This window comes from Paenibacillus sp. FSL H8-0315 (genome assembly GCF_038005365.1).
Taxonomy (GTDB): domain Bacteria; phylum Bacillota; class Bacilli; order Paenibacillales; family Paenibacillaceae; genus Paenibacillus_AQ; species Paenibacillus_AQ odorifer.
The window spans coordinates 4,440,700-4,556,042 of the sequence record NZ_JBBOTA010000001.1; the positions used below are offsets into that span (position 1 = coordinate 4,440,700).

The 115,343-nt window shown below is 45.0% G+C and carries 104 protein-coding genes, 2 pseudogenes and 2 other annotated features (2 of these 108 only partly in view); of the genes and pseudogenes, 61 read left to right on the top strand and 45 right to left on the bottom strand.

Annotated elements, in window-relative coordinates:
- Together MHB56_RS19225 and MHB56_RS19230 are read left to right on the top strand one after the other, a co-directional pair.
- A protein-coding gene (locus MHB56_RS19225; protein ID WP_076129260.1) for a potassium/proton antiporter crosses the window boundary here: on the top strand, nucleotides 1-152 show its 3' portion. The gene continues 1,327 nt to the left of window position 1, outside the view; 152 of the gene's 1,479 nt are visible here — the last part of the coding sequence; its start codon lies off the left edge, out of view; the stop codon is at nucleotides 150-152.
- Between the two features lie 188 nt (nucleotides 153-340).
- Nucleotides 341-796: a Dps family protein gene (locus MHB56_RS19230; RefSeq protein WP_076129259.1), complete on the top strand. Its 456-nt coding sequence runs from the start codon at nucleotides 341-343 to the stop codon at nucleotides 794-796.
- 94 nt (nucleotides 797-890) lie between these two features.
- On the opposite strand, the gene MHB56_RS19235 is transcribed toward MHB56_RS19230, so the two are convergent.
- Together MHB56_RS19235 and MHB56_RS19240 are read right to left on the bottom strand one after the other, a co-directional pair.
- Complete coding sequence (locus MHB56_RS19235) at nucleotides 891-1,595, bottom strand: AIM24 family protein (protein ID WP_076185036.1); 705 nt, start codon at nucleotides 1,593-1,595, stop codon at nucleotides 891-893.
- A gap of 49 nt (nucleotides 1,596-1,644) precedes the next feature.
- Nucleotides 1,645-2,112, bottom strand: coding sequence for a hypothetical protein (locus MHB56_RS19240; protein WP_076129257.1), 468 nt, complete (start codon nucleotides 2,110-2,112; stop codon nucleotides 1,645-1,647).
- A 225-nt stretch (nucleotides 2,113-2,337) separates the two neighbouring features.
- Between MHB56_RS19240 and MHB56_RS19245 the strand changes: the two genes are divergently transcribed.
- The 5 genes from MHB56_RS19245 to modB all read left to right on the top strand — a co-directional run bounded on the left by MHB56_RS19245 (nucleotide 2,338) and on the right by modB (nucleotide 7,064).
- On the top strand, nucleotides 2,338-3,024 hold the full coding sequence (locus MHB56_RS19245; protein ID WP_248547914.1) for a M50 family metallopeptidase: 687 nt from the start codon (nucleotides 2,338-2,340) through the stop codon (nucleotides 3,022-3,024).
- Nucleotides 3,025-3,214: 190 nt separating this feature from the next.
- Nucleotides 3,215-3,901 carry a hypothetical protein gene (locus MHB56_RS19250; protein WP_248547913.1) on the top strand — a complete coding sequence of 229 codons (687 nt, stop codon included), beginning with the start codon at nucleotides 3,215-3,217 and terminating at the stop codon, nucleotides 3,899-3,901.
- A gap of 199 nt (nucleotides 3,902-4,100) precedes the next feature.
- Nucleotides 4,101-5,066, top strand: a complete 966-nt coding sequence (locus MHB56_RS19255; RefSeq protein WP_076185040.1) for a helix-turn-helix transcriptional regulator — start codon at nucleotides 4,101-4,103, stop codon at nucleotides 5,064-5,066.
- Nucleotides 5,067-5,572: 506 nt separating this feature from the next.
- Nucleotides 5,573-6,367, top strand: coding sequence for a molybdate ABC transporter substrate-binding protein (modA, locus tag MHB56_RS19260; RefSeq protein ID WP_405169003.1), 795 nt, complete (start codon nucleotides 5,573-5,575; stop codon nucleotides 6,365-6,367).
- 40 nt (nucleotides 6,368-6,407) lie between these two features.
- Nucleotides 6,408-7,064 carry a molybdate ABC transporter permease subunit gene (gene modB, locus MHB56_RS19265; RefSeq protein WP_172628881.1) on the top strand — a complete coding sequence of 219 codons (657 nt, stop codon included), beginning with the start codon at nucleotides 6,408-6,410 and terminating at the stop codon, nucleotides 7,062-7,064.
- A 379-nt stretch (nucleotides 7,065-7,443) separates the two neighbouring features.
- Here modB and MHB56_RS19270 read toward each other — a convergent pair whose 3' ends face one another.
- Complete coding sequence (locus MHB56_RS19270; protein WP_339281735.1) at nucleotides 7,444-8,442, bottom strand: helix-turn-helix transcriptional regulator; 999 nt, start codon at nucleotides 8,440-8,442, stop codon at nucleotides 7,444-7,446.
- Between the two features lie 66 nt (nucleotides 8,443-8,508).
- Nucleotides 8,509-9,258, bottom strand: coding sequence for a polysaccharide deacetylase family protein (locus MHB56_RS19275; protein ID WP_076129284.1), 750 nt, complete (start codon nucleotides 9,256-9,258; stop codon nucleotides 8,509-8,511).
- A 278-nt stretch (nucleotides 9,259-9,536) separates the two neighbouring features.
- Between MHB56_RS19275 and MHB56_RS19280 the strand changes: the two genes are divergently transcribed.
- The gene (locus MHB56_RS19280) at nucleotides 9,537-10,946 is read left to right on the top strand and encodes a deoxyguanosinetriphosphate triphosphohydrolase family protein (protein ID WP_038568916.1); all 1,410 of its coding nucleotides are present in this window, start codon (nucleotides 9,537-9,539) and stop codon (nucleotides 10,944-10,946) included.
- Between the two features lie 75 nt (nucleotides 10,947-11,021).
- Here MHB56_RS19280 and MHB56_RS19285 read toward each other — a convergent pair whose 3' ends face one another.
- Nucleotides 11,022-11,537 (bottom strand): GrpB family protein, encoded by a 516-nt coding sequence (locus MHB56_RS19285; RefSeq protein WP_076279904.1) that lies wholly within the window; start codon nucleotides 11,535-11,537, stop codon nucleotides 11,022-11,024.
- A 78-nt stretch (nucleotides 11,538-11,615) separates the two neighbouring features.
- On the bottom strand, nucleotides 11,616-12,572 hold the full coding sequence (locus tag MHB56_RS19290; RefSeq protein ID WP_076129248.1) for a D-2-hydroxyacid dehydrogenase: 957 nt from the start codon (nucleotides 12,570-12,572) through the stop codon (nucleotides 11,616-11,618).
- 89 nt (nucleotides 12,573-12,661) lie between these two features.
- Here MHB56_RS19290 and thpR point away from each other — a divergent pair, with 89 nt between their 5' ends.
- The 3 genes from thpR to MHB56_RS19305 all read left to right on the top strand — a co-directional run bounded on the left by thpR (nucleotide 12,662) and on the right by MHB56_RS19305 (nucleotide 15,026).
- Nucleotides 12,662-13,264 carry an RNA 2',3'-cyclic phosphodiesterase gene (gene thpR / locus MHB56_RS19295; protein WP_076194205.1) on the top strand — a complete coding sequence of 201 codons (603 nt, stop codon included), beginning with the start codon at nucleotides 12,662-12,664 and terminating at the stop codon, nucleotides 13,262-13,264.
- 77 nt (nucleotides 13,265-13,341) lie between these two features.
- Nucleotides 13,342-14,268, top strand: a complete 927-nt coding sequence (locus tag MHB56_RS19300) for a cell wall hydrolase (protein ID WP_076185046.1) — start codon at nucleotides 13,342-13,344, stop codon at nucleotides 14,266-14,268.
- Between the two features lie 74 nt (nucleotides 14,269-14,342).
- The gene (locus MHB56_RS19305) at nucleotides 14,343-15,026 is read left to right on the top strand and encodes a metal-dependent hydrolase (RefSeq protein WP_340393414.1); all 684 of its coding nucleotides are present in this window, start codon (nucleotides 14,343-14,345) and stop codon (nucleotides 15,024-15,026) included.
- Between the two features lie 66 nt (nucleotides 15,027-15,092).
- Here MHB56_RS19305 and MHB56_RS19310 read toward each other — a convergent pair whose 3' ends face one another.
- Nucleotides 15,093-16,280, bottom strand: a complete 1,188-nt coding sequence (locus MHB56_RS19310; RefSeq protein WP_076129244.1) for an MGDG synthase family glycosyltransferase — start codon at nucleotides 16,278-16,280, stop codon at nucleotides 15,093-15,095.
- 265 nt (nucleotides 16,281-16,545) lie between these two features.
- On the opposite strand from MHB56_RS19310, the gene MHB56_RS19315 reads away from it, so the two are divergent.
- The 5 genes from MHB56_RS19315 to MHB56_RS19335 all read left to right on the top strand — a co-directional run bounded on the left by MHB56_RS19315 (nucleotide 16,546) and on the right by MHB56_RS19335 (nucleotide 26,537).
- Nucleotides 16,546-17,121 carry a TetR/AcrR family transcriptional regulator gene (locus MHB56_RS19315; RefSeq protein ID WP_076129243.1) on the top strand — a complete coding sequence of 192 codons (576 nt, stop codon included), beginning with the start codon at nucleotides 16,546-16,548 and terminating at the stop codon, nucleotides 17,119-17,121.
- 212 nt (nucleotides 17,122-17,333) lie between these two features.
- Nucleotides 17,334-19,688, top strand: coding sequence for a YhgE/Pip domain-containing protein (locus tag MHB56_RS19320; protein WP_339281736.1), 2,355 nt, complete (start codon nucleotides 17,334-17,336; stop codon nucleotides 19,686-19,688).
- A gap of 376 nt (nucleotides 19,689-20,064) precedes the next feature.
- On the top strand, nucleotides 20,065-24,660 hold the full coding sequence (gene gltB / locus MHB56_RS19325) for a glutamate synthase large subunit (protein WP_076302844.1): 4,596 nt from the start codon (nucleotides 20,065-20,067) through the stop codon (nucleotides 24,658-24,660).
- Nucleotides 24,661-24,829: 169 nt separating this feature from the next.
- Complete coding sequence (locus MHB56_RS19330; protein WP_232061156.1) at nucleotides 24,830-25,756, top strand: ABC transporter ATP-binding protein; 927 nt, start codon at nucleotides 24,830-24,832, stop codon at nucleotides 25,754-25,756.
- Nucleotides 25,749-26,537, top strand: coding sequence for an ABC transporter permease (locus MHB56_RS19335; protein WP_076185050.1), 789 nt, complete (start codon nucleotides 25,749-25,751; stop codon nucleotides 26,535-26,537). The genes MHB56_RS19330 and MHB56_RS19335 overlap by 8 nt, the downstream gene beginning before the upstream one ends.
- 8 nt (nucleotides 26,538-26,545) lie before the next feature.
- Here the strand turns inward: MHB56_RS19335 and MHB56_RS19340 are convergent, their stop codons facing one another.
- Together MHB56_RS19340 and MHB56_RS19345 are read right to left on the bottom strand one after the other, a co-directional pair.
- Nucleotides 26,546-26,995 (bottom strand): bactofilin family protein, encoded by a 450-nt coding sequence (locus MHB56_RS19340; protein ID WP_038568928.1) that lies wholly within the window; start codon nucleotides 26,993-26,995, stop codon nucleotides 26,546-26,548.
- A 38-nt stretch (nucleotides 26,996-27,033) separates the two neighbouring features.
- Entirely contained in the window at nucleotides 27,034-28,314 is a 1,281-nt protein-coding gene (locus MHB56_RS19345; protein ID WP_076185051.1) for a M23 family metallopeptidase, read from the bottom strand.
- Between the two features lie 161 nt (nucleotides 28,315-28,475).
- On the opposite strand from MHB56_RS19345, the gene cls reads away from it, so the two are divergent.
- A complete protein-coding gene (gene cls / locus MHB56_RS19350) occupies nucleotides 28,476-29,906 on the top strand; it encodes a cardiolipin synthase (protein WP_076129238.1) in 1,431 nt (476 codons plus the stop codon).
- A 240-nt stretch (nucleotides 29,907-30,146) separates the two neighbouring features.
- Nucleotides 30,147-30,986 carry a YitT family protein gene (locus tag MHB56_RS19355; protein WP_248547977.1) on the top strand — a complete coding sequence of 280 codons (840 nt, stop codon included), beginning with the start codon at nucleotides 30,147-30,149 and terminating at the stop codon, nucleotides 30,984-30,986.
- Between the two features lie 204 nt (nucleotides 30,987-31,190).
- On the opposite strand, the gene ligD is transcribed toward MHB56_RS19355, so the two are convergent.
- Entirely contained in the window at nucleotides 31,191-32,075 is an 885-nt protein-coding gene (gene ligD, locus MHB56_RS19360; protein ID WP_076276844.1) for a non-homologous end-joining DNA ligase, read from the bottom strand.
- 123 nt (nucleotides 32,076-32,198) lie between these two features.
- Between ligD and MHB56_RS19365 the strand changes: the two genes are divergently transcribed.
- The 4 genes from MHB56_RS19365 to MHB56_RS19380 all read left to right on the top strand — a co-directional run bounded on the left by MHB56_RS19365 (nucleotide 32,199) and on the right by MHB56_RS19380 (nucleotide 36,313).
- Nucleotides 32,199-32,801, top strand: a complete 603-nt coding sequence (locus MHB56_RS19365; protein WP_248547910.1) for an RNA polymerase sigma factor — start codon at nucleotides 32,199-32,201, stop codon at nucleotides 32,799-32,801.
- Entirely contained in the window at nucleotides 32,765-33,949 is a 1,185-nt protein-coding gene (locus MHB56_RS19370; RefSeq protein WP_076302846.1) for a hypothetical protein, read from the top strand. Before MHB56_RS19365 ends, MHB56_RS19370 begins: the two co-directional genes overlap by 37 nt.
- 715 nt (nucleotides 33,950-34,664) lie before the next feature.
- Nucleotides 34,665-35,480 carry a hypothetical protein gene (locus tag MHB56_RS19375; protein WP_076302847.1) on the top strand — a complete coding sequence of 272 codons (816 nt, stop codon included), beginning with the start codon at nucleotides 34,665-34,667 and terminating at the stop codon, nucleotides 35,478-35,480.
- Between the two features lie 26 nt (nucleotides 35,481-35,506).
- Complete coding sequence (locus MHB56_RS19380; RefSeq protein WP_076302848.1) at nucleotides 35,507-36,313, top strand: hypothetical protein; 807 nt, start codon at nucleotides 35,507-35,509, stop codon at nucleotides 36,311-36,313.
- Nucleotides 36,314-36,350: 37 nt separating this feature from the next.
- Here the strand turns inward: MHB56_RS19380 and MHB56_RS19385 are convergent, their stop codons facing one another.
- Nucleotides 36,351-37,298: an ATP-dependent DNA ligase gene (locus MHB56_RS19385; RefSeq protein ID WP_076185057.1), complete on the bottom strand. Its 948-nt coding sequence runs from the start codon at nucleotides 37,296-37,298 to the stop codon at nucleotides 36,351-36,353.
- A 12-nt stretch (nucleotides 37,299-37,310) separates the two neighbouring features.
- Complete coding sequence (gene ku, locus MHB56_RS19390) at nucleotides 37,311-38,282, bottom strand: non-homologous end joining protein Ku (protein WP_076185058.1); 972 nt, start codon at nucleotides 38,280-38,282, stop codon at nucleotides 37,311-37,313.
- A 139-nt stretch (nucleotides 38,283-38,421) separates the two neighbouring features.
- On the opposite strand from ku, the gene MHB56_RS19395 reads away from it, so the two are divergent.
- The 8 genes and pseudogenes from MHB56_RS19395 (at nucleotide 38,422) to MHB56_RS19430 (ending at nucleotide 44,585) form a co-directional block, all read left to right on the top strand.
- Nucleotides 38,422-38,592, top strand: a complete 171-nt coding sequence (locus MHB56_RS19395) for a hypothetical protein (RefSeq protein WP_175617343.1) — start codon at nucleotides 38,422-38,424, stop codon at nucleotides 38,590-38,592.
- A gap of 31 nt (nucleotides 38,593-38,623) precedes the next feature.
- Nucleotides 38,624-38,809 carry an H-type small acid-soluble spore protein gene (locus MHB56_RS19400; RefSeq protein WP_036676525.1) on the top strand — a complete coding sequence of 62 codons (186 nt, stop codon included), beginning with the start codon at nucleotides 38,624-38,626 and terminating at the stop codon, nucleotides 38,807-38,809.
- 149 nt (nucleotides 38,810-38,958) lie between these two features.
- A pseudogene (locus tag MHB56_RS19405) lies at nucleotides 38,959-39,101 on the top strand (multidrug resistance efflux transporter family protein); the annotation flags it as partial.
- A 154-nt stretch (nucleotides 39,102-39,255) separates the two neighbouring features.
- Nucleotides 39,256-39,738: a tRNA (adenosine(37)-N6)-threonylcarbamoyltransferase complex ATPase subunit type 1 TsaE gene (gene tsaE / locus MHB56_RS19410; RefSeq protein ID WP_076302849.1), complete on the top strand. Its 483-nt coding sequence runs from the start codon at nucleotides 39,256-39,258 to the stop codon at nucleotides 39,736-39,738.
- A 5-nt stretch (nucleotides 39,739-39,743) separates the two neighbouring features.
- Nucleotides 39,744-40,574, top strand: a complete 831-nt coding sequence (gene tsaB / locus MHB56_RS19415) for a tRNA (adenosine(37)-N6)-threonylcarbamoyltransferase complex dimerization subunit type 1 TsaB (RefSeq protein ID WP_076129228.1) — start codon at nucleotides 39,744-39,746, stop codon at nucleotides 40,572-40,574.
- Nucleotides 40,571-41,095, top strand: coding sequence for a ribosomal protein S18-alanine N-acetyltransferase (gene rimI, locus MHB56_RS19420; RefSeq protein ID WP_036676521.1), 525 nt, complete (start codon nucleotides 40,571-40,573; stop codon nucleotides 41,093-41,095). The genes tsaB and rimI overlap by 4 nt, the downstream gene beginning before the upstream one ends.
- Complete coding sequence (gene tsaD, locus MHB56_RS19425; RefSeq protein ID WP_076099403.1) at nucleotides 41,092-42,141, top strand: tRNA (adenosine(37)-N6)-threonylcarbamoyltransferase complex transferase subunit TsaD; 1,050 nt, start codon at nucleotides 41,092-41,094, stop codon at nucleotides 42,139-42,141. Before rimI ends, tsaD begins: the two co-directional genes overlap by 4 nt.
- Nucleotides 42,142-42,183: 42 nt before the next feature.
- Nucleotides 42,184-42,478, top strand: a binding site (T-box leader).
- A gap of 52 nt (nucleotides 42,479-42,530) precedes the next feature.
- Nucleotides 42,531-42,813, top strand: a binding site (T-box leader).
- A 236-nt stretch (nucleotides 42,814-43,049) separates the two neighbouring features.
- The gene (locus MHB56_RS19430) at nucleotides 43,050-44,585 is read left to right on the top strand and encodes a 2-isopropylmalate synthase (RefSeq protein WP_036676518.1); all 1,536 of its coding nucleotides are present in this window, start codon (nucleotides 43,050-43,052) and stop codon (nucleotides 44,583-44,585) included.
- A 406-nt stretch (nucleotides 44,586-44,991) separates the two neighbouring features.
- Here MHB56_RS19430 and MHB56_RS19435 read toward each other — a convergent pair whose 3' ends face one another.
- On the bottom strand, nucleotides 44,992-46,932 hold the full coding sequence (locus MHB56_RS19435) for an ABC-F family ATP-binding cassette domain-containing protein (RefSeq protein ID WP_076129226.1): 1,941 nt from the start codon (nucleotides 46,930-46,932) through the stop codon (nucleotides 44,992-44,994).
- Nucleotides 46,933-47,176: 244 nt separating this feature from the next.
- Between MHB56_RS19435 and MHB56_RS19440 the strand changes: the two genes are divergently transcribed.
- From MHB56_RS19440 to groL, 7 genes are all read left to right on the top strand, one after another.
- Nucleotides 47,177-47,812: a 5-formyltetrahydrofolate cyclo-ligase gene (locus MHB56_RS19440; protein ID WP_076129225.1), complete on the top strand. Its 636-nt coding sequence runs from the start codon at nucleotides 47,177-47,179 to the stop codon at nucleotides 47,810-47,812.
- 3 nt (nucleotides 47,813-47,815) lie between these two features.
- A complete protein-coding gene (moaC, locus tag MHB56_RS19445; protein ID WP_076129224.1) occupies nucleotides 47,816-48,286 on the top strand; it encodes a cyclic pyranopterin monophosphate synthase MoaC in 471 nt (156 codons plus the stop codon).
- A gap of 85 nt (nucleotides 48,287-48,371) precedes the next feature.
- Nucleotides 48,372-48,857, top strand: a complete 486-nt coding sequence (locus MHB56_RS19450; protein WP_036676512.1) for a MogA/MoaB family molybdenum cofactor biosynthesis protein — start codon at nucleotides 48,372-48,374, stop codon at nucleotides 48,855-48,857.
- Between the two features lie 139 nt (nucleotides 48,858-48,996).
- Nucleotides 48,997-49,239, top strand: coding sequence for a twin-arginine translocase TatA/TatE family subunit (locus tag MHB56_RS19455; protein ID WP_036676510.1), 243 nt, complete (start codon nucleotides 48,997-48,999; stop codon nucleotides 49,237-49,239).
- Between the two features lie 143 nt (nucleotides 49,240-49,382).
- Nucleotides 49,383-50,150 carry a twin-arginine translocase subunit TatC gene (gene tatC, locus MHB56_RS19460; protein WP_076129223.1) on the top strand — a complete coding sequence of 256 codons (768 nt, stop codon included), beginning with the start codon at nucleotides 49,383-49,385 and terminating at the stop codon, nucleotides 50,148-50,150.
- A gap of 512 nt (nucleotides 50,151-50,662) precedes the next feature.
- The gene (gene groES / locus MHB56_RS19465) at nucleotides 50,663-50,944 is read left to right on the top strand and encodes a co-chaperone GroES (protein WP_036676506.1); all 282 of its coding nucleotides are present in this window, start codon (nucleotides 50,663-50,665) and stop codon (nucleotides 50,942-50,944) included.
- A gap of 78 nt (nucleotides 50,945-51,022) precedes the next feature.
- On the top strand, nucleotides 51,023-52,654 hold the full coding sequence (gene groL / locus MHB56_RS19470) for a chaperonin GroEL (RefSeq protein ID WP_076129222.1): 1,632 nt from the start codon (nucleotides 51,023-51,025) through the stop codon (nucleotides 52,652-52,654).
- Between the two features lie 138 nt (nucleotides 52,655-52,792).
- On the opposite strand, the gene MHB56_RS19475 is transcribed toward groL, so the two are convergent.
- Complete coding sequence (locus MHB56_RS19475) at nucleotides 52,793-53,770, bottom strand: tRNA dihydrouridine synthase (protein WP_076129221.1); 978 nt, start codon at nucleotides 53,768-53,770, stop codon at nucleotides 52,793-52,795.
- Nucleotides 53,771-54,034: 264 nt separating this feature from the next.
- Here MHB56_RS19475 and MHB56_RS19480 point away from each other — a divergent pair, with 264 nt between their 5' ends.
- The 4 genes from MHB56_RS19480 (at nucleotide 54,035) to MHB56_RS19495 (ending at nucleotide 59,863) form a co-directional block, all read left to right on the top strand.
- Nucleotides 54,035-56,617 carry an S-layer homology domain-containing protein gene (locus MHB56_RS19480; protein ID WP_248547907.1) on the top strand — a complete coding sequence of 861 codons (2,583 nt, stop codon included), beginning with the start codon at nucleotides 54,035-54,037 and terminating at the stop codon, nucleotides 56,615-56,617.
- Nucleotides 56,618-56,757: 140 nt separating this feature from the next.
- Nucleotides 56,758-57,966, top strand: coding sequence for an MFS transporter (locus MHB56_RS19485; RefSeq protein ID WP_036676501.1), 1,209 nt, complete (start codon nucleotides 56,758-56,760; stop codon nucleotides 57,964-57,966).
- A gap of 296 nt (nucleotides 57,967-58,262) precedes the next feature.
- Nucleotides 58,263-59,240, top strand: coding sequence for a ring-cleaving dioxygenase (locus tag MHB56_RS19490; RefSeq protein WP_248547906.1), 978 nt, complete (start codon nucleotides 58,263-58,265; stop codon nucleotides 59,238-59,240).
- Nucleotides 59,241-59,257: 17 nt separating this feature from the next.
- Nucleotides 59,258-59,863 carry a flavin reductase family protein gene (locus MHB56_RS19495; RefSeq protein WP_038568951.1) on the top strand — a complete coding sequence of 202 codons (606 nt, stop codon included), beginning with the start codon at nucleotides 59,258-59,260 and terminating at the stop codon, nucleotides 59,861-59,863.
- Nucleotides 59,864-59,930: 67 nt separating this feature from the next.
- Here the strand turns inward: MHB56_RS19495 and MHB56_RS19500 are convergent, their stop codons facing one another.
- Both MHB56_RS19500 and MHB56_RS19505 read right to left on the bottom strand, forming a co-directional pair.
- Entirely contained in the window at nucleotides 59,931-60,839 is a 909-nt protein-coding gene (locus tag MHB56_RS19500; protein ID WP_341143886.1) for a DMT family transporter, read from the bottom strand.
- Between the two features lie 186 nt (nucleotides 60,840-61,025).
- Nucleotides 61,026-61,565, bottom strand: coding sequence for an NADPH-dependent FMN reductase (locus MHB56_RS19505; RefSeq protein ID WP_036676495.1), 540 nt, complete (start codon nucleotides 61,563-61,565; stop codon nucleotides 61,026-61,028).
- A 281-nt stretch (nucleotides 61,566-61,846) separates the two neighbouring features.
- Here MHB56_RS19505 and MHB56_RS19510 point away from each other — a divergent pair, with 281 nt between their 5' ends.
- The 3 genes from MHB56_RS19510 (at nucleotide 61,847) to MHB56_RS19520 (ending at nucleotide 65,516) form a co-directional block, all read left to right on the top strand.
- Nucleotides 61,847-62,299: a MarR family winged helix-turn-helix transcriptional regulator gene (locus tag MHB56_RS19510; protein WP_036676493.1), complete on the top strand. Its 453-nt coding sequence runs from the start codon at nucleotides 61,847-61,849 to the stop codon at nucleotides 62,297-62,299.
- Nucleotides 62,300-62,310: 11 nt separating this feature from the next.
- Complete coding sequence (locus MHB56_RS19515; RefSeq protein ID WP_076130619.1) at nucleotides 62,311-63,522, top strand: MFS transporter; 1,212 nt, start codon at nucleotides 62,311-62,313, stop codon at nucleotides 63,520-63,522.
- A 224-nt stretch (nucleotides 63,523-63,746) separates the two neighbouring features.
- The gene (locus tag MHB56_RS19520; protein WP_341143887.1) at nucleotides 63,747-65,516 is read left to right on the top strand and encodes a M3 family oligoendopeptidase; all 1,770 of its coding nucleotides are present in this window, start codon (nucleotides 63,747-63,749) and stop codon (nucleotides 65,514-65,516) included.
- On the opposite strand, the gene MHB56_RS19525 is transcribed toward MHB56_RS19520, so the two are convergent.
- On the bottom strand, nucleotides 65,513-67,090 hold the full coding sequence (locus tag MHB56_RS19525; protein WP_341143888.1) for a bifunctional metallophosphatase/5'-nucleotidase: 1,578 nt from the start codon (nucleotides 67,088-67,090) through the stop codon (nucleotides 65,513-65,515). The genes MHB56_RS19520 and MHB56_RS19525 overlap by 4 nt on opposite strands.
- 177 nt (nucleotides 67,091-67,267) lie before the next feature.
- Here MHB56_RS19525 and MHB56_RS19530 point away from each other — a divergent pair, with 177 nt between their 5' ends.
- The 5 genes from MHB56_RS19530 (at nucleotide 67,268) to MHB56_RS19550 (ending at nucleotide 71,663) form a co-directional block, all read left to right on the top strand.
- On the top strand, nucleotides 67,268-68,245 hold the full coding sequence (locus MHB56_RS19530) for a phosphate/phosphite/phosphonate ABC transporter substrate-binding protein (protein ID WP_038568963.1): 978 nt from the start codon (nucleotides 67,268-67,270) through the stop codon (nucleotides 68,243-68,245).
- 129 nt (nucleotides 68,246-68,374) lie between these two features.
- Complete coding sequence (gene phnC / locus MHB56_RS19535; RefSeq protein WP_076187310.1) at nucleotides 68,375-69,157, top strand: phosphonate ABC transporter ATP-binding protein; 783 nt, start codon at nucleotides 68,375-68,377, stop codon at nucleotides 69,155-69,157.
- A gap of 1 nt (nucleotide 69,158) precedes the next feature.
- Nucleotides 69,159-69,950 carry a phosphonate ABC transporter, permease protein PhnE gene (phnE, locus tag MHB56_RS19540; protein WP_036676482.1) on the top strand — a complete coding sequence of 264 codons (792 nt, stop codon included), beginning with the start codon at nucleotides 69,159-69,161 and terminating at the stop codon, nucleotides 69,948-69,950.
- Nucleotides 69,947-70,750, top strand: coding sequence for a phosphonate ABC transporter, permease protein PhnE (gene phnE, locus MHB56_RS19545; RefSeq protein ID WP_036676480.1), 804 nt, complete (start codon nucleotides 69,947-69,949; stop codon nucleotides 70,748-70,750). Before phnE (MHB56_RS19540) ends, phnE (MHB56_RS19545) begins: the two co-directional genes overlap by 4 nt.
- Before the next feature lie 181 nt (nucleotides 70,751-70,931).
- Nucleotides 70,932-71,663: a ZIP family metal transporter gene (locus MHB56_RS19550; RefSeq protein WP_036676473.1), complete on the top strand. Its 732-nt coding sequence runs from the start codon at nucleotides 70,932-70,934 to the stop codon at nucleotides 71,661-71,663.
- Nucleotides 71,664-71,759: 96 nt separating this feature from the next.
- Here the strand turns inward: MHB56_RS19550 and MHB56_RS19555 are convergent, their stop codons facing one another.
- Both MHB56_RS19555 and MHB56_RS19560 read right to left on the bottom strand, forming a co-directional pair.
- Complete coding sequence (locus MHB56_RS19555) at nucleotides 71,760-72,749, bottom strand: aldo/keto reductase (protein ID WP_282579691.1); 990 nt, start codon at nucleotides 72,747-72,749, stop codon at nucleotides 71,760-71,762.
- Nucleotides 72,750-72,843: 94 nt separating this feature from the next.
- Complete coding sequence (locus MHB56_RS19560; protein WP_076130624.1) at nucleotides 72,844-73,692, bottom strand: AraC family transcriptional regulator; 849 nt, start codon at nucleotides 73,690-73,692, stop codon at nucleotides 72,844-72,846.
- 200 nt (nucleotides 73,693-73,892) lie between these two features.
- Here MHB56_RS19560 and MHB56_RS19565 point away from each other — a divergent pair, with 200 nt between their 5' ends.
- A complete protein-coding gene (locus MHB56_RS19565; protein ID WP_038568969.1) occupies nucleotides 73,893-74,444 on the top strand; it encodes a general stress protein in 552 nt (183 codons plus the stop codon).
- 89 nt (nucleotides 74,445-74,533) lie between these two features.
- Here MHB56_RS19565 and glpX read toward each other — a convergent pair.
- From glpX to MHB56_RS19585, 4 genes and pseudogenes are all read right to left on the bottom strand, one after another.
- Nucleotides 74,534-75,529: pseudogene (glpX, locus tag MHB56_RS19570) on the bottom strand (class II fructose-bisphosphatase).
- A 44-nt stretch (nucleotides 75,530-75,573) separates the two neighbouring features.
- Nucleotides 75,574-76,380, bottom strand: a complete 807-nt coding sequence (locus MHB56_RS19575; protein ID WP_076220444.1) for a pyruvate, water dikinase regulatory protein — start codon at nucleotides 76,378-76,380, stop codon at nucleotides 75,574-75,576.
- 12 nt (nucleotides 76,381-76,392) lie between these two features.
- Nucleotides 76,393-77,067: a helix-turn-helix transcriptional regulator gene (locus tag MHB56_RS19580; protein WP_076282071.1), complete on the bottom strand. Its 675-nt coding sequence runs from the start codon at nucleotides 77,065-77,067 to the stop codon at nucleotides 76,393-76,395.
- Nucleotides 77,068-77,192: 125 nt separating this feature from the next.
- Nucleotides 77,193-78,125: a DMT family transporter gene (locus tag MHB56_RS19585; protein ID WP_076130627.1), complete on the bottom strand. Its 933-nt coding sequence runs from the start codon at nucleotides 78,123-78,125 to the stop codon at nucleotides 77,193-77,195.
- A 168-nt stretch (nucleotides 78,126-78,293) separates the two neighbouring features.
- On the opposite strand from MHB56_RS19585, the gene MHB56_RS19590 reads away from it, so the two are divergent.
- Both MHB56_RS19590 and MHB56_RS19595 read left to right on the top strand, forming a co-directional pair.
- Nucleotides 78,294-79,703: an aminotransferase-like domain-containing protein gene (locus tag MHB56_RS19590; RefSeq protein ID WP_248547902.1), complete on the top strand. Its 1,410-nt coding sequence runs from the start codon at nucleotides 78,294-78,296 to the stop codon at nucleotides 79,701-79,703.
- Between the two features lie 179 nt (nucleotides 79,704-79,882).
- Complete coding sequence (locus MHB56_RS19595) at nucleotides 79,883-80,578, top strand: hypothetical protein (protein WP_341143889.1); 696 nt, start codon at nucleotides 79,883-79,885, stop codon at nucleotides 80,576-80,578.
- Between the two features lie 841 nt (nucleotides 80,579-81,419).
- Here MHB56_RS19595 and MHB56_RS19600 read toward each other — a convergent pair.
- The 9 genes from MHB56_RS19600 to MHB56_RS19640 all read right to left on the bottom strand — a co-directional run bounded on the left by MHB56_RS19600 (nucleotide 81,420) and on the right by MHB56_RS19640 (nucleotide 90,308).
- Nucleotides 81,420-82,829 (bottom strand): nucleoside recognition domain-containing protein, encoded by a 1,410-nt coding sequence (locus tag MHB56_RS19600; RefSeq protein WP_076220490.1) that lies wholly within the window; start codon nucleotides 82,827-82,829, stop codon nucleotides 81,420-81,422.
- Nucleotides 82,807-83,538 carry a FeoB small GTPase domain-containing protein gene (locus MHB56_RS19605; RefSeq protein WP_076130631.1) on the bottom strand — a complete coding sequence of 244 codons (732 nt, stop codon included), beginning with the start codon at nucleotides 83,536-83,538 and terminating at the stop codon, nucleotides 82,807-82,809. The genes MHB56_RS19600 and MHB56_RS19605 overlap by 23 nt, the downstream gene beginning before the upstream one ends.
- Nucleotides 83,535-83,789, bottom strand: coding sequence for a FeoA family protein (locus tag MHB56_RS19610; protein ID WP_036679839.1), 255 nt, complete (start codon nucleotides 83,787-83,789; stop codon nucleotides 83,535-83,537). Before MHB56_RS19610 ends, MHB56_RS19605 begins: the two co-directional genes overlap by 4 nt.
- 226 nt (nucleotides 83,790-84,015) lie before the next feature.
- Nucleotides 84,016-84,474, bottom strand: a complete 459-nt coding sequence (locus MHB56_RS19615) for an SRPBCC domain-containing protein (RefSeq protein WP_076104700.1) — start codon at nucleotides 84,472-84,474, stop codon at nucleotides 84,016-84,018.
- Nucleotides 84,475-84,579: 105 nt separating this feature from the next.
- Nucleotides 84,580-85,536 (bottom strand): helix-turn-helix transcriptional regulator, encoded by a 957-nt coding sequence (locus tag MHB56_RS19620; RefSeq protein WP_341143890.1) that lies wholly within the window; start codon nucleotides 85,534-85,536, stop codon nucleotides 84,580-84,582.
- A 147-nt stretch (nucleotides 85,537-85,683) separates the two neighbouring features.
- Nucleotides 85,684-87,630 (bottom strand): FtsX-like permease family protein, encoded by a 1,947-nt coding sequence (locus MHB56_RS19625; RefSeq protein WP_076309218.1) that lies wholly within the window; start codon nucleotides 87,628-87,630, stop codon nucleotides 85,684-85,686.
- Nucleotides 87,605-88,375 (bottom strand): ABC transporter ATP-binding protein, encoded by a 771-nt coding sequence (locus MHB56_RS19630; protein WP_036679832.1) that lies wholly within the window; start codon nucleotides 88,373-88,375, stop codon nucleotides 87,605-87,607. The genes MHB56_RS19625 and MHB56_RS19630 overlap by 26 nt, the downstream gene beginning before the upstream one ends.
- A gap of 239 nt (nucleotides 88,376-88,614) precedes the next feature.
- The gene (locus tag MHB56_RS19635) at nucleotides 88,615-89,613 is read right to left on the bottom strand and encodes a sensor histidine kinase (protein WP_341143891.1); all 999 of its coding nucleotides are present in this window, start codon (nucleotides 89,611-89,613) and stop codon (nucleotides 88,615-88,617) included.
- Complete coding sequence (locus MHB56_RS19640) at nucleotides 89,610-90,308, bottom strand: response regulator transcription factor (protein WP_341143892.1); 699 nt, start codon at nucleotides 90,306-90,308, stop codon at nucleotides 89,610-89,612. The genes MHB56_RS19635 and MHB56_RS19640 overlap by 4 nt, the downstream gene beginning before the upstream one ends.
- A gap of 2,042 nt (nucleotides 90,309-92,350) precedes the next feature.
- Here MHB56_RS19640 and MHB56_RS19645 point away from each other — a divergent pair.
- On the top strand, nucleotides 92,351-93,256 hold the full coding sequence (locus MHB56_RS19645; RefSeq protein WP_076303452.1) for a GNAT family N-acetyltransferase: 906 nt from the start codon (nucleotides 92,351-92,353) through the stop codon (nucleotides 93,254-93,256).
- A gap of 355 nt (nucleotides 93,257-93,611) precedes the next feature.
- On the opposite strand, the gene MHB56_RS19650 is transcribed toward MHB56_RS19645, so the two are convergent.
- Nucleotides 93,612-94,766, bottom strand: a complete 1,155-nt coding sequence (locus MHB56_RS19650; RefSeq protein ID WP_076195197.1) for a phosphodiester glycosidase family protein — start codon at nucleotides 94,764-94,766, stop codon at nucleotides 93,612-93,614.
- A 268-nt stretch (nucleotides 94,767-95,034) separates the two neighbouring features.
- On the opposite strand from MHB56_RS19650, the gene MHB56_RS19655 reads away from it, so the two are divergent.
- On the top strand, nucleotides 95,035-95,622 hold the full coding sequence (locus MHB56_RS19655) for a histidine phosphatase family protein (RefSeq protein ID WP_038568983.1): 588 nt from the start codon (nucleotides 95,035-95,037) through the stop codon (nucleotides 95,620-95,622).
- 77 nt (nucleotides 95,623-95,699) lie between these two features.
- Nucleotides 95,700-96,518 (top strand): GGDEF domain-containing protein, encoded by an 819-nt coding sequence (locus MHB56_RS19660; protein WP_341143893.1) that lies wholly within the window; start codon nucleotides 95,700-95,702, stop codon nucleotides 96,516-96,518.
- A gap of 67 nt (nucleotides 96,519-96,585) precedes the next feature.
- Here MHB56_RS19660 and MHB56_RS19665 read toward each other — a convergent pair whose 3' ends face one another.
- The 7 genes from MHB56_RS19665 to MHB56_RS19695 all read right to left on the bottom strand — a co-directional run bounded on the left by MHB56_RS19665 (nucleotide 96,586) and on the right by MHB56_RS19695 (nucleotide 103,832).
- Nucleotides 96,586-97,818 (bottom strand): SLC45 family MFS transporter, encoded by a 1,233-nt coding sequence (locus MHB56_RS19665; RefSeq protein ID WP_339246679.1) that lies wholly within the window; start codon nucleotides 97,816-97,818, stop codon nucleotides 96,586-96,588.
- A 4-nt stretch (nucleotides 97,819-97,822) separates the two neighbouring features.
- The gene (locus MHB56_RS19670; protein WP_076129570.1) at nucleotides 97,823-98,560 is read right to left on the bottom strand and encodes a glycerophosphodiester phosphodiesterase; all 738 of its coding nucleotides are present in this window, start codon (nucleotides 98,558-98,560) and stop codon (nucleotides 97,823-97,825) included.
- 102 nt (nucleotides 98,561-98,662) lie between these two features.
- Nucleotides 98,663-99,529: an STM4011 family radical SAM protein gene (locus MHB56_RS19675; protein ID WP_076303450.1), complete on the bottom strand. Its 867-nt coding sequence runs from the start codon at nucleotides 99,527-99,529 to the stop codon at nucleotides 98,663-98,665.
- Nucleotides 99,526-100,875, bottom strand: a complete 1,350-nt coding sequence (locus tag MHB56_RS19680; protein ID WP_076129568.1) for an STM4012 family radical SAM protein — start codon at nucleotides 100,873-100,875, stop codon at nucleotides 99,526-99,528. The genes MHB56_RS19675 and MHB56_RS19680 overlap by 4 nt, the downstream gene beginning before the upstream one ends.
- Before the next feature lie 32 nt (nucleotides 100,876-100,907).
- Nucleotides 100,908-101,690: an STM4013/SEN3800 family hydrolase gene (locus MHB56_RS19685; RefSeq protein WP_076129567.1), complete on the bottom strand. Its 783-nt coding sequence runs from the start codon at nucleotides 101,688-101,690 to the stop codon at nucleotides 100,908-100,910.
- On the bottom strand, nucleotides 101,690-103,051 hold the full coding sequence (locus tag MHB56_RS19690; RefSeq protein ID WP_341143894.1) for an STM4014 family protein: 1,362 nt from the start codon (nucleotides 103,049-103,051) through the stop codon (nucleotides 101,690-101,692). The genes MHB56_RS19685 and MHB56_RS19690 overlap by 1 nt, the downstream gene beginning before the upstream one ends.
- Nucleotides 102,987-103,832 carry an STM4015 family protein gene (locus MHB56_RS19695; RefSeq protein ID WP_076129565.1) on the bottom strand — a complete coding sequence of 282 codons (846 nt, stop codon included), beginning with the start codon at nucleotides 103,830-103,832 and terminating at the stop codon, nucleotides 102,987-102,989. Before MHB56_RS19695 ends, MHB56_RS19690 begins: the two co-directional genes overlap by 65 nt.
- 169 nt (nucleotides 103,833-104,001) lie before the next feature.
- Here MHB56_RS19695 and MHB56_RS19700 point away from each other — a divergent pair, with 169 nt between their 5' ends.
- Both MHB56_RS19700 and MHB56_RS19705 read left to right on the top strand, forming a co-directional pair.
- Nucleotides 104,002-105,477, top strand: coding sequence for an amidase family protein (locus tag MHB56_RS19700; RefSeq protein WP_341143895.1), 1,476 nt, complete (start codon nucleotides 104,002-104,004; stop codon nucleotides 105,475-105,477).
- A gap of 36 nt (nucleotides 105,478-105,513) precedes the next feature.
- Nucleotides 105,514-106,041 carry an NAD(+) diphosphatase gene (locus MHB56_RS19705; protein WP_339281749.1) on the top strand — a complete coding sequence of 176 codons (528 nt, stop codon included), beginning with the start codon at nucleotides 105,514-105,516 and terminating at the stop codon, nucleotides 106,039-106,041.
- Between the two features lie 86 nt (nucleotides 106,042-106,127).
- Here MHB56_RS19705 and MHB56_RS19710 read toward each other — a convergent pair whose 3' ends face one another.
- From MHB56_RS19710 to MHB56_RS19730, 5 genes are all read right to left on the bottom strand, one after another.
- Complete coding sequence (locus MHB56_RS19710; RefSeq protein ID WP_076186774.1) at nucleotides 106,128-107,816, bottom strand: glycoside hydrolase family 13 protein; 1,689 nt, start codon at nucleotides 107,814-107,816, stop codon at nucleotides 106,128-106,130.
- Nucleotides 107,817-107,850: 34 nt separating this feature from the next.
- Complete coding sequence (locus MHB56_RS19715; protein WP_175617388.1) at nucleotides 107,851-108,672, bottom strand: carbohydrate ABC transporter permease; 822 nt, start codon at nucleotides 108,670-108,672, stop codon at nucleotides 107,851-107,853.
- Nucleotides 108,669-109,535 carry a carbohydrate ABC transporter permease gene (locus MHB56_RS19720; protein WP_076186771.1) on the bottom strand — a complete coding sequence of 289 codons (867 nt, stop codon included), beginning with the start codon at nucleotides 109,533-109,535 and terminating at the stop codon, nucleotides 108,669-108,671. The genes MHB56_RS19715 and MHB56_RS19720 overlap by 4 nt, the downstream gene beginning before the upstream one ends.
- An 82-nt stretch (nucleotides 109,536-109,617) precedes the next feature.
- Nucleotides 109,618-110,874, bottom strand: a complete 1,257-nt coding sequence (locus MHB56_RS19725; RefSeq protein ID WP_341143896.1) for an ABC transporter substrate-binding protein — start codon at nucleotides 110,872-110,874, stop codon at nucleotides 109,618-109,620.
- 151 nt (nucleotides 110,875-111,025) lie between these two features.
- Nucleotides 111,026-112,030 (bottom strand): LacI family DNA-binding transcriptional regulator, encoded by a 1,005-nt coding sequence (locus tag MHB56_RS19730; RefSeq protein ID WP_076186767.1) that lies wholly within the window; start codon nucleotides 112,028-112,030, stop codon nucleotides 111,026-111,028.
- 403 nt (nucleotides 112,031-112,433) lie between these two features.
- On the opposite strand from MHB56_RS19730, the gene MHB56_RS19735 reads away from it, so the two are divergent.
- The 4 genes in view from MHB56_RS19735 to MHB56_RS19750 are tightly spaced (at most 51 nt apart) and all read left to right on the top strand, a layout consistent with a single transcriptional unit that may run on beyond the window.
- A complete protein-coding gene (locus tag MHB56_RS19735; RefSeq protein WP_076129560.1) occupies nucleotides 112,434-113,387 on the top strand; it encodes an AraC family transcriptional regulator in 954 nt (317 codons plus the stop codon).
- Between the two features lie 6 nt (nucleotides 113,388-113,393).
- Entirely contained in the window at nucleotides 113,394-114,470 is a 1,077-nt protein-coding gene (locus MHB56_RS19740; RefSeq protein ID WP_076129559.1) for a Gfo/Idh/MocA family protein, read from the top strand.
- A 51-nt stretch (nucleotides 114,471-114,521) separates the two neighbouring features.
- Nucleotides 114,522-115,253 (top strand): ThuA domain-containing protein, encoded by a 732-nt coding sequence (locus tag MHB56_RS19745; RefSeq protein WP_076305643.1) that lies wholly within the window; start codon nucleotides 114,522-114,524, stop codon nucleotides 115,251-115,253.
- Nucleotides 115,254-115,343 carry the 5' end (the start) of a sugar phosphate isomerase/epimerase family protein gene (locus tag MHB56_RS19750; RefSeq protein WP_036680409.1) on the top strand. It continues 879 nt past the right edge of the window, so only the first 90 of its 969 coding nucleotides appear in the window; it begins with the start codon at nucleotides 115,254-115,256; its stop codon lies off the right edge, out of view.

The window sequence follows — 115,343 nt, forward strand, 5'->3', positions numbered from 1 at the left end:
ATAAAAGCATTGTCACCCCCCATGGCAGTACCGTCATTGAGCCAGGGGATACTGTATATGTCTTAAGTCCAAAGAGCAAACGCGATGAGATGAGGGCTTTTTTCCGGAGTCAGAAAGGGAAGACGGCGGAGGAAAATATATCTTTGATTTAAGTCTAGAAAGAGGACGTTATCCAGAGTGTGACAGAGATAATAGGCGTTATAACAAAAGTTATGCTAGAATCGGCAACATGCAAATCTTCAGAGTTGGTTGCAAAAAGCAAAAGGATGTGTTAAATTGTATATAGATTTAGAACGAGTCTAAATACAATATAATAAATTAACCATAGGAGGTTTTATTAATGACTACACAACTAAAGAGCCAAACTGAACTGCACGCTGCTTTGAACCGCCAGACCGCGAACTGGTTCCTGCTTGGGGTAAAGCTTCATCATTATCACTGGTATGTTAGCGGATCCCAATTCTTCACGCTGCATGAGAAGTTTGAAGAACTCTACAATGAAGCTGCTGGTTATGCAGATGATTTGGCTGAGCGCCTGCTTGCTATTGGTGGACAACCTGCCTCCTCTATGAAACAATATCTGGAGCTTTCCGATTTACAGGAAGCTCGTGGCGGCGAAGATGCCAAGGGTATGGTAATGGAGCTGGTTAGAGACTTTACAACTGTTTCTAAAGAACTGCAGGCTGCGATTGCTACTGCAGAAGAACTGGCTGATCAACCCACTGCGGATCTGCTGATTGGTATTAGAAGCAGCATTGAGAAACATGCTTGGATGTTGAATGCTTTTATCGCCTAAGACAACATTCTTATAAAGGATAGAACCACAAAGAGCGCCTGCGTATAGGATACGCATGGCGCTCTTTGTTTTGTTGTTTTACTACTGAACACAACTATTTAATAAACACACCCCCGAAGGGAACTACCTCGCGTAGAAATCGTTTAACAATTCCATCATCGTTGTTATCTCTTTCGAATCGGCGGTTCTGACGTCCTGCCTGAAACAGCACAGGCCCGTGACCTGTCATCTTCCAGTGATAGCTCATATGCTGGCTAGCCAAATGGTTGCCATAAACGGTGAGCTCCAGCTTGGCATTCTCAGGGTAGGCAATAATGCTGCCTGCATCGACATAAAGGGGGTTGGTCGGGTGCAGTACAGCTTCACAGACCGTACCCTCCGTCAGTATGCCAATCATGCCATTGCCCGAGAATTTCACCTTTACAATATCCCGTGTAACGAGCACATTCTTCATGCTTAGCACCCGGGTCTCCAGTGAAATACCTATACTGTAGAAGAAGAGATGCTTAAAGTCGTACAGCAGATCGCTTTTGCCATCGAGCTGCAGGATTTTTATGCGATAGCCTGGTGGAAGGGCGGCGACGAAATGGCAAGGACCTGCCATATCGGAACGAATCAACTTTCGCTTGCGGTATATGCCCTTCACATCCATAAATCTGTCCGCTCGTCCTGAGGAAGGACCTTGATAAGCGATAATTTGTTGTGGATGGAGTATATGAACCTCTTCTTTCTCCCCAAGGGAGAAGGCTACGGCTTGTCCGCTTCCACTGTCGCTTTCATCTTGGATATCGATGTTCATAGTTCATCTCCCTCATGCTGTGACTGTGATCTTCAATGAATACGTAAGACTAACGCAGACGGTCGCCTTTTCGCGAACGGTAAAGCATGCTGAAACGAATAAAACGGATCAGTATAAAATAACCTAGGATTAGTCCAATCCCTGTAAAAATAGTCACTTTGATTTTATGATAATATTCTTCGCGTGCCGTCCGGTCATTTTTTAATTCATCAACCATCTGCGTTAGTTGGCGATTCTGCTCTTGTAGGCTTTCGTTCTGTATCCGGTAAGCTTCTATCTCCTGCGTGGTATTCGCGAGCTTATCCTTTGCCTGCTGAAGCTCTTCAGCGGTTTGCTGAAAACCTTCCTTTAATTCATTCACTTCGTTTGGCAGCTCGGAGAAATTTTTAACTCCATTATAGATATCACTGAATATATTAGCTTTTGCTACAGGAGCTGGCAGGCATACAGTAAGCGTCAGCAAGAACAGGAGCGAATATAACAGCTGTAGATATGCTCGGGATTTATGTTGCTTCATCTATATAATCACCACCCAATTTAGGCTTGTAGTTCTTTTATTTTAACACAGCTTGACAGCTTCTGACAGCGTACGCCATGGGACTGGTAATGCTTATAATGAAAGTAATTTTTACCTCCTTAAGGTTTTCGTTTACTCATTATTAAACACGATCAGTCCGTGATTATCTCGATTGAGAAGAGGTACTATTTATCGTATACTTTGGACGAAAGGGGCTGCTGTCGATTGAACAAATGGCTTAAAACAATATTGCTTCTGATCGGATCTGCTTTTTTGACTAGATTGATCCCATTTTCATCTTTGTTTCGGAATTTAGACACGATGATTCATGAATTTGGGCATGCTCTGATGACCTTACTACTGTCGGGTAGTGTGCTGAGGATTGAATTATACGCAGATCATAGCGGTGTAACCTATTCAGCCATTCAAGAAGGGGGCAAGGCAATATTAGTTTCCCTCTCGGGTTATTTGCTAGCCTCCTTATTTGCACTTCTGCTCTTCTATTTATACAGTAAGGGACGCCATGATTGGGGCCTTATCTTAGCTACGGGTGTGGCGTTGATTATGCTCCTGCTATACGTACGAGGAAGCTTTGGCATGATGTGGTTGGGCGGATTTATTGCGCTAAATATTCTAATGCTGCTGGTTTGGAAGACGGCCAGCAAATATTATTATTTGTTATTGGCCTTTTTAACCTTGGAGGAGTCTGTAATGGGAAGTTTATTTCTGGTATACGCGGCTGCTGTATCACCGTCCCGTGCAGGAGATGCCAGCAATCTGGCAAGAATGACTCCCATACCCGCTATATTTTGGGCCACACTGTTTTTTATATTTTCTCTGTGGTGTGCTAAATGGGCACTGGGACTATTTTTCAAGCGAGAGCGAATGCAGACTAAATTAGGGAGTCGATGAGAAAAAAACATAAAATTTTCGTCATAAATAGACAAAAGGAGTTGTTTTTACAAGAGTCAGTCTACTAAGCATGTAGAATGACTCTTTTTTTGTCGATAATATAGAACCGAACATACATTCCATGACATGGAGTTGTCCGCCATTATTGGTACATTAATAGAAGACCCAAAAAAAGAAAGAGGTGGAAATAATGATAGAAAGTATTCATCCCGTATTCACATGGAGTCAAAATCGTATTTTTGCAGGCGGCAATCGTAATGTTATTTTGCTTGTCGAATGGAAAGGGAATATACCTGCAGAGCACAGCCGACCCAGCAGTTATAAAGTGGTTGCGCGTGAAATTGAGCTGCGAGTTTGGCTTGAACCCCATGTAACTTTTAAGCGTTCGTATGGGTGTGAGTTTGAAGTCGGTGAGGGCAGATCGCTACTTCTTAAGCTTGGCAAAATAAAAACGGGGCAACGAAAGTTTATTGCTTTGGAATTCAATATCTCTACTACTATTGCAGGTAGATATGAAGCTCTTTCCTTACAGTGGAAATATAAAAAGCCAACCGTAGAGCGTGTTCAAGAGCTTCCAGTAAAGGTTCTTGAGCTAGAATACACCCATCATACTCAGGTTCTGAGTGAAACCTGCTGCTTTCACGTAGAGAAACATCTGGAATTGTTAAAAACAGCTGAAACGATTGAGGAGGCAACCACGTTGCAAAATGAAGGACAACATAGTCAAGCTCATGAAATGCTTTGCCGTCACGCAGATAAATTACTATTACTAGCCGTACGTTCTGGAGATCCTTTACTACTTAAAGAGGCCGAAATGTTGTATAAACAGATTGGATTCGAGTATCAGAAGCGGGGGAAAACTGCTACTGGAAATTGATATAGGACATACAACTAGAAGATGCATATTGACGAAAAAAGACCTATACATAAATTTGTTTTGTCAGCGGGTTCGGCGGAAAATAATCAGAAGAATTGTAATATAAAATGTGGTAACATAGTAAAAAAGTTCTATCACACTATTACTTTTTTTCATAAAATAATGGGTCTATTTAACCATAAATCAAGGGGAACTGAATATGACAGACCGATTAATCCGACTGATGCGCATTATTACACTTGTTCAAGCCAAGCCAGGGATATTAGCCCGTGAATTGGCGGAACGCTGCGGCAACAGCGAGAGAACGATATACCGGGATATGGACGCGCTTAGCGCCATGCATATTCCTATAACCCACCTTGGACATGGAAAAGGCTATGCTTTTATTGGCAATTTTGCACTTTATCCTTTGGATTGGTCGGAAGAAGAGGCGTCTGCGTTTTCGCAACTACGCTATATTATGGAAGATATTAAACCCGTTCTGCCTATCGGTTTTGAAGGCGCTTATGAAAAAGTAGTTGCAGCTGAATACAAGCGAAAGGCGGAGCGGGAAGAAACGATAGAACGTGCAAGAAGAGAAGCAGGTACAAGCTGGTTGGAAAGAAGCGGTGCACAGATGGAGCATCAATCTTTTTTAACACCTATATTGGAGGCTTTATTAAAGCAGAGGAGTATTCAAGCGAATTATTGTGAGAATGCGGTGGAGGAGAAAGAAATAACCATCGATCCTTATTGTTTAGTCCCACTGGAAAATCGTTATCATCTCATTGGATTTTGCCATCATCAGGGTGTTATTCGTACATATCATATCAACGATTTTTCAAACGTGAAGCCACTAAACCGCTGCTTCTCAAAGGAATCATTTGATTTGCAAGCTTTTATGAAGCAAAAATGGTCACTTGACCGCGATAGTTTGCAGGTAGAGTTTAAAGTGAAATTTTCGGAGCGAATCATGGAAGGGCTTAAGAGAGAGGATCTGCCCTATAAGCCGAATAAAGTAGACCGTCAAGCTCGGTGTTGTTATTTTAAAGTCGCGTTGGAACAAGATATTGCATTTGTCCGCTGGATTAAGAGATTCGAAGAGGATGCAGAAATCATAGAGCCGTTATATTATCGGGAAGTGCTCAGGCAGCAGTTGGAGAAATGGATATCACAATATAAATAAGATGGATTCTCACCTTCAAATGAAATATTCGTTTACATATATTGTTACAAATCAAAAATTATAGAATATTTCTCTTGTTTGGTGAGTCTTTTTATAATATCATCATACATTAAATAACATAATTGCGATTTATAGAGTTGTTTTTATCCTCGAATTTGACCTTTGTTCAATTTTATACAGAAGAAAGCTATTCTCTAGATTCATTTGATTCTTAAAAATGAATATATTAATCCGGGTGAGATTCCTGGGGAAGTGGATTATCCATTATGTTGACGGTACTGGGCTTTAACGTGAAGAATTAATATCATTCGTGTGGTGTCTTTGCAGCCCTATTTAGGGGCGTCAAAGGCATCTTTTTTGTGTGCAAAAAGCCAAAATCATCGTTATATATTGTCTAATTATAACAATATATAACTAAACATATCCAAACACAACTGTAGTTGTAGAAAAACGAAAAACTGTATGCTAGAATAGCATCTAAATATATACATACGAAATTGGGAGGAATGGAAATGTTTAAGAAATGGGCACTCTCCGTGATGGGGATATTGGCAATCCTTCTGGTTGTAAATTTATCTGCAGGTTCAGGTGTAGAGGTGCAAGCAGCCACCAAGAAGACCGAAATTATTGTTTCCGCAGCGGCTAGTTTGCAAGACAGCCTGGATAAGATTGCTCTCCTTTATGAAAAGAAACATCCCGATATTGATTTGGTTTTTAATTATGCAGCAAGTGGCACTCTGCAAAAGCAGATTGAGCAAGGGGCGCCGGCGGATCTGTTCTTCTCGGCAGGTGATAAACAGATGAATGCACTGGTGGAAGGTGGACTTGTCTCCGATCATAAGGTTCTGCTTAAGAATCAATTGGTTGTAGTTGTACCCTCAGATTCAAAGGTTAAATTAACTACAATTACTCAGCTTACGGATAAAGCTTTTAAGAAGGTGGCAGTAGGACAGCCTGAATCTGTGCCGGCGGGTCAATATGCTCAGCAATCGCTGGCAGCGAAAAAGGTATGGGATCCGCTGCAAAGCAAACTTGTATTTGCCAAGGATGTGCGTCAGGTTCTCTCTTATGTAGAAACAGGAAATGCCGATGCCGGTTTTGTCTATAAGACAGATGCGCTTACTTCAAAGAAAACTAAAATCGCTTTGACGGTCGGTCCACATGTACACAAAGCCATTAATTATCCGGCAGGCATCGTGAAGAGCTCGAAGAATCAAAAGGCAGCTAAGGAGTTGTATAGTTACCTTCAGAGCAAGGAAGCTAATGATATCTTTGTAAGTTATGGCTTCCTGCTTCCTTAAATAGAAATTACGAGTAGAAGCGGGTGGAATAAGGTTGGAAATAAATTGGACTGATTTCTTCGCCCCGGTATGGCTTTCCGTAAAAATATCTGTGATTACCAGCATTATTGTATTCATTTTGGCAACAGCTGCTGCGAAGGCCATGGCAGGCCGGAAGTTTCCCGGCCACAGCTTGGTAGAGACTATAATGCTGCTTCCGCTCGTTTTGCCGCCGACGGTCGTAGGATTTGTGCTTTTAGTTATTTTAGGCCGACGAAGCTGGATCGGCAGATGGTATGAACAGATGACGGAGCAGACGATCCTGTTCACATGGGGGGCAGCTGTTATCGCTGCTGTAGTTGTAGCTTTTCCACTCGTATACCGCACAGTGAAGGCGGGTTTCGAAGGGATAGAAGCAGATCTTGAAGATGCAGCGCGGGCACAAGGGGCAAGTGAACTGCAGGTACTGCGTTATGTCACGCTGCCGCTTGCGGGCCGGTCGCTGGCAGCCGGTTATGTTCTTGGCTTTGCCCGCGGTCTTGGGGAGTTTGGTGCTACCATCATGGTAGCTGGCAATATTCCGGGCCGTACGCAAACCTTACCCACAGCGATCTATGTTGCGGTAGATGGAGGCAATATGACGCTCGCGTGGATGTGGGTATGCTCAATTATTGTTATTTCAGCTGCTATGCTGATGTTTGTGAATCGGCGTTCTTAAAAAAAACACCAGACAGCGATTCTCCGGTTATGGGAGAGTTGCTGTCTGGTGTTTTTGGTTTGGAGCGGGCGGTTGAGCGGATGCTGAGCAAGTGGAAACCCGGCGACTTTGATGCAGCTTTTAGCACCGCCAAATTTTGATGGAGTCTGTGAGTTAACTGCATTCTATCCAGTTATTCGGTCTGCATAAGGGAACGTTCTAGTTTTAATTGTATTCTATACAACTAAAACTAGAAAAGACGCCTATGGGGTAGTAAATCAAAAGAAATAGGTGTACCAAATACAGTTATATCTAATTTGCTAGTTGTTCGAAGTAATATAGTTGTACGAAATACAGTTAAACGCTTCTGCAGAGTGCTTCCTTCTTCTGTCTGCGACCATTAAGTCTCATAAATTATCGTACCAGTTTCCGTGAGATCATATCCGTGAATGGATCCAAGCTCACTCTGGAAGGCTGGTGAACGCAAAATATCAATCACGGCAGCGATCCATTGCTCATGCTCCGGTTTTTTTATCATCACCAGGTCGTAGCACTCCTGAATCATAGGAATAAAATCAACGCCGTCGACAATCTTGGCGGCTTTCTCGGTGCCGATGGCTACATCAGCTTCTCCCCGGGCCACTTTACCGGCAACTGCCAAATGGCTGTTCTCCTCGTTCATATAGCCTGATAGGGTGGCTGCTGGAATGCCATGCAATCGAAGCTGTTCATCCAATAATACGCGTGCACCTGAGCCTCGTTCTCTATTGATCAGCGTGAGTCCATCCTGCTCTAAGTGAGACCATTCCTGAATACCTCTGGGATTCCCTTTTTGTACGTATAAACCAGCACTTCGGGTTAGCAGGCGAACCACAACATAAGAACATCCGACGAGTATTTTACGGATATAGGGTAGGTTGTATTCTCCAGTATCCCCGTCGAGTAAATGTGTGCTGACAATGTCCGATTCCCCTTTATACATGGCAATCAGGCTGTCTAGACTCCCGGCATAAGAACGAAGAGGACGTTCAGTAGGCAGAGCCCGTTCTAAATAGGTAGCTAGAATATCCAGTGACATATCCTGACCTGTAATCACCAAGCTGTGTCCTACAGCTTTAAGGTGAGGAGATTGTGCTGGCATTTGAGCTGGATTTGTACCGGAAAAGACCAAGGGGATTGCTGGTGGAGTCTGGCCCATTATAGTAGTAGGGTTAGCGGTAGACACCCCACTCCGTGTATTTTGTTTGTAGGCTTCCAAATCGGATTGATCCACGCGCATTTGTTTTCCTACACGGTAGGAGGGGAGCTCCCCTTTTTTAATTAGATCATATACTTTTAATTTTGATATTTTTAATAAGCGGGCAATTTCCTCTGTCGTATAGGATGTATTATCGGACATCACAAAAGCCTCCAGAACTTCATATTAGGACAAGACTACCCTATTTTGAAGTCCTGTGCAATTAGGCTATTGTTGTTTCCCAGCCTGCTGTGTACTGGATAATTTGATCAACTCAGAGACAGTGACAAATCGAAAGCCTTTCTTTTCTAATTCGGGCAAAATAATTTTAAGCGCTTCTCTAGTTTGTGACTGCCCGTGCACATGATCATGAAACAGAACGATGTCTCCATTACGTGCATTTCGAATGACCTTGTTCGAAATACTGTATACCCCTGGGCGATTCCAGTCACGTGTATCTTGATGCCAGGACCATAATATGGGCTTCAAGCCCATATTGTTAGACAGATCTACTAAGGTCTCGTCATACATGCCGCCTGGTGGTCTGAACAGTGAACTATGTTTACCGGAGACTTTTATAATCTCTTCTTCGGTCAATTTTAGCTCCTGCTCAAATTGGGCTTCATTAATAGGTCTTTTAAAATAAACGTGATTGTAGGTATGGTTAGCTAATTCATGCCCCTCAGCAATCACTCGTTTCGCTACCTCTGGATAGGCTGCAATTCTTTTTCCTATCGCAAAAAAGGTACATTTCGCATGGTATTGATTCAATACCTTTAAGATTTGATCGGTTTCAGTAGGGTCAGGACCGTCATCGAACGTCAATGCAATCACTTTTTGGTTAGTATGTACTTCCCAAATCATGTCTCCTCTTTTTTCGTAGTAGTCGCGGTTTTTGCTTGGACTGCCTAGAGCAGAGTTCGTGAAGCATAAAAAGAGTGTAAGGGTGATCATCATAATTTTGCTGCGAGTTTTCATCATTTCACCTGTTTTTTTTATTTTAGAGTGCTCCTTTTGGGGGTCGGTATATTCATAGTTTAAGTTTTGTAAAGACAACCAGTCTTTTTTCGTGCTCTTTCTTCTTTCTACTATCCTTCATGTACAGGTTATGAGATTCATTTTGGCTTCTGATGATTACATAGTTATCGACATGCCCGTTTATAATTAAATTAGCTTTTGTATTTTGATGTGAAAATAGTTATGAAAATGCCTTATAATGAAGTACTATATACAGACATTTGGTTAGGGGTGGGAATATGACACTTATTGAAAAAAGAGAACACCGGCAATATCCGGAGATTACCCGCCTTGAAACGTCGAGAGCTGCTTATGAGCGTGATTATTCACGCCTGATTCATTCGCCTACTTTCCGTAGGCTACAAGGTAAATCACAAGTATTCGGAGCAGGGACCGGTGATTATTACCGTACGCGTCTGACTCACTCACTTGAAGTTGCGCAGATTGCCCGTGAGGCGGCGAAAAGTCTGCTGCGATCGTATCCAGAAGTGGAAACCACTAAGGCGGAGAATCCGGGTCTTGTTATCGATCCAGAGGTAGTGGAATGCGCAGCTATCGCTCATGATTTTGGCCATCCTCCCTTTGGACATAAAGGGGAAGAAGTGCTGGATAATATTTTGGAACAGCTTATTGAAAAGAAAACTAACGAAGCTGCGCTGCAATCAGGCGCAACGGGTGTGGATCGGCTGCTGATCCATGAGCAGATGAAGCAACGTTATGAGCATTTCGAAGGCAATGCCCACAATTATCGGCTGATTATGTTTCTGGAGAAGCGTGAAAATATTGATGGCCTAAATCTGTCGGATGCTGTGCTGCTAGGCATAAACAAGTATCCTTTTCCCGGCACCTCGCTGAAGAAGGGGATGTACCTGCACGAATGGGGATATATTTCGGAGATCCGCAAAGAGTGGGGAATACCAGCAGGTAAGAAAACGTTGGAGGCTCAGCTTATGGACCTTTGTGACGATATCGCTTATTCTGCACATGATCTGGAGGATGGGATTAAAGCCGGAAAGATTGAAGTGCATGAACACTTTATGCATGATTCTTATATCCAACGGTTAATCGTGGAGAAAATCACCACGCTCGAGGATTTCTTTTGGAAGGGCTGGGAAGAGGAAGGCATTCGCGCGAAGGTCGAGGAAGTGCTCAGTTCATTTCTTCGGGTTTGGAAGGAAAAAATGCCAACCTGTGAAAACGACTATTCCCGCACTCGACGTGAAGTTAAGGCTTATTGGGTAAGTACCTTTGTCGCAAGCTTGGGAGTGATCCAAGATGGAGACTGGAAGAAGGTCACCTTTATAAAGGAAGGAAAAGAAGATGAAGATATGCTGCGGACCGTCAGTGTGTTGAAAAGCTTCGCATGGGTCACTATGATCCGTGATTTGCGTGTGCAGCGGCTGCAGAAACGTAGTGAGTGGATTTTGCGCCGACTATGGGGAGCATTTCTGGATCCACAGACCTCTAAAGCCATTATTCCATCGGATTGGCTGCAGCGCTTTGAGAAAGATCAGAAGCAGGCAAAGCCGATTTGGACTTGGGAGCATATGGTGATTGATTATATCGCAGGGATGACTGATGCTTTTGCAGAGAAAATATATAATGAGCTGTACGGACTGAAAGTCGGCTCGATTTATGATTTGGATTAGAGGCTCTTAGACAAGTAGTCCCTGCTGTTCATTTAGGATGATCTAAATGAACAGCAGGGGCTATTTTTATAAGGATTATTGATTTAAATACCACTCATATGCAGTTTTTTCAAGATTAACCACAAATTCTTCTTTCCCGTCTATATAAGCTCCAATATCCTCTGGGAATTGTTTGGCAAGAGTATCTTTTAAATCTCCGTACTGTTTAACCGCCTCCGGATATGATCGAAGGTAGTCTCTTACAGCCAGATGACGACCGATATCTATCTTATTATCCATTTGGAAGACATGAACATGATGGGTTCTGCTATTTCCGCCTTTTCTGAAATATCTTCTGCCACTGATACCGAACTCACCCATACATTCATAACCAAGTGCTGTCATTTGCTGGTTGAACTCATCTACAGCTTCGATATTTCGTACTACTGGCATTATATCTATGATTGGTTTCGCTTTGAGTCCGGAAACAGAAGTGCTGCCAATGTGGTGAATATCAACGAGGGCATCAGCAAAGATATCTTTAATCTTCTGAGCTTCTTCGTTGAACATTAGACTCCATTGTTCGTTAAATTCTGTGACCGTGACCTTCATTGCACTAACCCTCTCTTTATGGATAACTTTGGATTTTATTATTATAGAACAGATGTTCTTGTTTTGTAAAGCTTATTATTAATATTGCCGGTCATAATCAACAAGATTTAGAGAAGGTGTGCCTGATGATAAGTAAGACTTCACATTTTCGGTAAAAATATTAACGATCCGGTCAGCGTATTGATCTGTAATTCCAGCGGAGTGTGGAGTGATAATAACCTGCTCCATAGACCAAAGCGGATGATCCTGCGGAAGGGGTTCGGTCTCAAAAACATCCAACCCAGCACCACGGAGTTGTCCGCGATTCAATGCGTCGATCAGCGCCTCTGTATCGGTAGTTGCGCCCCGGCCAATGTTAATGTAATAGGAGCCTTCTTTAAACGCGGAGAAGCTGGTGGCATTAAATAAATGCTTGGTCTCATCGGTAATAGGAAGGGTATTGATGATGAAATCGCCTTGACTTACAGCTTCGGATAAACGATCTGTTGTATAGATTTGATCAAAGTCTGCGACTGGCTTACCGGAACGGCTGACACCGATAGTCTTCATCCGGAAGGCTTTAGCAATTCTGGCGGTTTCACTGCCGATCGCTCCAGTTCCAGCTATTACGGCTGTTTTACCGAACAGCTCGCTTTCACTGCCATCAGATTTCCAAATACGGTTCTGCTGATTGCGTACAGCTGTATGCAAATTACGGGTGAAGAGAAGTATGAACCCGAAGATTACCGCAGAAATAGGTTCGGCATGAACTCCGCTCCCACTGGTGAGCAGGATTCCTTGTTGTTTAAGACGATCGAGGGGAAGCTTCTCAATACCAGCAGACCAGGACTGAACCCAGCGAAGGGAGGACTCGGGGCGAAGGAGTGTATCCGAAATACCTTTTGCCCAGCCAATTACAATTTCTGCTTCTGCAAGCAGCTGCAAATCCGGATTTTTTGCGTCTCCTTGTGTAAATGTATAGCCTGGGGCAGCCGCTTTGATCCTTTCCTGCTGCTGAGATGTAAGTGGTTGTAGACATACTATAGACTTAGTCATGATGTGTTCCTCCTACTTTGTGGTTTAATGGATATGGATCATGTTATAGGTTAAGAATACCAAATCTATTGGAGAAGGTGAAATTGACCATGGATGCTAAAGCATCAGAGAACGAATCAGAACGGCTTTTTTTAGCTGTGAAATTACCTTCTGAGCTGCAAGAAATAGTGGCGCAGGCATGTTCAAAGCTATCTGAAAATTTTGATTTTGCTAAATGGACAAATCCGCAAGATTATCATATTACCCTGCAATTTTTAGGAGATACCCCAAAGGCCAAAATTCCAGATTTAGTGAAATCCTTGAGGAAGACTGCGGGGCAAGGCAGACCCTTCAATCTCTCTTTGGACAAATGGGACACATTTGGTCTTCCAGCTTCCCCAAGAGTCCTGTGGATAGGGGTTTCCGGCGAAATAGAGGCATTAAATCAATTAGCTGCCAGAGTGCATTCAGCGACGTTTCCACTAGGTTTTTCAGGCGAATCCAGGGCCTATAAACCGCATCTTACTGTGGCTCGAAAGTACCGGGGAAAAAATTCATATGATGATAAATTGCTGGAAAATTTACTGAAATTGGATGACGATTGGAACCTAAAAAACTATCAGAGAGACTGGACGATTGATAGTTTTGTGTTGTATGCTACCAGAATGTATGCCATTCCTATGTATGAAATTATTGAAAAGTTTACAGTTTAAAATCGATAATAAAGTTTTCAAAGCTTCCGTTTTCGGTTACATACAATAGGAATGTGCCGTGAAATAGGAGGAATATCATGTTAATTTTTAAACAAAACCGCTATATTGCGTTGCTCGTTGGCGTTATACTAGTGTGTTTCTCTGCCATAAGCTTATTGCAACCCGAACAAGTTGCAGAAGGGAAGGTGGACAGGGTGCAGATGGATAAGTTGCAATCCACTAGCCGTGCATCCGTACTTTCTCTTTTGCAAGATGAATCGAAGTCTAGTATAACGAGTAGCATTACGAGGGGCATTACTGAAGTTACACAAGCCAATAAGCTTAATAACACATTCAGTCTTTTAAGTTCCGCTTGGAAACCGGCGAAGGGTGTGGAATGGCTTAGTGTAAAAAAATTAAAACAAAAAAACACAAAAAACACATCGAACGTTTCCATTATTCGGGTGAAGGCTGATGTAGTACAATCCAAGCCAGCTGCGCAAAAAGCGTCGCAATTGGCGGAAACAGCAACAAAGAGTAGTCAGGCGACAGCGAAGACAGTCTCGGCTTCTCAGAAACATCCCCTCACAACATTGTACTTCTCTCGGACAGAGCTATTAAGCCAGGAGCAGCAAAGTAAAGCAACCCGGCGCTACGCTGTATCCGAAGAAGAACTGCTTCTGCTACAAAAAATTGTAATGGCAGAGGCGGAAGGTGAACCGTACAAGGGCAAGGTGGCAGTTGCCAACGTTGTTCTGAATAGGCTGCGGTCAGCCAATTTCCCCGACACGATATATAAGGTTATTTATCAGAAGAGCCAGTTCAGCCCTGTAGCTAACGGGCGTCTTAACCGTGTGAAGCCTAACGATGATAGTATTAAAGCGGTGAATGCTGCACTCTCCGGAGTAAAGGAAGTTCCCGATAATACTTACTTTTTCTTGTCGCTAAAACTTGCACAGGATCTGACCGTACATCATACACAGACTTATGTTAAAACCATTGGCAATCATACTTTTTATAAATAAATTTGGTGGATCTGTGAACCTCAGCGCTATATAGGGTAAACTAAACTATATGAATCTGGAGGTGGAAGATAACCATGAAAATCACTTATTATGGACATTCAGCTCTGCTGGTAGAGACGGGGAACGTGAAGGTTATTATTGACCCTTTTTTGTCAGGCAATCCGAACTCCGGTATTTCACCTGCCGATATTTCCGTTGATGCCGTTCTGCTTACTCACGGCCACTCTGACCATTTTGGAGATGCTGTCGAAATTGCCAAGCAGAATGATTGTCCGATCTTTGCGGTGTTTGAGCTTGCCGAATATTGCCGGGTGAAGGGTGCACAGGTAAAGCACATGAATATAGGTGGTAGTCATACCTATGCCGGGATGACTGTGAAATTTACGCAGGCATTTCATTCCTCATCCATTCAGGAGGGCGACTCTTGGATTTATGCTGGACAACCCGCGGGGATTTTATTGACGATTGAGGGCAAGACGATTTTCCATGCGGGGGATACCGCGCTATTCAGTGATCTGCGCCTCATTGGAGAAAGGAATGCGATTGCCCTGGCAGCTCTGCCTATAGGCGATATGCTTACCATGGGACCGGATGACGCCTTGCTGGCCGCACGCTGGCTGCGGGCGGATAAGGTGATCCCGCTACATTACAATACATTTCCGGATATTGCTCAGGATGGTGCTGATTTCTGCGATCGCCTGCACCAAGAGGGAGTGGAAGGTTTCCCACTTAAAGCTGGTGAGAGTGTAGAAATTTAAACCAATCCGATTTATATTAAAAAAAGCAGGTAGCCGGGGGAAATTCCCTGACTACCTGCTTATTCTTTAAGGTGTAATACATACAGGTTCTTCATTACGTGCTTGCGCTCTAGAGCCTCTGATTTCAGTTGCTTCGCTTACGGGGTTACCTAACATCTTCAGAACAGTAGTCGCACAGCTTTGCGGTTGATGTTTATCTGGAGCGAGACGTCGTCTGCGTTGCTCTTCCAGAACTGAATATTCACGAAGCATCATAGTGAACCATTTGTTCACTACTTCCGAGTCGAGCACCTCTGCCAGCCCAAGCTCTACGAAATATTGGCAGTTTTTCTCTTCCTGACCTGGAATAGCTTTATAGAAAAGCATCGGAATTCCTTTGGCCTGACCTTCTGTGCAGGTCATCCCTCCAGGCTTCGTGATCAGCAGGTCTGAGGCATCCATCAATTTATTGATTTCACTGCTATATCCCAGAATTTTAACATTGGGATGATTGAGCAGTGGATTGGACTTCATTTTGGCGATTAGCTTCTCATTACTGCCCATACAGAAGACGAGCTGAATATCATCCATTCTGGCGGTGAGGGAATGCATAATCTCTTTGCCGAACATTAACCCCCAACCTCCACCCATAATGAGTACGGTTGGGATATCAGCCAATCCCAGTTCCTTGCGCAGCAGCGTCTTGTTGGAGCGTTCCCAGAACTTTGGATGCACTGGGATGCCAGTCACGGTTACTAGCTCTGGAGCGATCCCACGGCCTGTCAGAATGGATTTGACACGTGGGGTAGATACGAGATAACGATTGACCTCGGAATTTACCCAGCTCCCATGCGCATCATAATCTGTAATTAATGTATACAGAGGCACATTTAATCCACGACGCTTTAGTCTGGAAATGACCGCAGCCGGAATGGGATGAGTGCAGATAATCAAATCAGGCTTTAGCTGTTCGATCACCTGTGAAGCATGTGTATAAAAAATCCGGTGAAGCGCCATTTTAGTCAACGGGTTCAATGATTTATGATATTGTGTCTTATACATCATGCCGACCAGCTTAGGCTGGCTGCTAACTGTTTTGCGGTAAGCGGAAAGAATCCAAGGGGCGACCGTCGGGTTAAGAAATTTCCCCAGCTCGATGACTCGGCACTGGACATCCGGATTCAGCAGCTTTATTCCTTCGGCCAGAGCATAGGCTGCTCCTGTGTGGCCCGTACCGAAGCCTTCCGAAAACAGCAGTACTCTTTTCTTTCGCATAAGTTCACCTGCTACTTTCCTTTTCTATAGAGATGCTTTCCTTCTTCTAATTATACTAGGAAATCTATACTATACTCACATTATACAAGTAAGACGTAAATAGAAAGTTAAAACCCTGCAATAAATAAAAAAATAAAAGGTTCGCCCAAAGTATTGCAAACTAGAAAACAACATGATAAAGTAGTGAATGACCAATTGACCGGATTAGTAAAATGGTCAGAAGTCAGCGGGAACGATATTTTCTGGAGAAAGGAAGTGTGCACAGGTGGCAGTGGTGGATCGAAGACAGCAGGTGCTTCAGGCCGCAGCGAAATCTTTTTCATTATTTGGCTATAAGGCAACTACAATGGATCAGGTTGCTAAGATTGCAAATGTCGGTAAGGGAACCATCTACACCTTTTTTACAAACAAAGAGCAATTGTTTGACGAGATCCTGCGCGATATGATGATGGAAATGAAGACGATAGCTGAACGGGAGATCAGGCGAGACAGACCTTTCTTTGATAACTTGCATCGTGTGCTGGATGCTCTGCTTGAGTTTCGAAGTGAGCAGGAGCTATTCATAAAACTTTCCCAGGAGAATCGCGAATTCGGTACGCCGCAGGCTGGAGAAGGACTCGAGAAGATCGAGAACGTAGTTTTAGAATATTTAGAACGGGAGGTGCAACAAGCGCTCCAACAGGGAGAAATCAAACCTTGCGATCCCAAAATCGTCTCGGTAGTCATGTTCAGATTATATATTGTATTGACTGCTGAACTGAATAAAACACATACTCCCTTGGACAAGGAACAGATCAAGATGTATTTTCATTTGTTTCTCGCCGAAGGATTGGCACAGTAAGGGTTGATTCAGGATAGGGATGGCGTTCTCAGCATCACTCGATTCGCTTTCCCTTAACAATTCTCAAGATGATTAGGCATTGAAGAAGAGCCGCAAGGCATTTTTTTATACCCTGAATTGACCGAATGGGGAAAACAGTCACTTAGTGTTACGTAATATTTCGCAAACAAAGCATTTTAAAGAGAGCATAAGCTCATAAGGAGAGAACCAGAATGAAATCATTATCCGTATTTACCAAGGATCTTGGAGCAGCCCTTAGAAATCCGAAGGTGCTGATTCCGATGATTGCTATCCTATTTATTCCGGTGATGTACAGCGGATTCTTCCTGAAGGCATTCTGGGATCCGTATGGCAAGATGAATGAACTTCCGGTTGCTGTGGTCAACCAGGATGTCGGCGCTAATTATGAAGGCAAGCAACTACAAGCCGGTAATGATCTTATAGAAGAGTTGAAGGTAACCGACGGCTTCCAGTGGAACTTCGTTTCCCTTGAAGAAGCGGAAGCAGGAATGAAGGACAATACTTATTATATGTCGATCATTGTTCCGGAAGACTTTTCTGCTAAAGCTACTACTCTTATGGATGATGAACCACAGCCGGCAAAAATTATTTATGAGCCAAATGAAGGTTATAACTTCTTGGCTGGTCAGATCGGTGGTACGGCTGTAGCAGAAATTAAAAATAAAGTATCTGCTAAAGTAACAGAAGCTTATGTTGAGTCTGTATTCAATCAGATTACAGAAGTATCTGATGGATTGGGCGAAGCCGGAGATGGTGCTTCCAAGATCGCTGATGGCGCTGGTAAGCTAGATGACGGAGCCTTGAAGCTGAAAGATAATCTACTTGTACTGACAGATGGTACAGGTAAACTTCAAAATGGTGTAGAACCCCTTACACAAGGTGTGACTGATTTGAATGCAGGTGCTACGGCGCTTAAAACAGGATCAACCACGTTGGCAAGCGGATTGCAACAATTGTCTACTGCACATACGCAACTTCAAGACGGTGTTGCACAAAGTTCTGCCGGCAGTAAACAGCTTAGTGACGGCTTGAAACAAGCTGTAACAGGTGCTACACAGCTTCAGGCGGGAACACAGTCTGCTGTGGATGGTACTTCTAAACTACAAGCAGGAACACAATCTTTAGTTGATGGCAGCGCGAAGCTGGAAGCGGGCTTAACTTCTTCCGTAGATGGCAGCGCGAAACTGGAAGCGGGTTTGCAAGCGTCCGCCGCAGGCAGCACGAAGGTAACTGAGGGTGCTAAAGCGGTAGCTCAAGGATTGGAGCAATTGGCACAGGCTAGTCCTGAGCTGGCACAAAATCCAGCGGTACAGAAGCTGCTGGCAGCTAGTGCAGCCGTGGCACAAGGCAGTGAGCAACTGCAACAAAGCCAAGAGCAGCTGGCACAGGGTGCTACTGCACTCCACAGTGGGCAAGAGCAACTGGCACAAGGTGCAACTCAACTGCACTCGGGTTCACAGCAGGTAGCTGCTGGTGTAACTCAGTTGCATGATGGAGCAAAGCAATTAAATGCTGGTAGCACACAGCTGTTGACAGGACAACAAAAACTGGCACAAGGCGCATCTGCACTTGTAACTGGTGGCGATAAGCTGAATGCAGGAATGCAACAATTTGGTGCGAAGCTTAAAGAAGCTGCAGCTGGAGGCAGCAAGCTGGCTGAAGGCGGTAAAGCACTTGGTGATGGTACCTCAAAACTGCTTAGCGGTGTAGGCGAACTAGGTTCCGGTATCAGTGCGGTTGCAGATGGTTCGAAAAAACTGGCTGATGGCGCAGGCGAGCTGAAAGATGGTATGGATGATCTGAAATCTGGATCAACAGAACTGGCAACTAAGCTTGGCGATGCTGCTGAAAAAACAGGCAGTGTGAACAAAACAGATGCAATGATGGAAATGTTCGCACAACCAGTTGTGGTTGAGGATAAAGTTGTGAATCATGTTCCGAATTATGGTACAGGTTTTGCTCCTTACTTCCTATCCCTTGGATTATTTGTAGGTGCTTTGATTTCAACAATTGTTATTCCAATGCGTGATTCGGCTGTCCTTGGTGCTAGCCGTATGAACCGTTTCATCAGCCGTACGCTTACCTTCACAATGATGAGCTTTATCCAGTCTATGCTGGCTGCTGTGGTTGTATTGTACGGACTTGGACTGGAAGTACAAAGTAAACCGCTATTCTTCGTATTTACATTCTTAACAAGCTTAGTTTACACATGGGTAGTTCAAGCGATTGTTACTTGGATGGATCAACCGGGACGTTTCGTTGTTATCGTTATTCTTATCTTCCAATTAACAACTAGTGCCGGAACATTCCCACTTGAATTGATTCCTAACTGGATGAAATTCTTTAATCCACTGCTTCCAATGACTTACACAGTTAGTGGTCTCAAAGCAGTAATTTCTACAGGTGACTTCAGTGCAATGTGGGGAGATGTAGGTATCCTGGCAATCTTTGGTCTTGGATTCCTTGCTCTTACCTTCGCTTACTTCATGACTCGTAGCCGTGAGAATGAAGTTGGAGTGAATAGTGAACAAGTTTTGACTGTATAAACTGATAAATTTTTTGAAAAAAAAGTATAAAAAAGCGTCTCCTCCGGGAGACGCTTTTTTTGATTTAAAATCATAAAAACCCTTTTTCTTGCAAACATATTAGAAGGAGTGAAAAATCTTGCAACGCTTTCATTGCATATGCACTTATGCGTTATTTATGCATAATTATGCAACATGAAGTTTTTTTAAACTTTTACTCGCTAAAGCTGTGATGCAAAAACAATTGTTAATCAGCATCATAAAAAAGTTTAAATTGCGCTGATGATACCTCGGTGATAAAATAATAGCACTAATCTGGATTGAATAATTATTAAGATTTTCATGTGAAAAATTTTCCTAAGACATTGCATACTTTATAATAGAAAGGTTGCGTTCGATGAAACACACTGAACTGCCCGTAAAACAGGGCCTGTATGATCCCCAGTTCGAAAAAGATGCTTGCGGCATGGGATTTGTAGCTCATATTAAAGGCACACCGTCTCACAATATCGTAAGTAATGCTTTGACAATGCTCTTTAATATGGAGCATCGGGGAGGCCAAGGTAGCGAACCCAATTCTGGTGACGGAGCAGGTATCATGCTTCAAATTCCGCACCGTTTCTTTGCAAGCGAAGCTCAGAAGCTAGGCTTTGCTTTGCCGGAACAAGGCCATTATGGCGTGGGCATGATTTTTTTATCTCATAACGAAGAAGTTCGGGCGCAGCATGAAGCTCTCTTAAGCAATATTATTGCTGAAGAAGGTCAAATAGTACTCGGCTATCGTGATGTGCCTACCTATGATGAAATGCTTGGCAAGACAGCGAAAGCTGCTAAGCCTTTTGTGCGTCAAGTATTTATCGGCCGCTCGGCTTCAGTCACGAATGAGTTGTCTTTTGAACGTAAGCTTTATGTAATCCGCAAACGTGCAGAGCTTGCCATTCGTTACGGTGGTGCAGAAGAGGATGAATCCTTCTATATTCCAAGCTTGTCGTGCCGTAAGATTGTATACAAAGGCATGCTGACTACAGAACAAGTCGGACAATTCTACCTTGATTTGCAGAACGAAGAGCTGGAATCAGCGATCGCGTTAGTTCACTCCCGTTTCAGCACGAACACCTTCCCAAGCTGGGAACGTGCGCATCCCTACCGCTTTATGATCCACAACGGTGAGATCAACACCTTGCGTGGTAATGTGAACTGGATGCATGCGCGCCAGTCATTGTTTAAGAGCGAAGTGTTTGGTGAAGATCTGAATAAGATCAAGCCTGTTATTAACCCGGATGGATCGGACACTGCAATGTTCGATAACACCTTTGAGTTTCTCTATTTGAGCGGACGCTCCCTGCCACAGGTAGCCATGATGATGGTTCCTGAACCATGGAGCAATCATGATAGTATGGATGCTGATAAAAAAGCATTTTATGAATATCACAGTACTCTAATGGAGCCATGGGACGGGCCTGCTGCAATGGGCTTTACCGATGGGATACAAATCGGCGCTATTCTGGACCGTAACGGCCTGCGTCCTGCTCGTTATTATGTAACGAAAGACGATATGATTATTTTATCCTCAGAAGCCGGTGTACTGGACATTCCAGCAGAGGACATCCTATATAAAGATCGCCTGAAGCCTGGACGCATGCTGCTCGTGGATACGAAGGAAGGCCGCATTATCTCCGATGAGGAAGTTAAATCGGCTATCGCCTCTGAGAAGCCTTATCGCCAGTGGCTGGATGAGCATTTGATCAGTCTTGATGAGCTTCCGGATGCACCTGAACTGCCAAATCCTAAGCATGACAATGTACAACAGCTACAGCAGGCTTTCGGCTATACTTTTGAAGACTTGCGTAAGGTGCTTGAGCCAATGGCATCTACTGGTGCTGAGGCTGTCGGTTCCATGGGTTATGATGCTCCGCTCGCCGTATTTTCGGACCGCCCGCAACGTCTCTATAACTATTTCAAACAAATGTTTGCTCAGGTAACGAATCCACCCATCGATGCCATTCGTGAAGAGCTGGTTACATCTACAACGACTACGATTGGACCAGAGCGTAATTTGCTTAAACCGGAACCGGAAAGCTGTCGCCAGATCTCGCTGCAAACGCCAATTCTTTCGAACGAAGATTTTGCTAAGATTCGCCATGTTCGCCGTGCAGGCTTCAAATCGATGTCTATTCCAATTCTTTTCCCGGCTGAGCTTGGGGCAGAAGGATTACGCATCGCGCTTGAGCGCATGAACGAGGCTGCTGACCGTGTTATGGCTAAAGGGCATAACATTCTGATTCTGACTGACCGCGGTGTGGACAGTGAGAATGCTGCGATTCCAGCTCTGCTTGCGGTATCGAGTCTGCATCACCATTTGATCCGCCAAGGAACACGGACGAAAGTTAGTATTTTGCTGGAATCCGGTGAACCACGTGAAGTCCATCATTATGCGTTGCTGCTCGGTTATGGTGTGAGTGCAGTAAATCCTTATCTGGCTTTTGAAAGCTTGGATGACATGATCGGTCAAGGTTTATTGCGGGGAATCTCGCATGAAAAAGCAGTGAAGAACTATATTAAAGCTGCGACTAAGAGCGTAGTTAAGATTCTTTCCAAAATGGGAATTTCGACGATTCAATCTTACCGCGGTGCGCAGATTTTTGAAGCTGTGGGTCTGAACTCTGAGTTCGTGGATCGTTACTTTACTTGGACACCTTCCCGGATTGGCGGTATTGGCTTGGAGGAAGTGGCAACTGAGGCGCTTATCCATCATAACCGTGCTTTTACAGAAAAAGACGGAAATGATAAGGTGCTTGACTCCGGTGGCGATTATCAATGGCGTAATGATGGGGAAGAGCATCTATTCAATCCACAGACGATTCATCTGCTTCAGCACTCTGTGCGTAGCGGGAATTATGATATGTACAAGAAATATGCTGCCCTTGTTCAAGGAGAAAGCGAGAAGCAATTGACGCTTCGTTCCTTGTTGCAATTCAAGTCAGCCTATGAACCGATTCCACTGGAAGAAGTAGAACCGGCATCATCCATTATGAAACGGTTTAAGACGGGTGCAATGTCTTTTGGTTCCATTAGTAAGGAAGCACATGAGACATTGGCCATTGCGATGAACCGGATCGGTGGCAAGAGTAATACAGGTGAAGGCGGCGAAGATCCAGCCCGCTATATTCCGGATAGCAATGGTGATTCACGTCGCAGTGCGATTAAACAAGTAGCTTCTGGACGTTTTGGTGTTACCTCGAACTACCTAGTTAACGCTGATGAGATCCAGATTAAAATGGCTCAGGGCGCTAAACCAGGGGAAGGTGGACAGCTTCCGGGACGTAAAGTTTATCCTTGGGTCGCTGAAGTACGTGGCTCAACAGCAGGTGTGGGTCTGATCTCACCTCCACCGCATCATGATATTTACTCTATCGAGGATTTGGCAGAGCTGATCTATGATCTGAAAAATGCAAATCCACGTGCAAACATTAATGTTAAGCTCGTATCGGAAGTTGGAGTGGGTACGATTGCTGCGGGTGTAGCCAAAGGGCGCGCTGATATTATCTTGGTTAGTGGCTATGATGGAGGTACAGGGGCATCGCCGATGAACTCCATTCGTCATGCGGGTCTTCCGTGGGAGCTTGGCTTGGCTGAAACCCATCAGACATTGATGCTCAACAATCTGCGTGACCGTGTAGTTCTGGAAACAGATGGTAAAATGCTAAGCGGCCGCGATTTGGCTGTAGCTGTATTGCTTGGGGCCGAAGAGTATGGTTTTGCCACTGCTCCGCTAGTATCTGTTGGCTGTATTATGATGCGTGTCTGCCAAATGGATACTTGTCCGGTTGGTGTAGCTACACAGAATCCGGATCTTCGTAAGAATTTTACCGGTGATCCGCAGCATGTAGTTAACTTTATGACCTTCGTGGCACAGGATCTACGTGAAATTATGGCAAGTCTCGGCTTCCGTACAATTGAAGAGATGGTAGGCCGTACCGATTGTCTAGACGCAACTCAGGCGTCGAAGCATTGGAAGAAGAAAGGCATAGATTTGAGCAGCCTGCTGCATACACCGGAATTACCGGAAGGAAGCACACGCTTCCGCAGTAAATACCAGAATCACGGTCTGGAAGAGACACTGGATGTTTCGCAGCTGCTCGACCTGGCAGCACCTGCACTGGAATCAGGTACGGCTGTTGAGGCATCACTGCCAATCACGAACGTTAATCGTGCCGTCGGAACTATCCTTGGCAGCGAGCTGACCCGCAAGTATGGGGCCGCAGGTTTGCCTGATGATACGATTCGGCTTCATTTCACCGGTTCTGCTGGTCAAAGCTTGGGTGCATTCGTGCCTAAGGGAATCACGCTTACGGTGGAAGGAGATTCCAATGACTATGTAGGTAAAGGATTGTCGGGTGGTAAGATTATTATCAAGCCATCTCCGAAAGCTACCTTTGCTGCTGAGGACAATATCATTATCGGAAATACTGCATTCTACGGTGCAACAGGTGGAGAAGCTTATATTAACGGTATCGCTGGTGAACGTTTTGCCGTCCGTAACTCCGGAGCGAAGGTTGTTGTAGAAGGCGTGGGTGACCACGGCTGTGAATACATGACTGGAGGCCGAGTGGTTGTCCTTGGTGAAACTGGCCGTAACTTTGCGGCAGGGATGTCAGGCGGTATCGCTTATGTCTACGACCCAGATAGAACCTTCATCGGCCGCTGCAATCTCGAAATGGTACTGCTCGAGAGAGTGGAAGAGTCTGAGGAGATCGAAGAGCTGCGTGAGCTGATTATCCGCCATACCGAGCTTACAGGTAGTGCGGCTGGCGCACGGGTACTGAATCAGTGGGCAGATAGCTTGCCGAACTTCGTTCGTGTCATTCCGAAGGATTACAAACGGATGATGGAGCAAATTCGCAAGGTAGAACAAACCGGATTGACCGGAGAAGCTGCGTTGATGGCTGCATTTGAAGCAAATATGCGCGAGCTTGCCCGTGTTGGCGGTTAAACTGTTGTACTTGAATGAAATAGGAACTAAATGAATAAGGGGACCTGACTCTTCCTAATACCGGAGAAGTCAGGTTCCTTTTTTTACTGGCAGACTCTTATCCTCTAGTGATTTTCGGAAAAAAGGGTATATGTGGTAAACTAGGTTATAGATGAAAGGAAGTGAGACTATGTCGAATACAGAAATATTGATGGAGCCTGTTGCCCGCCTGCAGGGAGTCACCAAAAAAATCGGCTCGAAAACGCTGGTGAGCGATTTAACGCTGGACATCCCGCCTGGACAAATCTTCGGTTTTTTGGGACCCAACGGAGCAGGTAAGACTACTACAATACGGATGATGGTAGGATTGATTTCCATTAGTCGTGGAGACATCTTGATCTGTGGCCGTAGTATTAAAAACCATTTTGAAGAGGCTATCGCAAATATAGGGGCCATTGTAGAAAATCCAGAGATGTACAAGTTCCTCACCGGTTATCAGAATCTGCGCCAATATGCACGGATGGTGCCAGGGGTAACAAAGCAACGGATAGATGAGGTTGTCGAGCTAGTCGGACTAGGTCAAAGAATTCATGACAAAGTTAAGACCTATTCGCTAGGTATGCGTCAGAGGCTGGGAGTGGCTCAAGCACTGCTGCACAGACCCAAGCTGCTGATTCTAGATGAGCCAACCAACGGGCTGGACCCACAAGGGATACGCGAGCTCCGAGACTATTTACGCCGTTTATGTCAGGAAGAAGGAACAACTGTATTCGTCTCCAGTCATTTACTTTCCGAGATGGAGCTCATGTGTGACAGCGTTGCGATTATCCAAAATGGACGACTGGTGGATGTGAAGCAGCTGAAAGGGGTAGGCAATACTGTAATGCCTCTGGGAGAAACCTTGTTCGAGGTTGATAATGCTGAGGCTGCGTTAGCCCTCATTGGACGTGGAGTATTTAAGAGTGGGGGACTTGTGCTTGAGGCAGAGCGTGAGGAGATTGCAGAATTAAATGCCAAGCTAGTGGCAGGTGGGATTAAGGTGTATAACATCAGAACCCTTGCCCGTACGCTGGAGGATCAATTCTTAGAGGTTACAGGAGGTGAAGGAATTGGGTGAGTTTACAGCTCTCATACATAATGAGAATATCAAAATATACAGCCGTGTCCGCACATGGATTATGCTGCTTATTCTTGCAGTGATGAGCGTGCTGCTTCCTGCGCTTATTTATTTCACAAGCGAAGGCGATTCATCGCTTATGGGGCTTTGGGACAACTTTCAGATGACGGTGAGTATTGCGTTCTTCTTGAATACAATCTTTACCGTTGTAGTGGCTTCTGACTCCGTAGCGGGCGAATTTACCTGGGGAACCATTAAGCTGCTGCTGATTCGCCCGTGGAGTCGCTCCAAGATCCTGCTCTCGAAATATATTTCCATGGTGTTATTCAGTTTGCTTAGCACCGCAGTATTGATTGCTTTTGGGTTTGGTGCTTCGTTAATCTTCTCCTCATCTTCGGGAGATACGATGTCATCCATTACGGCTTGGAGTCCAGCGGAATATTCCTTCCTAGATCTCCTATGTCGTTACATTGAGCTTTTCCTGACTGCTGCTCTGGCTTTCATGGTATCTAGCGTATTCCGCGCAAGTGGGCTGGCTATTGGATTATCCTTATTTATTATGTTTGCCAAGAGTATTTTTACGGTTATTTTTAGTCCAGAACGGTTTGAATGGGCCCAATACTTAATCTTCACACATATGGATCTAAGAGGCTACCTATTGTCGGATACGGGTCCGGGGGGCTCAACACTTGGCTTCTCCATAGCTGTATTAGCGGTGTACTATATCCTATTCCTGGCCATTTCCTGGATTGTCTTCCGTAAAAGGGACGTTGCTTCATAGAAATAAGTCTAGCCGGCTTCAAGTGTTCCTTGAGCTTTGGAGGAGCGCTTGGCTGCCTTGTCCTTTTTCATATTACTTTTGGGCTCACCTGCTTTTTCAGAGGTGGGCTGTTCTTGCATGGCAATGGAGCCATTCAGGAGGCTGCCTTCCATAATGCTAAGTGCTCCTGCTGAAATATTGCCATGCAATTCTCCGGTTCCGGTCATAATGAGTCTGCGATCAGCCGTAACATCACCGTATACTTTGCCGGCAATCACGATTTCTTCCGCTTTAATACTGGAGCGCACTGTTCCTTCTTCTCCTACAGTCACGACACCACTGCAAATAATCTCACCGCTAAAGGTACCCTCAATCCGCAGGTTTGTATCACATTGCACCTTACCCTCCAGTGTTCCTCCATGCCCAATTAGGGAATCGGTAGATTTAAAGGGGACACGCTGCTGCCGTTTGTTCCACATTTATAAATTCCTCCTATTTTGAAATTAAATGCAACCCTTTAGGGTTTGACATACGCCAAAGGGTTGACTGTTTTATTCTGCTTCACAACCTGAAAATGAAGATGAGGACCTGTGCTTCGGCCAGTGCTTCCAAGCAAGCCGATTTTCTGCCCTTTGCTAACCTTGTCTCCCGCAGATACGATCATTCCGTTCAAATGCATGTACCAGGTTTCCAATCCATTTGAATGCTTAATCACGATGTATTTTCCGCGTGCGCCCATTTGTTCCGCAGTAATAACCTCGCCATCTAAGGCAGCATATACAGGATCACCGATGTTCCCAGCAATATCGACACCGGAATGGAACGCAGACAAACCTTTGAATGGATCTGAGCGGTAGCCGAAGCTTGAAGAAATGACTTTGGACTCGGTAGGCCAGAGCGGTACAGCGTTAAGTTTAGCCTTTTCTGCACGGGCCTTTTGAGCTTGCAGATTTGCCTGTACGTTATTTTCATGCTCTGCCTGTGTGATCGTCTGTGTGATACTTTCCACCATTTCATCAAGCATCCCGTGAATCTCCTCAAAGTCATCCTTAGTTTCTTCCACCAAGCTCGTAGCGTCGTTCTGATACACCGCGATGTATTCTCCACCAACCTGCGGGGTGAGTGTTTTTGGAAGGGCTGCGGTGATGGCCCCAAAGCGGAAACTTATGGCGGATAGAGAAGTGGAAGATGAGTTCTCTTCTGTACTCTGCTTAAAGGAAGTCTCTTTAGGAACAGGAGAAGAAAGACGGTTCGATAAACCTAATGTTGAATTTGAAGTGGCCGATCCAGCTTTTGATTTTTCTGTTGCGGATTTCTCCGGTTGAGATTCATTCGTGTCTGTAGCGGCAGCAGCACCTTTGCTTTTGTTAATCAATGCTTGCAGCTCCTGTTCCAGTGCATTTACACTCTTCAGCTTGTCTTTAATGTTATCTGCCTCTTCCGAAAGTTCGCTGACCTGGCTACGAAGCTGTGTTAAATCTTTATCCTTGTCGGCGACCTTCATTTCCATGCGGAGATTGGTTAGCGATAGTGCGGCTGCCTCGGCTTCTAGCTGTGAGATGGACTGAGAGGCATGGAAATGCATAGAGGTGACCAGACTGGAGATAGACAGGGCTGCTGCTGCCGGTAAGGCGAACGCTAGCGGTTTGGAGATGTGGAGCTGTTTGACTGGACGTCCGGCATCCCTTACGACAAGCAGCGTAATCCGTTTATGATCTGGCTGACTCTTCATGGCTTCTCCTTTCTGCGGCTTATGGCAGCCGCTTGCGATACCTGAGGCTAACGACTTTTCTTCCATTAGGCTCATCCGAATTGTCCTACTACTCTATGTATTCCATATCTTTCAGGAACATGACAACGGTTTGTTTGAATAAAGAAGGAGAGTTACGGCAAAACCTGTACTAGAGTCATCGCAGAGAGTCTATTGCATCTGTTTTTATTAATTGAGGGGGTAGAGAATTGAAGATTTTCGCGATAATTCTAATTCTTTTTATCATACAGATTGCATTGATTGTATTTCTGGAGTACCGACGCCCGCAAAGGGCTATAGCATGGTTGTTTATTTCCTTCTGTTGTCCACCGCTCGGTCTGGCATTCTATTATTTTCTAGGTCGTGACTACAGACAGAATAGAAAATTGAACAAAAGATGTACTTCACTCTTCCGGGAAATCCGTTCGTATGTCACTGGTAAGATTAAGGTAGTAAAACAAGCGTCGGATACTGGAAACGCTCAGTTTGAGAATAACGAGGGTTTATTGGTTTTGCTTGCAAAGCTCTCGGAAGGGCCTATTACAGGCCATAACAAAAGCAGAGTGCTGTCAACTGCAAGAGAAGCTTACGACGCTATGCTGGAAGCCATGGAAGAGGCAAAAGAACATATCCACATGCAATTTTATATTTATCGTGATGATGAGATCGGAGAACAGTTTCAGGACGTTATGATTCGAAAGGCGCGGCAGGGAGTAAAGGTGCGTTTGCTTTGTGATGGACTGGGCAGTCATCGATTAAGCCGTAGGTTTATTCGAACCCTGAGAAATGCCGGGGTGGAGTTCCACTTTTTTTTACCTCCGATTAGTTCTTTACTGGATCGTCGGTTTAATTTCCGCAATCATCGGAAGATCCTAGTGGTGGACGGATTGATTGGTTTTACGGGGGGAATGAATATCGGTGATGATTACTTAGGAAAGGACGCCAAGATGGGTTACTGGCGCGATACTCATCTGCGTTTAGAAGGAGATTCTGTTTATTATATTCAGTATGTCTTCCTGAAGGATTGGAGACTGGCCTCTGGTGAAGGTATGAGTCATCCTCGTTTGTTCCCTGAGCACTCTTGCAAGGAGCAAGAGGCCGTGCAGATTGTAGGAAGTGGACCGGATGCTGCGATCGATGCTTCTCAGGAGATGTATTTTGCCGCTTTTTGCTCTGCTAGGGAACGGATCTGGATTACTTCACCGTATTTTATTCCGGACCCTGCGATTTGTCGTGCTTTGAAGAGTGCAGTCCTTCGTGGAGTGGATGTTAGAATCATCATTCCGGCAAAGCCTGATAATAAGCTTGTTTATCATGCTTCTTTGTCTTATCTGGAGAATTTACAAGATGCAGGCGTGAAGTTCTATCGCTACACCAAAGGATTTATGCATGCCAAAGTCATGATTGTGGATGATCTGCTGGGTACGGTGGGAAGTGCGAATCTGGATATGCGCAGCTTCTATTCTAATTTCGAAATGACAGCGGTTTTGCTGCATCCTGAGACGATAGCAGAGCTAGTCGCGGGGTTTGAAAAGGATCAAAAGAACAGTGAATTCATTGATCCTGTAAAATTTAAGGAGAGAGGGAGAATTGTCAAACTCGGTGAAGGGCTATGTCAGTTGTTATCACCGCTGTTATGACCGGAAAGAGGACTAAATCTGAATTTTTCGAAGGATAGTACGTGTTCCATTCATTATTAGAGCATATTTTGTGATATAATAATTGTATAAGAAGAAATGTAAGAAAGTATAGATTGTAGTTATACTTCCGAATGTTTCAAAACTATACTGTTAAATTGTAGGGGGAGTTCTATGAATGTGAGTCCACAAATGTTTACCAAAGAGGAGCAGAACAAACTGCAGAAGACCGGTGCCCATAAAATGGCTAAGTTCGCGCAGCGTATGATCATGTTATCCGTAGGGGCCGCCATGATGGCTGTTGCACTTGAGATATTCCTAGTACCTAATCAAATGATTGATGGCGGGATTACCGGTATCTCCATTATTTTATCACATTTATTTGACATTCCTCTGGGTATATTATTGACACTGCTCAACCTTCCGTTCCTGTTAATCGGTTATAAGCAAATCGGTAAGACATTTGCCTTATCTACCTTATATGCGATTTTACTTATGTCTATCGGCACTTCAATGCTGCATCATGTAGAGGCCTTTACAGTTGAACCGATGCTTGCTGCCGTGTTTGGCGGTATCATTCTAGGTGTAGGTGTTGGATTGGTTGTACGTTTCGGGGGATCTCTAGACGGTACAGAAATTGTTGCGATTTTGGTAGCCAAGAAGCTTCCCTTCTCTGTAGGTGAAGTAGTTATGTTCTTCAACCTGTTCATCTTGTCCGGAGCTGGATTTGTGTTCGGTTGGAATAACGCGATGTTCTCCCTGATTGCTTATTATATTGCATTTAAGGTTATTGACATCACCCTTGAGGGTCTGGATCAATCGAAATCAGTATGGATTATCAGTGATAAATTCCGCGATATCGGGGAAGCTCTGACAGAGCGTCTTGGACGTGGTGTTACTTATTTAGATGGAGAAGGCGGATTTTCCGGTGAGAACAAGAAAGTGATCTTTGTAGTTATCACCCGTCTGGAAGAAGCTAAGCTTAAAACCATTGTTGAAGATTGGGATTCTGATGCATTCATCGCAATAGGTAACATCCATGATGTTAAAGGTGGCCGCTTCAAGAAGAAATCCATCCACTAGCGTAGCTCTTAAGTATCATTAACTGAAAGAAGGTATTTTTACGGATAAAAAAGCAATAAATACGGTGAACAAAGCTCGGCCTGCCGTATTCTTATATAGTATACCTTCTGTCCTTGAGTGGGACGCCAAATAAGCTCGTAGCATGTAGTTGATGCTGCGGGCTTATTGCTGTTTTTAGGGTCTTTTTTCTATGGGATTGCTCCTTTATGGGAGCTTAGCAATGAGCTGTTCAACGGGCTGTGGGGGCACTTTCTCTAAAAGATCTCCCATACGCAGAAGGCGTTCCTCGATATTGAGCAGATGAAAATTAGAGGGAGATACATTTTGCTGAACCTCCTCCCAGAGCAAGGGTGTAGAAACTGTAGCAAATGGTCTTGCGCGTGGTGTGTAAGGTGCAGCTAATGTTTTGCCGCTATAATGCTGAAGGTAGTCAAAATAAATTTTATCTCCGCGATTCTTTTTTAGACGTTCCAGGGTGAACAGGTTGGGATGCTTTTCGGTGACATAACGACCCACAAAATGCCCGATTTTCCGCAATCCATCAAAAGTAACGCCAGTCTCGATAGGGACGATGATTTGCACCCCGGTAGCACCGGAGGTTTTGGGTACAGAGGAGAGGCCAAGAGAGGTTAAGACCGCCCCAACGATCGCAGTTGCTTCCATGATGCGAGGTTCGATCTCAAGTGACGGATCAAGATCAATCATCCACTCACAGGGCAGCTCGCTGCCTACATAATGCAGGGAAGGGTGGAATTCCAAAGCAGCCAGATTCCCCAGCCAGATCAGCTCAGGTAAACCTTGCAGCTTGATATAGTTAATATTCTCGTGCACAGCGGTTTGGACAAAGGCCGGAAGAGGATCAGGCGCATTTTTCTGATAAAAGGACATTCCAGAGATGCCGTGCGGATAACGAATGACGGTAAGCAGCCGGTCTCGGCAATAACGCAGCAGATAGGGAGAGAGTGCAGCGAGCTTTTGCAGATAAATCCGTTTGGTAATGCCACATTCAGGCCACAGCAGCTTCTCTGGGTTAGTGATGATGATTTCTTCTCCGTCGATGGTAATTGTACCTTTGATCGCTGCCGGCATCGGGGAAACTCCTTTCTGTGATAGGAATGAAGGTATTATGTGTCAGTCTGCTCCTTTTCATGAAAAAAATATTCCCAAAGTGTCCCTTTTGGATGATCATAAGACTTATAAGGATATACGTTAATGAGAAAGGGGAGTTTGCTGATTTTGGACGGGATCGAGCACACTGTTGTTCGGGTACAGTCAGGCGAGGTAGATTCCTACGCCTTGATCGTCGAGGCTTTTCAAAAGCCGATTTACCGCTATTGCTGTCGGCTGCTTGGGAGCCGTACTGAAGCGGAGGATGCAGTACAGGAAATTCTGGTAAAGGCATATCAGCATATAGGCACATACCGCCCTATCGCGAGCTTCTCTTCATGGCTATATAAAATTGCCTACCATCATTGCCTCAGTCTGATCCGCAAACGTCAAAGCCAAATAAAGTTTATGGCGCTTTTTCAACCAGATCCGCCTGCAGAAAGCCCGGAACAGTTGATGGACCGTTACATATTTAACGAACATCTGACTTTTGCCCTCGAGAAGCTGAAGACAGAGGAGCGAAACCTGTTAGTACTTAGAATCTTTGAGGAACAGAGCTTCCCGGAGATTGCGGAGATTCTGGATAAGAATACTGATGCTGTGAAGAAAAAATACAGGCGAACGATTACGAAGCTTGGCAAAATGCTGAATGCTCAGAAAGGGGGAACGGAATGGTGCGGCAACGAGGCTTTGTTGAAGAGAAAATGATCAAGAAAATGGATGCGGTAGGGAGCTGCGAAGAGCTGGATGTAAAAGCAGCTGTTATGAAGCGGGTAAGAGCAATTCATGAACAACAGAATAGGATTGACGGTGAAAGGACGAACATCGTTATCGAGCTGAATCCGTTTCCAGAACCGGAAGATCCTATTATGCAGAAGCAAAAAGAGATGCCCCAACACCCGTCTAGGTTTAGAAAAAGAGTGCTCACTGGAGTCTCCGCGGCTGTATTGCTAGGGATTATCGGGTTGGGTGCTTTTCAGCTATCTGCTGATGGAGATTTATCGGAACAAGGTAGCCAGGTTACAATTGATATCTCAAAACCCCAAGGTGGTATTATTACACTAGTGAACAGCGGAGGGAAGGCTGTTGTGAAGACGGTGCATAATAATACGCCTGATCCGACAACCTCGCCTGCGATAGAAAAGTATCAGAGCTTATCTATGACTTATAAAGAGCAAGTGCTTGCTCGTTTAAACACTGGGGAAATGGCTGCTTATTATGTGAAGGATGCTGAATTAAATAAGCTGGAGTTAGGGTTAGGCTATGGAAATCAATTGCAGTTTGCTTTTATTTCGCCGGTGTATTCGAAATATCAAGACTTCGTAAAAGAATTAAAAACGGTTGGCGATTTCTGGCCAGGGTTGCCTTCCTCGTTAGCTGATGGTTATGAATTCGAGCAAGGAACTTTTAATGCAGCTCCCCTATACAAGTCGCTAGACACAGAATATGAAGAAATCCTTGAACAATTTCAAAAAAAGGCTACAACCGATAAAACTGGACAAAACTTGTTTATGGAGAAGATAGCTGCAAATTCCATAGATAATGCTGAGGTTACCTACCACAACGGAGATCAAAGAATTACACTATCCTTAAGGCAGAGTGTTTTTAAGGGTTATACCATGCAAGTGTCTATCTTGGAAGGCCAGACTGCTGAAAAATGGTCTGTGACAGGTACAGGTAAAGAGGCAATATTTATCGCGGCGGGTACTGGAAAAGGGAAGAATGCTTGGTCTTCTCAGAATCGATTGTATTGGTATGATGAAGTCACCCAGATGGTTTTTTCTCTAAGCGACAAGCAGGAGAGTAAACTGACTCGTGAGCAATGGCAAAAGATTGCCACCAGTTTTATTCACTAGCTACTGTTCTAACTGTACATTAGGAGAAGCTGTCTCAAAAGTAGTGAATTCTACTTGGGAGGCAGCTTTTTTATGGAATAGGGGAATAATGGATTTTACTGTGCCATGTGACGATATGCCACGCGTAGAGTTCTATGCTAATGGTTGGGACGGTGGGCGATGTGCGATGTGCTATGTATGATTTTCGTGCGGCTTGCAGTAGATGATTTGTGGAATTAGTGGTATATGTGACGGTGGACTATGGGCGATACGTTCTGTGTTTGTGCAATGTATAGAATGCTTTAAACTAATTAGGGAAAAACTCCCTGAAAATAGCCGCTATTTGCTCTAAATGAACGAAATCAGGGAATTCCTCCCTAATAATCAGGAGAATTGCTTTATTCGTTGCCGAATTGGCTGAATTTCAGGGAAGTTTTCCCTAATTATAGGTCCAATGAACAGAAATATCTGAGGTTTAGGGAGAAATTCCCCAATTGTTCTAAAAGTGCTCACTTATTGCATCATTAGGAGCATCACTTGATGCGTCACTTGATGCGTCACTTGTAATGTTAAGAACAAAAAAGAGGCTTTCCCAAGCAACTATTTCATGGCTTTTGGGACAGCCTCTTTTTTGTGAAAAAATGTCCCTTTTTCTAATGTTGGATTGTTATAGAAGTGTAGTTAAAAAACAGGGGTGAAAATACATTTACCTTATTGAAGGAGAGGATGTTAGAAATTGAAGCTCCATTCTGATTTCAAAAAAACAGTTATCGCGTTCTCTGCAGCAATCTTGCTGGGAACAGGAGTGGCCGGGGGTGTGGATGTACCCGGCTTGTCTCTTACAATTGCGGCGGCATCAGGAGCGCAGGTTGCATCACAAACCGATCAGAAGACCCAAAAGGAATTGCAGGCACTCGTAGCTGGAGTGAAGGAAGGTACGCTTTTGGCCTACTACGTACGGGATAAAGTCTCCAATCCACAGGATGCGATCAGCTTCTCTGGCAAAGGGTTTGTTTTTAAGGACTATAAATCCTTTGCTGCGAAGTTTAAAGCGCTAAGGGGTCCGTCTATTCCGCAGCCCGGAAATCTTCCTAAAGGCTTCACTCTGGCGAGAGCCATCATCTATCCACCGGCTGTAGCTAATGATTCAGAGCTGTATTTGCAACTAGAGCAGGAATTGAAGGCAGCAGCGGTTGCTGGTAATTCTAATAAACAGTTGTTTAGTAAAATCATCAGCTGGAACCAGACGAATTTGTCTATGCAGCTGTATGCCAAAGGAAAAGCCAATTTTAGCATTGTAACTGGGTCGCCGCCCGCCAAACTTCCGGAAGGAGCGGTACCTTTTGTAAGAGCCTCGGAATCTAAAAAAGAATTAACGGTCAACGGCAGGAAAGTAGTACTTACAACTGATTCCGCTAAAGACGCAAGCTTTAACACAAAGCTAGTATGGCTGGATAACTCAGGCACGATACAATATACCCTTTCAGACAATCGGGCCAGTACGCTGACGACAAATGAAATGCTGGCGGTAGCTAAAACCATGATCAAATAACCAAGGGGCTAAAGGAGGATATTATAATGATGATTAAGAAAAGCGCGGCGATTACAGCCTTAAGCTTATTAGTATTGATAAGTGCGGTGAGTGGAACAGCAGGCGCAGTGCCTGCGGGGAGTAATAATAAAAGTAAAGCTACCGCACCCGTTGAGCAGAATACGCCCATATCTTCAACGATTGAAGCTTTGATTGCCAAAGAAAATACAGTTCCCTTACAAGCAGGCGAACTTAAGATCCTGTATGTAAATGATAAGAAATCTAATCCACATGAAACCTTGAGTATAAGCTATATGCCATATAGATTCAGTTCTATAAACGAAGCGGCGCAGAAGTTACTTTCATTAAGCGGGAAGTCACTCCTGATACCTACTTCTCTACCAGAGGATTATAAGTTACAGGATGTCGTTTTAAATCCAGTGATTCCAATGTTTTTTAGCTCAGAGTATAAAACCCTTAGGGATCAGTTAAAAGCTAAAGCCCAAGCTGGTGGTAAAAAGGTGATTTCGCAAAGCTTGAAGTGGAGCAATACAGAAACCTCTATCACCTATCTACGAAATGGAGAGAGATTGAATTTAAGATCTGCACCTGCATACACGCTACCGGAAGGGGTGACTTTGGCCCAGCTGCCTGGGGATCAGGATGAGAGCTTGACCATCAACGGGGTTGAGGCGATTTACACAGTTTTTGGGCCTCATCAGGGTGATCTTAAAGTCCAGCTGGTATGGTCCAGTGCTGATGGAAGTGTCGATTATACACTTACGAGTACAAAAAATACTGCGCAGACAAAGGCAGAGCTTGAGGCCCTTGTAACAAGTTTTACAGCACAATAAGAAACGTCCTCCCATTTCAGATTGGGAGGACGTTCTTTTATCCTTTTTGCTCCATTGTGCATGCCTCCGGGGGAAGATTCACTTTAGCTTGAGTAACAGGCTGACGCAGAGTGCCCGAGGTGTTCCATTCCAGAAAATGAACTTTGAAGACGAGCTCCGGCTTTATCCAAAAAGCACCCTTACCTCGTTGTGGAACATCTGCAAAGGGCATCCGATCCAGCTTAAGGCGGTGTGCCTCCGCAGTTAAGTCGCGTTTATCCTGCACAGTCAATTTTCCCGGACCGGCATGTCCGATATAATGCAAATTTCCTTTATCATCATAAAGACCAAGAAGCAGTGCGTTGACGATACCGTCACGGAACGTCACACCCCCGGCTACAGCTGTAATATCAGAACTGATTTTGCGTTTCTGCCAACGTTTATCTTTTCCGCCCGGAGCATAAGTGCTGTTGATGTCCTTGCAGACGATTCCTTCCAAGCCCTGGTTCTGAGTGGCGGCGAACAGTTCTGTAGGATCGGTATAACTTGGCACAGCTTGAACATGGGGATGCGGCAGCAGAATGTCACTTAACAGCTGCTGCCGCAAGAATAATGGTTGATCCATCGTCGATTGGCCATTATAAAACAGAATATCAAATATCATATAAATGACAGGAACCTGATGCCTAACGACGGAAATCGTGGAACCGTTTTTCAAACTGTCCCTCCGCATCACCTCATGAAATGAGGGTTTGCCGTCCTTGAGCGCGATAATCTCACCATCAAGAATCACGGAGTCAGCCTTGCAGTAAGCAGATACATCAATAAGTTCTGGATATTGCGTGGTACGGTAATTGCCACGTCTGTTAATAAGCTGAGTAGTGCTTCCATCGTAATAGGACAACATCCGTACGCCGTCCCATTTAATTTGTGCGATCCACTGGTCACCTGCTGGAAGCTGCCCAGCCAGTATAGGTTCAAAAGGAATAATGGGCTGAAGCTTCATCCGCAGAGCCTCCTAAGATACGGTTGTTTTGCTTTTCGTGCTGCGGCGTTTCGGTTTTGGCGTGATGACTGGAGTCGGCCCGGAGACCTCGTTTTGCTGCTCCGCAGGTTCCGCGGCGGTTGTTTTGGTCTTGGCTGTTTTTCTTTTGGCAGCAGGAGCCGCTTTAGTTTTGGTTTTTGTGTTGCCTGTTAATGAAGGACCAGGGTCTGAAGGAATATGCTGCACAGCTTGAATACTAGCCTGCAAGGCAGCCATTAGATCAATCACATTGCTTTCCTGTTTAGCAGGAGCGATATGAAATTCCTCGCCTGCAATTTTATGTGAGATCAGATCAAGCATACGCTGGCGATAATCATCGGTATATTTTGCCGGATCAAAAGGAGTGGATAGCTGTGAGATCAGCAGCTTAGCCATTTCCAGCTCTTTATCGTTCACTGTCCCTGCTTCGGGCAGACCAGGCACTTGCGAGATCGGCCGCACCTCATCAGGATAAAAAATGGTCTCAATCGCAAGGCAATCCTCAAGCACACGGATCGCTGCCAGACTGCTTTTTGAGCGGATTGAAATTTTGGCGATACCAATTTTACCTGTCTGCTTCATGGCCTCCATAAGAAGTCGATAAGCATTTGAGCCTGCCTGATCCGGGGATAAATAGTAGGTTTTTTGAAAATAAATCGGATCGATCTCCGTCAGGTCTACAAAGTCGAGAATGGAGATGCTTTTACTGGTCTCGTCGGATAGTTGATCCAATTCCTCTTTGTCGAAGAGCACAAACTTCCCTTTTTCATACTCATATCCTTTACCGATCTCTTCCCAAGCTACCTCTTTGTCACACACCGGGCATTTGCGTACATACGACAGCGGGCTGCCACACTCCTTATGGATATAACGCAGAGAAATGTCCTTGTCTTCCGTAGCGGAGAACATTTTAACCGGAACATGCACAAGCCCGAAGCTGATGGCTCCTTTCCAAACGGTATGCATGAGAAACACCTCCTGATCTAAGTTGATTTGCTTTGGGTTAGTATGAGGCAGGAAAGGCTTTTCTAGCCGGGTGCATTTTTTGAGAAGCTTGGGAAAAAATAAACTCGGACCTGTGAAGTTGAGGAGGAGAATCTAAGGTATGGAACCAAGAGATAACGAATGGAGCGATGCGCTGAGCGAGCAGGATATTCCGGCCACAGTTGTGGATTGGGAGAGCATTATTGCGTCCACGGAGGCCAGTCAGGTTTCCGATTCGGAAAAGCTAGATGCGGAACGAACCCTCGAAGATACGTCACCCTTAGAATCGTAAACTTTAGGAAAGATAAAGGAGGAGAACAGTTGTGGACGTCAAACGGGCACAGGATATTTATGCTTCTAAAGAAACTGTAAGTGTACATTTGGATGGGGAGCCTGTATGGATTGAACATGTGGATGAAGAGAACGGAATGGCTACGGTACAAGTTGGCTCTCGACCAACCAATACGCACACTGTGGGTGTTGAACGACTCGAAGAGCAAGAGCACTAACAAAGGTCTACTTAGAGCGTACGTTAAAGCTGAATTATAGTTTTTAAAAAAAGAGACTTTTTATGCTTAAGTTTGCGTAAAGGTCTCTTTTTGATTTGGAGCATAACTGACATCAAGGTTGACGGTGTAAGATTTAAACCAATATATTGGATCAGGCAGGACAGTCCATTATTGTTGCGCTGTGTTCAGGAGTTATTGCCACAGTATTATTCTTTCAGGCTACAGATATGGTAGGAGCAGCATGAGCGGATTAGCGGCAGTCGAAGCCACCCAATCTCGCAGCGTTCGGTATCGAAATTCAGCTTAACCACGCAAGTGAAGAAGAGGGCTGTACCTCCTTCGGCTTAAACAATGGGCAGGGACAGTTGTTGCGGTGGATGGACCATACCGATATAATTGAATGTAATGGTTTTCGACAGGTATATTTTAAAAGGTGGTAGTTGTAGTTGGACAAAACAGTCGAAACGGTGTTCACTTACCGTTCTTATAATCTGCAGGATACGGAGCAACTGGCAAGTGCAATAGCTGCTGCTTCAACGGCAGGCATGGTTATCGGTTTGGACGGTGATCTAGGCGCAGGAAAAACGGCCTTCTCGCAAGGTTACGCTCGCCATCTTGGAGTGAAAGGGATCGTAAACAGTCCTACTTTTACTATTATTAAAGAGTACGAAGGTCGTCTGCCGTTATATCACATGGATGTATATCGGATTTCACTTCAGGAAGCAGATGAGCTTGGATTGGATGAGTATTTCTATGGTCAGGGTGTTTGTTTGGTAGAATGGAGTAGTATTATTACGGATTTAATGCCGCCGCGGCATATGCATATATACATGGAAACAGTTGGACCGGAGGAACGAATCATTACGGTGACCGGAATCGGGGAGCCTTATGGTGAACTTTGCCGGGAGCTGATCCAGAAGTGGGGTTAATAAAAATGACGAACGAGAATACAGAGCCGCGCAAGCGGCTTTTAGCGCTGGATACATCAACTGCCGTATTGGGGGTTGCAGTGACCGAGAATGGAGAATTATTGCATGAAATTAATGCTTCCGGTGAACGGAATCATTCGGTGCATTTGCTGCCGATTATAGAGCAGGCGCTGCAAGCTTCGGGAACAACCGTTGCTAATCTGGGCGGGATTGCGGTTGGTGTGGGCCCGGGATCTTATACGGGAACACGGATCGCGGTTACCGCTGCCAAAACACTGGCTTGGGCATGGAATGTCCCGGTAGTTGGTATTTCGAGCCTGCATGCTGTGGCATGGGGTGGGTATGAAACAGCCCTTAAGAATAAGACGACAGCAGAGTCAGGACAAGCCACTGCGAACAGTGGCTACGGTCCAGACTGGATCATTCCACTGATGGATGCGCGTCGGGGACAGGTCTACACAGGATTATTCGCAGCGGATGGGAATAGTTCTCTTAGCCGCCTTGAACCAGATGCCATCCGGTTGATGGCCGACTGGGTGGAGTACTTGGCAGAACGTTTACAACAGGCTTCAGCTGAAGGAACTAAACCAGCTATTCTATGGTTTGTTGGAGAAACCGCTGTACATGGCAGCGAAGAATCACTACATCCGCTGGCGGAACTCGGCACTTCTGTAGCTATTCCATATGAGCTGGAGGGCCGCTGGACAGGCTTCCTTGGTGAAGCCCGGCTGCAAGTAGAGAATGATGATATTCATAGCTTGATCCCTAACTATACTCAGATTTCGGAAGCGGAGGCCAATCTGCGGTTAAGTAGTAAAGGAGGCTTAAAACGATGACGGAAGTGGAATCATTGAGAGCACAAGAGGCTGACCTTGTTTTTCGTCTGATGAAGCTGGAGGATATTCCGGACATTCTTATTATTGAGCGCGAAGCCTTTACCATGCCGTGGACGGAGGAAGCTTTCCGGAATGAGCTGACGCATAATCATTTTGCTAAATACATGGTCATGGAGCTGGCAGGTCATATAATTGGCTATGCTGGAATGTGGGCTATCGTGGATGAGGCGCATGTGACGAATATTGCCTTACTCGAAGCTTATCGTGGACGTAAATGGGGGGAGCGCCTGTTGGAGGAGTTAATGAATACAGCCTCTTACGTAGGCATGAAATCCATTACGCTTGAGGTGCGGGTATCCAACGAGGTAGCTCAGAATTTATATCGTAAAAAAGGCTTTCGTTCTGCCGGTACGCGCAAAGGATATTATTCCGATAATCGCGAGGATGCACTCATTATGTGGGCGGATCTACCGGAGTATAAGGAGCATGGCTATTTGGAAGGAAGCGTGGACTTGAAATGAAGACAGAAACGGGCGCAGCTCAACCTGTACTAATACTTGCTATAGAGACCAGTTGTGATGAAACCTCGGTGGCCGTGGTCAAAAACGGATCAGAAGTGTTATCCAACATCATCTCGAGTCAAATAGAGACACATCGTGCTTTTGGGGGCGTGGTGCCAGAAGTGGCTTCCCGTAAACATGTGGAGGTAATTACGCTCGTAATCGAGGAAGCGCTCGCCAAGGCAGGCGTTACACCCGAACAATTGACTGCGGTAGCGGTGACTCAAGGCCCGGGTTTGGTGGGAGCTTTACTGGTCGGGGTAGTAGCGGCTAAAAGCCTTGCTCTTGCATGGGGCAAGCCGTTAATTGGCACGCATCATATTGCAGGCCACATCTATGCTAACCGCCTGGTTGCAGAGTTGCAGTATCCATGTATGACACTAGTGGTGTCAGGTGGACATACGGAACTGGTTCATATGGAGCGTGAGGGTGAGTTTCGAATTATCGGCCGCACGCGTGATGATGCTGTAGGTGAAGCATATGATAAAGTGGCTCGGGCGCTAGGGTTCCCTTATCCCGGCGGACCCCATGTAGATCGCCTGGCACGCGAAGCGACGGAAGTTGTTGCATTGCCGCGGGTATGGCTGGAGCCGAACTCTTATGATTTCAGCTTCAGCGGTCTAAAATCGGCGGTGCTGAATGTGGTAAATCAGAGCAAAATGAAAGGTCTTGAACCCAATGTCGCAGGCATCGCCCGGGGGTTCCAAGAATCCGTAGTTGAAGTGCTGGTGGAAAAGGCGGTACGCGCCGTTAAAGCCACTAACTCCAGACAGTTATTGCTCTGTGGGGGGGTCGCTGCTAATGGCGGACTCCGCTCGGCATTAATTTCGCGCTGTGAAACGGAGGGCATTGAACTTATTATTCCTCCACCGGTGTATTGCACGGATAATGCGGCGATGATTGGAGCGGCTGCATACGTGAAGTGGCAGCATGACGGTGGAATACCGCTGGATATGGTAGCTGACCCTGGATTCTCACTGGAACAATGGTCTGTATCTGCCTATTGACATCATTTGGAGCTAACGAGTATAATCAGTTCAATTAAACAAGCAAACGCGATGAGCGGAAGTAGTAAGGATACTCTGGGATAAGAGAACTGCGGGTGGGTGCAACGCAGTCGAAGGAGTCCTGAACTCGTCTGGGAGCGGAGCGGTGGAAGCATTACTGGCAATTGTCGCCGGAACGTTTGTACACCGTTTACGGGTAACCTCCGTGATAGGGTGGTCTAGTACCTAACATACTGGACCGTAGAGTGGATGTTCAATTGGAATCGGCAGGAACTTAGCCGATACAGAGCATCAACAAGAGTGGTACCGCGAAGGTTAACAGCCTGTCGTCTCTTGAATGAGATGGCAGGCTTTTTTGTATGGATTTAGAGTGGTGAGTAATTTATATAATACACGCTAAGAACGGGAGTAGTAGAGTTTGACGGTGAACAGAGAGCTGCGGGTTGGTGCGACGCAGTCACCGGATTTCTTGAAGCTCGCCCGGGAGCGGAGCGGCGGAACAAAGAGTACGCTGCCTACGGCTGTCCTCGTTATCGGACCTTTCCGGATTTAAGCTGGCATGCCAGCTTGAACCGGGAAGAAGAGCTGGACGCAGCTTTGAGGCTTGTTATTAGTGACAGCCGATGCGTCAAAAAGAGTGGTACCGCGGAGGGGTAACCCGCCGTCTCTTTATTAGAGACGGCGGGTTTTTGCGTTCTTGTAGAAGAAGTCCGGGGAATGGACTCAACGCTACATAAGACGCCAAAAGTGAACACTCTGCACATTGTGCAGAGATTCATTTGTTTCAGCTGCCGGCAGCAGTGGGTGGGAAATGAGCAGAACCGCAAGTCGACGTGTGGTTCTGCGCTGAAGCATAGGATAGAGATAAGGCATCCAATTACATGAAAACAAAACTAGGAGGAATTCAGATGATTATTCCAGTTAAGAAACGTATTCAAATTTTCGATACGACCCTGCGTGACGGTGAGCAGGCCCCTGGGGCTAGTCTGACTCCTGAACAAAAAATATTACTGGCCTATAAGCTCGCTGATCTGGGTGTTGATGTAATGGAGCCGGGGTTCCCGGTATCGAGTCCTGGAGATTTTGCAGCGGTGCAGACGATTTCGCGCAAGGTGCGCAACGTGGAGATTTGTGGTTTCGCGCGGGCCGTAAAAGGAGACATCGATGCTGCAGTCCGGGCGACTCAAGACGCTGAACGTCGGCGGATTCACTTGTTCATCTCCTCTTCTGATATTCATTTGCAGCATCAACTGCGTATGAGCAGAGCTGAAGTCGTAGCTAAAGCGCGCGAGATGACGGCTTATGCGCGACAATTCTGTGATGTAGTTGAATTCACGGCCATGGACGCTGCGCGGACAGGGATTGATGATCTGATTGAAATGGTTGAAGCAGTTATAGAGGAAGGGGCCTCCATTATTAACCTGCCGGATACAGTAGGATACGCATTGCCACATGAATATGGCGAGATGTTCCGGAGAGTGCGGCAGGGAGCAAGAGGCGGCGGCAAGGTCAGCTATAGTGCCCACTGTCACAATGACTTGGGGCTGGCTGTAGCTAACAGTCTGGCAGCGATTGATGGAGGGGCGACTCAGATAGAAGTCACCGTGAATGGTGTAGGCGAGCGCACAGGGAACTGCGCACTGGAAGAGCTTGTTATGGCGCTCGAAACCCGCGGCGATGCAATCGGTGCAGAAACAGGCATCGTGCTCGATAAACTGTATGATACTTCACGGCTGATTAGTGGAGCGATGCATTTTCCAATCGCCTATAACAAGCCGGTCGTCGGAAGAAATGCCTTCCAGCATGAATCCGGGATTCATCAGGATGGCCTGCTCAAGGATCGTAGTACCTATGAGATTATGGATCCCGAACGGCTGGGCATCCCCCGCAGCATGATCATTCTGGGCAAACATTCTGGCAGACATGCGCTGAAGGATCGGGCTGCGAAGTATGGAATAACGCTGGAGCCTGCGGAGCTGGATGCACTTTATGAGTCCTTTAAAGAGACCGCTGACCGTCAAAAGGTCGTCAGTGATGACCAGCTGCTGCAAATGGTAAGCAGTACAACTGGACAACAAGCTCAGGTCTATGAGCTGGGTGAGGTTCAGGTATTGGCGGGCAGTGCCCAGCGCCGTGTAGCTGCAGTTACGGTACGCCATCTGCAGACTGGCCGGGAAACGTCACATACCAGCACTGGTGAAGGCCCGCTTGAAGCGATTATCGCCGCTATTGGGCAAGGGATTGCTGAGGAGATAGACTTTGCAGGACTCGAGCTTCATTCGCTTGGAAGCGGAGAGAATGCGCAAGCAGAAGCAGCGGTGATGGTGGAGTGGGAGGGCCTTAAATTCAGAGGCACGGCCACTCACCAAGATATAATTATGGCGGCAGGCATCGCTTATATCGCAGCCTGTAATGCTGCCCTGCTCTCTACACAGATTGTCTAAAATACGACGTGCCCGCTGTCAGTTTAGGAGATAGCGGGTTCTTTTTTAGCATAAAATCAGTCTTGTAAAATGGGGTTACGTCTTTTGTCAAGTTGTGGACAACGTTATCCACATATTCTGCCTGAGTTGTGTAAAAAGTGCGTAAAATCAGCAATAACGGCTTTTTTCAAAATGCTCTAATAAACAATTTTGTTGGCAATGAAACACTGTGAGAATTGTGGATAATGTGGATAGATCCGTGGATAATAATTCCTTTTCCTTGAAAATACCGATTTAACGCATAAAAAAGACCCCGAAGGGTCTTTTGAAGTAGGGAGTTATACACGGAACCTGTGTATAGAGCTGTGGATAACTATTTATGAACAAATCTAGAACGATGAAAAAATATTTATAAGGAGGATTTACATTATTCGTCAGCAAGGATTTCCCATTCGCTAAAGAAATCTGTCAGCTGAGATTTTTTGTTCTTCAGGTCCTCTTCATAACCTTGAAGTGCTAAATAATCCTGATAAACTTCAGGTTTAGTCATTTCATGCTCTATAAATACGATTGATTCTTCAAGTGAGGCGATGTTCTCCTCAAGCTCTGCGATACGCCGTTTGCGGTTACGCTCTTCACGCTTAGCCTGCTTGTCTGCTTCAAAAGAGGTTACAGCGCTTTTTTCAGGTACAGCAGCGTCCTTATTGACGTTTTTAGTAGCTAGTTCAGCGGCATCTTTTGCAATCTCTTCTAATTCTCGTTTCTTCTCGACATAGTCATCGTAGTTGCCGAGGTATTGGTCGATCCCTTCGGGATGCAGCTCCAGTACCCTTTCAGCCATTTTGTTCAAAAAATAACGGTCATGGGAGATGAACAGCAGGGTGCCTTCGAAATCAATTAAAGCAGATTCCAGAACCTCACGGCTGACCAGATCCAAATGGTTGGTAGGTTCATCGAGAATTAGCATATTTGCACCGCGGAGCATTAGTTTAGATAAGGAAACCCGAGCTTTTTCGCCGCCGCTGAGTGCGGAAATCTTCTTAAGAACATCCTCTCCGCTAAAAAGGAAATTACCAAGGATCGTACGAATTCTGGCTTCCTCGATCATTGGATATTCACTCCACAGTTCTTCCATAACCGTATTTTGTGGATTAAGGCGGGTCTGTTCCTGATCATAATAAGCAATTTTTACTTTAGTGCCCCAATTCACCGTTCCAGCAGAAGGCTCACGGGTTCCGGTCATACACTGCAGCAATGTGGATTTACCGATACCATTGGGACCGATCAGGGCAGCAGTCTCCCCGCGACGAAGCTCAAAAGAAGCGTCCTTGAATAAAGGTGAACCTTCATTAAAGGCAACCGCAACATTGCGCACTTGAAGCACCTCTTTTCCAGACATGAAGTCTGGCTCAAAGGAGAAGCTAGCCTTCTTCAGATCACCCATTGGACGATCTAGACGATCCATCTTCTCAAGCGCTTTGCGTCTGCTCTGCGCACGTTTTGTGGTGGAAGCCCGGACAATATTTTTCTGAACGAAATCCTCCATTCGAGAAATTTCATCCTGTTGCTTCTCATATTGCTTCATCCGTGCTTCATATTCGGCAGCCTTCAAATCTACATAACGACTGTAGTTACCCGTATAACGCCGGGACTGGTGCCGCTCGATCTCTACAATAGTGGTCACGAGACGGTCTAGGAAATAACGGTCATGGGATACAACCAGAATCCCGCCAGCATAGCTGCGGAGGTAATCCTCCAGCCACGTTAACGTTTCGATATCCAGATGGTTAGTAGGCTCATCCAGCATCAGAAGATCTGGAGCCTGAAGCAAAATACGGGCCAGCGCGAGCCGGGTCTTTTGGCCTCCACTAAGGGTAGAAATGGGTGTATCTGGTGGGAAATCACTGAAGCCCATGCCGTGTAGGACACTGCGAATCCGTGTATTCATTTCATAGCCGCCGTGGTCCTTGAACCAATCCGAGCGCCGCGCATATCGTTCAAGCAGTTCTTCGTACCGCTTGGGGTCTTCCGCGAGCTTAGGATCAGCAATACTTACTTCTAACTCTCTCAGCTCAGTTTCGGCTTCGATCAGCGGAGCGAAGACCGCCATCATTTCTTCATGAATGGTTTTGTCAGATTGCAGTCCGCTATTCTGAGCTAAATATCCGATTGTTGTTTCTTTTGATTTATGAATTTGACCGCTGTCATAAGACATCTCACCGGCCAGAATTTGTAGAAAAGTTGATTTGCCGGCACCATTCACACCCACTAGCCCGACACGTTCCTTTTCATTTACCTGTAGGCTTATGCCATCCAGTACGTTCTGTATACCATATGATTTAGTAATTCCTGTCGCTTGAAGAAGCATAACGATGAAACCTCCACCCTTGCATATTTCGCCTTGGTATTTATCCCTCAGCCGTATGAACAACTTATTCTATAGTTTACATGAAAAGCGTTTCCCAAGCGAGGGTTCGATCTAATGTAAGGAGGGAATAACGACCTAGTCCGATAACACAGTTCTATCCACCTTGGCGAACCGGGGAGAAGAGTGGTAAACTGGATTTACAAACAAGGATAAGCTAGGGATGAATAAGAGGGGGAGGCCGACAATGTCCAGCAAGGAGTCGGAGATCTCCAAAGTAAAGCAACAATTACGAACCGAGAAGACCATCGCCCGAAACGAGCTGTCTTCGGACCAGAGAAGTAAACTATCATCTGAAGTCTGCCACTATGCATTGGAGTGGCTGGAGACGAAGGGTATAACTTCACTAATGGCCTATGTGTCTTTTCGTTCAGAGCTTGATACCCGCCCACTTATCACACAGGCGTGGAAAGATCAGCGTAAGGTGCTGTTGCCGCGTGTAATTCCAGCAAGCGGTGAAATGAGTGTCCACGCGGTGAATGCATGGAGCGATTTAGAGCCGGGGGCTTATGGTATCCATGAACCTATTGTCTCCAGCAGAGATTTATTAGAGATTGAAGAGATTAAGCTACCTGCTGTTGTGTTCGTACCAGGGCTAGCATTTGATCTTCAAGGCGGCAGGCTTGGCTACGGTCGAGGATACTATGACCGGCTACGTGCGTCTTGGGAGAAAGCCGGGTACGTTAGCGCACAGCCCCCGATATGGATCGGGTTAGCTTACGGCATGCAGTTGGTTCCAAGGGTGCCGATGGATGAGCATGATGCTTTAATGGACATGCTGATTACTGAAAATGGTATAGTGCACTGCCGAAAAGGAGAGTGAGCCATGGAATTGACCCATTTCAACGAGCAGGGAAGAGCTCGTATGGTGGATGTGAGTGAGAAGGAGATTACGAAGCGGACAGCTGTCGCGCGGAGTATGATCAAGATGGCTGCTGGAACGCTGAGCGCCATTAAGAGTGGCAAGATCAGCAAAGGTGATGTCCTTGCTGTTGCACAGATCGCCGGGATTATGGCGGCTAAGAAGACGTCAGACTGGATTCCGATGTGCCACCCGCTGCCACTTACCGGTATTGATATCAGCTTCTCCGATAACAGCGAAGATGAACTTTATATAGAAGCAACAGTCCGTACTACAGGAAAAACCGGAGTAGAGATGGAAGCCTTAACCGCTGTTTCTGCCTCAGCACTAACGGTGTACGACATGTGTAAGGCTATTCAGAAGGATATGATTATCGGACCGACGCTTCTGGTATCTAAGAGCGGGGGCAAGAACGGAGATTATGCGCTCGAATAAGTATCAGCTGCTTTTGTTCGAAGCGCTGAGGCGAGCAGGCTGAACTGTACAGCCAACTATACATATAGAGAGGAAGGACAAACCTATGGCGTGGAAGACAGCAATCCTAACGGCCAGTGATAAAGGGGCCAGGGGCGAACGGGAAGACACGAGCGCCCAGGTTATTCGGGAGCTGGTGGAAGAGGAACTAGGTGGCGAGATCATTGAATATCGAATCGTTCCCGATGAACAAGATGAGATTATCGCAGCCTTGATTGAACTGACGGACTATTTTCAGGCAGATTTGGTACTGACCACCGGAGGCACAGATCTGGCGATTCGTGATGTGACCCCGGATGCTACTCGGCGAGTGGTAGAACGGGAAGTGCCTGGGCTCTCAGAAGCTATGCGAAGCACAGTGATGCAAAAAAACCGTGCAGCTATGCTTTTTCGTGGGATATGCGGCATTCGCGGTCGCACGTTGATTGTCAATTTACCTGGAACGCCGAAGGGTGTTCATGAGAATCTGGCAGCTATTATGGATCAATTACCGGAAGCACTGCTCATGGTAACTGGCCAATACCGCCAATAACCCTTTGTCATCTTCTTGTCACGTCACAATGATAATCTATTTATAGAAGAAAGTGGATGTAACTGTGACATAAGTTATGGTATTATTAAATTAAAGTAAACGATACCATGAACGGACAGGTGGACAAGGAGGAATAATAATGTTTAGTGGAATTGGTACTCCTGGTATTATTTTGTTGGTCATACTGGCACTTCTGCTCTTTGGCCCAAATAAACTGCCAGAGCTAGGCCGTGCAGTTGGACGAACCTTCCGTGAATTTAAGGAAGGCGCGCGTGAAATCATCGGGGATAATGAACCGGTGAAGAAGAGCGAAGCTCCTGTGCCGACGGCCCCGCAAACGGTCGCTGCAGATATTCCTCAGGACAAACGCCTGCCGGAATAATAGAAGATCTTTCAATGGGGCATTCTCAGGAGTCTACTAGACTTGAGGAGACGCCCCTTTTTCTTTGCTTTCCGCAGCAACGGACACTGCTTTGAAGAAAGTTAGTGTTATCTTTTTTACTCTTGTCATGGGATGGTGTCTGGATGTCTCTGAAATCGGAAGAAATGTCGGTGGTGGATCATCTCACCGAGCTGCGCAAACGGATTATTTATGTGTTAGTCGTATTTGTCCTTGGATTAATTGGCGGTTTATTTTGTGCAAAGCCTATTTACGATTATTTGATTAGCACGGACCTGGCGCAAGGTTTTGTTCTGCATGCATTCTCATTCTGGGATGGCATTGGGATGTACATGAAGATCGCGATGGCCGTTTCGCTAGTGATTTCTGTCCCGTTTATTGCCTACCAGCTGTGGGCATTTATCAGTCCGGGCCTGCGGCCGGAGGAGCGAAGTGCGACACTTCGTTATGTTCCCTATGTGTTTGTTCTTTTCCTTATCGGTCTTTCTTTTGCTTATTATATTGTTTTTCCAATGGCACTCTCGTTCACGATCTCAATTACCAGAAGCATGGGACTGGAAGAGACCTACGGGATTGCACAGTATTTTAACTTCATGTTCAGCCTGGTATTGCCGCTGGCATTGCTGTTTGAACTTCCATTGCTGGTGATGTTTCTGACCAAACTAAGAGTACTCAACCCGCTACGCTTGCGTAAAATGCGTCGGTACGCCTATTTCACGCTTGTTTTTATTGCTGTAGTTATCACGCCCCCGGATTTTATCTCAGACTTTCTGGTGACGATTCCACTGCTCATTTTGTATGAGTTCAGTGTATTTTTATCTGCATTTGTCTATCGCAAGCAACTTGCTGCGGACGCGGCACGGGATGAACGGTATGTTCAGAAGCAGGAGTGAGGAGAGAGGCTGCCGCTAAGTAGATTTTCTACGAATGTGGCAGCTTTTTTGCTATAAGTTGATTTCATTAGTTGGATTGAATACACTTAGTAAGTAATTGTTATCGATCGATCAGGATCATTAGATGCAAAGGTCTAACCATTCTAGCAACGTTCATATCTATAAGGGGTGAGAGGAAAGCGCTGGAATCCTACGCATATTTTCAAAACCCGTGGATACAATGTAATAGAGTGTGTGCTTGGACAAGCATTGAAACGTATTTTTTTGCGAAAACTAATACGAATTTGTGTAAAAAGACTTGAAATCCGGGCTCAAGTTGAGTATCATAAAAATTGTTGTTAGCACTGCACGCTGTTGAGTGCTAACGCTCTTGAAAAATAGGAGATGGGCTGGAGATTAGCAGGGTTCCATTGATATTTTTCAAGAACATCACAGCATTCTAAGTTTGACCGGTAAGTTCTAAACTATGTTTTGAAGCAAAATAACATAATTTTAAAGGAGGCTATTTTTTCATGATCAAACCATTAGGTGAACGCGTATTGGTGCTACCGAGCGAGCAGGAGGAAACAACTTCATTCGGGATTGTGCTTCCGGACTCCTCGAAAGAAAAGCCACAAGAAGGAACTATTATTGCAGTAGGCAGCGGAGCTTTGAAAGATGGAGTACGTGTAGCACTTGAAGTTAAAGAAGGCGACCGTGTTCTTTTCTCAAAATATGCAGGAACAGAAATCAAATATGAAGGTAAAGAATATTTGATTATGAAAGAAAGCGACATTCACGCGATTCTTGACTAAGCAAGAGTCGATCATAAGCTAAATCTAAACTACTTAAAGTAATATGATATACAAAAAATTCTAGGAGGTAATTACACAATGGCTAAAGAAATTAAATTCAGTGAAGAAGCTCGCCGTTCTATGCTTCGTGGTGTAGATGCTCTGGCAAACGCGGTAAAAGTTACACTTGGACCAAAAGGCCGCAACGTGGTGCTTGAGAAGAAATTTGGTAGCCCACTCATCACTAACGATGGTGTAACGATCGCTAAAGAAATCGAACTTGAAGATGCATTCGAGAACATGGGTGCTCAACTGGTTAAAGAAGTTGCTACTAAGACTAATGATGTAGCCGGTGACGGTACTACAACTGCAACGGTTCTGGCTCAAGCTATGATCCGCGAAGGTCTGAAGAACGTAACTGCTGGTGCTAACCCAATGGTTATCCGTAAAGGTATCGACAAAGCGGTTCGTGCAGCTGTTGAAGAATTGCAAAAAATCGCTAAGCCTATCGAAGATTCCCAAGCTATCGCTCAAGTAGCTGCTATCTCTGCTGCTGACGATGAAGTAGGTCAATTGATCGCTGAAGCTATGGAAAAAGTAGGTAAAGACGGTGTTATCACTGTTGAAGAATCCCGTGGATTCGCTACTGAGCTTGAAGTAGTAGAAGGTATGCAATTCGACCGTGGTTACATTTCCCCATACATGATTACTGATACAGACAAAATGGAAGCTGTTTTGGAGAATCCATACATCTTGATCACTGATAAAAAAATCAGCAGCACTCAAGAAATTCTTCCATTGCTTGAAAAAATCGTTCAACAAGCTAGACCGCTTGTTATTATCGCTGAAGATATCGAAGGCGAAGCACAAGCTATGCTGATCGTGAACAAACTGCGTGGAACATTCAACGCTGTTGCTGTTAAAGCTCCTGGCTTTGGCGACCGTCGTGAAGCTATGCTGCAAGATATCGCTGCCCTGACTGGTGGCCAAGTGATCACTGAGAAGCTCGGTCTTGATCTGAAGAGCACTTCCATTGAACAACTGGGTAACGCACGTCAAGTACGCGTAACTAAAGAAAACACAACAATCGTAGACGGAAGCGGCGACAAAGCGGACATCAATGCACGCGTAAGCCAAATCCGTGCTCAACTGGAAGAAACAACTTCCGAGTTCGACAAAGAGAAATTGCAAGAGCGTCTGGCTAAATTGGCTGGCGGCGTAGCCGTTGTCAAAGTTGGCGCTGCAACTGAAACTGAACTTAAAGAGCGCAAACTTCGCATCGAAGATGCCCTGAACGCAACTCGCGCAGCGGTTGAAGAAGGTATCGTATCCGGTGGGGGTACAGCTCTTGTGAACGTATATAACGCTGTTGCTGCTGTAGACGTAACTGGCGACGAGAAAACTGGCGTTAACATCGTGCTTCGCGCGTTGGAAGAGCCAATTCGCACCATCGCAGCTAACGCTGGTCAAGAAGGTTCCGTAATTGTGGACCGCTTGAAAAAAGAAGAAGTAGGTATCGGCTACAACGCTGCTACTGGTGAATGGGTGAACATGTTCGAAGCGGGTATCGTTGACCCTGCTAAAGTAACTCGTTCCGCGCTTCAAAATGCTGCATCCGTAGCTGCTATGTTCTTGACTACTGAAGCAGTTATCGCTGACAAGCCTGAGCCTGAAAAAGGCGGCGGCATGCCAGATATGGGCGGCATGGGTGGAATGGGCGGCATGATGTAAGGAAATCATTATCGAAGCAATTCGATGATGAGTTTCCTTGAGAGGAAACACCATTTGACCACATAGTACAAAAATGAGAGACCTTTCATAAGTTCATTGAACTTTTGAGAGGTCTCTCATTTTTTTTGTGGGTATAATTTAATCTAATTCTTGCTCTAAAACAGTTTTTACTAAACGACGTACTTCATCAGTTGATCTTGTATCCATTAATTGGTTTCTTAGTTCGCCTGCACCTCTAAATCCACGAACATAGATTTTGAAAAAGCGAAGAAGTGGTTTAAATAAACGTGGCTCAAGTTCATTTGAATATTTATCGTGAAGATCCAACTGTAAAAGAAGTAAATTGAGAAAATCCTTCGCGCTGTGTTCTTTAGGTTCTTTTTCAAAGGCAAATGGATTGGTGAAAATGCCGCGGCCAATCATGACTCCATCAACGCCGTATTGTTCTACTAATTTTAATCCTGTTGCGCGGTCAGGAATATCTCCATTAATAGTTAACAACGTATTTGGAGCAATTTCATCGCGTAATTTTTTTATTTCAGGGATTAGTTCCCAGTGTGCCTCTACTTTACTCATCTCTTTTTTTGTACGAAGGTGAATGGAAAGGTTCGCAATATCTTGTTTCAATATATGTCCTAGCCAGTCGCGCCACTCGTCAATATCAGAGTATCCTAATCTTGTTTTAACACTAACCGGCAATCCACCTGCTTTTGCTGCTTGAATAATTTCTGCTGCAACTTCAGGATGTTTTATTAATCCAGCACCTTTTCCATTCGATGCGACGTTTTGTGCTGGGCACCCCATGTTTAAATCGATACCACGAAAACCAAGTTTTTTCATATCAATGCTCATCTGTTCAAAAAATACGGGTTTATCACCCCAAATATGAGCGACAATCGGTTGCTCATCTTCTGTGAACGTTAATCGACCACGTACACTGTCTTTTCCTACAGGGTGACAATAGCTTTCTGTATTTGTGAATTCTGTGAAAAATACGTCGGGTTTTGCAGCTTCACTAACGACGTGCCGAAATACAACATCTGTGACATCTTCCATGGGCGCTAATATAAAAAACGGCTTCGGTAAATCAAGCCAAAAGTTTTGTTCGTTACTCATATTATCTCCTCTTGTTGTAATATATAAAAACGATATAAGGATAGCAAAGTCCTATACCCATCATACATAGTATCATTTTTTTTCGTTTGATGCACAGAATCAATGATATGAGAATGTTCATCCACGGCTATTTGTTTATAATCTGTTTATTGATACTTGTTATAATCCTGTAGATGAAAAGTTTGTAATATAAAGTCGAATCGTGTTAACGAATCGATTATAGACAAACGACATAACGCATCCAAAGAACAGGGGGATAAGCAAGTGAACAAAAAGCAATGGATAAGCTCTATATTGGCTGCTGCTGTATTATCAAGCCCTATCATTATGCCGACCAAAGGATCGGCAGCGGCTTCCTTTATTGATATTGATGGCTCATATGCAAAGAAAGCGATTGTTGAGCTATTCGATCAGGGGATAGTGACTGGTGTCGGAGAGAGTAAGTTCTATCCTACGTCGAATATTACAAGGCAGGATTTTGCAATTATTTTAGCAAAGACATTAAAGCTGGATGTTTCAAACCCTCCTGCACTGCCAACCTTTCTGGACGTTCCCACAAGCAACTACGCATACAGCTATGTAGAGGCAGCTGTCAAAGCCGGATTGATTAAGGGTACAGGCAGTAATCTTTTCGGTACGGGGCAAAATTTATCACGTCAGGATATGGTCGTCATGTTCGTGAGAGCATTGGGAGTCAATCCTACGGGTAAAGCTGGAACTTTGCAATTTGCTGATAGTAGCCAAATTGCTGATTATTCCAAAGATTTTATAGCTGCTGCTGTGGAATATGGATTGATTACCGGATATAATAATTTTTTTAATCCTGATGCCAAAGTAGATCGTCAGGCCGTAGCTCTAGTAGCCTCTAAGTTTCTGAAGTTTAAGGAGAACGGAAACACTGAGCAGCCCGCCTCCACCCCAACTGCTCAACCGAGTAAAGAGCCGGTAACAGTGCCTACTCCTGTTGTTGGAGGGTCTTCCTCTTCGCAAAGTGAGCATAGCAGCAATTCAGATACAAATGCACCTATGGTTGAAAGTACCAAGTTCGAGGCGATCGATAACTACAACGGGACACAAGATCAGCTTCGCGGGTTAGCGGGAGCCATTGGCGAGCAAGGAGCAGCGGTACAAGCCTACCTGTGGACGGATGCGAATGAGAACGGTGAAGTAGATGCCGATGAGTTAGGAACAGCCATCGCATTAGGCACCAGCGAAGCAGACGGATCTGTGAGTGCGGCCAATATTGGGGATCTGAACGCAGGAACGTATCGTTTCGTGATTACCGCTAAGGATTCATCCAATAATGAATCAGCGAAGAACGCTGCACATGCGGTTACGGTGACCTTAAGCAAAAACGAAGTTCCGGATACGAGTGCACCAGTAGTGGACGCAACTAAGTTCGAGGCGATCGATAACTACAACGGGACACAAGATCAGCTTGGCGGGTTAGCGGGAGCCATCGGCGAGCAAGGAGCAGCAGTACAAGCCTACCTGTGGACGGATGCGAATGAGAACGGTGAAGTAGATGCCGATGAGTTAGGAACAGCCATCGCATTAGGCACCAGTGAAGCAGACGGATCTGTGAGTGCGGCCGATATTGGGGATCTGAACGCAGGAACGTATCGTTTCGTGATTACCGCTAAGGATTCATCCAATAATGAATCAGCGAAGAACGCTGCCCATGCCGTTACGGTGACCTTAAGCAAAAACGAAGTTCCGGATACGAGTGCACCGGTAGTGGACGCAGCCAAGTTCGAGGCGATCGACAACTACAACGGGACACAAGATCAGCTTCGCGGGTTAGCGGGAGCTATTGGCGAGCAAGGAGCAGCGGTACAAGCCTACCTGTGGACGGATGCGAATGAGAACGGTGAAGTAGATGCCGATGAGTTAGGAACAGCCCTCGCATTAGGCACTAGTGCAGCAGACGGATCTGTGAGTGCGGCCGATATTGGGGATCTGAACGCAGGAACGTATCGTTTCGTGATTACCGCTAAGGATTCATCCAATAATGAATCAGCGAAGAACGCTGCCCATGCGGTTACGGTGACCTTAAGCAAGAACGAAGTTCCGGATACGAGTGCACCAGTAGTGGACGCAACTAAGTTCGAAGCGATCGACAACTACAACGGGACACAAGATCAGCTTCGCGGGTTAGCGGGAGCCATCGGGGAGCAAGGAGCAGCGGTACAAGCCTACCTGTGGACGGATGCGAATGAGAACGGTGAAGTAGATGCCGACGAATTAGGAACAGCCCTCGCATTAGGCACCAGTGCAGCAGACGGAGCTGTGAGTGCGGCCAATATTGGGGATCTGAACGCAGGAACGTATCGTTTCGTGATTACCGCTAAGGATTCATCCAATAATGAATCAACGAAGAACGCTGTACATGCGGTTACGATTGAGCTTGTTAATGGTGTTCTGACCACACCTACGGTTACTAGCTCTATATATGGCTTTGACGGAGGCGGCGGTTCAAAAACAAAACAACTGATAACGGGTTCTACACAATCGCGCATTCGCTTCGACTTTTTCTCGGGAGAAAGCTTTACGAATGCTGAAATTCAGGTAACGCTGGAAGGCATGATCTTTACCACAAACGACTATTATACCATTAGTGGATGGACACATCCGACGAGTGATCAAATTAGCAATAATGGGCATACGTTAACTTTCACAGGAAGTAACATAGGTGTTTCGGATATCGCTTTTGAACTTCATAATAAAGTGATGCCGGCACCCGGGACCTATCTCATTAAGTTCAAAGCAGATGCGGATGGACCTGGAACAGCCAGATCTTATTCCGAGGAACAAGTCATTACCTTAATTATTTTGCCACCGGCTTAAAAAAGAAGCTTCTCATGAGTTCTTTGAACTTGTGGGAAGCTTCTTTTTTATGAAAAATAGGATTGATCAATATAGTCTAAATGAGTATTATGAGTAAGGTATGTTCATATAAAATAGAGATAAACAGGATGGAGAGCACCATGAAAACAACACGTCAGAACGCATTGATTTTCTCGTTTACTTTTATGGCTTTTATTCTGGGTACGACGGAGTATATTATTGTTGGTTTACTCTCTGAAATATCCTCAAGCCTCGGAGTTACGCTTGCGACAGCCGGGGGATTGGTATCTGGCTTCGCGATTTCTTATGCCATTGGCACACCAATTATGATGTCCTTGTGCAGCCGTGTTCCGAAACGGATTACGATTCTTGTATCACTTGTATTGATTTTACTGCTAAATTTGTGGAGTGCTGTAACTGGAACTTACAGTATGCTGCTGGTGACTAGAATAGTTACTGCCATACTATGTGGCTTTGTTCTTTCTGTAGCCATTACGGTAGCGAATGAAGCGGTTGATCAGGAGAAGAGAGGCAAAGCGATTGCTACAATTTTGAGTGGTTTTGCTATTGCGAATGTTTTTGGTGTGCCGATCGGTACTTTCGTCGGGCAGTTTTTTAATTGGCCAGCAGCGTTTGTTCTGAATGGGATATTAGCTGGAGTTGCCATAGTCCTAAATTATATCTATATTCCACGCCAATTACCGAAACCTGTGCCTAGCTCACTCAAGGATCAGATCGGATTGCTCACAAACGGCCGCATTATTCTTGCATTTCTCATTCCGGTTACGGCAGTGGGAGCCGTATTTGTGATGTACACTTACATTACACCTATACTGGAGCAAGTCATGAACGTTCCTAAAAGCTCAGTTAGCGGTGTGCTGTTTGTATACGGAATTGCCACGATTGTCAGCAACTGGATTGGTGGCAAGGTTGCGACCGGGAATGCGGTTAGTAAGCTGAGATTCGTGTTCCTTATCCAAGCTGTGGTCTATGTTATCTTTAGTATGACCGCATCTGTTTCCATTCTAGGAATGATTGTGCTAATGGCTCTAGCCATGATGTCGAGTATTGTGAGCGCCCCTGCGCAGCTCTATTTGATTGACTTAGCTAAGCAGTTCTCACCAAAAACGAAGGATCTTGCTGCCTCATTGAATCCAGTAGCCTCAAACCTGGGAATTGCAGGCGGGTCCGCGATCGGTGGAGTGGTTGCCGGGCATGGAGGATTAATCTCTCTTCCTGTAGCTGCTGCCATCCTGGCGATATTGGCCTGTGTGATTACGTTGATATGTTATAAGATGGATCATCAAAGCCAAGCAGCGGTCATCACTCAGCATCATAACTTAACCTAATGAGATGATATAAAATATCCCGGCTTCATACGAGTTCATTGAACTTGTGTGGAGCCTTTTTTATATGGAAAGCTTCAAAGCGTTGACTTCCTACAGATTCAGTGCTAAACTTATCTTAAGTTAAAGATATTTAAAGTGAAGATAAAAACTCGATGCTATCCACCAAAGAGCTTGTACAGTAGAAAAAGATTTTTTTTTAAGTAATATCTTAACATTAAGATAATTAAACTAAACCTTTTTGTTCTTGGGAATTATATTACGAGTCAAAATCAACTAAACATTAGGAGTGTATAACAATGAGAAACTTAAAAGGGATTCACCACGTTACAGCCATCACAAGCAGCGCAGAGAAAAATTACGAGTTTTTTACTTACGTGTTAGGTATGCGTCTAGTGAAGAAAACAGTTAATCAAGATGATATTCAGACGTATCATTTGTTTTTTGCAGATGATAAGGGCAGCGCCGGAACAGATATGACCTTCTTTGATTTTCCTAACATCCCTAAAGGGGTTCATGGAACTAACGAGATTGCGAAAACATCCTTCCGGGTACCAACAGATGCTTCATTAGACTACTGGGTTAAGCGTTTTGATCGGCTTGCAGTGAAGCATACCGGCATTAAAGAGCAATTCGGCAAAAATACATTATCTTTCGTAGATTTCGATGATCAACAGTATCAACTTATTTCAGATGAATTGAATAAAGGTGTCGTATCAGGTACACCGTGGCAAAAAGGGCCTATCCCTTTGGAGTATGCAATAACTGGCTTGGGACCGATCTTTGTACGAATTGCTGACTTCAACTATTTCAAAGAAGTATTGGAGAAAGTGATGTTGTTTAAAGAAATTGCTCAGGAAGAGACGTATCATTTATTTGAAGTTGGCGAAGGCGGAAACGGTGCACAAATTATTGTAGAGCATAATGAGTTCTTACCGAATTCACGCCAAGGTTTTGGGACTGTTCACCATGCTGCTTTCCGTGTAGAGGATCGTGCGATGCTGGACGAGTGGACAGAGCGTTTTGAAGGCTTTGGATTCCAAACTTCAGGATATGTAGATCGTCACTTCTTCGAGTCGTTGTATACACGTGTTGCACCACAAATATTGTTTGAGCTTGCCACTGACGGGCCAGGATTTATGGGAGATGAGGAATATGAAACCGTTGGCGAGAAGCTTTCATTGCCACCTTTCTTGGAACCTAAACGTGAGCAAATTGAGAAGTTAGTCCGTCCTATTGATACCGTTAGAAGTACGATCGACTTTGTGAAAGAGTGAAGAAGGGGCTGAGGAAATTGATTTCAATTGATCCCAAGCACAACAGTGAGCGGGAAAATTACAAATTATTAATTGGCACTATTATTCCTAGACCTATAGCCTTTGTCACAACACAATCAGAAGAGGGTCTCTTAAATGGTGCACCTTTTAGCTATTTTAATATCGTTTCGTCCAATCCTCCAATGGTTTCATTGGCAATTCAAAGACCAGCAGGGCGTTTAAAAGATACAGCCCGTAATATTTACGATAATCAACAGTTTGTTGTGCATATTGTAGATGAGGAGAATGTTGCGAAGATCAATCAGACTGCAGCCACATTACCTGCTTCTGAAAGTGAAATTGAACTGGCGAATCTTACACCGATTCAAAGTACAAGTGTTGCTGTGCCTGGCGTTTTGGAGGCGAAGGTGCGGATGGAGTGCAAGCTTGTTCAAGCAATTCCTCTAGGTGGCGAAGAACCTGGGAGTGATTTGTTTATTGGCGAAATTGTTCAATTCCATATCGATGAATCGATCTATCAGGAGGGGCATATTGACCCGAGAGTTCTAAACGCTGTGAGCCGTTTGGCGGGAAATAATTACGCAACCCTTGGAGAGATTTTTACAATAGATAGGCCGGAATAAGCAACTATAGAATAGACCTGCTAGTAAGCAATGAAGCCTACTTAGCAGGTCTTTTTGTGTACCGAAGCTACAGCTCGTCCGCAACCCCCAACAAAGCAATCCCTAGAATCACAACGATAATAACGGCATATTGTGCCTTGCTTAGTTTTTCTTTGAGGAAGATTCGCGATAATATTACGGAAAAAATGCTGTATGAAGCAATAAGTGGTGCCGCGATAATCGCGTTGCTGGACATAGCAAATACGTAGAAGAATTGTCCGGTCGTTTCCAGAATGGCTGCGAAGCCCTTATCCCGTTCTTTAAATAGGTTGAACTTTACCTTTTCAAAAAATTTCAGGTATGTAAAAGACAAGATGGCACATATAAAGAAGGTGTATTCATACGCGAGCAGAGCTGCTTTTTCACTAATCAGACTAAGTTCATCCAAATAAATAGCATCGGCAAAGGTGCCAAGTCCATCGATTAGGCAGTATAGGATTGGAAAAATGATGGCGATCACGCCAATCTGATATTTTTTATCAATCTGTGTGGTGCTGTTTTGAAGCGTTTGGTGTTCTGCTCTCTTTTCCAAGATGGCGATCCCGATAATGCCCAAGGTGATAACGGCAACACCAACGATTTCAAGCGCCCCTAGCTCATGGGTGAAAAAGATAAATAATAATATCGTCGTTACAGCGCCAGATGAATTTTGTACGGGGGAGGCAATGGATAACTCAATATATCTGAGTCCAATATAACCAACTGCCATCGACAGGATATAGAGTGCAGACACAGGGAAATATCGGATTAAGTCCATAGGATCAAAGGTTAATCCTTGAATGAGCATATAAGCTGTTGCGTGAATACCCATGACTATCCCCACGATAATGACAATCTTAATATGGCTATACCGATCCTGACTATCGGTCCCCTTTTTATAAAATAAGTCAGCCCCTCCCCAAGCGAAGGCTGTTAATAATGCAAACATAAACCACATAATCATTGCTCCTTGCTGTAGATTAAAATCCCCGCCGATTATACCAGATTAGATTCTACACAGGGTGCTCATTTCATCACACATAAAAAATACACCCTCTAGAATCGACCGGACAAACCAAAGGTTTATCAAATGTCTATTCTAAAGGGTGTACTTCATAACATAACAGAGGGGTAAGGCGCTATCTTAACGTAGAGTTTTCAATGCGCCACTCCAAGCCAAGACTTGATCCAGCATCCCATTAAGATTGGTAAGATGCAGATCCGCTGGTTTAAACACAGTTCCGTTCTCGAAATCAGTGAACAGTGACAATGCAGGGTGTACACGAACGTCTGCTACAGATAGTTCTCCCAAGATTCCGCGTAGATGTTCAGCTGCACGAGCGCCCCCTACGGAACCATAACTTACGATACCTGCTGCTTTATTATTCCAAGCTTCACGGGCATAATCGAGCGCATTTTTCAGTGATGCAGAAATACTGTGGTTATATTCTTGTACGATAAATACGAAACCGTCTAGTGTAGCGAGTTTAGTGTTCCATGCTGTTGCTTGTTCAGTTGCATCAGCCTCACCCAATAGTGGAAGCTTGAAATCTGCAATATCTATGATCTCATAATTAGCATCCCCGCGTGCATCCGCAATCTTTTTAACCCATTCTCCTACTTGCGGGCTTAAACGACCTTGACGAGTACTTCCGAGAATAATACCGATGTTTAATTTTGACATTGTTTGTTCCTCCTCAATTTTTGTTCTACCAAATAGTTTGTCTAGAAATCCCATGAAGTACACAACCTTTAAAAATTATTTATCTCAAGAGTAGTAAACTCTGGTTGTCTTTAAGTTAAGTATCTTTAAGATGAGATAATAATACCGCACATAGTGTGCTTTGTCAAGCAACTTTATAATAGTTAGTTTATAGCTTTGCTTCACCTTTACAAAATTAGTTGTTAGGAATATAATTGTTTAAGCAACTATTAAAACAGTGTTAATTGAGAAGGGATACGATCATGACGACAAAGCATAACCAATCCGAGCTTACGTTAGGATTTATGATGGGCACGACTTATCGTAAATTAAGCATGTTATTTCAAAGTGGGCTGAAAGAACATGATATAACACCGGAGCAATGGTCAGTCCTTTTTCATATTGACAGAACGGAAGGTTTGATTCAGAAGGACATTGCTAAGCGCTCTGGTAAGGATAAGCCAACTACAACGCGAATTCTGGATCATTTGGAAGGAAAGGGACTGATCTACAAAAGAACCGGTGAGAACGATCGGCGTTCTTTTAAAGTCTATATTACAGAAAAAGGAAGGTCTCTGGTGAAGGAAACCGTTCCTATTGAAGATAAGGTGACAGAAGAGATTATGAACTGTATTTCTAGTAAGGAATATGAGTTGCTCATGGAATTGCTGCTAAGAATAAACAATCATGTAGATCAAATAACAGATGGAGAGTAGGAAGGCAAGTTATGTTAGAACAACAAGAACTACGTACGAAATTATGGACCAAATCTTTTATTGCTTTAACGATTAGTGCTTTATTTTTATTTATGAATTTACAGATGTTGTTATCTTCATTTCCGTCTTACGTAAAAAGCGAATTTCAGGCCGGAGATATCATGGTCAGCCTCGTTACCAGCGTCTTTGCATTAACTGCGATCGCCTCACGTTTTATGACCGCTTTTCTGATGCGGAAGGTTAGTCGCAATGTATTATTATATATTGGCTTAGCAATTGCCGCCGCTATTACCGGCCTTTATGTTGTAGCAGATTCTATCGGATCACTGCTGCTGATGCGTGTGGGCTATGGGATTGGATTCGGGATTGCCAGCACGATTATCCCAACGATTGTTTCACAGATTATTCCAAGCAAAAGAATGGGTGAAGGGATAGGTTATTTCGGTTTATCCACCAGCCTGGCGATGTCGATCGGTCCAATGATTGGCTTGAATGTGATGAAACAATCAGGTTTTGGAACACTGGCTATGATCGGTATGGTAACTTTACTTCTTGCTTTTCCAGTACTTTTATTTTCTCGTTCACTTCCAGCGCAACCGAAAAAAAAGCCTACCCCAACTCAAAGCGAATCCACCAAACCTCTCAAGGTTCCGTTTAATACAAAGTTAGTATTGCCTGCCATTCTAAATGTCATGTTGGCAATTACCTACGGGGGATTGCTAAGCTTTATCGCTTTATTCGGCGAATCAGTTCATCTGGAGCAAGTGGGTTTGTTCTTTTTATTTAATGCGGTTACGATCATCATTATAAGACCTATCTCCGGCAGATTATTTGATAAAAGAGGACCAGCTTCTGTCCTAATCCCGGCGGCGGTTTGCGTCGTTGCAAGCTTAACTGTGCTTTCTTATACTACCTCTATGCCAATGCTCATCGTTTCTGCACTGCTATATGGACTTGGCTTCGGCGCTATTCAGCCAACGATCCAGGCTTGGATGCTTCGCACCTCAACTCCAGCACAATATGGTATGGCCAACAGTATGTTCTATAACTCAACGGATTTGGGTGTAGCCAGCGGAGCCATTATTCTGGGGGCAATCTCGGCAGCAACTGATTATGGGATAATGTATCGTTATTCGGCTGGGTTTATGGTGTTGTTCCTTATCGTGTATGTGGGAATTCAGATTAACAAGGCTAGAGTGAATCCATCAACCTTAAGTCAATAGGGTTCGGAGATTAAGCCAATCTTTATCTGCTATTCATATTATTTTAAGCTAAGAGGGTTATAGTAATCACATAACCCCCTTATAATATAGACTTTGACCCTGCCGGACGTTGGCAGGGTCCTTTTTTTGTGTATGAAGAGAAGAAGTACATTATGTCGATGCACTTTTCTGGCAGGATGGATTATGCTTAGAAGAATAGGAATCGAAGGGGGAGAGATTTGCGGATGAATATGACATGGAACTTAGATAGTTTATATCCTTCCTTTGAATCGGAGCAGTTAAAAAGGGATCGCAAGCTACTGGACCAGCATATACAAGATTTAAAGCGGTGGGCTGAGCACCATTTGAAAGTAAAAGACGTTACAGCCATGTCTGTGGAGGGCTTTTTAAGAATTTATAATGATTATAAAAGCATATATGTATGCTTGTTAGCTTATGCAGAGTTAACACTCAGCGCAGATCGTGGCTCCGAGGAAGCCATGAATCTTGCTGATGATATTGAGGAGGCCAATTCAGAAATCATCGGGGTAGTTGTGGCTTTTAAGCGCTGGTTTAGCACTTGTGATCATATGGCTGAGCTTATCGTTAGCTCACCTTATCTAATGGAGCATCAATTTTATTTGCGAGAACTCCTGTTACAATCCCGCTATGAGTTAAGCGAAGAACTTGAAATGGCCATAGCCAAAATGCAGAGTACAGGATCCAAAGCATGGAGCAGACTGTATATGGAGAGGACTTCAAGTGCACTTGCAGATTTAGTGGTAGATGGGGAAACTAGACAAGTGACACTTGCGGAGCTAAGAAGTATGGCTTATGAGAATAATGCCAGCTTAAGAAAAGCTGCTTATGAAGCAGAGGCAGAAGCCTGTAGTCTTATTGCTGAGGTCTGCGCAGCCAGCTTAAATGGCATTAGTGGTGAGGCGGTGACGATTTATGGCATGCGGGGTTATCAATCTTCTCTGGAAAAAGTGTTAATCGCTTCGAGAATGGACAGTGAGACTTTAGCCGCTATGCTCACTGCTCTTCGGGAGAGCCTGCCAGCCTTTCATACCTATTATCAAAAGAAAGCCGAGCTGCTGGGACATCCGGCAAAGCTGCCTTTTTACGATATTTTTGCACCAGTCGGTGTAGAAAACGGGAAAATTACATACGCTAACGCCAAAGATACAATCTTCTCGAGCTTCGCAACCTTTAGTGAGGAACTGTCTTGTTTTGCTCAGAAGGCTTTTGATCAGCAATGGATTGATGCAGAACCTAGATCAGGCAAAGGGGGGTATGGACTTTGCATTGATATTTTCCCGATTGGCGAGAGCAGAATTATGACCCAGTTCACCGGAAATGCCATAGATATTAGTATCCTTGCCCATGAGCTCGGCCATGCCTATCATAGCTCCTGTCTGGCTAATGAAACGATGCTGAATACGGATTACCCGATTCCGATTGCTGAAACGGCTTCGATTTTTTGTGAGACGATAGTGAACCATGCCATAATTACAAATTCAACGGAGAAGGAAGCTCTGCTTATTCTGGAGAGAAGTATTTCTGATGCCGGTTATTATCTTGTAGACTTTTATGCCCGTTATTTATTTGAGATCAAATTATATGAGAGAAGAGCATTAGGCCCGCTGTCTGTTCAAGAGCTAAATGAATTGATGATTGCCTGTATGGTGGAAGCCTATGGTGAGGGCATTGACCCGGGTACAATCCATCCGTACATGTGGATGAACAAAGCTGGATATTTTATGGCTAGTAATGAATTTTTGAATTTCCCGTATTCCTTTGGTTTGTTATTCTCTAAAGGACTGTACGCGGAATATTTAAAGAGGGGCGAAGAGTTCGCCCCTAAGTATCGCCAGTTCCTTAGGGATACCAGCAAACATAATATTGTTGATGTAGCAAAAACAATGGATCTAGATGTTCACTCCATCGACTTCTGGAGAAGTGCATTGAAGCTGATAGAGAGCGACATTGGGGTGTTCATCGCTAAAGCCTAAACAACTCTCCAATTATGGTCACAGGTAGCTTCAATTTGGCCATGCTTTTCAATGTAGTCCGTGACAATTTCAGATATGTCGATCATAATTTCTTGAACAATCGGTTTACCCTTATACATCTCATAATCTCCGCCACCGCTGGCTCTATAATTGTTCATAACAACCTCATATTCTTTAGATTCCTCTATAGGCTGTCCTTGGTACAGCAGATGGAGGACTCTTTCGCCTGCAGGTCTAGCGGTATCAAGCTCGTATTGTATTCCTTCCCACATATCATAATTGTAATGCTGCGGTTTAGGCTCGATGTAGGCGGGGTTAACGATTATTATTCCGTTCTCGTCTTGTTGGAAATAGTTAGCGGTTTGTTCTAAGGCCTCTCTAATATCTTGTCCTGTCAGTCTTAGGACGGTTAAGGTGTTGGGATAAATGAAGTTCGATAAAATGTCTCTGCGTGTGATGGTTTCGCTGAAACCCTTGCAATCGTTACTGAGTAAGGCTGCTGTAGAAATATCTACGCCAGTAGCCTCCATTTGTACCTTATTCATAAATTCTATAAAAGGGTGGTCAGCTAAGCGGCATTCATCAGCACTGGAAATAGACAGGTCCCCGATAACCGTTCCTATTCTCTCATCCAGCCAAGTTTGTGTTTCTGATTCAAGAGTACTGCTCAGCTCTAGGATTATTTCATCTGCAGCTGTTGTCTCATTAGCGTTAAGGAGCTCGGCATGTTTACGCTGAATCTTCCAGTGTGTATTTTCTTTTTGGAAAATAACCGAAATTTTACCGAGGGAAAGTCCATTACAACCAGGTTGTATGATTGTAACACCGTTCAACTCCCCAGCTATGGAGCGGTGCTGATGTCCGGTAATTAGCACATCTATGCCCTCTACCTCTGTACACATGGCGTAGGCTTGATTCTCCCCCGTTAGTCTTTCTACAGGTTCTCCACTGCTTAGATCGCGTTCGAATCCGCCGTGGTAAGCTACAACGAGCAGATCAGGCTGCTCTTCTGCCCGTATAATGGCACACCAATGTTTTACAGTCTCTAGCGAATCCTCAAATTGAAGCCCTTCAATATGGCTAGGGTTCTCCCAGTGGGGGATGTAATGCGTCGTAACCCCTAGAACGGCTACTTTGATTTTATCTACCCATTTGATGATATAGGGTTTACCAAAGGCGGGTTGATTTGTCGTGTTATCTATAATTCCAGCTGATAACCAAGGAAAGCAGGAATCCTGAACGGCTTTATTCAGCAGAGTTTTGCCAAAATTGAATTCATGGTTGCCAATAATTGCAGCGTCATATTTCAATTCATTTAGTGCAGCTATGCCCGGATTCAGCTCATTACTATAATGTGTAGCTGCATAATAAGTTAACGGTGTGCCTTGAATAAGATCACCGTTATCTATAAGGATCAGCTCAGGAATATGGGATCTTTCTTGTTTAATGAGGGTAGCAATTGTTGCTAAGCCTGCTGGTCGTTTCTCCCCCGTGCGGTAATCGACGGGCCCAAAATGTCCATGTAGATCACTTGTTACGAGGATTTCACAGGTTATTGAATTCTCTTTATTCATAGGTAGCCCCTCCTGATAATAAGTTCAGACCTCATTCTAGCAGATAATTTGGTAACTTTAAGAGATTGGAATAAATTTTACATATATTTGATGCTTGGTTGCTATTGATTTAATAAAACACATCTATAGTTTAGAAGTACTCAAAAATAAAAATAGAAAACAGTGGAGGTCTTTCGTTTGAGAAAAATCAGTAAATTCGTATTGCCGCTAATGATGTCTATTACATTGCTTAGTGGTTGTGGCGCTAACAACACTACAAATAATGCAAACCAAGGATCGACGGATGGAGCAAATGCACCGAAGGAAACGGCAGCTCCTGTAGCAGAGGGTTATGTTCCAGAGAAGCTTACTGTACAATTTGTTCCTTCTCAAAATGCAGATACGCTCGAAGCTAAAGCGAAACCTCTTGAAAAATTACTGGGTGACAAGCTCGGTATTCCTGTAGAAGTAAGTGTCTCTACTGATTACAACACCGTTATCGAAGCTATGGCCTCTAAAAAAGTGGATGTAGGTTTCCTTCCTCCAACTGCTTACGTGTTAGCTAAAGAAAAAGGAGCAGCTGAGGTTATTCTTCAGGCTCAACGTTTTGGTGTAAATGATGAAACCGGTGGTCCAACAGATGAATTAGCGGATTTCTATAAATCTATGATTATCGTCAAGAAGGATTCTGCGATCAAATCGGTTGCCGATTTGAAAGGTAAAAAAATTGCCTATCAAAACGTTACATCCTCAGCAGGTTTTGTATGGCCGGCTGCAACACTAATGGATGCAGGACTTGATCCGTTGAAGGATGTACAAGCCATTACGGTTAAAGGTCATGATCAAGGCGTGCTTGCTGTGCTGAATGGTGACGTAGATGCAGCAGCTATTTTCCAAGATGCCCGGAACACGGTCGTTAAGGATTATCCAAAAGTATTTGAAGATACTCAAGTTCTCGCCTTTACTGATAAAATTCCTAACGATACGATTTCGGTCCGTTCAGATATGAATAAAGAATGGATAGAAAAAATCCAGCAGGCATTCATTGATATCGCAGCTGACACAGAAGGCCATGAGATTATCAAAGACATTTACTCTCATGAAGGTTATGTGAAATCACAAGACAGCAACTTTGACATTGTTCGCGAATACAACAGTAAAGTAAAAACAGAGTAGAACAGGCCGTTCAAGGATACAACGATGTTGGTGTATAACAGGCATTAAGGATAGCCAGCTCCGGATTCCCCCCCGGATCTGGCTATCTCTTTTATACGAATATACGAAAACACATAAAGGGATGATTTCATGATAGAGCTTCGTAATGTATCCAAAACGTATCTAAACGGAACCAAAGGATTAAACAACATTAACCTGACCATTCCAGCCGGAGAATTTGTAGCTATTGTTGGTCTTTCGGGAGCAGGGAAGTCGACCTTGCTGCGTTCCATTAACCGGCTTCATGATATTTCCGAAGGTAATATTCTTATTAACGGGCAGTCCATCACGAATGCAAAAGGAAGTCGGCTACGAATGATCCGTAGGAATATCGGAATGATCTTTCAAAGCTTCAACTTAGTGAAACGTACGACGGTGCTTCGTAATGTTTTGGCAGGACGGGTGGGCTATCATTCCACACTGCGGACGATACTTGGCAGATTCCCACAAAAGGATATCGATTTAGCCTTCGAATCCCTTGATCGGGTAAATATCGCCGAGAAGGCCTATACACGTGCAGATCAGCTATCTGGAGGTCAGCAGCAACGTGTTGCTATTGCCCGTGTTCTTGCGCAGGAGGCACAGATTATCCTCGCAGATGAACCTGTAGCTTCACTAGATCCGCTCACAACCAAGCAGGTTATGGATGATCTAAAGAAGATTAATATGGAACTCGGGATTACGACCATTGTGAATTTGCATTTTATTGATCTGGCTAGAGAATACGCTACCCGGATTATCGGGCTCCGGGCAGGAGAGGTTGTCTTCGATGGTCCTGTATCAGAGGCAACTGATGAGAGGTTTGCTGAGATTTACGGCAGACCGATTCATCAGGATGAGTTGTTGGGTGAGCCTGTAGTCGGAGGCGTGTGAGATGAGTGTAAATGCAGAGAAGCTACATCCCAAACCGCCAAGAAAGATAAAACATTATTTCACAGCCATTATATTAGTAGTATTACTGTGGAGAAGTGCTGTCTTAACCGATTCATCCTTCGGGGAGCTGATCTCCGGTCTGCCGAATATGCTTGATTTGCTTAAGGAAATGTTTCCCCCGAACTGGGGGTATTTTGACAACATTATAGATGCGATGCTGGAGACGATCCGGATGGCGCTGGTTGGCACAACGTTTGGTGCCATTCTTGCGGTTCCGGTTGCGCTGTTGTGTGCAAGCAATATTACGCAAAGCCGTTGGCTTCATTATCCGGTTCGTATGCTGCTGAACCTGATCCGTACGATTCCCGATCTGCTGTTGGCTTCTATCTTTGTGGCTATTTTCGGCCTCGGTGCGCTTCCTGGGATATTTGCATTGACGATATTTTCGTTGGGGCTGATCGCTAAGCTTACCTATGAAACGATGGAGACGATTGATCAAGGACCTTTGGAAGCAATGACTTCAGTGGGGGCTAATAAGATTCAACGCATTATGTTCGGAGTCATTCCACAGGTACAGGCTCATTTTATGTCTTATGTCCTATATGCCTTCGAGATTAATGTTCGTGCTGCGGCGGTTTTAGGTCTGGTAGGAGCGGGTGGGATCGGCCACTATTATGAAGTCACCCTAGGCTTTTTGGAATACGATAAGACTTGCACCATCATCTTGTTCACATTAGCAGTAGTACTGATTATTGATTATGTAAGCACTAAGCTGCGGGAGAAATTAATATGAGTAAATCATGGAATACCCTTGTCCCTAAACCCCGTAAAAATCGTTTTCGTTGGCTGATTTATGTAGCCCTAGCCGCGTTATATATTTGGGCTTTTTCGGGAGTGCCGTTTAATGGATTCAAAGAAACCGCCGGGATCATTACTAAAGCAATTTTTGCCGGGATATTCTCACCTGACTGGGCCTTCGTTTATTTACCAGATGGGGAGGATCTCCTGCGGGGATTGCTCGAGACGTTAGCTATTTCAATCCTAGGCACTTTTATCTCGACCTTTTTATGTATTCCTTTTGCATTTTGGGCTGCAGTTAACATGAGCAAGGGAAAGGTAATTTCAGGTTCCGGCAAGCTGATGTTGAGCTTTATACGAACCTTCCCTGAGATTATTATGGCTTTGTTATTTATCAAGGCTGTTGGACCGGGTTCTTTTGCAGGTGTGCTGGCTCTGGGACTACATTCGGTGGGCATGCTCGGCAAATTGTTCGCGGATGAGATTGAGAATATCGACAACGGTCCACTCGAAGCTTTAATTTCTTCTGGTGCCAGCCGCATGCAGGTATTGTGGTTTGCGGTGTTGCCGCAGGTGCTGCCGGGATTCTTATCCTATACCTTATATAGATTCGAAATTAACGTTCGTTCGGCTACAATTCTAGGTGTGATTGGAGCAGGCGGGATCGGCACACCGTTAATCTTTGCGCTCAGTTCACGGAATTGGGACCGCGTGGGGATTATACTGCTAGGTATCATTGCGATGATCACAATTATTGATTTGATTTCCGGCAAGATCCGGAAGAAGCTGGTGTAACCGAGTTGCATAATGATATGTGAGACAAAGACCTCCTTAGGGTATGAACCGAACCTAGGGGAGGTCTTTTATGATATGATCCATACTATATTGGACCATTCGAAAATGTATGAAAAAGTAATAATTATTTTTTCTGAAACATATGTTGGTCTATCCGACTTGTACCAAAGGAGTTGAAGGTTTGGAATCTGCGCTTATTGGCAGCTTTGTATCGGCAATGGCTACCGTTCTTGGAGCATTTCCGATCCTGTTCGTGAAGAGGTTATCCGAGAAGTGGAAAGATATCCTCGTAGCCTTCACTGCGGGGATTATGGTGTCCGCCTCCACGTTTGGACTCATGCCGCAATCGATCAAAGAATCGGGGATTATCGCTTTAACCTTGGGCTTGATTACCGGAGTGCTGCTGCTTGATTTAATTGAAAATAACATCCCGCATATCGATGTGGAGAATAAGCCCGGTTATACCAATATGGATTCAAAAGCGCTGCTTGTTATGATTGCGCTGTTCATCCACAACATACCAGAAGGCCTCAGTACAGGTTTCAGTTATGCCAGCGAACAGGCCAGTTTAGGTCCTACCGTGGCGATTGCCATTGGCGCACAGAATATGCCGGAAGGTTTGATTCTTGCGGTCTTTCTGATGAATTCGCGAACTAGCAAGCTAAAAGCCTTAGGAATCGTTACGCTTACCGGCTTAATGGAGATGGTATCTGCGGTGATCGGGTATTTTACTGCCAGTTACCTGCATAATGTTGTGGGTTATGGTCTCGCTTTTGCAGCCGGAGCTATGCTCTTTATCGTCTACAAGGAGCTGATTCCGGAGAGTCATGGCCATGGTTATGAGCGGCCTTCGACGTATTCTTTTATTTTTGGATTATTGATCATGGTGTACATCACGCAGATATTTGGGTGAGCAATTAACTCTAATCTATAAAAAAGAAGACCAATGAAATGCCAGAGCAGCTTTAAGCTGCCTGACCTCATTGGTCTTTGCTGTTATAACTAAGCTTTATCCCCGCAGAATTGCCTCAATTTGCTCTAGCTCTTCAGCGCTAAGCTCTGGGGCATTTAAGGAAGCGACGGCATCTTCAATCTGGCTTACCTTACTTGCGCCGATCAATGCAGAAGTTACTTTGTCTCCACGGAGTACCCAAGATAACGCTAGCTGAGACATTTTTTGTCCACGTGCAGCAGCAATCTCGTTCAGTTTGCGAACCTTGCCGATCGCCTCTTCGGTAATGGCATTCTCAGACAGGAATACACTTGGACCAGCGGCACGGGAATCAGGAGCGATTCCGTTTAGATAGCGATCGGTCAGTATGCCACCTTGTAGCGGGGAGAACACAATGGAGCCGATGCCTTCTTCAGACAATACATCCTGCAAGCCATCTTCAATCCAGCGGGACATCATGGAATAGTTTGGCTGATGAATCAGGCATGGCGTGCCTAGTCGACGCAGAATTTGTGCCGCTTCGCGTGTTTGTTCAGGTCCGTAATTCGAAATCCCGACATACAGCGCTTTACCTTGGCGTACCACGAGGTCCAGCGCAGCCATGGTTTCTTCCAGTGGTGTATTTGGATCTGGGCGGTGGTGATAGAAAATATCAACATAATCCAGTCCCATACGTTTTAAGCTTTGATCTAGGCTGGAGACGAGATATTTTTTGGAGCCCCATTCACCATAAGGACCAGCCCACATATAATAACCAGCTTTAGTAGAGATAACCATCTCATCACGATAAGGGGTCAGATCCTTTTTAAGAATTTGGCCAAAACTTTCTTCGGCGGAGCCTGCGGGTGGACCGTAATTATTGGCAAGGTCAAAATGAGTGATTCCAAGATCAAAAGCTCTTCTTACCATGGCGCGGCCATTCTCAAATAAGTCGTTGCCGCCAAAGTTATGCCATAGACCAAGCGAGATCGCTGGCAGGAGTAGACCGCTCTTTCCGGTGCGATTATATTTCATATTGTCATATCTGGTAGCGCTTGCGTTATACATGATTTATTCCTCCTATAAACACTTATTACTTAGTACGTTACGTCCTTATTGTAGCGAAAGATCGCGGACAAACGTATGTCAGCAAGGAAGAAGTTTATAGTACAATGTCATTTTCGAGATGACGGCTACGGTATTCTTTTGGCGAACAACCTTTCACCTTCTTGAACATCCGTGAAAAGAGTAAGGGGTCCTGATAGCCCACAGAACGTGAGATTTCACCAATCGTGCATAAGGTCTCTGTCAGCAGCTCGCACGCCTTAGCGATGCGGAAATTTAATAAATACTGCTGGGGTGGCATACCTATTGTCCGTTTGAACAAGGAGGATAAATATTTGCGATCCAGCTTGAGCGAAGAGGACATCATCTCAACCGAAATATTTTCACAATAATGTGTATGCAAAAAGTGCAGGCATTGCTCGACGTAAATACTCTTTTGACGTGGTAAAGGAAGTACATCTGGAACTGCTGGCACCGCTCGAAGTAACAGAGAAAAGAACTCATACATAATTGCTTTTAGAGGTAGATCCAGACTGTCCGAAGCTTCAGCTGCTTGTGTCAGGAGCTCGTATAAATTCGGCATAAGCTGTTCATCCATTGGAAAGATCGGGTGCTCAGGTGACAAGGCGGTTTTGGCCAAAATATAATCAACCTGCTCCCCGGTAAAAGCTACCCAAGAATAGGCCCATGGATTTGCTATGTCTGCTGTGTAGGCAGTTACGATATGCGGATAGGTGAGAAAAGCTTGTCCTGGCTTAAGATAATGGGTCTGTTCACCCACAGTAACTTCACCTGTTCCTGCATGGATAAAATGTATTTTATATACGTCACGGACCCCAGGTCCAAAAAAATGTCCGGGAAGACACTGCTCCCGCCCCCAGTAATGGAGATGCAGGTCGGGATTGCCTCGGAAGGGACGCTCAGAATTATAGTTAAATATCGCCATGGATGATTCCTTCTCTTTCTTCTATAGAGTTAATCAAGGTAGTTGTACCCGCTTACTTTTATTATACAGCATATTTTAGAAGGAATATTAACTCGGAATTGCAGACAATTCAAAGATCGTAGTTTATCCCTGTCCAGTTTGGTTAAGTAAGCTATGAAGCTGAACGTATGAGCTAACTACATCAATAGGAGGTAATGGAGATGAATAAGAGAATAGTGGGTGTCTTTGCTGCCGAATACGAAGCTTCGCGAGCTATTGAGGAGTTGAAGCGTCAGGGCTGTAGGACAGAGGATATTTCGATTATCGCGAGAAATAAAGCGGACGAGGAAACTCTTAGAGACGAGTCAGGAACCGTGGCCCCGGAGGGTATGGCTACAGGTGCAGCTACTGGTGGTCTGCTGGGTGGAGTAACGGGGCTGCTGATGGGAATTGGCGCTTTGGCTATTCCTGGTATTGGACCTATTATTGCAGCCGGACCTCTTGCGGCAACACTAGCCGGAGCGGCGATAGGCGCAGGCAGTGGCGGGTTAGTCGGCGGACTTATTGGCCTTGGCATCCCTGAAGAGGAAGCAGAGAGCTACGATAATTACGTGGATGAAGGTCATATTCTAGTAATGGTGGATGTGGAAGGCGAGCAGAAGGAGCAAGAAGTGAAACAAATCTTCGCAAAGTATAACAGCCTGAACGCAGAACGCTTTGAGAAAGTTGCTAATATAGATCCATTAGCGAGTGAACGTATTGGAAATAAATAAGAAGCAATTAGCATTCAGTGTAAAAAAACAAAACAGGCTATCTCACTAGCAAAGGATACTGCTAGTGAGATAGCCTGTTTTTTGCGGTTTTATAGAGAGACAGCATTTTGTCTAACAGTCTGCGCAGCCGGTATTTCTTTTCCTGGCAGGAAATGAATGCTGCGAATATAGCGGATTGTCCGGCTCTGTGCCCGCATGATTACCGAATGTGTCTCCGCGCGTTCTTTGCCGATAAAACGGACACCGTTCAAGAATTCACCTGACGTTACACCCGTGGCGGCAAAGAGGACGTCGCCCGTGCCAACCATGTCTTCCATGTATAGCACTCGCGTTGGATTGGCAATTCCCATGCGTACACAGCGCTGTAGCTCTACTGGTCCATCCGGGAGCAATCTGCCCTGCATTTCACCACCAAGGCATTTCAGTGCAGCGGCAGCAAGAACACCTTCGGGTGCTCCACCGGAACCCATATATAAATCGACATCGCTGTCTGGCAGTGCAGCCGCAATAGCGCCAGCGACATCTCCGTGACCAAGCAGCTTAATTCGTACCCCGGCTTCACGCAGGCTATTAATCAGCTGCTCATGCCGTTTGCGATCCAGCACCATTACGGTTAACTCGGAGAGAGATTAGCCAGTGTAATGGCAGGCTTTTTGCAGAGTGATCTCTACAGGATCCTCGAGTCTAAGCTTACCGGCAAGCTCGGGCCCGCAGGCTAACTTCTCCATATAAATGTCCGGGGCATGCAGCAGGCTGCCTTTATCTGCTATAGCAATAACAGATTGCGCATTATGCAGGCCGCAGGCAACAACCTCAGTTCCTTCGAGAGGATCGACGGCTACATCGACAGCGGGACCTTTTTGGTTCCCGACTTTCTCACCAATATAGAGCATTGGAGCATCATCCATCTCTCCTTCACCTATCACAACAGTTCCGTCGATGGACACAGAATCGAACATGGAACGGATCGCAGTCGTGGCTGCATCATCTGCCGCATTTTTATCGCCCCGCCCAATCCAACGAGCCGAGGATAAAGCACCTAGTTCAGTTACCCGTACAATCTCAAGGGCCAGTTCGCGCTCCATTCTAATTCCCTCCAGTGCATTCTATATATTTTGTATACTGAAATTTAGATATAACCCATAATAATACCAGCGGTTTCTTCTATAGCCTTGTCAGTAATATCAATTACAGGACAGCCCAGCTTGTTGAACAATGAAGCGGCGTATTCCATCTCTTCGGTGATCCGCTCCAGACTTGCATATTGGGAGCCTGTCGGTAATCCGAGAACCTTAAGCCGCTCAGAGCGGACCTTCAGCATGTACTCGGGTTTCATGGTTAATCCAATAAGCCGGTTCGGCGGCAAGCTTAATAGTTCTTGCGGAGGACCAATCTCCGGGATAATCGGATAGTTAACGACTTTTTTTCCTCTATGGGCCAAAAAGATGCTAAGCGGTGTTTTTGAAGTACGGGACATGCCCAGCAGAACGATATCGGCTTTGAGCATGGCACCCAGATCACGGCCGTCATCACAGGCGACGGTGAATTCTATAGCTTCTATGCGGCGGAAATAATTCTCGTCGAGCTGGTGGAGAAGACCTGGCCGTTGCTGAGGAGCATCGTCGAAGGTATCAATGAAGGCCTGCATCATAGGGCCCATGATATCAACGATCCGTAAATCAAGACGTACCGCTTCCTCACGGATCATTTCTCTTAATTCTGGCTGCACTAATGTATAGGCGACAAAACCTTTATGCTGAGCTGCTTCTTCCATAAGCTTGCGTAGCTCGTCTTCATGCCTAATATTGCCGTATCTTTTAATGGTGACCTGCTGATTCTGAAATTGGTGAATAACTGCCTGCACGACAGCCTCTGCCGTATCTCCTATAGAATCCGAGCATATCGTTATTAAGTTGGAAGATTGCTCGATGCTCATGGGTTCCTCCTGTTATCCTTTGGCTTCAAGTTCGAGGAGAAGTTTGATGATGGAGGTTTTTGTTAAACGTCCTACCACATCCAGTTTTGTACCGCCGTCTTCAGCGGCGCTGGGAACAACCACCGGCAAACTGTCTACCTCGTGAAAAATCATCTTATGTGCAGCTTCAAGCACCGGCTCATCCGGTGAAGTTGTGACCACTTTGGGCTGGCGCGTCATAACCATGCTTACGGGCATGGAGACTGCACTGGGGTTGCCCAAGGTTACCTTTAGGAAATCCTTACGTGAAGCAACGCCCGTGAGTTTACCCTCTTCGTCACAGATAATAAGAGTGCCTACATCCTGTAGAAAAAGCGTAACTACGGCATCTTGAATAGTTGTGGTCTCACGGATAACTATAGGTACACTTTGAATTTCTTTGACCATCGTTTCCTGCAGCAGATAACCGCTTCCCTGACGACTGGATGATTTCAATCCTGGGAAGTACCCGACCTTCGGCTTGGCGTCGATATATTTGAGCATAACCAAAACAGACAGATCCGAGCGAATTGTAGGCCGGGTAAGGTTCAAACTTTCGGCAATCTGTTCGCCGGTAATCGGAGCTCTTTTGTTAACGATATCGATAATCTCTATTTGACGTGATGTCAGTTCGATCACAATTCCCTCCACTTCCGATAAAAAAGGCATTCCTCTTTAGAAAAGAAGCGCCGTTAAGCGAATCCTCCTTTCATATATGAGTCATATTTAGCTGTGTTTAATTTAACTTGTTTATATAATACGCAATAGTGGTCATAAATGCAATATATAGTACGTCATATATTTGATTTTTTTAACGCAACAGTGTTGATCTTCTTTTTTTGCAGTAATTGCTTTAAAGCATCAGCATTCACTAGGATTGTTCCGGCAATGATGGTGAACACTCCAAGAATTGTAATCCAAGATACGGACTCCTTGTAAAAGAAAAAGCCTACACCCACCGCAATCGGTGGAGAAATATAAAGCCAGGTAGAAGGAAACACTGGGTTGGTCTTAGCTACGAGCCAGTAGAACAAGGTATGGCCGACCATGGAGCCGATAACTGTGAGATAGAGCAGTGAACCTGCTGTTTCGAATGAGAAGAGAAATGCAGGATGTACTTTTTCCGTGGCAAAAGAAAGAATGAATAATAACGCACCGCCATACATCATTTGAGCCGCATTCAGCGCAATCGGTGAGACCTCAGGCATACTGTTAATTACTTTTTTGGAGTAAATCGCACCTACAGCATAGCAACACTCTCCAATTAGGACTACGGCGCAACCGATGAGCCACAGTGGTGAAATATCAACGGCGAGATTGGGGAGAACCAGCAGCAGTACGCCAGTGAAGCCGATGATGCAGCCATATAGGGAGATGGCGGGTGCTTTTTGCCGAAGAATAGAGGTTTGGAGCAGCAGGATCATGATCGGACCAGTGGCAGAGAGTACAGCTGCAAGCCCTGAAGAAACATATTGTTCAGCCCAGTAGAGACCCGCGAAGGTGCCGAAGGTTAGAGCAGACCCGGTGAACAACATTTCTTTGCGCAACAGCAAGGAGAAGCTGGCTTTTCGTTTCCAGACCATCCATAGGAATAGAACAGCGCCTGCGACAAAAAATCTTAAGCCCGCTGAAAAGAAAGGAGGCGCACCGGCATCTACGCCGATTTTGATAGCTAGAAAGGTCGTGCCGAAGATCAGACATACAAGTGCATAAGCAAATAAGATCATTTTGAAAGTCCCCTTTTGTGTGCTTTATAAAATATAAGAATTTATAAGCTGGCATTTTGTTAATCATATAGGGGAGAGGACAGAACAGATTGCCTTGTGTAGAACAGATTAATTCGGAAATCGTGTACAATATGATTACAAGGTTGTTCGGAGAGGAGTTGTAGCCAGATGAAAAAGGTTGTGGGAGCGGAGCATAATCATCCTTTGTTTCGGCAGGTCTATGAATTTCTATTAAATCGCATGGAGCGAGGGGAGTGGGTCGCACATGATAAGCTTCCTTCTATACGGCTGCTGGCGGAGGAGCTTAAGGTACATCGACTGACCGTATTCAAAGCGTACAGACGGTTGACGGAGGATGGAAAGGTTTATGTAAAAGATAAATCAGGATATTACGTGGCACCCATAATCTCGCTTCCTGCTATTGAAGTAGGAGCCGAAGTATCGGCTTATGCGCTCACTAATCCGCTGTCTGATATTCAGAGAGTGCCAGTTAAGTATCAGTTCTCGCAGGCGCTGATTGATCCGGGGCTGCTGCCGAATCTTTTTCTATCTGACTATGTCAAAAAAGTGTTCGATCTATATCCCAAGGTAATGGGAACGTATGCCTCGGTCCAGGGGGATAACGAGCTGCGTGAGACGTTAAGCCACCACTTTCGGAAGCAACATCGGCTGCAGTTAACTTCGGAAGAGCTGCTTATTACCTCGGGTGCGCAGCAGGCGATCAATCTGATTGCCCGGATTGTGCTTGGTCCTCTGGATACGGTGCTTGTGGAGCGGCCTACTTATAGTGTTGCTATGGATATTTTTCGCCGGGAGGGGGCACGGTTGGTCCCGGTAGAGATCACTCCGGAGGGATATGATCTGGAGGAAGTAGAAGCTTTGATGAAAAAGCATAAGCCGCGTATGTTCTACATTAATCCAACGCATCACAATCCAACTGGATACACGGTGCCTGTGCAACAGCGCAAGCTGTTGGTAGAACTGGCCGAACGTTATCGCTGTTTACTGGTGGAGGATGACCCGTTCCGCGATATGTATTTTGATGAGGAGCCGCCGCCGCCCTTTTTTGCTTATGATACGGAGGGGTGGGTGATCTATATCAGCAGCTTCAGTAAATATGTAGCCCCTGGCTTACGAATCTGTGCGGTGGCCTGCCGATATCCATTTATGGAGCGTCTAATCACGGCCAAATCACTCGCAGACAATGGCACTCCGCTGCTGAATCAAAAAATATTTCTACATTACTACACCTCCCCACGCTTGCAACAGCATCTTGGTAAGCTGCGCATTGCGCTTCAAGTGCATAAGGAAATTGTAGAAGAGGAGCTGGCGGGGACTGGCTGGGAATGGACGACTCCGCAAGGCGGATTAAATCTATGGGTGAAACTACCGGAGCATCTTACGATGGATCGCCTGTTTGCTTCAAGTATGGCGCAGTCGATCGCTTTTGTTCCTGGGGAGTTATTTGATCCACTGGGGGAAATGAAGTCAAGGCTTCGCCTAAGTTATTCCTTTGCAAGCGAAGCGGTGCTGCGCGAAGGAATACAGCGTTTGATTGGGATCGCGCACAGTCTGTGAGTGGTACAGCAGGTATGGGGGATTAATGAAGAGGATATGAGGAGTTAAAGAGGATTAGAGGAATTAAAGAAGAAGATTAGATTAATTGCTGCCGGATAGACTTGTATCACTTGTTTGGAAATTCCTGTAACACTTTCCACGTTTGCTCCGTCTGTAAAGTAAAGAAGGGGGTTATCAAAGTGCGAAAGATCAATTTCCGAAAGTTCAATTTCCGAAGTCCAATGATGATATTTCTAGGTGTCCTATTAATATTTACGGCTTTGCTGACGGTGAGGCCCTCAGTCACTTATGCATGTTCCTGTGTTATGCCTGCGGAGCCACTGGAAGCTCTTGAGAAAAGTACAGCTGTCTTTGTCGGGAAAGTAGTGGACATGAAGGAGCCGTCACAGGGGAACATAATTTCTTCTGCTGATCCAGTAAAGGTAACCTTTGAGGTGGATTCCAGCTGGAAAGGGGTCGAGGGAAACCAAGTTACATTGACTACGGCTTTATCTTCTGCAAGCTGCGGCTTTGAATTTGTGGAAGGGGAAAGTTACATTGTCTATGCTTATGCTAGAGACGGTGGAGAATCTGGTAATCTGGAGGCTAGTTTATGCAGTCGAACTAAGCGGCTAACCGCTGACTCAGTGGATCTAAAAGAGCTGGGACCGGGTATTTCGGCAACGACGCCTACCGCTTCTCCGGAGGTAACCCCGAATAATTCACCGGAGTCAGAAGCTGGGAGTAATGAGCCTGATCAAACGGGGAACCCGGCTGGGGACAGTGATTCCTTTTCACTTGTTAATGTGGGGATTATTGGAATAATTATCGTTCTAGCAGCTATAGCTGGGGCTGTTCTATACCGTCGTAGAAATGATGGAACGCGCAAAAAATGACTCTAAATGTAGAGTCAAGTCATGTAATGTAATGGTGGGATCAAGTTAGGACGTAAGAGTATATAAGGGGTTGTGATAAAATAAGCGGTCGCTCGGGATAAACATCCGAGCGACCGCTTATTTGTTTGAGAAGACCTTGAGTAACTGGTGTTGGGCTGTGTTGGTGGACCAGTGGTGGAGTATGTTGGTGGGCGAAAAGGTACTGATGCTAATGCTGGTGTGTGCTGAAGGGCGGCGTAGGTCTAGAGTTGGTATGTGTGGAAGGGCGATGCAGGTCTAGTGCTGGTGCTGGTGCTGGTGCTCAAGTGTAGCTCGGAATCATCTAGAATCAATAATTAGGGAAATCCTCCCTGATTTTATCGTGTTTTACTCATTATTAGCGATAATTGGGGAATTGCTCCCTAAAATTCTGCGGAAATTGCCTTTTTTGCCTATAATCGGCTAATTATTAGGGAGAAATTCCGCAAAAAGTTCAATATGTGCTTATAAAGTTCGATTATTAGGGAGAAATTCCCTAAATATGATTTCAAAGTGGGCGGAACTTTGTGAAGCAAATTCTAGTTATTGTTGGTGTTGCAAAGTGAAGCAAGATGAACTCTAGATATTGTAGGTGTTGCAAAGTGAAGCAAGATGAACTCTAGATATTGTAGGTGCTGCAAAGTGAAGCAAGTTGAACTTTAGATTGTAAGGTAAAGTAAGGTGAATTCCGTGTAGCAAGGTTAATTTGGGTGATGTGATTAAGGTGAATTTAGTGAGTTAATGATGAATTTTTGCGATGTAAGTTGAAATCAGTTGAAGTGAGTTGTGAAGTCACTTGAGTTTAGATCGCAAGCCTACCTCGTCACACCCACCCAAATAACCGGGCAAGCTGAGCGACAGCAAAGGTTACTCCGATGGCGATACCCAGCGGAATGACTGCTGAGAGAACGGCCCATTTCATGCTTTTTGTTTCCTTGTAAATGTTCACGAGTGTTGTACCACAAGGATAGTGGAGCAGGGAGAACAGCATCATGTTGAGTGCGGTCAGCCAGGTCCAGCCATGTGAGAGAAAGACATCTTTGATACTGCCTAAGCTGTCGATATCAACCATAGCGCCTGAGGACATATAGCCCATAAGCAGGATAGGCAATACGATTTCATTCGCAGGAAGTCCAAGAATAAAGGCCATGATGATAAAGCCATCCATGCCAAGCAAATGTGCGAACGGATCAAAGAATGCAGCCATATGATTCAGTACAGAATCGCCGCCAATAAACAGATTGCCTAGAATCCAAGTGATAATCCCGGCAGGGGCAGCAACGACGATAGCCCGAGTAAGTACGTTAAGGGACTTATCTTTGGAGGAAATAAGTATGGTCTTCCAGATTTGTGGACGGCGGTAGGGAGGAAGCTCCAATGTGTAATGTGTGGGAACCCCACGCAGCGCAGTTTTGGACATGACCCAGGAAACGGTTAAGGTAACAATGATGCCGATTAGAACCATTCCCATTAGGACGGAGGCAGTGGTGAATGTACGAAGCGCGCCTGTCGTAGCGGCTCCTGCCATAAATAAGGAAGACAATAAAATCAGCGTGGGCCAGCGGCCGTTGCAAGGGACAAAATTGTTGGTCAGTATAGCCAGCATTCGTTCACGCGGCGATTCGATGATTCGTGTGGAGAGGATAGCGGCCGCGTTACAGCCGAAGCCCATGGACATGGTTAAAGCTTGCTTGCCATGACCACCTGATTTTTTGAACAGTCGGTCCATGTTAAAAGCAACGCGTGGCAGATACCCGAAATTCTCAAGCAGAGCGAATACGGGGAAAAAGATCATCATCGGTGGCAGCATGACACTGATTACCCATGAGGTGCCTCGATACAAGCCAAGCACAAGCACGCCGTGCAGCCAAGCTGGGGCATGGAGAGCCTCAAATCCCGCTGTCAGATATCCTTCGATGAAGCCAAAGAAGGAAGCGAGCCAGCTAGAAGGGTAGTTAGCCCCGGCAATCGTAATCCAGAATACGACACCGAGAATGGCGAGCATGATGGGAAAACCCCAAATTTTGGAGGTCACGATATTATCCAGCTTGTAAGTGCTGTTCAGTTTCTTCTTATCCCGATAAGTAACTGCATCTCCGCAGATGCCTGCGGATACGCCATATATACCACTGACAATCTCATCCCGAATGGCTCCGCCGTCAGCGAGCTTTTTTGCGGTGGACAATAGGGAATCTAGAGCGTCAGATCCCTTAGTGATAGGCAGTGACTCCATGGCCGATGACCTCCTTTGCTTCGGGTAAATCCTTGCTTTTCATATGCTCTTTAAGTGAAGTAAGCAGGCTGTCATCACCGTCCAATAAGCGCAGTGCAATCCAGCGAGCGGGATATTTGGTACCGATGGTTTGCTCTACCAATGGTGTAAGCTCGGCAATTCCCCGTTCGATCTCTTCGTTGTAACTAATCCGCAGCGGCTGCGCTGTGAATGAGCCTGTAGCCACTCGCTCCACTTGATCCAATAAGGCATCGATCCCTATTTTATTGCGTGCCGATATCGCAACGACGGGTACGCCGAGACGTTTGGAGATACTCTTCAGGTTGATGTCGATGCCCAGCTTACGTGCTTCATCAATGAGGTTGATGCAGACAACCGCCCGTCCGGTAATCTCCAGCACTTGCAAGGCAAGATTGAGATTACGTTCCAGCGAAGTAGCGTCAAGCACTACAAGTGTCACGTCTGGCTGTTCAAAAATAATATAATCTCTAGCCGCTTCTTCATCCGCGGAATTTGAGTATAGGGAGTACGTTCCTGGTAAATCTACCGCGAGGTATGAATGGTTATTGTGTTTGAATTCGCCTTCGGCAGTAATGACGGTTTTACCTGCCCAGTTTCCAGTATGCTGTCGCATGCCGGTTAGCAGGTTGAATAGTGTACTTTTTCCGGTGTTAGGGTTGCCTGCAAAAGCGACGGTGAACTGACTCATGCTTCTACACCTCCAATTAATTCTCCGAATATTAAAGAACTTTCTTCTCTACGCAGTGCAATGGTCGTATTGCTTACCCGAAAAGCTATAGGATCTCCTAATGGACTACGCCGCAACACCTCTACGATATTCCCGACTACGAACCCGAGGTCCAGTAATCTTCTTCTAAGCACACCTTGAACTTCAATGTCGCTGATGCGCAGCGTGCTACCCTTTGCAGCCTCTGATAAAGGAATAGTTGTTCCAGTCATGAGATCCCTTCTTTCATTTATATTTTTACCGCCTACGGTTTTTATTTTGTGTATTAGAACATTTCTTGTAGTCTGGCACAACATTAGTATATGGCAACAACTTTGTCCCTGCAACAAGAATGTTTCCCTTAGGCAAAATAAAATTAAGCAAAAAAAGCCCCTGACGAAAGAGGGCTTGTACGCTCTTTTCCGCAGGGTTGAGCTTAATTCCTAATTAACATTAAAATTACGACCAGCTGCCAAAATCAAGTGTACGTCCGGTCTCGACCAAGGTTTTAATATTACTCAGAACCTGCCACCAGGCGTTGATACTGCCAGCATATGAAGGATCATCAGGATGCCATTCATCGTGGATAAGCGTAAGCTTAGTAGTTCCACCCACCGGTTCAAGCAGCCAAGATATACGCGATTCATATCTTTCTGTACCCTTATGATAGGAGGGGCCGACCTTATGCGTGAAACGAAACGCTTTTTGTGGAGTGAACTCCAGCAGAGTCCCATATACATGTATCGTTTCATCGCCATCTGCACCGGGACCAACATATTCAAGCAATTCACCTTCTTTAAAAGTTGATTGGATTACGCTCCCGTAGTAAATCTGTTTAGTACCTTCGGGAGAGATCAAAGTCTCCCATACCTGCTCAGGTGTTCCGCCAATATAAAATTCATAGTGAAGTTCTTTCATTCCTTATTCCTCCTTGGTTTGTACAATCATTTATTCCCTTAGACTTGTTTACACTATACAAAAGGATCACTGACAACTACGGTCAGTGATCCTAAAATAATCATTTTAAGTCTTATAATAAGCTGCCAGATCGTTAGCTATAGCGGACAGCTTTTGTTTCAGAGCTAAAGGCTCTAGGATTCGTAGTGTTGATCCATAAGGCAACAAGAAGTAAGGCGCATAAGTCAGTAAGGAGGTCTCATCGACTTGAAAACGGGCTTGTCCGTCAATGCGCTGCACCAGCGCATGTCCAAACAGCCAATGACTGCATAGATCGTTCAGGATTCCTTCATCGGCGGCGATGACTACTGCTATGAGTTTCTCTGGAGTATTTGGTGTGGGCAGCAAGCTTTTTAATAAAAAATCCCGTGCAGAGAAGTCAGCAGGACGGGCAAACAGAGCTTCTGTGCGGTGCAGTTCAGTTATTCTATCGACTCGGAAAGACCGAATTTCTTGCCTCTGATGGCAATAAGCAACGGTGTACCATTGCCCTTTCCACAGGACAAGTCCATAAGGATCAATAGCGCGGGAAGAAATCGTCTCCCCGTTTCCCTTCCGATATTCCATCTGGAGGGTATGTCCGTTCGCCGTTGCTAATTCAAGCTCTTGCAGCAGGTGGGGAAGCGGCGCAGCAGGGGAGTGGATGGTTTCTATCCCGCTCTCATGACGCTCCATCTGTTCTAATTGCTGCGCATTGCTGTACCGTTTCAGTTTGGCGATTGCTTGATCTAGAGCTTCTACATAAGGATATCCAGTTCCCCGCGCAAAGGAGGCGGCTTGCAGGAGGGAACGTTGTTCGTCGGAGTCAAAGAATAACGGGACCTCGGAAAAATGCTCCGGAAGGCTATAGCCACCACCAGGTCCACTATCCGCGATAATGGGTACGCCACTGATGCATAACGCGTCGATGTAACGATAGACAGAGCGGACACTGATCTCTAGCGCTTCTGCTAGTTCCCCGGCGGTTCTTCCCCGTTGCTTGAGCATCCAGAGAATGGATAACAGGTGATCAGCCTTGGACATAAATCAGGAACCTCCTTGCCTCATTAATTAGTAATAGCTCACTAACTATAGCAAATTGCCTATTGATCAGCTAGAGAACCTTTTGGTGCTGCCATAAGTTCCAAGCCGCGAAGTACATCCAGGGTTACGATTCTTTTCAACATGGTGTTACACCATTATTTTCTTGAGACTATGAATGTACCGTGATCTCGCAATAAGGAAATAGATAGTTTGCACAACCAGAAATACAGCAGATGTAGTAAGCACGGGCACAGTTACATTTGTGATATTAATCTGTTTCAGTATCGGGCGTATCACGACAAGGGTCTGAATGGTGGCAATAATAATCGGAATATAGAAAAGCACAGAAATCTGTTTGGTAGCAGAAGCTGACATTTCTTTAGTACTTAAACCGATTTTGGACAAAGCATTATACATTTGCTTATCTGTATTGAGCTCAGTATGAAGCTTAAAAAAGAGAAAGCTGGCCGATGAAAGCGAGAAGATCAGTGCGATAAAAATCCCTATAAAGCTAAGCATGGCGGCTCCCTGTTTGGTCGATAGATAGCTGTCTGCTCGCGATCCCAGTATAGAGCTGTATTGATGGTTAGCCTTGTTAGCGGCTTTATTCCATTGGATAAGGTCTCTGGTGACAACAGCTTCAGCTGAGCTGTCATTAGGTGTAGGACCGTCCCATGCAGGGATTTTGTATAGATATTTCACATAAGGTCTCGTGTACTTCTCTGTTGAATTAGAAATCTTATGATATAAGTTGTCATCTACGATTAGAAGTGAGGTGGCCATTGGATCTACTGGATGTACCTTTGGTGTTCGTAATTCTTTTAACATCAGTTCCTCATCTTTTTGAACCTTCAAATGAATCGCTCGATTAGCAGCATAATTCTGTGAATCCATATGTGGGTTCAGCAGCAATACAGCTTCTTTTTCAGACAAGGGTCCAACCTCGGACACATCCATCTGTAAGCCCAGTTGATTGAACTGTGAGCGGGAGATCAGATCAATTCCAAGTATTATTTCCTTATCGATTCCTTGAATCGAAGCAGAGATTAGATCTACTTTATTCTCTGTATACTCGACTTTAGCATTCTTTAATTTAGTGTGAATGGGCTCTAAATCTGGTGCTTCATCCTTCGGATCATAAATCGTATAACTCACAGCGAATGGGGATTTTTTATAGAGGTCTGAGTTCGCTTGATTAATCGATAAAAGAATTCCCGAAGCCATACAGGCAAGCGAGGTAACCACAGTTACAAGGAACAGCATTCTTGCATTGTCTTTAATCTTATAACTCATCTCGGAAATCCACAGCAGATTGGTTCCGCGCCACAACCGTTTGCGTCTTAGTTTTAGTAGGCGAATGCCCAATACAGATAACTGAGAGTAGAAAAAGTAGGTTCCAGCGATACCTGTGACAGCGGCGACTAACAGTGAGGACGGGGACAATTGCTTCCGAATCGCGAGAGCGCCGACGGTCAACAGTAGAAGCCCAAAGAGCGAGAACAACAAGGAGACACGGGGTTCTTTTTTAGGTTTAACATTTCCCTTAAGCAGTTCAAGAACTTGATGTTTACGAATGAACAATAATGTGAAGATCGAAATGACCAGAAATAATGAAATGAAAGAGATAGAAGTAATCATTAACGCCTTCATTGGCCAATAAAAGGGCAGTGGCTCCATGCCCATAATTGTCGTGCTTAGCAGCAAGAATAACTTGGATAAAAGCATGCCGAAAGACACACCTGTTACTATAGAGAGCAGTCCGATCAGCATGTTTTCTATAAGAATCAGCTTGTTGATCTGGCCAGGTCGTGCGCCTAAAATCATCAGTATGCCGAACTCCAGATTACGCATTTTCAGAAATGCGCTAATCGAATATAGTACGAAAAAGAACGCAAAGATAAACACAATGTAAGAAGCAATTTGCATGCCGGAGGCTGAATTCGCACCCAGCGCGATGTTCGTAATACTAGGGTGATAAATAAAGACTGAATAAGAGAAAAAGATCATGACCATAAAAGCACTGCTTAAGAAAAAAGCAAAATAAGCGCGCGAATTACGGCGTACATTATTAAACGCGAATTGAGGAAAGTTCATGACTATTCCCTCCCCAGAATGAAAGTGTATCGATAATCTTTTGGAAGAAGGCCTGACGGTTATCTCCCCGGTGAATTTCCGCTGCTAGTTTGCCGTCTTTTATAAAAACAATTCGGTTGCAGTAGCTCGCTGCCAGTGGATCATGTGTTACGAGCATTAGCGTGGTGCCTTCTTTGTGGTTAATATCTTCCAGCGATTCCATCACCATCCGCGAAGAATTGGAGTCAAGCGCACCCGTAGGCTCATCGGCCAAAATAATCGAAGGAGAGGTGATGATCGCCCGGGCAATTGCGGTCCGCTGACGTTGTCCCCCTGAAATTTCATAGGTGCGTTTGCTCAGAATATCGGTAATGTTTAAGCGTTCAGCGACTCTTTGAAGCAAGATTTCCATCTGTGAGAGCTTACGGTTATCCAAAGTCAGGGGCAGCACAATATTTTCGGCGACGGTTAACGTCTCAAGCAGGTTGAAGTCCTGAAACACAAAGCCTAGCTGTTTTCGGCGAAAGTGGGCGAGCTCTTTTTTATTCAAAAGATAAGGGTTGCTGCCATTGATATTCACTTCGCCAGAGGACGGCTGGTCGATTGTGGATACCATATTGAGCAGTGTTGTTTTACCGCTACCAGACGGTCCCATAATTCCGACAAATTCACCTTTTTCAATATTAAGATGAATATCGGTGAGGGCTTGGGTCACTATTTTGCCGGGGTATACCTTATGAAGTCCTTTGACTTCCAATACGTTCATATCATTCATTCCTTCCAATACAAAAATGATTTCATCCGCCTTATTCGGGGAACGGGTTATGTATATAATTTATAAGATTGAGAGATTAGCTGCTATGGATTTACCTTAAGGTTCCCTTACAGAGACGTTAAGGTTATGTTCGCCTTTCTCCTTGTGGAGAATGGGTTGAGAGATAAGTAGCCTATAAAGAAGAAGGAGGCTTCAAAGCCATGAATAATGACGACGAAGTCCCCTCAATATTATTTCTGTAGATGATCACTGTTGCTAAAAATAAGCCGCACACGGGTCCCTTCCCCGAGCCGGGACTGAATATCCACCTTGTGTTCGAGCCTGTTGCAAATCTCCCGGACGAGATACAGCCCCATCCCTGTCGATTCATGATAATGTCGTCCGCGGTCACCCGTAAAGTAGGGATTAAAGACCCGCTTCAGATCCTCAGGAGAAATGCCGATCCCTTGATCGGTAATATCCAGAATCGTGTCGGTGCCTACACGCTGAGCTGAGAGGGTAACGGTCTTGCCAGTACCGGAGGTATAGTTTACGGCATTGGTTAAGATTTGGGCCAGCATAAACATTAACCATTTAGCATCGCTATATACCGCGAGATTGGCATCCACCTGTACATCTACTTTTATACCCCGGCGTATGAATAGTCTGCGATTTTCGGCTACCGCCTCACTAACGGTTTTGCGCAGAAGTAACGGTTCAACTTGAAAATCATTTTCAAATCGGTCAAGTCTTGAAGTGTAGATAACCATCTCCAGCCCTCTGCGCAGACGTTCCAGTTCCTCCTGAATACTTGCGGCTGCCTCCTCTTCAAGATCCTTTAGCGTAAGCTGAATTACAGAGAGCGGGGTCTTCATTTGATGAACCCAGCGATTTATGAATACGATATGCTGATCCATCTGGCGCGCATGCGCATTCACTTGCTCCTGATACTGGCGGTCAATCAGCTGCAATAACTCATGGATAGCTTCTGAAAGAGGAGTGTCTCCTAAGGAAACAAGATGTTTTTGGAGCATGTCCATAGGTTCGCTTAATGCTGCATACAATCTCCGGTGCTGAACGTATCGGTAGCCTAGATATAGCAGTAGAACTACGGTACTCAAGGCGATTCCATAAAGCATGATAGAGATCGGTCTGTTCTCACCAGACAGCCAATACAGCAAAGGGATAAGCAGCATCTGAAGCAGATAGAATAGGATTAGTGAGATCTGGTCTCTCCAAAAAAGCCTCATGGCGTATCCTTAGAAACATTAAGCCGATAGCCAGCGCCTCTTACGGTTTCCACAATGTCGCCAAGACCGAGATCCTTGAGCTTTTTGCGGACACGGGTTATGTAGACATTTAATGTATTGTCATCTATGAAATGCTGATCCTTCCACATGAGATCGAGCAGACGCTCCCGGTTAACCACTCGTCCTTCCTTAAGCAGTAAAGCTTCCAGTAGAACCGCTTCCTTCTGGGTTAGCTCACTCGTGTGCCCGTCGTATTGGATCATATATCGTTCAGGATAGAGGATTAAACCTCCAGATTGGAGTTTATGCTCTTCTTGAGTCTGTGAGTATGAACCGTATGCTCTACGTATGTGGCTGCGGATTTTGGCAAGTACAACCTCATAGTGAAAAGGCTTAGTGATATAATCGTCCCCGCCATTCTCAAGCGCCATCACCTGATCCATTCCACTATCCCGTGCAGAAATGAACAGAATCGGGCAGAGTGAGAGGGTACGAATCTGGCGGCACCAGTAGAACCCATCGTATTTAGGCAGATTGACGTCCAGTAAGATAAGGTCAGCCGAGCTTTCATTAAAAGTCTCCAGTACCCTGTTGAAATCTTCTACAATAATTGTATGGAACCCATATTTCGATAGGTACGTGCTCAGCAAGCTTGCCAGCTTGGCATCGTCCTCTATGATTAGAATCGTCTCCATATTTTCCCTCCTTTGTTCAGTTATACAGTAACATGGACAAGGAAAATTATGCAAAAAGAGTACTCTTATTCGTGGTCAACGTAAGAATCTAGCTAGACTTACCGAAGGGGAATTTGGCTGATCTAAGCCTAGCTGATCTAGCTCTAGCTGACCTAGCTGTAGCTGGCCTAGCTCTAGCTGATCTACCGCTAATCGATCCAAATCTAACTGATCTAAAATCTAACTCATCTAGATCTAAGCAATCCAGATTTAGCTCAAGCAGCTTATTCAGACTTAATTGCACTTTGTACACTTATTTCTGCGTAGATAGACCCTAGAAGCCGTTTAGTTGCACTTCGTGCAGCTAAAAAGGGTGAATTCGGTGCAATTAAAGGAAAACCGGAAATTTAACTGCACGAAATACAACTAAACTAACTTTTGAAGGAGCATTCTGAGGAATAGTTGCACTAAATGCAGTTAACGGATGCGTGGAGCTCATAATTATCGCTTGGAAATAGTTGATCAGTGACTATTTCCTCCGGAAGAAGATCGCGCACTCCAAAGCTTTCTCTAATTGCACTTTGTACACTTATTTCTGCGTAGATAGACCCTAGAAGCCGTTTAGTTGCACTTCGTGCAGCTAAAAAGGGTGAATTCGGTGCAATTAAAGGAAAACCGGAAATTTAACTGCACGAAATACAACTAAACTAACTTTTGAAGGAGCATTCTGAGGAATAGTTGCACTAAATGCAGTTAACGGATGCGTGGAGCTCATAATTATCGCTTGGAAATAGTTGATCAGTGACTATTTCCTCCGGAAGAAGATCGCGCACTCCAAAGCTTTCTCTAATTGCACTTTGTACACTTATTTCTGCGTAGATAGACCCTAGAAGCCGTTTAGTTGCACTTCGTGCAGCTAAAAAGGGTGAATTCGGTGCAATTAAAGGAAAACCGGAAATTTAACTGCACGAAATACAACTAAACTAACTTTTGAAGGAGCATTCTGAGGAATAGTTGCACTAAATGCAGTTAACGGATGCGTGGAGCTCATAATTATCGCTTGGAAATAGTTGATCAGTGACTATTTCCTTCGGAAGAAGATCGCCCACTCAACAAACTTACTCTAATCGCACTTTGTACACTTATTTCTGCATAGATAGTCCCTAGAAGCCGTTTAGTTGCACTTCGTGCAGCTAAAAAGGGTGAATTCGGTGCAATTAAAGGAAAACCAGAAATTTAACTGCACGAAATACAACTAACTATCTTTTGAAGTAACATTCTGAGGAATAGTTGCACTAAATACAATTAACAGATGTGTGGAGCTCATAATTATCGCTTGAAAAGCTTGATCAGTGACTATTTCCTCCCGAAGAAGACCGCCCACTCCAAAACTTACTCTAAATGCACTTTGTACACTTATTTCTGCGTAGATAGTCCCTAGAAGCCATTTAATTGCACTTCGTACAACTAAAAAGGGTGAATCTAGTGGAATTAAAGGAAAACCAGAAATTTAACTGCACGAAATACAACTAACTATTTTTTTAAGTAACATTCTGAGGAATAGTTGCACTAAATGCAGTTAACGGATGCGTGGAGCTCATAATTATCGCTTGAAAAAGTTTGATCAGTGACTATTTCCTCCGGAAGAAGACCGCCCAATCCAAAGCTTTCTCTAAATGCACTTTGTACACTTATTTCTGAGTAGATAGTCCATAGAAGTCATCTAAATGCACTTTGTACACTTATTTCTGCGTAGATAGTCCCTAGAAGCCATTTAATTGCACTTCGTACAACTAAAAAGGGTGAATCTAGTGGAATTAAAGGAAAACCAGAAATTTAACTGCACGAAATACAACTAACTATCTTTTGAAGGAGCATTCTGAGGAAATAGTTGCACTAAATGCAGTTAACGGATGCGTGGAGCTCATAATTTTCACTCAAGAAATGTTTGTTTTGTGAACGTACGGATCATATTCGGTAGTATAAAATAATAATAACTAATTATGATATATGCTTCATTTTGCTTCCCCCTTAATATGAAATTAAAGAAAGGGGCGTGGAAAATGAACATTAATTTTAGAAGCTACCGTTCTGAAGATCTGCTGAAGGTACGTCATTTTCTTATACAAAGTTATAGTAAGCTAAAGACTCCAAATACCTGGCTTATAGACCGCTGGGAATTTGTTGTTTTTTTTCAGGAGACGAGAAGTGGAACGCTGGAGCAGTGGGAACAAAAAGTGGGCTTATGGGAGTATGAGAATGGAGAGCTTGCAGCTGTAGTGTGCAGGGACGATGGGTTCTATTTTCAGTGTGCTGAGATGAATCCTCCGGAAAAATTAATTGAAGAAATGTTCGCTTTTGCTGAACAAAAAGCTGAGGAAGAGAACGGTGGTTACGTAGAGCTGTATGTGCCAATACCGGAGAATATGACTTCTGCGGCGGAGGTTGCTCGTAAGAGGGGGTATCATCAAACGGGTGGTAAGGAAAGTGTAAACTCCTTGCGATTGGATAAGGAATTCCCTGTGGAGCTCCCCTCTGGCTTTAGAATATGCAGCGGAGATGAGATCGAGGTTACTGCAAAAGCGCTTGGACATATCATGGCCTTCGACTATGCAGAAACGGCGGAGGCAGAGCTCACGCTGCTACATTATGGGAATATGAGTAACGCTCCAAGCTATAATCCGCAGCTCGATCTTAGCGTTGTGAATGACGCGGGCGAAGTGGTTTCCTTTTGTAATATTTTTTGGGACAGCAGCAATAGAATTGGTGCTCTGGAGCCTGTAGGCACATCCATTAATTATCGAAAGCTGGGACTGGGACGGGCGGTTCTACACGAAGGATTTAACCGTTTAAAACAACTCGGAGCTAGTAAAGTTTACGTAGGTTCGATGCAGCCTTTCTACGAGAAATTGGGCTTTACTACAGAAGTTTGGTTGCAGGTGTGGGAATATTCAGGTCACACGGATTAAGTTGCACCGGCTGCCCCTAACATTGGATCTGTCAGCAGTATCTAAACTGGCAACGTTTTATGAAAAATCCCCTTGATGGGTAAGTCATCAAGGGGATTTTTGGGTTTGAGCTCGGCAATCATATGCTGCAAAGTAATCTCATACGTCGCACAGCAATCATACCGCTATAGCAATTATGCGCTGCAAACTGCCTCAGATTGCACTTTGTACAATATTCTTAGTAGCCGAAGCCGAAGCCGAAGCCGAAGCCGAAGCCGAAGCCGAAGCCGAAGCCGAAGCCGAAGCCATAGCCGAGCAGTAGCCAAGCCAAATCACAAAGCTCAGCACTCGCAACTAGCCGTCTGGCCAAGAGATTTTATTGATATTTGACTACAATTGCATTGCTGATCTGACGCCCAGGGGACGTAAGATATTTGCCGTTGTAGTAGAGCCCGCTGGATGCACCACCATCCAGATTCATGGCTTGATACGCTCCAGCTTGCTTCATCATTTCTGCCAGCTGTGGGATGGTGGCTCCACCAGTGGTCAGCAGAATGAGCTTATGGTCACGTGTTAATCCGAGCGCGCTGCGGGCTCCGCCGCCGGTTAAGATTTTCGGATCCTTGAAGCCTTCTGCCGCGACATTAAGGGATACCTTACCGTTCACAAGAAGACGCGGGCCGGCTTGAAGAGCTCCTTCCATGGAGCCGGAAGCGAAGCGGCTTGTGAAATCCAGCCCAGGAATCAGTGACGCCAGATGGTTGCTGTCATAGGTAAAAATCGTCCGGCGATCCCCGGAGCTATTTTTAAGCATTTTTCCGCCGCTGACAATGTAACCGTATGGAGCTTTGTAGGCTCCTTTTGTATAGGCATCAAAAAATGTTCCGTTAATCGCAACTACGGCATTATTACGTTTAGCCAGACTGCTTAGGTCCTCCACTTTTCCGACCGTATTTCCAGCCAGTACGACATCAAGTTTCACCTTAGGATGCAGCAGGGACACTGTAACCGTCTGGGCTTTGAAGGATCTGCCGCCAACTTTGAAGGTTTTACTAGCGCTGACAACTGGTGAAGAATCCGCTTTGATTAGTGCGCCGGACTGTACAGGAACAGTGGTTGCAATATCATTACTCTTAAGGGTTAATGAAGAGGCTTCCTTATCCCAAGTTAATTGAATGCCAAGCGTTGTGCTGATAAAAGACAACGGGATATATACCGTGCCATTATCACTGAAAGCAAGATCAGTTAGTGTAACCGACTTTTCATTGACGAGCGCAGCGGTTTGACCTAATGTAAGCGTTATGGTGGTGTCTGCATTCGTAATGCTTATACGTTTTTCGTTAGGATTCCATACAGACTGTATACCAGTGAAGCTATTTAAGAGACGCAGTGGTATGTATGAATGGTTATTCTTGTCCACATAGACGGTGTTTTTAGGAACTGGTGTTGCACCAACAGTGGATGGGCAAGTGGCGACAAGTGGAACGAGCAGTAAGAAGGTAAGAAACAGAGTGGACCCTAGCTTTTTCATCATAAACAATTACTCCTTATCTTGTAGCTGTTGTAAAAAACGACAAGGTTTATTATACCTCATGTTCAAAAACTTGGATAACCTTTATTTTTAAATGTTCATAGGGTGAATCTGATAGAATATAGATTATATTATTTATATTAGCACTGAAATTGCACTGAAATTGCACTGAAATTGCACTGAGATTAGCACTATAACTAGCACCATAACTAGCACCATAACCAGCATCACAACTGCCACTAGACTCAATAGCTAAAAGGAGATTTTTATGACTACAATAGGTTTAATTCGCCATGGAAGTACCGCGTGGAATAAAGAAGGCAGAGTGCAAGGGCATACGGATAATTCATTGGATGCTGAAGGCCTGCAACAGGCACAACTACTGGCTGAACGTCTTAGCACAGAACAATGGGATTACATATATTCAAGTGATTTACTCAGAGCGCGGCAAACGGCAGAGGTTATTGCAGAAAGATTAGGCCTTGAGATCACGGGTTTAGCGCCGGGCATTCGAGAGATGTATGCGGGACTTATTGAAGGAACTACGCAGCAAGAGCGGATTGAACGATGGGGAACCGATTGGAAGACGTTAGATTTGGGTTTGGAAACTCCAGAAGCCAGCGAGCTCAGAGGCAGCGAAGTGATTGAAGAAATTGCGGCGAGACATCCAGGCAGTCATATTCTGATCGTTAGCCATGGTGCAATTTTACGCAGCAGCCTTAGAAGACTACTTCCAGAACTGGACGGCACAGTATTATTGAACAATACGTCAATTACGCGAATAACAAAATCCGAATCGGATGGCTCATGGAACTGCGAGTTATATAATTGTGCGCGGCATTTGGAGAAAGAGTAAGTGTTCAGATAATGTTCAGAGCTTTTTTATATATTGGTATCGCAGTACAGTAAGCTAATTATTTGTAGTTCAGAAGGATGTGCGAATTAAAGGTGGTAGAGGTTCAGATTTATTTACAAACGTTAATGTCCATTATCATCGCAGGGGTTGTAGGTTATTTAGTATTAAGATTTTACCGGGATGTTGCTAGTAAGGAACCAAAACAAAGAGCAGTTTACACGGGCCTTTCCATTATAACTATTGTCGTTGGATTGTGGGCAATGCATCAGCTAGGCAAAAAATCCTTAGAAGAAACTATAGAGGTCAATGGGGCGATTTTCACTCCGTTATTGATATACGCGCTTACGATAGCTGTTTTAATGTTTTTGCTTACACGGCTGAACCTTGTTTTGGCGGAAAGAGAGCAGCTTAAGGAACTTGCCTATAAGGATGGCTTAACAGGGCTGTTAAACAAGAATGGAATGGATCACTTTTGGGATCGCTGCAAAGTAAATGAGCAACTAGCCGTATTGTTTATGGATTTGAACCGGTTCAAATCAATCAATGACAGCTTAGGACATCATGTGGGCGATTTACTGCTGCAAGAGGTGGGAGGAAGGTTAAGTCAATTCTCCAGCAAAAGAAAACGCCATATTTTCCGTATAGGCGGTGATGAATTTGTGATTGTAGCTAAAGGCTGCAATCAGAAGGAAGCGGAGCAGTTAGCGGTGCAGATTCTGGAGAAGACGACCAGACATTATCAGCTGGGAGAGCACAACCTCTTTGTATCTGCAAGCATAGGCATCAGCATTAGTCATGGCAAGGTGGATCATTTCAGGCTGCTGCACGAAGCAGATACAGCGATGTACACCGCCAAACAGCTGGGTACAGGTCGTTATTCAGTTTATAAAAATTAGTTTGTTAAGTGTAAAATATAAGCGTCAGCCCTGGACATAAATAGATGTCTAAGGCTGACGCTTTTTTTTAGGCTCCCGGTGTGTGAAACTTGTGGGGGACTTGCTTGCGTCCCTTCATCAAGAAGAGGCAGAGCAGGGCAACCGCCATACTAATCGCTGCTACATAGAACAGGATGGAGTAATCAAAAATATCAATCATTAGCCCCAGCAAAGGTGGCGAGCTGATCGCTGCCAGTGAAGAGACCAAATAATACATCCCTGTTCGAGTACCGATACTCTCCTCAGTTCCCGTTGCAACAACATAAGGATAAGAGTTGATGTTGATACAAGCCCAGAAGATTCCTCCTGTCAGGAGTAACGCTCGAAGCACCAGCAGGTCCTGTGCAAACCCAACAAGCGCAAAGACCGTCATCAGGCCACATACGCCGACGATAATGATCTTCTTTTTCCCGAATCGCCCACCCAGCCAACCGCTCGGAATAGCGAACAGCACAAAGGCAAGGGAGAAGAAGGTAAGGGAGAAGGAGGCTGCTTGTTCACTGAGGCCCAGATGGTTTTTTCCATACAATGTAAACAAGGTTTCGACCCCTTGATAAGCTACAAACCAGAAGAAAATCGCTGCCAGTAGAAAGACTGTAGTACGATCCAGCTGGCCGCGAAAGGAGACTCTGGAAGGCTTAACTATCGTCGTAGAAGGGCTCCCCGCTGTATCGGATAGAAGCGTAGGGCTTATATTCACACCATCCCGTTTTTCTTTGATGAAGCGCGATACGATAAACAGACATAACAGGGTAATCAGTCCAGCAACGAGAAATGGCAGCGCAGGATTTGATTTATAGAGGATCGAACCCACGCCGAAAGCCAGAATTGATCCGAATCCACCCATGAAATTAATTAATCCGTTAGCCTTTGTACGCTGCTCTTCAGGTGTTATGTCGGGCATGAGAGCGACGGTAGGGGAACGGTATAAACTCATGGCTAAATTCATCAGCATCATAAATAAAAGCAGTGTAAATAGTCCGGTATGAAACGGAATCAGCATAGTCAGCACGGCAGCGAAGGGCATACCGATCATAAGATAAGGCATTCTGCGTCCAAAACGCGAGGTCGTGCGGTCACTCCGATTGCCGATCCAAGGCTGCAAGAATAAGGCGAAGTAATTATCAATCGTCATCATGAAGCTGATTAGGGCCACGCTATGTACATATTTTTCGAGGAAAAAAGGTACAAATGCGTTATACAGACTCCATGTAATGCTGATGCTGAAAAAGCCGAATCCCAGCAGCCAGACTTTTTTCACACCATCACACTCCCTTGTCAGCCAGAAGTCCAGCGAGTAGGTCTGGATGATCGGTAATAATGCCTGATACACCAGCTTCAATTAAATATTTCATCCGCTCGGGATCGTTAACGGTCCAAGGATGGTAGACAACGCCATGCTTCGCCGCTTCTTCGACGAATTCAGGCAGTACTGCAAAATGATATGCATGCAACGCAGTCGCTCCAAGTGTAGCAGCATAGTCCCAAGGACGATACAAGCCTTCCCCGTATAGAATTCCTGTTCTGATCTCCGGTGCCAGCGACTGACAGTAAGCTAGTGAATAATGGTTGAAGCTCGAAAAAATGACGCGATCGCTCATCTTGAAATCCCGTACGGCCGCGATCACTTTTTCCTCCATACCCGGATATAAAAAAGTGCCATTTTTAAGCTCGATATTTAGGATGGTATCTCTACCTTGCAGCAGATCTAATAAATCTTCCAGCAATGGAAGGCGCTCATCTTTGAATTCAGGTCCGAACCATGATCCTGCGTCCACTTCCAGCAGTTCTGCGAGTGTATGATCCTTCACATAGCCGGTTCCGCTTGTTGTGCGGTTTAGAGTTTCATCATGAATGAGGACTAGGCCGCCATCCTTGGTCATTTGTACATCAGTTTCTATTCCGGTTGCACCCAGCTCAAGACCTTTGCGAAATGCTGCCATAGTATTTTCTGGACACACTGCCGACGCTCCACGATGCGCAAAATTAATGATGTTGTTCATAAGTTATTGTCCCTCCAACCTTAGTGTTTGCTATGCCCCTATAGATGGGGGCTACTTGTCATATTCCACAGAGAGTAAAGAAACCCTGTCTGGAATTTTAAATCAGTTATTCATAGCGCCATACGGGATTCGTTCCAAAAGTCCAGCTTCATAGATGCTCCGCAGCTTCAGCTCGGGCATATGAATATAACCGATATAACAATCGCATACCTTCATTCGGCAGCTTCTAACCGCAGAGAGACCCTCTAGCCCATCACGGTAAAGATTGCCTATGACCCCTCTGTCCTTATAGCAGCGTTTCACAAGCCCAGCGCCCTGTACGTAAAAAACATCTTTTCCTGCATTGCAGGCTTGGCCAAGGCTTTCATAATCCATAGCATTCACAGAAAAATGTGGATCAATCTCGCTAAGGAAGACAAAATCCTCAGCTGTATAATAATCAGGTTTATCTTTGTAAGCATTGACCCATAAGTACACGTTCTCTGGTAACGCAGAACGAAGTGAAGCTATCGCTGAAAAAGCGCTGCGTATTCCAACGCTTCCCACACTAAATGGAACGTCGTTCTCATATAAAGTCAAACATTGCGCCAGAAATTTATCCTCCCGCACTTGTCCGGGGTGGTAGGTGGCCCAAAAGGCCACTTTTTTACGATTCAGCTGGGAGATGAAACCCAGGTTGGCAGATAGGTTGGTCTGAATCGCTACCTTCTCTACATGGTCCATATTGGAGAGGGCAATCATTGCTTCTTTGTACCAGCGATGAATTAGCCCTTCGCCATAGGGATTAAAAAATATAGAAAGCCGATGACCTGCCGTACCTTGCTCAGAGGCCCACGCTACGAAGGCTTCCAGCCCCTGGCGGTCCTTGGCGAGCGTAGCTGCGCTGTCTCTTGTTTTGCCAAAAGGACAATAGGGGCAATCATAGTTGCAGGACGTGAGGGAACCGCGGTAGTAGAGGACCGCATTCATGGCAATACGAACCTTTCCATCTGCTCTCGGATCTCCCCAGAAATAAACCAATCCCCAATCGAATCAGAGTAACCCATCCCTTCGGTGGTAAGGCGCAGGATGCCATCTTCCTCCTGCCCAAGACCGGAATGAAGCAGGTTGGACAGCTCAGGATAATCGCTCCAGAGCGATTGACCGAAACGCTGGCTGTAATCTTCAAGCTTCAGCCCTTCGCTATGTAGAATCGCCTTCAGAATAAAGCGGCGTTTCTGTTCTTCAAGACTCAGCACAATCCCGTAATCCGCAGTATCGTAACGATCCGTCGCAACGTAATCAGCAATAATGCTCTCGGTTGCTTTACGGCTTACCCCATAACGGGAAGCGTAATGCACATGGCGGGTGTAGGATCTTGCTCCGCAGCCCAATCCGACCATTCCTTCTTCTTGGCAGCTATAATCGAGAATGGGTTTAGCTGTTCCTGCGTCTTCCTTGGCGAAACGACGCATGGAGTATTGGCGATATCCTCTCGCTCTAAGCAGCTGCCCAGCGGCTTTGTAGCAATCTAGGCGAATATCGTCCTGACGCTGGATATCACCAGGCTTCACAATCGTATGCTCACGGGTGTAGAGCGGATAGATGAAAATTTCCTCTGGCTCAAAGCTGATCGCTTGATTGAGCGAATATAGCCAAGAGTCGACCGTCTGCCCCGGAAGCCCGTAGATCAGATCTAAATTCAGTATGGGAAAATCATATTTCCCCAGCAGCTCTAGTGCCCGATATACCTCATCCGGATTTTGTGGGCGATAGATGGCCGCCGATTCAGCAGCGACAAAACTTTGGATGCCCATGCTGACCCGATCCACCGTATACTCTTTTAGAATATTCAGCTTCTCTTCGGTAATCGTCTCCGGTGAAGTTTCTACTGAGATGGAGGCTGTATTTGTGTCCAGTCCCATCGTATCAACGGCAATGTGGAACAAGCGGCGGAGCTGATCTGCTGCCAGCAGGGTGGGAGTTCCACCGCCGATCGCAAAACGCGCATAAGGTTTATGTCTGGTGAATTCCGCCCATTGCTTTGCTTGGCGTTCCAGGGCATCCACGTATGTGGCATGAACATTTGCGCGTTTATCAGGCAGGGTAAATAGGTTGCAGAATCCGCAGCGTGCGCCACAAAACGGAATATGCATATATAGAAAGAAAGATTCCGCAGGCTCATCACGCCAGAGTGTTTCTAGCGGCATCGGAGGCTGCAAATCCCTGTAAGCCGTTTTGTGTGGATAGGAATACAGATAAGAACGGTAAGGGTGAGCAGTAATGCTGTCTTTCCACTTGTGAAGCTCTTCTAAAGAGAAGGACGATAACGTCATATCAGTTCTCCATCCTTTCCTTGTAATAAATATTATAAAATAAACTCCCGATAAGGGACGTTCCATACCGTCTCGTGGGCAAGGCGATGCCCCTGATAGCCATCTTCCCCATAAGCGGTTCCATGATCTGAAAAAGCCAGGCAGAAGACCGGATTGCCGCGTTCCCGGAACGCATCGAACAACCGGCCCAGTTCACCGTCCACATAACGAAGAGCGGCGCGCTGGCTGTCTACGGAGTCTTTTTTAGCACCAGGTACAAAATAATGATTTGGTCCGTGAATGGCAGAGACGTTGAGGAACATAAACAATCTTTGCTCGCTAGGAGTATCCTTTAGCAGCTTCAAGGCATGGTTCACCTGATGCTCTGTGGAACGCGGATTGGTCACACCGAAGGTCATCCGCCAGTAGCTTTGCTGGAAATAGCTTGGCAACACACGAGCGAGTGGATTTTTTTTGGTGAAAAAAATAACACCTCCAATACAAACCGTGCGATAGCCCTCGGCAGCAAGTCCTGACACGATATCCGGCGTATCGAACAGCCATGTATGGGGATGCGTCTTCATTCCGGTGTTTCGGGAATGGAACATGCGGATATGCTCAGTCTTATCCGTTGTAGCTGGAGTAGGCAAGAAGCCGCCGAAAAAAGCGTGATGGGCCGCATAAGTAAAGCTGCCGGGAGTATGTCTTTTCTCCCAGGATCCCGTTCCGCACAGGTTCGGGCAGTTCGCTTCCTCCATAGTAGCTGCATCGTATCGAAGGGTATCAAGTGTGATCATTAGAATGTCATGGGTGCCAACGATAGTGTTCATATCCATTAAGAGGATCCTTCCTTTATAAGCGGTGTTGAGGGATGAGTAATATAGTCTCTGGCGGTCAATACCTTCATTTCCCATTCGTAGGTGCTGCAGCCGCGGTATTTCACATCGTACAGCAAATCGCCAAAAGGATTAACATCGGCGACAAAACACTGCTGCGATCCTCCAGATATCAGCACGTCTATCCCGGCAACTCCAGAACGGGGAAATGCCGCCAGCGCTTGCAACGCGGTATTTCGTACCTGCTCCTGTATGAATTCTGATAAACCGGCTTCTGAAGGAGACATCCGCTGGCTGCGTAAATGCAGATTCGTAATTGGGGTGGAACTTACACGAGCAATTGTATGACAGGCCTCACGGAGAACCACGAGCTGGCGGATATCGAAGGCTTTGCCGTTATGGCCGATCTTAGGGATCCATTGCTCGGCATAACCACCATGCCGATAAATCCAGTTAATAATGCCGGAGATCGTGGCGGTATCTGTGTATCGCCGCAGTTTACCGGAATTATAGTAAATGGGCGGTCGGGTGATGTAATTCTCGACCCCCACTGTAGTTAAGGCAATTTCGGCACCTGTAACGGGATGGAGCTGATAGGCGATCACCCCGGAAGCGGCAGAGCCGAAGGCTAGCTTAATGAATACCCGGTGCATTCGCCGGGAGATCATCATCTCACGGAGAGAGGCATAGTCGGTAGGCTGCTGTTCCTCGCCTAATGGACGAGGAATAGGGATGCCTGCCTCACTCAGAATCTGTTGTGCCCGCCGTTTATCGGTCATGGCCGCAATGTCAGCGGGGTCATTTAACCATAGCGAGCCTGGACAAACCTCTTTGGCTTCGCGCTGTAGTCTAGCCAGCATGCGGCAATAACCGCGGAACCATTGCGAAGGATGATGCAGGACACCCTGCATCTCCTTCAATTGATGGGCTACCTTCACACGGAGTGGGCGCGGATCAGGTCTTTCAGCGTAGGGATGCAGCGAATCGTCAACATCAACGGCATCAGGTGCGCCAAGAGCGATTAAGGCACGTTCTACTTCAAAGCTGCTGCCAGGCGATTCCAATCTCAGCAGCGGGGGAGCCGCACTGAGATCTATTCCGTTATAAACAGCCGGCTGGCTGGATAACAGCTGCTTCTGCACTTCCAGCAGATCACCTAACGATTGGCCTTGCAGAAATTCAGCGTACGATAAAATGATGGCAGGTGGCATTCCGAGATCGGAACGTGCTTGCTGAATGCCGCTAGTCCGTTTATCCCCAGGAATACCGATAACGATCATCGGCCGCATAGGGGGCTCACTCTGTGATGGAAGGATAACGCCAGTCTTCCTCATCATCGCTTTCCTGTTTGTCGCTGACATCGACAGGTAATCCACTCTGCTGCCACCGGCTGATCATCTCGTCGGACATAAAATGATGGCTTAGATTCAATGCTTTTAGTCCCTTGATTCTCTCGCTGGCAAGAAGCAATTCAGCACCTTCGTCGCTGAGGGTACCCAGAGATAGATCTAGCGTATCCAGCTGATCTAAGATAGGCGCATTTGCTACTGCACCGGCGATTTCATCTTGTATTTCGCTATTTTTTAATCCCAGATAGGTAAGTTTAGGGAACTTTCCTACTTCTATAAGAGGTAGAATATCTGCGAGGCTTCCGTCAAAGCCGTAGTTATCTACGCCAAGATAGAGTTCCAGCTTGCGTAAATTCGGCAATTGGCTGGCTGCAATATTTTCAAGTACGGCTTTACTTAAGCCGCCACTAATAATTATCAGTTCCTCCAGCTTGTCATGCTTTAGCTCTGAGAGGCTCAGCTCATTCCCGCCTTGAATCGTGAGTGATTGTAATTCTGGAAAAGCAGGGAGCAACGGTGATAGATCGCTTTGGGTAATCCATGAAATCTCGCATTCCTCATAGCCCATCTCACCAATAAAAAGCTTGCGTAAAGCCGGGAAGCTGGCGCTATGCGTAACCAGTGCCTCTACAACCTCTTCCGAGCTATTCTCGTAGGCTTGCCCCCAATCACCGATAATTAGGCTGGTCAGCGATGCACCTTCAGGGCTGCTGCTTAACTTCTCAATTGCTTCGCCAATTCTTTGACCTTCTTCGAATTCGTCGTATCCAATACTAAGCTTTACTTCCGTCATGGGTGTTCCCTCCCGGAAAAATTTAACTTCGAAAATACCCTATCATCTGTAGCCGAGGGAGTCAAATAGCTGAATATAACTATAGTTAAACTCTCCATATTATTGAGGTGAAATTTTGTGGTAGGTTTATACTAGAGGCAATTTTATTTTTTTGGAAGGAGTTATTCGTATGAAGAATAAACTTCAGGAATGGATTATTGAGACGGATATAATTAAAATGCAAGAGGCTCTGGAAGCAGGTTTAATTACCTCAGAGGATATAGTTCAAGTATATCTGGAGCGGATCCAAAAATACGATATAGACATAAACTCTATTTTAGAAATAAATCCAGAGGTTATACAAATCGCGCGAGCACGCGATAAAGAACGAGCAGAAAAAGGGAGCCGCGGGAGCCTGCACGGTATTCCTATTGTATTGAAGGATAATATAGACACCGCGGATAAGATGCATACGAGTGCCGGTTCTGTAGCTTTAGCTGGATCAATTGCGGCAAAAGATTCATTTGTAGCGGCCAAGCTTCGATTGGCGGGGGCTATTTTACTTGGGAAGGCGAATATGTCGGAGTGGTCTAATTTTATGTCTAGTACAATGCCTGCGGGATATAGCTCGCGGGGCGGGTTTGTACTGAATCCGTATGGACCTGGGACGGTATTTGTCAGTGGTTCCAGCTCTGGGCCTGCGGCAGCCGTAGCAGCGAATCTGGCAGCAGCAGCGATCGGAACGGAAACCGCAGGATCTATTGTCGGTCCAGCCAGCCAACATGCTCTTGTCGGAATCAAACCTACGGTGGGATTAGTGAGCCGTTCTGGAGTCATTCCTATTTCAGTAAGCCAGGATACCCCTGGGCCTATAGCTAGAACGGTTACAGATGCGGCAATTATTTTAGGGGCGTTAACCGGAGTGGACGACAACGATTCAGCAACATTTTCAAGCGAAAAATACGCTTATACAGACTATACTTCAAGTTTAGATAAAAGCTTTATACGACAAGCAAGAATAGGTATTCCACGGCATTATTATAAGCATTTAGACGCTGAGAGGCTTGCAATTATGGAAGCAGCTATCTTGACCTTGAAGAATGAAGGGGCTACCATTATAGATCCTGTCACAGTACATGTTGAACAACAGAATTGGAATAATGATGTGATTTGTTATGAATTTAAAAAAGGGCTCAACCAGTATTTAGCACAAGTAGATGATTCCGTTCCGATTCACTCTTTGCAAGAATTGATAGCCTATAATGAAAGACATGCTGAGATTGCCCTGCGATATGGGCAAGACACCCTGACGAGATCAGAAGAAGTAACTTTAACTGAAGAAGTCTATCAAGAGAAGAAACAAGAATACAAGGAATTAGCACTTGAGCAAGGAATAGATTATGTGTTGGAACAATATGGTTTAGACGCCTTATTGCTGCCTGGTGATGTAGATGGCATGTATATTGCGGCACGCTTAGGTTATCCATTAGTTACCGTTCCGGCGGGATATGTATCTCAAGGCATTATTGATGCGGATGGGGATTCGACCAAGGGACCTTTTGGTGTTGTTTTTTCCGGAAAAGCTTATAGCGAGCCTACGCTCATAGCCTTAGCATACGGGTTTGAACAAGCTACGTATCACCGGATTCCTCCTCAATTGGAGTAGAATTAGGCTAACTTAGAATAGAAGGAAGCGATCAGTTTGAAGTATTGCCTGGAATGTGGGACAGAGTTAGTAATGAAAGAAAGTGAAGGGGAAGGGCAGGTACCTTATTGCAATGAGTGTGAAATGTTCCGATTCCCTATTTTCAGCACGGCGATTAGTACAGCAGTATTAAACAGGGAGAAAAACAAGATTTTATTAATTCAGCAATATAATCGGCCAGACTATATATTACTCGCAGGATACGTGAACAAAGGTGAAGATGCGGAAACGACTCTCGTACGTGAGGTAAAAGAAGAGGTAGGACTTGATATTGTCGCTTATGAATATATGCGCAGCTTGTACTTCGCACCATCCAATACGCTAATGCTGAATTTTATAGGTGTTGCAGATTCGGAGGACTTGAGCCAGGTGAGTACTGAGGTTGATCATGCTGAATGGTTTACCTTGGAAGAAGCCGCCAGAGCGATTAAAAAGAACAGCCTAGCCGAAACCTTCTTACTGGCGATTATTGAGAAATTGAACGCGGGACAGGTACAGGTCAATCCGGTAAAAGGAACGGTTTAAAATGTAAGTCTATAACTCAAAAGTGTTTATGAAAAAGCAGAAAGGAGCCCGGAGGCTCCTTTTTGTTTTTTCATGCAAGGGGGTACTTAATTAAGCTTATACACACGAGCTTCATAAGGACGAAGCTGAATTGTGTTTAGTTCTTCTTCTGGATTTACTTCGTAGTTGGCAATAAGCAATTCCTTCGCTTGGAATTTCACAGTAGAAGGAAGTTCGAAGGTCGCGGGCTCTCCGAAGAAATTCAATACAACCAGTAGCTGTTCTTCTCCAAGAGTACGCAGATAAGCATATACCTGTTCATTCTCCTCAGCCAGAATTGTATAACTTCCGTATACGATAATCTCATGCTGCTTACGCAGCTCAATTAGCTTCTTATAGTAGTGGAAAATAGAATCGGGATCTGCCAGAGCCTGCTCCACATTAATATCTTCGTAGTTAGGGTTCACAGCCAGCCACGGTGTGCCGGTGGTGAAGCCTGCCTGCGGTTCCGAGTTCCATTGCATCGGCGTACGGCCATTGTCCCGACCTTTGATGTAAATGGAATTCATGATTTTTTCTTCCGAGTGACCGGCAGCCAAGTATTCCTTATACATATTTAGAATTTCAATATCCTTGTAGTCATCGATGGAAGCAAATTGTACATTTGTCATGCCGATTTCTTCACCTTGATAGATGTAAGGTGTACCTTGGAGTGTGTGAAGCAGTGTTGCCAGCATTTTTCCAGACTCTTTCGGGAACAGCTTATCATCCCCAAAGCGGGATAACATACGCGGCTGATCATGGTTGTTCATATACAAGCTGTTCCAACCCTTACCGTCCAGTGCAACTTGCCACTTGGAAATAATGGACTTAATGTCCGCCAGTTTCCAAGGCTGTACATTCCATTTACCTCCAGCACCGGAATCGACATCCATGAGCTCGAAATGGAATACCATGTTCAGCTCGTTTCGATCCTCGGAAACATACAGTGAAGCTTCTTCTGGAGTAACATTAACAGCTTCGCCCACTGTCATGATATCGTACTTGGATAGCACCTCACGGTTCATTTCCTGCATATATTCATGTACGCGGGGACCGTTAACGAAATAGTCTCCACCGAAGTGGTAAGTAGGCTGTTCTACGTTACTTTCCGTAGAAACGCTAGGTAATTCCGGTACTTTGGAGATCAGGTTGATCACGTCCATGCGGAATCCGTCAATTCCTTTATCCAGCCACCAGGTCATCATATCATAGATTTCCTGGCGCAGTTTTGGATTGTCCCAATTCAGGTCTGGTTGTTTTCTGGAGAAGAGATGGAGGTAATATTCTTCCGATTTCTCATCCAATTCCCAAGCCGATCCGCTGAAGAAGGAGCCCCAGTCGTTAGGCGGCTGTCCGTCCTTACCAGGACGCCAGATATAATAATCACGATAAGGATTATCCTGCGATTTGCGGGACTCCACGAACCAGGCATGTTCATCTGAGGAATGGTTGACCACAAGGTCCATAATCAGCTTCATGCCGCGGCTGTGAAGTCCAGCTAGCAGTTCCTCCCAATCGGAGAGCGTTCCGAAATCATCCATAATACTTTGATAATTACTGATATCATAACCGTTATCGTCATTAGGCGACTGGTACACTGGGCACAACCAGACTACGTCGACACCAAGATGATTTAGATAATCGAGTTTCGAGATAATCCCTTGCAGATCACCAATGCCATCCCCGTTACTGTCTTTGAAGCTGCGGGGGTAAATTTGATACACTACGCTTTCTTTCCACCATTTCTTATCCATGTATAACTCTCCTATCTCTCTATATAAATCTTAGTTATTTAATGGATCCAGATGTTAGTCCGCTGATAATCCATTTTTGCGCGAACAAATAGACGATGAGCATCGGGGTTAATGCGAGCAGATATGAAGCAAATGCTAAGTTAAAATCCGTGCTGAACTGGCCCTGGAAGACATATTGTACAAGCGGAAGCGTGTAGGAATCTTGATCTCCGAGCAGAACCAGCGGTAGCATAAAGTCATTCCAAGTCGATAAACAAGACAGGATACCGATTGTTGCACTGACAGGAGCGAGGAGTGGGAAAATAATCTTCCAGAACGTTCCGAAGGTCGATGCGCCATCTACTGTAGCCGCTTCTTCCAATTCATACGGAATGGAGCGGATATAGCCGGTGTATACAAAAACGTTAAAGGCCAGACCATAAACAACGTATAGAATAATAATCCCTACAATATTGTTCATGTGCAGATCCGTTGTCACTTTGACCACAGGCAGCATAATAATCTGGAAAGGGATAAACATAGCACTGATAAAATAGAAGTAAAGCACTTTGAAAAATTTCCGCTTCATATTACGTGCAATAGCATAGGCTACCATGGAGTTGGTAAGCAATATGAACACAACAGTCGTAATAGTAATAATGGTGCTATTTCCTAAAGCATTGAAGAAATTCGTTGCCTTAATCGCATTGGCGAAGTTCTCAAAATGCAGGCCAGTCGGCAGCGAAAAGATAGATTGAGCCATTTCTTCGGGATTCTTGAGCGCGATGGCAATAGTCATGTAAAGCGGAAAAAGAATCAGCAGTGAGCCTAGGGCGATAAGCGTCGTTACAGGCCAGTTGGTTGATTTTTTAATCATAAGTCCATCTCCCGTTTCTGCAGAAATTTAAGCTGAAGGGCGGAGATAACGACGATCACGATAAAATAAATCACGGCGTTCGCCGATTGGTAGGCAAATTCTCCGCCTTGGAAGCCGCCTGTGTAGATTAAGTGGGCAATGGATTGAGTTGAACGTCCTGGTCCCCCACCTGTCAAAGCAACGATTTGGTCGAATACCATCAGGCCGCCCTTCATCGCGAGCACCATATTGATCGTGAAGAAGGAAGCAAGCATTGGAAAAGTAATGCTCCAGAATTCTCTCCAGCGGCTAGCGCCGTCCAGATTGGAAGCTTCGTAAAGATCATGAGGAATGGTCTGCAGACCCGCCAGATAGAGAATCGTGTTATAAGCAATCCCCTGCCAAACGGCTACAATGACGATACCGATCCAAGCCCAGTCCGAGTTACCGAGAATGTTCTGTGATAAAAATTCACTGCCGAGTTTCGCACCCCAAATAGGGAATACATTAGCGAACAAGTAGTTAAAAATAAAACCGACAATCAATACGCTAAGGATATTAGGAAGGAAATATACCCCGCGGAAAAAGTTTTTGGCTTTAATTTTCGCATTTAGTCCTAACGCAATCAACAAGCTGATGATGTTGATAAGAATAGTGGTCAGGATGGCATATTTAAAAGTGAACACATATGAATTCAACACATTTTCGTCTTGAAAAATGTTGACGAAGTTCTTAAATCCTACGTAATCAAAGCTGTCACTAAAGCCGTCCCAGTTTGTGAACGAATAATATATACCCTGCAGTGCAGGAAAGGTATGAAAGGCAAAGAAAAGAAGTAATGCCGGTATAGTCATCAGATAAAAGGCGACTCGGCGTTTGGCCATCATGTAATCCTCCTCATTGTAAAAGCGAAAGAGAAGAGGGGAAGCCCCGTTCTCTTTCGCGGTTCATGTTTGTCTGATCTGGTTATTTCCGGTCAGCTACTTTATCCCATTCTGTATCAAGCTGTTTTAGGTAAGCATTAATATCTTTCTTTTGTAAGAAGGCTTGGTTGATGGTTTCAACTTTCATTGCACTTGGAATGTAGTGGTCAGCAAAGTCAGCGAGTTTACCTGCTTCAAAAGATGCTTTGAATCCGTCCATCGTTGGATCATCCTGTGTTACACCTTGTACTGCTGGGAATGCTTTTTGTTCGTTGATGTATAGGGTGACATTCTCAGGTTGAAGTAGGAAGTCAATGAATTTCTTGGCTTCTTCTTTATGTTTAGTGTTCTTGGAAATAGTCAGTAATGTGTCTACGCCAGAAATGACCTTAGCATCGGCAGCATCATTTGTCGCTGGGAACGGGAATACGCCAAGTTCAATGGATGGATTGGCTTTCACGATTTCTGGAATCGCCCATACGCCTTGCAGGTACATTGCTGATTCGCCTTTAGCGAATGCTGTGTTGCCGTCATTGTAATTCTTTCCAAAGATATCTTTCTGTCCGTATTCCGTCAGCTTAAGCAGTTTTTCGGCAACCTCGTTAAAGCTGTCTGCGAAGGTTACAGTGCCTGCTGTACGCTCCTTGAAGAAATCATTACCTTTAATGATCGTTGAGAGGGAATTGAAAGGTGTAAGTGTTGTCCAAGCATCCTTAAAAGTCAGATAGAAAGCATTCTTACCGCTATCTTTGAACTTTTGAGCGACAGTCATGAACTCATCCCAGGTTGTTGGTACGGTAACGCCCGCTTCAGCGAACATCGCTTTATTGTATATGACCCCACTTGCATTGGAGGAGAATGGAAGAGCATTCAACGTGTCTGTACCCGTCAGGTCTTTCATCATTTGGACATAGGCAGGTTGAATATTCTTAGCTAGCGGATCAGAAGTGAAGTCTTCAAACAGACCGCTTGCGGATAAAGTTTTGTAGGTGTCGGTGGCACCCATACCCACGACATCAGGAATGTCTTTTTTAGCCGCACGAGTCTTCAGCACAGTTTCAGCATCCGGCGGGTTCACTTGAGTGACTACGATGTTCGGATTGGCTTCATTAAATTTCGCGACTAGCTTGTCGAAGGTGGCTTTGGCTTCAGACTTACCTTGGAAGAATTCGACTTTTACCTTTTCACCGGAGGAATTCCCACTGCTATTTGTGCTGTTGTCAGCCGCGTTATTGCCACAGGCGCTAAGCACGGACATAGCCACTAGGCTAACCACTACAGGTTTGATTGTTTTTTTCATGATAATTCCTCCTAATAATTTGTTATTCTGATGATGAAGAGAAGGGTAAACGTTTACTCTGAACATATACTTAATAGATATTCTGCTACTTATAGGCGGAGGATATACATTAAGATAAAGAGTAAACGTTTACGTTATATTGACAAAAGACTTAGGTAAGTGTTCTTACCGTTTGTCTTTCCACAATTAGGTGGTCGACGATTCTGCTATTCACAGTCTCGCCCGTTTCAATCATTTGGATCAGTTTTTCCACAGCGATCTTACCAATATCGTACAGTGGCTGACGAACTGTAGTTAACGGTGGAATAACCATTTTAGCCATTCCGAGATCATCGTACCCCATAATAGAGATATCTTCAGGAACGCTTAAACCATATTTGATGACAGTGGAAAGGGCGCCAATCGCCATTTCGTCACTAGCGGCAAAGACGGCAGTGAGATCAGGAGCTTGATCCAAGAGAGCTTCCATTGCAATACTCCCACTTTCATAATGAAAGTCTCCAAAAGTTAGATAACGGCTGTCAAAAGGTATGCCATTTGCTTCAAGTGCTTTACGATATCCCTCAGCTCTGGGTGCACCCGCAATAATATCGTTTTGATCTCCGCTGATCATGGCTATTTTTCTGTGACCTTTAGAAATTAAGTAAAGGATAGCATCATAGGCAGCTTGGTAATCATCTACTTTTACGTAAGGTACACTGGCAAATTCCGTTTGGGAAGAGACCAGCACAACTGGGATTTTCATGGTTTCTAGCACATCGTAATATTCTTTCTTCAAGACTTCACTTGAAAAAATAATGCCATCGACTTGCTTCTCTCTGAGCAACTGCAAATACTTCAGCGTTCGCTTACCATCCTGATCGGTATTACAAACCATCACACTGTAATTTCGGTCATTGGCCAATTCCTCAATGCCTTTAAGCAGATTGGAGGAGAAAGCTCCGGAAACACTTGGAAACATTACACCTATAGTCTGCGTACGCTTATTGATTAGGCCACGAGCAATCGCGTTAGGTTGATAACCAATTTCTTTGATCGCCTCATTTACCTTTTGTTTCGTTTTGTCCGAATACCCACTTAAATTGTTTAGCACGCGAGAGACCGTGGCAATGGAAACGTTCGCTTTCTGTGCAACATCTTTAATCGTTGGGTTCATTCCTATGAGCTCCTTAAACTACGGTTATCCTTGAATTAAACGCTTACGTAGTGAATAATGAATTTATATTCAACGAACAACGTAAACGCTTACCCTGAATATAAATCCTGATAGGTATTTTTGTCAACTGTACTTAAATATAAAAAAATGATCAAAGCTACGTAAAACCAAGAGTTCTTTTAATAGAATGAAAGCGATACATATACCAAAAAATTACTTAAAATAATGGAGAGAGCACAGTTTAGTTTTAGGTGATAACTTGATTGTACAGATCATTTGTACATGTAATTGACAAAAGAATATTGGAGGTCTAACATTTAGAGAGTAAACGCTTACGTAAAACTTTTAAATATGGCATGCAAGCCCTGGTTTTAATGATTTACTCGGATAAGGAGTTGTATTTATGAATATTTATCTCGAGATTCCGGATGTGGATAAGCACTTTCCTTACCGCAGTTTACTTTGCAATGGTGATACGTTGTGTTATCCGCATTGGCATAAAGAAATTGAAATTATCTATGTTACCAAAGGAAGCCTGAATCTGGGAATTAATGATACCCCTATTCACATGGAACAGGGCGAGGTTCAGTTTATCAATGGTGGGGATGTGCATTATTTTCTCTCTTCCCCTGAGAGTGAACGGGTAGTGATTCAATTTGACCTGAATTTGTTTCAAGAAGTAGCCGCTTTGAACGGTAATGACTACTCACTTCGTGAGGTCTTTACGCTTATGGAGTATTCCAGTTCTAGATGGCCCGTGGCAACTGCCGCGAAGGTCAAAGGGCTGATTGAGAGTATTTACGAGGAAGATGTACAGCGAAGAGAAGGGTATGTTTTTCTAATCAAGGCTAGATTATTTGAACTGCTGACCGTTATTTTACGTGAGGTACCGAAAAGTCCGATCAATAAACAGCCTAAGTTCTCAGAAGATACACTGAATCAATCGAGGGAAACACTGGAGAGACTAGAGCGGATTTTTATTTATGTGGAGCAGCATTATCAGGAGGCTATTTCGCTGAATGAGGTAGCTAATTATATGGGTTTTAGTCCTTATTATTTTACCAAATTGTTCAAGAAAAACACGGGCATGACCTTTATCGCGTTCTTAAACGAATACCGGCTTAACAAAGCCAAATGGATCTTGATCAATGAAGATCTGCCGATGTCTGCCGTGGCGGAAGCAGCCGGGTTTGGCAGCGTGAAGACCTTCCATCATTTTTTCAAGGAAGCAACGGGGATATCCCCGCTGAAATACCACAAGACAATATTCGGGAATAATACAGCAAGATTACAGGAAGAAAGCCCTTCCTCAGATTTGTATGATAGAGATATCAAAACAGGAATAAGTGGAGGTTAGACCAGAATGACTTTAACAGTAGGAATTATCGGCTGCGGAGGTATTGCGAACGGCAAGCACATGCCAGCGTTAAAAAAAGTAGAAGGTGCGCGAATGGTTGCTTTTTGTGATATCGTCGCTGAACGTGCCGAGAAGGCAAAAGCGGAGTTTGGAGATGAGCAGTCCGTAGTTTACACAGATTATAAAGAGCTTCTTAACGATGCAAGTATAGATGTGATTCATGTATGTACGCCGAACATTTCCCATGCGGAGATTTCCATTGCGGCTATGGAAGCAGGCAAACACGTAATGTGTGAGAAGCCGATGGCTAAAACCACGGCAGAAGCACAAGCGATGATCGAGGCCTCAGAGCGAACTGGGAAAAAGCTGACCATCGGTTATCAGAACCGTTTCAGACCAGATTCAGCTTATCTGCATGCGGTATGTGAGAATAATGAGCTTGGTGAGATCTATTACGCCAGAGCTAAGGCTATCCGTCGTCGCGCTGTCCCAACTTGGGGTGTGTTTTTGGATGAAGAAGCGCAAGGCGGCGGTCCGTTGATTGATATCGGCACCCATGCGCTCGATTTGACCCTGTGGATGATGGATAATTACAAACCTAAATATGTCGTGGGCAACGCTTATCATAAGCTGTCCGGTCGTAAAAATGCTGCAAATGCTTGGGGCCCGTGGGATCCTGAGAAGTTTACAGTGGAGGATTCCGCCATTGGATTCATCACTATGGAGAATGGGGCTACCATCGTCTTAGAAGCAAGCTGGGCACTGAATACACTCGATGTCGGTGAGGCCAAAACGGTACTTTGTGGAACTGAAGGCGGAGCAGATATGGAGAAGGGTCTGCGCATTAACGGAGAAGCCTACGGTAAAACCTTTGAAAAGCATATCGGTCTGGATGCCGGTGGCGTCGACTTTTATGATGGTGCAGGAGATGATCCTGCGGTGATAGAGGCAGCTCAGTGGATTGACAGCATTGTAAATGACACCGAGCCTGTAGTGAAGCCGGAGCAGGCGTTGGTTGTGACTCGCATCTTGGAGGCTATTTATAAATCCTCTGAAACTGGAATGCCTGTGTTTTTTGAATAATCAAGCAAATTCGAGGGTCATAGATAAATATGAACTAGGAGCGTGTCTCAAGTGACAAGAGTAACCGTATGGAATGAATTCCGTCATGAACGTCAGGAAGAAAGAATTCTTAAGGTCTATCCGCAAGGTATTCATGGACAACTGGCAAGTTTTCTTCAAGAGGCAGGACTGGAGACTCAGACAGCTACGCTGGATGAACCAGAGCACGGACTGACGCAAGAGGTATTGGATAACACGGATGTACTGATCTGGTGGGGACATATCGCCCATCATGAAGTAAGTGATGAGATTGTAAATCGTGTACATGCACGAGTGCTGCAAGGTATGGGACTTGTAGTGCTTCATTCGGGCCATATGTCCAAAATCTTTATTAAATTAATGGGCACCAGCTGCGATCTGAAATGGCGTGAAGCTGAGGAGAAGGAGCGTCTGTGGGTCATGGACCCAAGTCACCCGATTGCTGAGGGCATTGGTGAATACATCGACTTGGAGCAAGAGGAAATGTACGGTGCGCATTTTGATGTGCCAGCACCAGAGAGTCTTGTATTTGTCGGCTGGTTCGAAGGCGGCAACGTCTTCCCAAGCGGATCGACCTACCGTAGAGGCAGCGGGAAGATCTTTTATTTCCAGCCTGGTCATGAATCTTATCCAACCTATTACAACAAGGATATTCAAAAAGTTATCATCAATGGCGTGAACTGGTGTGCACCAACGAAACGTGACTATCCGGTTTACGGACATTCTGAAGCCTTAGAGCCTATCAAAGAAAAGGTGGTCGTATAAATGAAATTAGGCGTATTTGATCCTGTATTTGGAAGCTTGAGTCTTGACGAGATGTTAGATAAAATCGCCGCCGCAGGTTTGAATGCGGTA

Coding starts and splice junctions, on each gene's coding strand:
- MHB56_RS19230 (WP_076129259.1), top strand. CDS start 341: ATGACTACACAACTAAAGAGCCAAACTGAACTGCACGCTGCTTTGAAC.
- MHB56_RS19235 (WP_076185036.1), bottom strand. CDS start 1,595: ATGAACATCGATATCCAAGATGAAAGCGACAGTGGAAGCGGACAAGCC.
- MHB56_RS19240 (WP_076129257.1), bottom strand. CDS start 2,112: ATGAAGCAACATAAATCCCGAGCATATCTACAGCTGTTATATTCGCTC.
- MHB56_RS19250 (WP_248547913.1), top strand. CDS start 3,215: ATGATAGAAAGTATTCATCCCGTATTCACATGGAGTCAAAATCGTATT.
- MHB56_RS19255 (WP_076185040.1), top strand. CDS start 4,101: ATGACAGACCGATTAATCCGACTGATGCGCATTATTACACTTGTTCAA.
- modA (WP_405169003.1), top strand. CDS start 5,573: ATGGAAATGTTTAAGAAATGGGCACTCTCCGTGATGGGGATATTGGCA.
- MHB56_RS19270 (WP_339281735.1), bottom strand. CDS start 8,442: ATGTCCGATAATACATCCTATACGACAGAGGAAATTGCCCGCTTATTA.
- MHB56_RS19275 (WP_076129284.1), bottom strand. CDS start 9,258: ATGAAAACTCGCAGCAAAATTATGATGATCACCCTTACACTCTTTTTA.
- MHB56_RS19280 (WP_038568916.1), top strand. CDS start 9,537: ATGACACTTATTGAAAAAAGAGAACACCGGCAATATCCGGAGATTACC.
- MHB56_RS19285 (WP_076279904.1), bottom strand. CDS start 11,537: ATGAAGGTCACGGTCACAGAATTTAACGAACAATGGAGTCTAATGTTC.
- MHB56_RS19290 (WP_076129248.1), bottom strand. CDS start 12,572: ATGACTAAGTCTATAGTATGTCTACAACCACTTACATCTCAGCAGCAG.
- thpR (WP_076194205.1), top strand. CDS start 12,662: ATGGATGCTAAAGCATCAGAGAACGAATCAGAACGGCTTTTTTTAGCT.
- MHB56_RS19300 (WP_076185046.1), top strand. CDS start 13,342: ATGTTAATTTTTAAACAAAACCGCTATATTGCGTTGCTCGTTGGCGTT.
- MHB56_RS19305 (WP_340393414.1), top strand. CDS start 14,343: ATGAAAATCACTTATTATGGACATTCAGCTCTGCTGGTAGAGACGGGG.
- MHB56_RS19310 (WP_076129244.1), bottom strand. CDS start 16,280: ATGCGAAAGAAAAGAGTACTGCTGTTTTCGGAAGGCTTCGGTACGGGC.
- MHB56_RS19320 (WP_339281736.1), top strand. CDS start 17,334: ATGAAATCATTATCCGTATTTACCAAGGATCTTGGAGCAGCCCTTAGA.
- gltB (WP_076302844.1), top strand. CDS start 20,065: ATGAAACACACTGAACTGCCCGTAAAACAGGGCCTGTATGATCCCCAG.
- MHB56_RS19330 (WP_232061156.1), top strand. CDS start 24,830: ATGTCGAATACAGAAATATTGATGGAGCCTGTTGCCCGCCTGCAGGGA.
- MHB56_RS19340 (WP_038568928.1), bottom strand. CDS start 26,995: ATGTGGAACAAACGGCAGCAGCGTGTCCCCTTTAAATCTACCGATTCC.
- MHB56_RS19345 (WP_076185051.1), bottom strand. CDS start 28,314: ATGGAAGAAAAGTCGTTAGCCTCAGGTATCGCAAGCGGCTGCCATAAG.
- MHB56_RS19355 (WP_248547977.1), top strand. CDS start 30,147: ATGGCTAAGTTCGCGCAGCGTATGATCATGTTATCCGTAGGGGCCGCC.
- ligD (WP_076276844.1), bottom strand. CDS start 32,075: ATGCCGGCAGCGATCAAAGGTACAATTACCATCGACGGAGAAGAAATC.
- MHB56_RS19365 (WP_248547910.1), top strand. CDS start 32,199: ATGAGAAAGGGGAGTTTGCTGATTTTGGACGGGATCGAGCACACTGTT.
- MHB56_RS19370 (WP_076302846.1), top strand. CDS start 32,765: ATGGTGCGGCAACGAGGCTTTGTTGAAGAGAAAATGATCAAGAAAATG.
- MHB56_RS19380 (WP_076302848.1), top strand. CDS start 35,507: ATGATGATTAAGAAAAGCGCGGCGATTACAGCCTTAAGCTTATTAGTA.
- MHB56_RS19385 (WP_076185057.1), bottom strand. CDS start 37,298: ATGAAGCTTCAGCCCATTATTCCTTTTGAACCTATACTGGCTGGGCAG.
- ku (WP_076185058.1), bottom strand. CDS start 38,282: ATGCATACCGTTTGGAAAGGAGCCATCAGCTTCGGGCTTGTGCATGTT.
- MHB56_RS19395 (WP_175617343.1), top strand. CDS start 38,422: ATGGAACCAAGAGATAACGAATGGAGCGATGCGCTGAGCGAGCAGGAT.
- tsaB (WP_076129228.1), top strand. CDS start 39,744: ATGACGAACGAGAATACAGAGCCGCGCAAGCGGCTTTTAGCGCTGGAT.
- rimI (WP_036676521.1), top strand. CDS start 40,571: ATGACGGAAGTGGAATCATTGAGAGCACAAGAGGCTGACCTTGTTTTT.
- tsaD (WP_076099403.1), top strand. CDS start 41,092: ATGAAGACAGAAACGGGCGCAGCTCAACCTGTACTAATACTTGCTATA.
- MHB56_RS19430 (WP_036676518.1), top strand. CDS start 43,050: ATGATTATTCCAGTTAAGAAACGTATTCAAATTTTCGATACGACCCTG.
- MHB56_RS19435 (WP_076129226.1), bottom strand. CDS start 46,932: ATGCTTCTTCAAGCGACAGGAATTACTAAATCATATGGTATACAGAAC.
- MHB56_RS19440 (WP_076129225.1), top strand. CDS start 47,177: ATGTCCAGCAAGGAGTCGGAGATCTCCAAAGTAAAGCAACAATTACGA.
- moaC (WP_076129224.1), top strand. CDS start 47,816: ATGGAATTGACCCATTTCAACGAGCAGGGAAGAGCTCGTATGGTGGAT.
- MHB56_RS19450 (WP_036676512.1), top strand. CDS start 48,372: ATGGCGTGGAAGACAGCAATCCTAACGGCCAGTGATAAAGGGGCCAGG.
- MHB56_RS19455 (WP_036676510.1), top strand. CDS start 48,997: ATGTTTAGTGGAATTGGTACTCCTGGTATTATTTTGTTGGTCATACTG.
- tatC (WP_076129223.1), top strand. CDS start 49,383: ATGTCTCTGAAATCGGAAGAAATGTCGGTGGTGGATCATCTCACCGAG.
- groES (WP_036676506.1), top strand. CDS start 50,663: ATGATCAAACCATTAGGTGAACGCGTATTGGTGCTACCGAGCGAGCAG.
- groL (WP_076129222.1), top strand. CDS start 51,023: ATGGCTAAAGAAATTAAATTCAGTGAAGAAGCTCGCCGTTCTATGCTT.
- MHB56_RS19475 (WP_076129221.1), bottom strand. CDS start 53,770: ATGAGTAACGAACAAAACTTTTGGCTTGATTTACCGAAGCCGTTTTTT.
- MHB56_RS19485 (WP_036676501.1), top strand. CDS start 56,758: ATGAAAACAACACGTCAGAACGCATTGATTTTCTCGTTTACTTTTATG.
- MHB56_RS19490 (WP_248547906.1), top strand. CDS start 58,263: ATGAGAAACTTAAAAGGGATTCACCACGTTACAGCCATCACAAGCAGC.
- MHB56_RS19500 (WP_341143886.1), bottom strand. CDS start 60,839: ATGTGGTTTATGTTTGCATTATTAACAGCCTTCGCTTGGGGAGGGGCT.
- MHB56_RS19505 (WP_036676495.1), bottom strand. CDS start 61,565: ATGTCAAAATTAAACATCGGTATTATTCTCGGAAGTACTCGTCAAGGT.
- MHB56_RS19510 (WP_036676493.1), top strand. CDS start 61,847: ATGACGACAAAGCATAACCAATCCGAGCTTACGTTAGGATTTATGATG.
- MHB56_RS19515 (WP_076130619.1), top strand. CDS start 62,311: ATGTTAGAACAACAAGAACTACGTACGAAATTATGGACCAAATCTTTT.
- MHB56_RS19520 (WP_341143887.1), top strand. CDS start 63,747: ATGAATATGACATGGAACTTAGATAGTTTATATCCTTCCTTTGAATCG.
- MHB56_RS19525 (WP_341143888.1), bottom strand. CDS start 67,090: ATGAATAAAGAGAATTCAATAACCTGTGAAATCCTCGTAACAAGTGAT.
- phnC (WP_076187310.1), top strand. CDS start 68,375: ATGATAGAGCTTCGTAATGTATCCAAAACGTATCTAAACGGAACCAAA.
- phnE (WP_036676482.1), top strand. CDS start 69,159: ATGAGTGTAAATGCAGAGAAGCTACATCCCAAACCGCCAAGAAAGATA.
- phnE (WP_036676480.1), top strand. CDS start 69,947: ATGAGTAAATCATGGAATACCCTTGTCCCTAAACCCCGTAAAAATCGT.
- MHB56_RS19555 (WP_282579691.1), bottom strand. CDS start 72,749: ATGTATAACGCAAGCGCTACCAGATATGACAATATGAAATATAATCGC.
- MHB56_RS19560 (WP_076130624.1), bottom strand. CDS start 73,692: ATGGCGATATTTAACTATAATTCTGAGCGTCCCTTCCGAGGCAATCCC.
- MHB56_RS19565 (WP_038568969.1), top strand. CDS start 73,893: ATGAATAAGAGAATAGTGGGTGTCTTTGCTGCCGAATACGAAGCTTCG.
- MHB56_RS19575 (WP_076220444.1), bottom strand. CDS start 76,380: ATGAGCATCGAGCAATCTTCCAACTTAATAACGATATGCTCGGATTCT.
- MHB56_RS19580 (WP_076282071.1), bottom strand. CDS start 77,067: ATGCCTTTTTTATCGGAAGTGGAGGGAATTGTGATCGAACTGACATCA.
- MHB56_RS19585 (WP_076130627.1), bottom strand. CDS start 78,125: ATGATCTTATTTGCTTATGCACTTGTATGTCTGATCTTCGGCACGACC.
- MHB56_RS19590 (WP_248547902.1), top strand. CDS start 78,294: ATGAAAAAGGTTGTGGGAGCGGAGCATAATCATCCTTTGTTTCGGCAG.
- MHB56_RS19600 (WP_076220490.1), bottom strand. CDS start 82,829: ATGGAGTCACTGCCTATCACTAAGGGATCTGACGCTCTAGATTCCCTA.
- MHB56_RS19605 (WP_076130631.1), bottom strand. CDS start 83,538: ATGAGTCAGTTCACCGTCGCTTTTGCAGGCAACCCTAACACCGGAAAA.
- MHB56_RS19610 (WP_036679839.1), bottom strand. CDS start 83,789: ATGACTGGAACAACTATTCCTTTATCAGAGGCTGCAAAGGGTAGCACG.
- MHB56_RS19615 (WP_076104700.1), bottom strand. CDS start 84,474: ATGAAAGAACTTCACTATGAATTTTATATTGGCGGAACACCTGAGCAG.
- MHB56_RS19620 (WP_341143890.1), bottom strand. CDS start 85,536: ATGTCCAAGGCTGATCACCTGTTATCCATTCTCTGGATGCTCAAGCAA.
- MHB56_RS19625 (WP_076309218.1), bottom strand. CDS start 87,630: ATGAACTTTCCTCAATTCGCGTTTAATAATGTACGCCGTAATTCGCGC.
- MHB56_RS19630 (WP_036679832.1), bottom strand. CDS start 88,375: ATGAACGTATTGGAAGTCAAAGGACTTCATAAGGTATACCCCGGCAAA.
- MHB56_RS19635 (WP_341143891.1), bottom strand. CDS start 89,613: ATGAGGCTTTTTTGGAGAGACCAGATCTCACTAATCCTATTCTATCTG.
- MHB56_RS19640 (WP_341143892.1), bottom strand. CDS start 90,308: ATGGAGACGATTCTAATCATAGAGGACGATGCCAAGCTGGCAAGCTTG.
- MHB56_RS19645 (WP_076303452.1), top strand. CDS start 92,351: ATGAACATTAATTTTAGAAGCTACCGTTCTGAAGATCTGCTGAAGGTA.
- MHB56_RS19650 (WP_076195197.1), bottom strand. CDS start 94,766: ATGAAAAAGCTAGGGTCCACTCTGTTTCTTACCTTCTTACTGCTCGTT.
- MHB56_RS19655 (WP_038568983.1), top strand. CDS start 95,035: ATGACTACAATAGGTTTAATTCGCCATGGAAGTACCGCGTGGAATAAA.
- MHB56_RS19660 (WP_341143893.1), top strand. CDS start 95,700: ATGTGCGAATTAAAGGTGGTAGAGGTTCAGATTTATTTACAAACGTTA.
- MHB56_RS19670 (WP_076129570.1), bottom strand. CDS start 98,560: ATGAACAACATCATTAATTTTGCGCATCGTGGAGCGTCGGCAGTGTGT.
- MHB56_RS19675 (WP_076303450.1), bottom strand. CDS start 99,529: ATGAATGCGGTCCTCTACTACCGCGGTTCCCTCACGTCCTGCAACTAT.
- MHB56_RS19680 (WP_076129568.1), bottom strand. CDS start 100,875: ATGACGTTATCGTCCTTCTCTTTAGAAGAGCTTCACAAGTGGAAAGAC.
- MHB56_RS19685 (WP_076129567.1), bottom strand. CDS start 101,690: ATGGATATGAACACTATCGTTGGCACCCATGACATTCTAATGATCACA.
- MHB56_RS19690 (WP_341143894.1), bottom strand. CDS start 103,051: ATGTCAGCGACAAACAGGAAAGCGATGATGAGGAAGACTGGCGTTATC.
- MHB56_RS19695 (WP_076129565.1), bottom strand. CDS start 103,832: ATGACGGAAGTAAAGCTTAGTATTGGATACGACGAATTCGAAGAAGGT.
- MHB56_RS19700 (WP_341143895.1), top strand. CDS start 104,002: ATGAAGAATAAACTTCAGGAATGGATTATTGAGACGGATATAATTAAA.
- MHB56_RS19710 (WP_076186774.1), bottom strand. CDS start 107,816: ATGGATAAGAAATGGTGGAAAGAAAGCGTAGTGTATCAAATTTACCCC.
- MHB56_RS19715 (WP_175617388.1), bottom strand. CDS start 108,672: ATGATTAAAAAATCAACCAACTGGCCTGTAACGACGCTTATCGCCCTA.
- MHB56_RS19720 (WP_076186771.1), bottom strand. CDS start 109,535: ATGGCCAAACGCCGAGTCGCCTTTTATCTGATGACTATACCGGCATTA.
- MHB56_RS19725 (WP_341143896.1), bottom strand. CDS start 110,874: ATGAAAAAAACAATCAAACCTGTAGTGGTTAGCCTAGTGGCTATGTCC.
- MHB56_RS19730 (WP_076186767.1), bottom strand. CDS start 112,030: ATGAACCCAACGATTAAAGATGTTGCACAGAAAGCGAACGTTTCCATT.
- MHB56_RS19735 (WP_076129560.1), top strand. CDS start 112,434: ATGAATATTTATCTCGAGATTCCGGATGTGGATAAGCACTTTCCTTAC.
- MHB56_RS19740 (WP_076129559.1), top strand. CDS start 113,394: ATGACTTTAACAGTAGGAATTATCGGCTGCGGAGGTATTGCGAACGGC.